A 110,796-nucleotide genomic window follows, 5' to 3' on the forward strand; every position below is an offset into this window, starting at 1 on the left:
CACAGCTTGTCGGAAAAGTAGCGCGCGGGACGAAGTATGACAATGGCAAAGAGATGAGGGTCGCCGCCTAGTATCTTTTTACACACCTATTGACAACGGCTCCGAATCGGCGGTGCCCTGGTACCAGTCCTCGCCCATGCGCATCTGCGCCGGCACCGCAGTGATAAAGTGCTCGCCCAAGAAATCGCTGGTGCGCCAGCCGCGCTCGACATGTTCGAGCAGCGACTGTGCCTTGAACTGCGTCATCACATAGATCGATAATATTCCGGAGTTGACGAAGTTCGACAAAACAAAATCGATGATGCGGTAGCGCCCACCGAAGGGCACGGCCGGCTTGGCGCGGTGCTCGGTTAACGGAAATAGCCGCTCGCCGCGACCGCCGGCGAGGATAATGCCAAGGACAGGAATCATTCGTAGTTAGCGAACGAGATCCTGGTACAGGCTGCTGTAGAGGGCTGCGGAGCGATCCCAAGAATTGTCGATTTTCATGGCGCGCCGCATCAAGGCCGTCCAGGCTCGTGTGTCGCCAAATAAATGCAAAGCGCGTTCCACCGTGTTGTAGAGCGCGTCGGCTTCGTAGGGCAGAAAGGAAAACCCGGTGCCGCTAAGGTTTTTTTCATCGAAGTTTGCCACGGAATCGTTGAGCCCACCCACCGCGCGCACGATCGGAATCGTGCCGTAGCGCAGGCTGAACATCTGATTCAGCCCGCAGGGCTCATAGAGCGAGGGCATCAGAAAAATATCCGCGCCGGCTTCGATACGATGCGCCAATTTTTCGTCAAACCCGATACGGATCGCGACCTTATCCGGATAGAGTTTGGCCGCAAGGCCGAAAAATTTGACGAAGCGAGCTTCGCCGGTGCCCAGCAAAACAAACTGCACGGGCCAATTCATCAGCTTGGGCCAGATCGCCTCAACCAGATCAAAGCCCTTTTGCGCGGTGAGCCGCGACACCACCCCGATCAAAGGCACTTCGGCCCGTTCCGGCAAGCCGTAGAGCTGTTGTAATTCCTGCTTGCAACGTGCCTTGCCCGCCAATTCGTTGACATCGTAACGGGCCGCTATGACAGGGTCGTTCTGCGGGTTCCATTCGTCGTAGTCGATGCCGTTCATGATGCCGACCACGTCAGCGGCACGCTCGCGCAGCACGCCGTCCAAGCCGAACCCTTGCTCGGGCGTCATGATTTCTCGCCCATAGGTAGGACTGACCGTGGTGATCTTGTGACTGGAAACCAGCGCGCTCTTGAGAAAGTTGATCTTGCCGTGGAACTCTAGGTGCTTCGGGTTGAACCAGCTCCGGTCGCAATCGAGCAGCGGCCAGAGCGAACCATTGAACAGTCCTTGAAATCCGAGATTGTGCACGGTGAAGACGGTCTTAACCTGCACCAGCTCCGGATAGCGCTCGGGCTGAGCGCACAGAAAAAATATAGCCAGCGCGGTTTGCCAGTCATGCGCGTGCAGGATGTCAGGCGGATTGTGACGCGCGATCTCGAGTGCCGCGCGGCAGAAAAAGACGAAGCGTTCAGCGTTGTCGGGATAGTCCCCTGCCGGCGTGCCATAGAGAAACTCGCGGTCGAAGTAGCGGTCGGCGCGGACAAAATGCACCGGCAGGTTTTTGCCTATGGTGGCCTTGTGCACGGAAAACTCTTGCGCCACCCCGCCCAGCGAAGCCGCAGCCGAAGCGCCTTCGAGAGCGTGACTGCCGGCCAACGCTGGGCGATACGCTGGCATGATCAAACTCACCTGATGACCCAGGCGCTCCAGGGCAACCGGCAACGTGCCAATCACGTCGGCCAGCCCGCCGGTCTTGGCGAAGGGCGAGGCTTCAGAGGCGAGGAAAGCGATGCGCATCGACTGGTTTCTGGTTTCGAGTTTTGGGTTCCGCGTTTCCGGTTGTCGCTCGCTGGAGTGGACCTGACCCGGTTAAATCATGACTGGTGTGTGAAAAACAATATCGCCAGAGGCGGCAGGGAAAGCTTTAGGGAATGAGAGCGGCCGTGATGCGGCACCGGCGCGGCTTCGACACCGCCGCCGTTGCCAACGTTGCTACCACCGTAGCAGGCGGCATCGCTGTTTAACGCTTCGCGCCAGTAGCCGCCGCGCGGCGCGCCGACGCGGTAATTGGTCCGCAGGACGGGAGTAAAGTTGCAAACCGCGAGCACGATGCCTTCGGTCGATCGCCCTTTGCGTATCAAGCTGACCACGCTGCCGTCGGCGTCGCCGCAGTCGATCCATTCGAAACCGGCGGGGTCGCAATCGAGCTCGTGCAGCGCCGTTGCAGTTTTATAAAACCGATTGAGATCGCCGACCCAACGCTGCATGCCGGCATGCATGGGAAAATCGAGCAGCTGCCACTCCAAGCTGCCGTCATGGCTCCACTCGCTCCACTGGCCGAGCTCGCCGCCCATGAAGAGCATTTTCTTGGCCGGCTGCGCGTACATATAGCCGTAGAGCAGTCTTAAATTGGCAAACTTTTGCCAGTCATCGCCTGGCATTTTGCCGATAAGCGAGCCTTTGCCGTAGACCACTTCATCGTGCGACAGCGGCAGCACAAAATTTTCATGAAACGCATAGAGCATGCGAAAGGTCAGCTTGTCGTGATGGTAGCGCCGATGGACCGGGTCTTTGCTCATGTATTGCAAGGTGTCGTGCATCCAACCCATGTCCCACTTGAGGCCGAAACCCAGGCCGCCCAAATGCGCCGGCCGCGACACCATCGGCCAAGAGGTCGATTCTTCAGCGATGGTCTGCACGTCGGGATGGGAGCGATAGACCTCACGGTTCATGCGCCGCAGGAACTCGATGGCGCCAAGGTTTTCCTTGCCGCCAAAGCGGTTAGGAACCCACTCGCCGACTTTACGCGCGTAGTCGAGATAGAGCATCGACGCCACCGCGTCGACGCGCAGCGCGTCGGCATGATAGCGGTCGAGCCAAAAAAACGCGTTGCTGATGAGAAAGCTCTGCACCTCTTTGCGGCCGTAGTTGAAAATGTAGCTATTCCATTCGGGATGGTAGCCCTGGCGCGGATCGGCATGCTCGTAGAGATGAGTGCCGTCGAAAAAGCCCAGGCCATGCTCGTCGCTCGGGAAATGCGACGGCACCCAGTCGAGGATCACCCCGATGCCCGCTTGGTGCAAGGTGTCGATCAAGTACATCAAATCCTGCGGCGTGCCAAAGTTTCCCGAGGGCGCGAAGTAGCCGGTAATTTGATACCCCCAGGAGCCAAAAAACGGATGATCCATCACGGGTAAGAACTCGACGTGGGTGAAATCCAGTTTCTGCAAGTACTCAGCGAGCTGCGGCGCCAATTCGCGGTACGACAGCGAGTGGCCATTGGCGGCGCGCCTCCAGGAGCCTAGATGCATCTCATAGATCGCCATCGGTTTGTCCAGGCCATTTTTCTGCCGCCGGCCCGCCATCCATGAATGGTCGTTCCAGTCGTAGTCCAAGTCCCAAACGATGGAGGCGTTCTTGGGCGGAATCTCATTAAAGAAAGAAAACGGATCGGCCTTGTCGGCGCGGTAGCCGTGAAAACGCGAGGCGACGTGAAATTTGTAAAGCGTGCCGCGACCGATGTTGGGGAGAAAGCCTTCCCAAATGCCCGACTGCGCGCGCGGCCGTAGCCGATGGTTGGCGCCGTCCCAGCCGTTGAAGTCACCGACGACCGAAACCCGCTCTGCGTCCGGCGCCCACACGGCGAAATAAGTTCCACGCTGGCCATCGCGCTCGACCCCATGCGCGCCCAACTTGTCGGCCAAACGAAAGTGACTGCCTTCGTTGAAGAGAAAAAGATCGTCGTCGGTTAGCAGAGTGATTGTCTGTGGCCCATCCATCAATTTGCTAGCGTCCTTTCGAGTTTGCCGCCGTGATTCGTGTTCGTGGCTCGTGCTCGGAGTTGGGGGCGGCGCGCACGAGTCACGAGCACCAGCCACGATTGCCGGCCACCGCCGCCAAAATGTCCGCCACGGCGCGATTTTCCCGCAGGCTCGCCAACGTATGCCGCGCTTTGCGGCGCCAATTGGGCCGCTCATTCCAAGTGCCGGGCACGTTCTGCGGCAGCGCCTCGAGCCACAAATCTTCCAGGTTGATCAGCAACAGATCGGCGCGACTAGCGGCCATGAAACAAAGCCACGCTTTCAATACCGCCAGTGGATCGTCCGTGTCCGGCGCCAGCAAGTTCCGCCCACGCAAAAAGTCGCTGAGCGCCCGGCGCTGCGCTCCGCGATAGTCATGATCGTGAGTCGCCTGCGCCGCATCGAGCAGGCCGAGCTCGACGCGATCTTGAATTTCGCTGCCATGCCAGAAGCCGGCAAAGGTCGCCGTGTCGTGGGTGTTGACGCTAGCCACGTTGCCCGGCGCGATGGGCTGCAGCGCCGGACCGCCGCCGGCGTCGACGCCAAACTGGCCAACGGGCATGCCGAAGATCCGATGGCGCGCCAGCGCCTCGTTGGTATAGAACGGCACGGTGCCAAGATTTTCGCCGACGATCTGCGCCCGGTGGCGGTGCGACTCCAAGCAGAGGATCGCGTAGAGCTCCGCGGCTTTGCCATGCACGTAAATACCTTCCGTGGCGGCTGCGCCCTGCGGAATCCAATACATGCGGTGCAAGCCCATCACATGATCGATGCGCAAAAAATCGGCGGGTTGCAAATGATGGCGCAAACAGTCGACGAGATAACGATAGCCCTGGAGCCGGATCGCTTCTGGATGCAGCGGCGGGAACCCCCAGTTCTGCCCACCGACGAAGAGTCCGTCCGGCGGCGCACCGGCGCTGGCGCCGAGGACGAACAAGTCCTGATTGCGCCAGACATCGTAGCCGTCACGATTGACGCCGAGAGGAAAGTCGAGGTAAAGACTGACGCCGCGCTCGCGCGCGGTCGCGCCGACGCCGAGCATTTGCTCGGTTGCCAGCCATTGCACGAAGAGGTGATAGTTGCGCGCGCTCTCCTCGACGTCGGCGAGGCCCAACACACCGGTGCGGGCTGGCCCCGGCCAATGCTGCCAAGTTTCGTGATCGCGCTCGACCCTGGCGCGAAACCCCGCGTAGTCCTGCAAGTTCGGATGGGCCGCGACATAGTTCTCGTATGAGCTCCGGCGCACGCCGGCCGTGCTGAGCAGGGCCGCAAGCAACTCCTCCAGCACGCTGCGCTTGAGCGCCATCAGGCGGCGATAATCGATCAACGGCGCCGCGCGCAGACTCCGTAACGCGTCGCGAAAACTGGCCGAATCCAACAAAGCTCGGGCTGCGGCACAATCGGCAACGCCGGGAATACGTTCCACGTCGATGTAAAACTCGTTCCAAAACAGCCGGCTCACCGGCGCATAGGGACTTGGATCGAAAGGCTCGTCCAGAAACGCCGGCAATAGCGGCAACGTGCCCACGACTGCGACGCGGTTTTGAGACGCGAAGAGCGTGAACGCTGCCAAGCTGGAGAAATCGCCGGCGCCCCAAGAGCGCTCTTCGGTCAATGCATAGGCGGGACAAAACAAACCGATGGGCCGGCCTAGCCGCGCAGAGGCGTTGTAGCTGTGCCGCGGCGCGCAGACGAGATCCGATGCAAGAGCCCGCGCACCGGTGAATAGGCGAAGCTTGTGATAACCGTAGGGCACCGCCGCGCTGACCGCGAGATGGCGCGCGACATATTCCCGGCCTTCGATGTGACGTCGCGGTGAGATCGGCCAATCGTTCTGGCATGGACCCTCGATAGCGCTGCCGTCTTCCAATTCGAGCCGGTACCGAACCGGAGTTTCAGCCAGCGTAGCCGGCAGGCGCAAATTCACTTGTACCGGCGCGCCGTCCCAAGAGAGCGTCACCGGCTCAACACCGCGCTCCCAGAGACATTGGCGACGTTGACGCAACGCACTCGAGACGTCGTCAAGATGCTCCACTGACGCACCCAGCATTCGGAGAACGCACAGGACGGTCTCCACGGTGGGATGCACCGGGCGCGCGAAACCATCGCGATGCAGCGTCTGGACACCGTAGCTGCGTGCAAGACGATGAAGAAGTGTCAGTTCGTTGGGCATCTTATCGGACGGTCACTGCTTCGATGCAAGGCCTTGCGTCAAAGTTTTGGCGCCCGCCTTTTGCGGCAAAGACAAGTGTGGATGAATTCTAAACCGTTTCGCTGGTCACGTGTAGCACGAAAAGAAAATTTATCGGCGAGAGCGTGTCTGCGGTAGGGTGCGCCGTGCGCACCATCCGGAATCCGAATGGTGCGCGCGACGCACTCAACGTCAACATGAATTTGTCCCTTGGAACGGCGCGCCCGTTAGACCAAGCGCACCCAGGGTTTCTGCAGCGACGTGGCGTAGCCGATCTCCACCGCCTCTGTGACGCCGGCCGCGTGGAGGTCAGAGATCAACTCGGCAACCTGGCGTTTGGCGATGGCGATCATTAAGCCGCCCGAGGTCTGCGGGTCGAGCGCAATCTCGAGGAGACCTTCGGATACCGATTTATCGACCGACATCTTGTCGCCGAGATAATCTCTGGTGCGTTTACAGCCACCGGTGATGTAGCCCTTCTCGGCTAGGCGCACCGCGTCGGGCAGCAACGGCAATTTTGCCGATTCGAAGACCAGCGTCACGCCACTGCCGTGCGCCATGCCCATGCCATGGCCCATGACGCCGAAACCGGTAATGTCGGAGCAGGCATGCACCGGATACTTGCGGGCGATTTTCGATGCCACGGCATTCAAGGTCGTCATCGATTTCACCGCGGCATCGACGCTTTCTTGCGAAGCCTTGCCGCGTTTGAGCGCCGTTGTGATAATGCCGGTGCCAAGCGGCTTGGTGAGCACCAGCGCGTCGCCCTCCTGCACGCCGACGTTGCGGAAAATCTTGTCGGGATGAATCGTGCCGGTCACCGCCATGCCGAATTTGATCTCTTCGTCGATGATGCTGTGGCCGCCGATGACCACCGCGCCGCTTTCTTTGACCTTATCGGCGCCGCCCTTGAGAATTTCGCCGAGGATGTCGATGTCCATCTTGTCCTTGGGAAAGCAGACGATGTTCATGCAGGTCTTGGGTTCGCCGCCCATGGCGTAAACATCACTCAGGGCGTTGGTCGCAGAAATTTGCCCAAAGACATACGGATCGTCGACGATGGGCGTGAAAAAATCCACCGTGTTGACGATCGCCAAGTCGGCGCTCAGCCGGTACACCCCGGCGTCATCGCCGGTTTCAGTGCCGACGAGCATGTCGGGATTGTCGAATTTCGGTAGCTCGTGCAACACTTGCACGAGGTCGGCCGGGCCGAGCTTAGCCGCTCAACCCGCGGCTTTAACCGATTGCGTTAACCGTACGGTTTTTCTCTTTCCAAGCAGCATAGCCTGGTACTCTAGTGGGAACTCTGCGACTTTTCAATGCGTGCTGGGTTTGGCGGCGGGGGCTTTCAGTTTGCGCACATCGCCGATGCGAATCGTCAGCCCATCGCGATCAAAAAACTCCAGCAGGGGAATCGTATATTTGCGACTCGAATTGATCAGGTCGCGGAATGACGCCGCGCTGATCTCGCCTTTTTGTGTCAAGTAATTCTTTAAAGTGGCGCGCAGCTGCTCGATGCTCGAAGCGGAAAAATACATGTCGCTGCTGACGCGCACGATCGAGCCGTCCCGCTCGAGTAGCCGCAAAACCTCCATCAAACGATTGCGCGGCACGCCCGCCTGCTTTTCGATCTCCTTCAAATCCGGCGGCGCCAGCGGCTGCTCGCCAAGAATCTTCTTGATCTTGTCCATCAAGGTTTTTTCTTGACCGCCCAGTTGCACTTTGTGGCTAGCCAGCCGCAGCAGGTTTTCTTCCTTGGCAATCGCCTTCTCATTGATCAGCGTGTCGACCACCACGCGGAAAATTTTTGCTGAAAGATCGAATAGCAACTTGCCGCGCAGCTCTTCCATGTCCATGCCGGGCACGAGCGGATGGGTCGCATGAAATTCTTTGAGAGTCTTCTGGAGCTGCTCCTTCAGACGCTCCCATTTGGCCGCCGTCGTAAACGCCTTCTCGCCTTCGGCGTTGATCGCGCGCAGGCTTTTCATCGCCTCGACCTTCTGCCGGGTCTCTTCTTCGCGCAGGTTTAAAAACTGATTGATGGTCTCAACCGACGATGCGAAGGATTCACTCTCGTTCAGAAAAGACTCGGTGAGTTGCAAAACATCGCCCTTGTGCAGCGCTGCGAGTCTCGCTGTGAGATCTTCCTCGTTCCGCCGGTGCCGCTGCGCCCAAGGGTTAATCACCGTGCCACCGCCAAGGGTGCGCTGCGCGGTTTCGTCGCGCACGATGAAATGATCGTTGCGCAAGACCAGCAGCGGTTCTTCCAAAGTGATTTGGCAATAGACCGATTCCTTCGGTTCGGCTTTTTCTTTCGCACCGAGCTGCACGATTTTGCCCAAACGCTCGGCGGCGCCCATGTGAATGCGCACGCGCTGATGATTTTTGATGCCCTTGGCCGCTGCCGGGCGCACTTCGAGAAAAGCATCGAAGCGGTCGGACGTCAGCGCGAGCTTCTCGTGACAAATCACTTGGCCGCGCTCAATCGACGCGCGCTCCGGCCCGGTAAGATTCATCGCCACACGCTGGCCCCAGCCGGCTTTCTCCATCGAGTTGTTGTGCACCTGCAGGCTGCGCACGCGAAACAAAGCGTCCCCCGGCAAGCAGCGCACCTGCTCGCCGACTTTGACCTCGCCGCTGAGCGCCGTGCCGGTGACGACGACACCGTGACCTTGCAAGACAAAGGCTCGGTCCACCGGCAAGCGAAAGTAGCCGGAGGGCGCGGCTTTACTGCCGCTCTTTAGAATCTGCAAAATTCGCGATTTCAGCTCGTCGATGCCCAAGCCCGTGACCGATGACACGGCGACCTTCGGCGAATTTTCCAAAGTCGTCCCAAGGGTGAGAATGTCAATTTCCTCTTCCACTTCAGCGATGCGCGCCGGCGGCACGAGATCGGCTTTGGTGATGACGAAGATCGCCATCTTCACGCCGAGCAGATGGACGATGTCAAGATGTTCTTCGGTCTGCGGCATGACGCCGTCATCGGCGGCAACGGTGAAAAGAACCAGGTCGATGCCGTGGGCGCCGGCCAGCATGTTTTTGATAAAGCGCTCGTGGCCCGGGACATCGACGATGCCGGCCGAGATGCCATCCGGCAGATCGAGATGGGCGAAGCCGAGATCGATCGAGATGCCGCGTTCTTTTTCTTCCTTCAACCGATCGGTGTCAGTGCCGGTGAGAACTTTGATCAGGCTGGTCTTGCCGTGGTCGATGTGGCCGGCAGTGCCGATAATGTAGGGCATGGGTCAATTCAAAATTAAAAATCAGAAATTCAAAAACTCGGTCAACTGAATTTTGGCACGAGATTTTTGGGTTCGAAGATAGTTCTCAAATCCAGCAGGAAGCGGTCGTCTTTGATGCGGCCGATGATCGGTGGGTTGGCGCTGCGGAACTTTTTCGCGATCGCGGTGGCGTTGAGTTTGTTATGTTCGATGGTGATCGCCACCGTCGGCAGCTCCTCTGTCGGCAATGCGCCGCTACCGATCTGGGCCGTGGAATTTTCTAAGCTGAGGCGAAATTCGCCGCCCAGGACGGCTTGCAGTTTGGGCAAGACAGCCTCACCCATGGCGCGGATTTCACCCACCGGTCTCGTGAACGCGCGCAGCGTCGGGATGACTTTCGTGATATCCGGCGCTTGGCGGTAGAGCCGCAGCGTCGCTTCGAGCGACGCCAGCGTCAGCTTGCCGCAGCGCAGCGCGCGCTGCAGATGGTTCTTGTTCATTCTTTCGATGAATTGCTTCTTGCCGACCATCAGCCCTGCTTGCGGCCCGCCGAGGATTTTGTCGCCGCTGAACGTGACCACGTCGGCGCCCATTTGAATGCGCTCGGAAACCAGCGGTTCTTTAGGCAGGCCGTGCTTGCTGAGATCGATTAGCGCACCGCTGCCTAAATCTTCCATCACCGGCAGGTTATGCTTCTTGCCGATGGCGACCATCTCTTCGAGTGAAACTTCGGCGGTAAAACCGACAACTTTGTAATTGCTGGTGTGAACTTTCAGTAAGAGCGCGGTCTTCTCGTTGATCGCGTTCTCATAATCCGCCGGATGAGTGCGATTGGTCGCGCCGACTTCTTTGAGAATCGTGCCGCTCTTGGCCATGATTTCGGGGATGCGAAAGGCGCCGCCGATTTCGATCAGCTCGCCGCGCGAGACGATCACTTCCTTTTTGTCGGCAAGCGTGTTTACGCCAAGCAGCACTGCGGCAGCATTGTTGTTGACCACCGTAGCGGCTTCCGCGCCGGTCAGATCGACTAATAAGTTCTGCAACGTCTCTTCGCGCCGCCCCCGTTTACCCGCGGCGAGATCGTACTCTAGATTGACGAAATTCCCGGCAACCGCGGTCATCGCTTCGATAGCAGGCTGAGAAAGCAATGCGCGACCCAAATTGGTGTGCAAGATTGTCCCCGTTGCGTTAATGACCCGGATGTGACCGGGGCGAGAATCAGCCGCAATTATCAGCTCGACACGGTCCAAGACTGCGCCGTCATCGATCGCTGGATTCTTTGCCTGGCGAATCTGCGCACGCAAGTCATCGAGAACGTCCCGACATTTTTGCGTGACGTATTCACGGTTAAACCGTGTCAGCAAAACTTCGCAGCGCGCGTGCTTAAGCAAGCGATCGACGGAGGGAAGCTCGCGCAGGAGATTGGATGCGGGTTCGGGCATGTGGACTCTAGAGTGGTAAGAAAAAGACCTGGGTTAACGTATCCTCGGGCTCAGCTGCTTTAGCGACAAGTTCCAAATCGTCGATACATTGTCGAATCATGCGCTCAGCTGATGCGAGTCGATAACACCATAAAACTCGAGACCTTTAAGTTGCCGTTCCTTGGCCTCGACGAGTAAAGCGAGTCTTCACAGCTTCAACGCGCGCGAGCCGTCGCTCTATCTCATCATCAAGGACCGTCTTATGATCCCAATAATAAGCCAATGCCGAATAGATCTGCCCCATGCTCAGATGCGGATGCTGAAAGTGCAATTCTTCCGGGCTCCAGCCATAGGCTAAGTGATCCAAGACAAGCTCGACAACTTTGATTGAGGTGCCGGCGATCATCGGCACCTGCGAGTCGTTTAGGATGATGTGTTCGTATCTCGTTGCAGCGACCAAGATTGACTCCTCCTTACAGTTTGTCCAAATTCTACGTCTTCCGAGCGTGTCATGCAAAGGCGATCTTTCACTCTTCACTATCAAACGGTTGCCTTTCGCTGCGCTCTCGTTGACCCTCAATCCACTATCGGATAATTCATTTTTGGTTTATTGTCCGGATCGATAGGAGAGAAAGTCATGTCACTCAGCTTCGAAGAAAATGAAATGCTCACCCGCGTTGGCAAAGGCACGCCGGGCGGCGAAATGTTGCGCCGGTACTGGCATCCGATCGGCTTTACCAAGGAATTGAAAAATCGGCCGGTGCGCCGGCCCCTGCGGCGAAGATCTCGTCTTGTTGCGCTGGGTGCCAGGTGAATTTCGCGTCAACTGACGACCGGCGAAGTGAGGGCGGCGACCAGCCGGTCGCCCCTCCATCAATTTGGAATCTGTAATTTGAAATTTGGAATAACCCCGCATGGCATTTTCCGACCTAAGAACTTTCATCGACGGCGCCGCCAAAATCGGCGAGCTAAAGAAAATCGACGGCGCCCACTGGGACCTTGAAATCGGTTGCCTAACCGAGTTGATGGCCGAACAGGACGGCCCGCTGTTACTCTTCGATAATATCTCCGGTTATCCCAAAGGCTTTCGCATCGCCACCAACGTGCTCGCCTCGGCGCGCCGCTTCGCGCTTGCTCTGGGTTTGCCGCACGACGCGCCGAAGATCGAGATCCTGAGAACCTGGCGCAACAAGATTCGCGACTTGAAAGGCTTCGCGCCCGTGGAAGTTTCCACCGGTCCGCTGACGGAAAATATTCTCGAAGGCGAGCGCGTCGACCTGGAAATTTTCCCGACGCCCAAGTGGCACGAGCACGACGGCGGCCGCTACATCGGCACCGGCGACATGGTGGTGATCAAAGATCCCGACAGCGGCTGGGTCAACGTCGGAACTTATCGCTCGTGCATCGTCGGCAAAGATCGCGTCACGCTGTGGATCATCGAGCAAAAGCACGGCAAGCAGATCGCGCGCAAATACTGGCAGAAAAAACAACCCTGCCCCATGGCCATCGTCTTCGGCTGCGAGCCGGCGACCTGGATGGCCGCGCCGTCTGCTGCCAAAGCCGGCGTCAGCGAGTACGAATACGCCGGCGCTCTGCGCGGCGTGCCGCTGGAACTGTTCAAGCTGCCGCTCACCGGCCTGCCGGTGCCGGCGACCTCCGAGATTGTCGTCGAAGGCGAGATGCCGCCGCCGGAAGAAGAGACGCACAAAGAAGGCCCCTTCGGCGAATGGCCGGGCTACTACACCCATAGCGGCGAAGAGTGCGTCGTGCGCGTGAAAAGAATTTATCACCGCAACGATCCCATTTTACTTGGCAACCCGCCGCTGTTGCCGATCACCGAGCGCTACGGCATCCCGCTCTTCGCCGCGCGCATCTGGGACCATCTCGAACAATCCGGCGTCACCGACGTCCAAGGCGTCTGGTGCCATTGCCATACGCTAATGGTCGTCGTCTCAATCAAGCAGCGCTTCGGTGGCCAGGCGATGCAAGCGCTGACGGCGATCGCCGGCATGTTCACCGGCGCCAGCATGTATCGCTATTACGTCGCCGTCGACGACGACATCGACCCGGTGGATTTGAAACAGGTCATCTGGGCCATGTGCACCCGCGTCGACCCCAGTGAATCGGTAACAGTGTTAAAATCGTGGACCTCTGACTTGGACCCGCGCCTGCCGCCGGAAAAGCGCGAGCGCGGCGACTTCACCATGGGCCGCATGCTAATCGACGCCTGCAAACCGTTTCACTGGCGCGAAAAATACGCACTCGCCAACAAGTTCAGCAGCGAAAAGCGCGAGGAGATCTGGGAGAAGTGGGCGGCAAAGCTAGGGTTGAAGTAAGATCCGACCGATCAACGCCACACGCCGGTTGACGCGCGCCGCGGCAACCACTATGGTCAGCCGAAAAAGGAGATGCTCCCATGGACAAAGTCAATTTCCCCTATCGCTCGGACACTCACCTACCGTTTTTACACGTCGTCCACCATTCAGGCTCCTGGGCCAAGCATGGCCTGGAAGTGAACTACGATTGTGAAATCACCTCGGACGACTCGCACAAGAACGTCGCCAACGGCACCATCGAATTCGTCGGCGGCAATCATCTCTCTCCTTACATCCGCCGGCCTGCGGGCGACAAGTGGGTGTACCTCGGCCAGACGGTTAGCATGTTGAACCACCGATTAGTCGTGCGCGCCGACTCGGGCATTAACAAGATTTCCGATCTCAAAGGCAAGACCGTCGCAACCAAAGGCAAACACCCGGGGTTGAACACCTGGTTGTTCATCAAACAAGCAGGCTTGCTCCAAGACTGCCACGTTGAAAAAGCCAAGGGCAGCGCCTTTCATTGGGAAGAAGTGCGCGACGGCAAAGCCGATGCTGCATTCGTAACGCCGCCGGCCGATATTCTCTCCAAGCGCGCCGGCTTGAAAGTCATCGATGTGCCGTTCCTGCCGATGGTGTGGTTCACAACGGTTTCCAGCGGCGCTGGCTTCGTCGAGAAACGTCCCGACATCGTCGACAAGATGCTGCGCGGCATCTGCGAAGGCATCGCCTACTTCAAAAACCACCGCGCCGAATCTATCAAGATCATCAAGGACAAGTACAAGGCCGAAGGCGACATGGACGATGAGACGGCCACGCATCTCTACGAAGATCTCGCGAAAATCTTGCAGGCAAAACCCTATGCCACGATCCCGGCGATCTCCAACGTCTACGAGATCGCCATCGAGCAGGATCGCGCCGCAGAAAAATGCGACCCCATGGCGCTGTGGGATTTTCACTATCTGCGCCGCATCGACGATAGCGGGTTTATCGATAATTTGTATCGGACATAAAACCAACGTCTAGCGTCTAGGGTTTAGCGTCTGGCGTTTGCGAGCCCGAACGCTAGACCCTGGACGGCAAACCCCAAACGCCCATGATCGCTCCCCAACTCGGCGTCAGAATGTCTCCAGACGACGCCACGGCTTACATCGCTGCACTGAATAGAAAAGTCCTTCTACGCTGGAAAGAACGCGTCACCGACGGCCCGTTCATGCGGCCGTTTCTTGACGGCAAGCTGCCCATGTCGGCGATCAAACTATTCTTCAAAAACTGGGGTAACTTCACGGTCGAGATCAACACGCTGGTGTCGGTTTCCTATCACAAGCACATTGGATTCTTTAAGCGCCATCCCGATTTGATGGGTCCCCTAGGCGTCAAAATCGCCGACGAGTTCATTCATCCCCAACCACCGGGGCATGTACTGGTCATGCTGCAAACCGCCGAAGCGCTCGGCCTCACGAAAGAAGAGATTTTGCGCACACCGATGCTGCCGGAGTGCCGCGCCATCCTCGACTTCAAGCGCCAGCTCATGTGGGAAGGCACGGTCGCTGAGTGGTGGTTCTCGATGATGACCGAAGAACCGATCGGCTACTGGTCGGCGATGTGGGGTAAAACCTTGACGCAAAGATATGGCTTCACAAAACAGCAAGCGGTTTACTTCAAGACCCACGAAGAAGCCGACTTAAAAGAACATGAAGACGGCGTCATGGGCCACGCCACTTTCAACAAAATGGTCATGCAGCGCATCTTGGAAGACGGCTACGCCGACTGCCGCGAAGGATATAATTTAGAATACTGTGCCCTGGCGGCGGTGGACCTCTATGGCGTAATGCACCGCGCTGCAGCGGAACTTGCATAAGAAAGGCGGAATTATGAAAGCGGAATTATGAAGGACAGACCGAAGCTCGCCGCTAGGGCCCAGCTTCATCCTTCCGCCTTCATCCTTCATACTTTTTCACTATGACCCCATCCAACCACGATCTCCGTGCATTCTTAAACGAAGTCGACAAAATCGGCGAGCTGCGCCGTATCTCTGGCATCCCGTGGGACAAAGACATGGGCGGGCTCGTCGAGATGATTTTGGAGCGCAGCAAAAATCCGCCGGCGATGATCTTCGACAAAGTTCCCGGCTCGCGCCAGGACATGGAGATTCTTTGCAGCCAAATCGATACGCTACCGCGGCTAGCGATCGCCATGGGCACGGACCCGAAACTCAGCCTCACCGATTTCATCCAGGCTTGGCGGCGCAAGATTCGCAACTTCGAGCCGGTGCCGGCGCAGTTCGTCAAAGAGGCGTCGATCTTCGAAAACTGCATCGACAAAAACATCGACCTGGAAGCCTTTCCGATCCCGCGTTGGCACGAAGAGGACGGCGGCCGCTACATCGGCACCGACGATCTGGTCATCACCGAAGATCCCGAAGAACACTGGATCAATGCCGGCACCTACCGCGTCATGTTGCAGGGCAAAGACGCCGTGGCGTTGTATATTTCGCCGGGCAAACACGGCCGCGTGCAGCGGCAAAAGTATTTCGACGCCGGCAAGCCCTGCCCGGTTGTCATGTCCTTCGGCCACCATCCAATTTTGTTTCTCGCCGCCTGCACCGATGTGCCGGTGAAAATGAGCGAGTTCGACTACGCTGGCGGCGTGATCGGCGAGCCGATTCAAATGGTCAAAGGACCGCTCACCGGCTTGCCGATTCCGGCCTACTCGGAAATCGCCATCGAAGGCGAAATGGTTCCCGGCGAAAATTTGCCAGAGGGCCCGTTCGGCGAATGGCCCGGCTACTACGCCAGCGCGACGCGGCCCGAGCCGGTGGTGCGCATCAAGGCGCTGTATCATCGCAACCACCCGATTCTCTGCGGCGAACCGCCGCTGCGACCGTCGGCGGGTCAAGGCTTTCACCGGTCGATCCAACGCTCGGCGTTGATTTGGAATGCGCTCGAAGACGCCGGCGTTCCCGACGTGCATGGCGTGTGGCTGCACCCGGGCGCCTATCGATTTTTTTCGATTTTGAAAATCAAACAGCGCTACCCCGGTCACGCCAAACAGGCGGCATTGATCGCGAGCCAGTGCCGTCCCGGCGCCTATCTGGGTCGCTACGTAGTGGTTGTCGACGACGACATCGATATCTACAACCCCGACGATGTCATCTGGGCCATCGGCACGCGCTCCGAGCCGGAGAACATCGACATTCTGCGCCGCTGTTGGAGCGGCCCCCTCGACCCGGCGATCCCGCGCGAGCGCAAGGGCTTCAACTCGCGCGCGATCATCGACGCGACGCGGCCCTACGAGTGGAAAGACAAGTTTCCGCCGGTAAACGCGGTGAGCGATCAACTGAAGGCGGAGTTGGATAAGAAGTACGCGACGCTATTGAAGGATATGATCCGATAATCGCGTTGCGAGGAGGCACGCAATGAAGCGAAATCTCGCCCTCTTTGCCGGGTTGCTATTGGCAAGCTTACCCTCTCTCGCCCACCCCCAAACCTCACTCTCCAATGTTATCCTCGGCCACAGCGGCAGCACCGGCTCGCTGGGCAATCTGCGCCGCATCATCGAGCGGGAGAAACTGTGGGAAAAGCACGGCCTCAGCGTCAAGAGCGTCTATTTCGGCAGCGGCGGGGTTTTGACCCAGGCGCTCGCCGGCGGCAACATCGCCGGCTCGGAATCCGAAGTGCCGGGCATGTTAAACCTCACGGTGTCCGGCGTCCTCGACGCAAAGCTCCTCACGGTGACGATCAACAAGATCGAGCATGTCTTCGTCGTGCGCAAAAACATCGCGAAGAACGACGATCTCAAAGGCAAGAAACTCGCCGTCAGCCGTTTCGGTTCGGCCTCCGATACCGTCACGCGCCTGGTGCTGAAATCCTGGAAAATCGATCCCGAAAAAGAAGTGATCTTGCTGCAATCCGGCAACACGCCGACGCGCATGTCGGCCCTTGCAGCAGGCCATGTCGACGGCGCGCTGGTGAGCCCGGAGAGCATTCACAAGATCCTAGCATCGGCCTGCTGCCGGATTCTTTTCGATCTCTCCGAGCTGCCGATGGACTATGCCCGCTACGGCTACGTCTTTCCGACCGCATGGATTAAATCGAATCGCGACGTGCTGCGCCGCCTACTCATGGCATACTTGGAAGGCATCGCAATTTTTCGCACCCGTCCCACGGCCGCCTTCGCGGCTCTTGAAGACGACGGCATCAAAGACCCGGCGGTGCAAAAAGATATCTACGAGCGCTCGCTAAAACATGTGCGCGAGTATCCAATACCAGAGCCCAATGGAGTGCAAAACGTACTCGAATCATTGCCCCATCCAAACGCCAAAACCAGCAAACCGGCCCAGCTCATCGACACCAGCGTCTTGGAAGAAATCCGAAAATCTGGTTTCATCGATAAACTCTACGGGCGGCCAAGTTAAATAAGTTGCGAGGAGAAAAATGTTCCGATCGTTCCGAATCAGAGTTCTTGCCGTAGTCGTCACCGCGCTGATTTGCGCCAATGCCCATGCCCAAACCAATCAAGTCGTCATCGGCTACAGCGGCACCGGATTGACCACCGATCTGCGCAAGCTCATCGACCGTGAAAATATTTGGGAGAAGCACAACCTGAGCGTCAAGTCGGTTTATTTCAACAGCGGCTCGCTGATGAGCCAGGCAATGCTCGGCGGCAGCATTACCGCGTCGGACTCCGACGTGCCTGCAGTTATGGTCCTCACGGTCGCCGGCATCATCGACGCCAAGTTGGTCGCCGTCAGCATCAATCGGCTCGAGCATTACTTCGTCGTGCGCAAGAACATTACCAAGGCCGAAGACCTCAAGGGCAAGAAGGTCGCCGTCAGCCGGCTGGGCTCTTCGTCCGACATGGTCACGCGCATGGTGCTCAAGCAATGGAAGATCGATCCGGAAAAAGAGATGACTTTCCTGCAGGCCGGCAACACGCCGACGCGCCTGTCGGCTCTCAGTAGCGGCCACGTCGACGCCGCGCTGATCGGCCCGGATAACGTCCACAAAATTGTCGCCACCGGCTGCTGCCGGGCGATGGCCGATCTGTCTGAATTGCCGCTCGACTATGCGAGATTTGGCCTCGTCGTGCCCACCGCCTCGATCAAAACTCAACGCGATCTGATGCGCCGCTTGCTAATGGCCTTCACCGAAGGCATTTACGTTTTCAAGACCAAACCCAAACTGGCCATGGCGATCATCGAAGAAAACGGCATCAAGGATCAAAATATCGTCAAAGAGCTCTACGACCGCATCTCCAAAAGTCTGCGCGAGTTTCCCGTGCCAGAGGAAAAAGGCGTGCAAGGCGCCCTCGATTCGCTCACCCATCCCAACGCCAAGACCGCTAAACCTGCGAGCCTGATGGACACCAGCTTGATGGATGAGATCCGTAAATCCGGCTTTATCGACAAGCTCTACGGGCGGGCGCCGCGGAACGAGAAATAGTCTTTTCGATTCCGTGAAAACATGAACGGATTCTTACCAACAATTTTCAACTTCTGATCCGTTCGCCCTGAGCTCAGTCGAAGGGCTCCGATGAGTTTTTCAGCAGCCCGAGTGAGAGTTCCCAAATTAGCTCGACTGTCGAGGAGGATCATTCATGTTTATTGTCACCAACCGCATTCCCGTCACCCACGGCCACGAGTCCGACTTTGAAGATCGGTTCCGCAACCGGGCCCATCTCATCGACCAATCGCCCGGATTCGTCAAAAACCTTGTGCTTCGCCCAGTCTCACGCCGCTTTAACCATCAGACCGGACAATGGGAAGAAACCAAGGAGCAAGGCTACTACCTCGTGCAAACTTACTGGGAAAGCGAACAAGACTTTTGGAATTGGACAAAGAGCGAATCGTTCCGCATCGCTCACAGCAACCGTCCGGCGGCGGAAATGTTTGCCGGTCCAAACGTCTTAGAAACTCACGAAGTGATTCTTACAACGGACAAGAAGTGATTCTGCTGAAAAACCTAAGAAGGCTTCGACGGGCTCAGCATGAACGGATCTTTGCTAAACGATTTCAACTCCGATTCCGTTCGTCCTGAGCTTGTCGAGGGACTCCGAAGGGTTTTTAGCAGAATCAGAAGCGAAGAACGAGTTCCCGGCAAAAGTGTTGATCAAGCCACTCTCTAGCCTTTGAACGCCGCCGCACTCGCCCGCCAGCCGGCCTCGTTTTCGCCCGGCACAAGTGGAAAGTAATAGCTCACCCGGTCCAAAAGCCCCGTATATTTTTTCTGCATCAGCACAGGCAGCTCGGCCCAAGCACCCCGCAGCGCAAAGCGCTCTAACATCTCATCCGCAATCAGAGCCGGCATCTCATTCCACTTACCGCTTGCCGCCAGCGCCTTAAGTTGATCCGCAACTTCACCCCACCCTTCCACAGCGAACACCGGCCGGTACGGCGGCGTGCTCGCGTAGAAAGAAATCTGCTGCCGCACGTCGGCTTCGCATTTCACGGCCTGCTGGGGATCGTCAGTGGGAATCACAAAGATGCTGCTGGACAGTTCGATGGATGATCGCGGCCGCTGATTCTTCGCCAAACCGACTTCGATATTCGGCAAAATAATTTCTTGTAAGTAGCGCGTCGTGTGCAGCGGGTGCACGTGAAAGCCTTGGCACAATTCACCGGCCAACTGGCACATGCGCTTGTTGACCCCGGCAATGAAAATCGGAATCTGCGAATAGTCATGCGGCGCCGGACTGAAAAACGGCGTCATCAAAGTCAGCTTGTAAAACTCTCCCTGATAGTTAAGCCGCGCCCGATTCTGCCAACAATCCCACACCGCGCGCAGCGCCAAAATGTAGTCGCGCATTTTCTCTACGGGCCGCTCCCACTTCACCCCAAAGCGCCGCTCGTTGTGCCCTTTCACCTGCGTGCCTAGGCCGAGAATGAAGCGGCCTCTGGAATATGCCGCTAAGTCCCACGCGATCTGCGCGGTAATCGTCGGACTGCGCGGAAACGCGACAGCAATGCTCGTACCGATGCTGAGACTCTTGCTATGTTCTGCCGCGAGCACCAACGGCAAGTACGGCTCATGAGACGTCTCGAACGTCCAAATGCCGTCGAAGCCCAATTCATCGGCAAAGCGCGCCAGGGCGGGCATCTGGCCGAGATCGTGAGCCAGTAAACTCACATCAAACTTCATGGCTGGAATTCGATCACTTCAAACGAATGATGTAGCAACCGATTTCGCCGTCCGGTTTCCGACCCCTTCGTCAACGAAAGCGGGCGAGAACTGGGGTGAGGGCCCCTGCAGGACCGGCGGTCGCCCGACTCCTCACCGAGCCGGAAAATCCAGCGACGCGGCAATTTTTTGATTAGTGCCTCGGCCCCGGCAGCGGCACGATGCGGCGACCTTCAAGTTTCTCGATATGGCGCATGAAGCGATAGAGATTTTCCACTTCGCCGTATTCGAAGGTGGGCAGCTCGTGCCAACTTTTAAAATACTCTTCACCTGATTCACTCTTAACGCCGATCATTGACAACGCCTTCCGCCCCACAGCTACTCTGGAATCTATTTGAGAACTTCCTTTAGCTTCGCGACAACACCCACAGGCGTTTTGAAAAGTCTGCCGATGGTTTTCTCTAACTCCTCGCCGGTCATCGGATCGATACCGAGCCGCGACTTCTTGGTATCAGCCAGGAATTCCTGATCCTTCATCGTATCAGCGAATGCTTTGCGCAGCATGTCGACCCGTTCTTTCGGCGTGCGCGGTGGCAAAACATAGGAATAGATCATGTCGGACACGTCATGAATGCCGGCCTGAATGAGCTGGCGCGCGTCATCTGATTTAGCTAGACTGATCGCCAAAGGAATGTTTGGCAACTCCGGGATCGCTTGCGGCACGGTCTGCAACACCACAACGGCATCGCCTGATTCCAGCGCACGCGACCACGTAGCTTTGAGCGAATCCCAAGTCCAGCCGCACGCGCCGGCTAGCTCGCCGCCTTCTGCTGCCAAGCGCACATCGGCGATCCCTTTGTAGCCGGAGACAAGTTGAATCGGTAGATTAAGCGCCTTCTGGAGAATCAACGGAACATTTTGTGTCGCCGAACCGGGACCGGTAGCGCCTAGCTTCAATGGGGTTTTTGAAGCTGTCCATTGTTCGAAGCTGGTGATGCCGCTAGTCTTGGTCATAACGCACACGGCTTTGTCTTTAACCGGCACACCAACATGCTCGAACTTCATTGCGTCAAATTCGATACCAGGGCGGCCAAGAAGCTGCTGGACAAACAGACCGCCGTTTACGTTTCCAAGAGTCAGACCATCCGGCTTCGCGGCTCGAAAAACATGATTGGCCGCAACGAGGCTTCCAGCGCCGGTCATATTTTCGACAATCACGGTGGGATTTCCCGGAATATGTTTGTCGATATGTCGAGTGAGGGCTCTGCTATAAAGGTCGAAGCCTCCACCAGGACCGGCGCCAACGACTATTCGGAGGGTTTTGCCGCGATAAAATTGCTCTTGCGCGGACGCCGTCGCAGCAAAAAAAACTGTCAGGCAAAGGGCCAGCCAACAATGATGTAACTTCATAGTTTTTTCTTTATCGATGAAGCCTCTCTCTGACAGCGACCTTCGCGAAATTATGCGAAGCAGGCGGTAATGTCAAATAAACGGCGGTAGTTTGAGTTAGAACGAGCTTTCAGACATATTTGAGACCTACGGCAGAAAGTCGAAGGAAGTCGACACCGAAAGAGAGTCAAGAGTTCGATGTGGAAGCGAGGCAATTTGAAATCTTGCGCGGTAGTGATTCTACCTATCGTCTTACTGTTGTCGTCCGCGCTTTCACGTGCCCAAGAGAAATCTGCCCCAGAAAAAGTCCGCATCGCCATCGCCACCAGCTCGATGGCCTTTCTCGTGCCCTTCGTCGCCAAGGACCGCGGCTTTTATCTGAAGCATGGCTCGGAAGTCGAGCTGATCGTCATGCGGCCCAACATCGCCATGGCCGCGCTGCTCGGCGGTGACATCGACTACGCCGAGCTGATCGGCTCGGTGATCCGCTCGGCGGCGCGCAACCTGCCGGTGCGCGCGGTGTCGACCAGCATCAAGGCGCCATTTTTCAGCATCATCGCCCAGAACAAGTTCAAGACTCCCACGGACCTCAAAGGCGCTATCGTCGGCCTCACCTCCATCGGCGGCACCAACCATGTGAGCACGCGCATCACCATGCGCCAGTTCGGCCTCGAACTCGAAAAAGACATAAAGATCCTCGCCATCGGCGAAGAAAAGCTGATGTACGACACCTTCAAGATGGGCCGGGTCGATGCCGTGGTCCTGGCACCGCCCTTTTCAGTGCAGCTCAAGCGTGAAGGATTTCCGGTCCTGGCCCAAACCTCCGACCATGTCGTGATCCCCTTTTCCGGCCTCGGCACCACGCTCGATAAACTAAAAAGCAATCGCGCTCAAGCCAAGAAAGTCTTGAAAGCCGAGATCGAAGCGCTGCGCTACATCCACGGCAACGCCGCGGGGACCATCGATGTCATCCGCAAACGCTTCAACATGGACGAAAAGCTCGCCCGCGAATCCTACGAAGTCGTCGTCAACTCGTTCAGCAAAGACGGCCGCGTCCCCCTCGACGGCGTCGACATCCTCCTGCAAATCGAAAAAGACCAGAAGTTAATCCCAGCAACGGTAACCCCGCAGATGGTCGTCGAGGCGTCGCTCGCAGAAGAAGTTCTGAAAGAGTTAGGCGGGAAATAGGCGACCCGACAAATAGTTCACGAGCTGAACGATGATCATTCAGCTCGTGAACAGATTTTCGATACCTGCACCAAACCGGCAAGCTCACCCCAGTTTATTCACCCGCACCCGCTGCTGTGCGCGTTTCTCGCCGGTTTCGTAATGGTCGCCTTTGACAGCCGCTTGCGCGTCCTGCTCGTCTTCATCGGACCACAAACCTAAATCATAGCCGTGCCACGGATCCTGTGGTTGCAACTTGGGCAATTCCAAGCGCTCCCAGAGTTGCTTGGCGCGCTCCATGTATTCCTTCTTCGGCAACGACACCGGCGGGTAGGCCCACTTGCGCGTCGCGTCCATCAGCATCGCCGAAGAACCGGCGATTTCATCCACCGACAAGCCTTGCTCGTGGCCCGGGGGAAAAACCGATGGATCCATCTGCGGCGTGCGGTTGCGAATGATCAGCACGTCGCGATGCGGCTGCATGCGAAACGCCATAGCCCAAAAAAGCGAATCGAGATTGCGCGGGTTGATATCCTCGTCGACGGCGATAACCATCTTCCCGGTCGCCGGATTGTAACCGACCATGCTATGCAGCGCCTGCCAGACATGGGCCTGGTTGATCTTCTTCATCTTGATGACGCAGATCTGACGCACCGCGATGCTGTGAAACGCCACTTCGATAATGCCGGGGATGTTGCACTGATCGCGTAGGAAGCGCAGATAGTTTCCCTCCGCCGAAACCTGGCGCATAACGCTCGATTCGCTGGGCGGCATTTGGCTGATGATCGTCGCAAGAATCGGATTTTTGCGATGCGTGACACATTTTACTTCGAAGTAAGGGTTCAATAATTTCTCGGCGATGTAGCCAGTCGATTCGCCAAAGGGCGCTTCCGGTTCGAGAAACTCCGTGGAGATTTCACCCTCGATGACAATCTCGGCATTGGCGGGAACCAGCACATCGTTGGTTTTACACTTTACAACTTCAATGGCTGCGCCTGCCAAGCCGCCGGCAACGTCGAGCTCGCTGACGTTGAAAGGAATGCGCGACGGCGCCGTGTATGCCACGCAGGGAGGCGCGCCGATCACCAACGCCGCCGGCAGCGGCACGCCGCGCTCTTGACACTTGCGCCAGTGATAGCCGCCATGATTGCTCGAGCTCAGGAACACGCCGGTGCGGGTCGGGCTTTTGATGTGGCCGCGGTAGTTGCCGATATTGATGATGCCGGTTTCGATATCCTTGGTGAACCAGTGCGACGCGGTGGTAAACGGCGCGCAATCGTAGCCCGGCGTGGAAATCGGAATGGGAAATTCGCTAAGCGCGCCGTGCTCCATCAGCGATGCGCCCATATGAACTTCTTCCTGCACCGGCGCTTTCTCGACGACCTTGGGTGGAATCGGATTCTGCTGCGCCTTCGACCAACGGTCGACAATTTCTTCCGGCGCGCACTGCAAGCCGAAGCCATAGATCTGCCGCGATGCCGCCAGACTCCCGCACACCACCGGAATATCGTACTTGCGCCCCTTGGCATCAACGACGTTGGTGAAGATGAACGCGCGCCGCTCTTCTTCTGACAGACCGCGAAACTGCCAGCGCACCAGCGGCATCAGCTCGGTGTCTTTATTGATCTGCTCGTCGATCTTGACCAGCAGGCCGGCTTTATCGAGCGCGGCGATATGTTCTCTTAAGTCTTTGAAATAACCCATGAAAGTAGAATCCTTGTAAAATAGGCCGCGATTACTGCCCGAGAATCCCGTTGTCCCGCAGCTCCCGTTCAAGTTTCACGATCTCCTCCTTGGGCATCTGCTCAGTATCCCACTTGGGAAACCGCTTCACGGCAAGGCCTCGCATACGATAGACCTCTTGCAGCGGCGCGCGGCCCCACTTGCGCAGCCGCGCGGCGACGATGCGCGCTGCGGTGTCGACTTTTTTCTGCGCCTCGACCGCGCTCGGATAATCCTTCCTATCAAGGGAGTTGAATAAATCGACGCACAACTCGGGCACGAAACTTGTCGGCGGATTGATCATGCCGGCGAGGCCGAAAGGCACGAGTCCGAATAGATCGGCATTGCCCGTGAACACCGACACATCCGGCAGGAGGCGCACGTATTCGAGCAGCGCGCCCTGGCCATAGGCGACTTTGATGCCCTTCAATGCTGGCACCTGTTCTTTCATGCGCACGGCAAAGCCTGGGGGAATGGAGATGCCGGAGTATTTGGGATTCTCATAGATATAAATAGGCAGCGACACTGCTTTGTGCACCATCTTGTAATGCGCCATGATCTCGAACTCGGTGTGATCGGAATAGTAATACGGCGGCACAATCGCCACCGCGTTCGCCCCATGCTGCGCCGCGTGCTCGGCTAACTCCGTAGTGCTCCACGCATCGGCCGTGCCGATGTGAATGATGACAGGCACGCGCTTCTTCGCCTGATCAAGCGCGACAGCCGCAGTCTGCTTGCGTTCGTCAATGGTCATCGCCGGCCCTTGTCCGGTCGACCCGGCAACGAACAACCCCTGCACTCCCGCCTTGATATGAAAGTCGACGATCTGGCGCATCATCTGTTCGTCGACACGCACTTTCTCGTCGAACGGTGTGATCACCGGCAGTAAAACCCCACGAATCATGATTTCCTCCAGCCAATTTCAGAAAATTTTCCACTGTCCATTTTCAATTATCAATTAATTTTCTAACTCCCACCGCCGTATCAAGCGCCGTCGTGCCACTCTTCATGTCCGTCGGCAGCGCTCCCTTCGGCGTGCCGCCCTGCTGCGCGGTCTCGATGGCGTCCAAGACGATGTTGCGAAACTTGATCACACCGCGATCGGACGTGCCAAGCTGCTCGCTGCGCTCGCCGAGCAAACCTTGGGTGCCCTGGGTCATGATATCTTCTTTGCGCACGTTGCCTTTGTACGGCATGAATTTTCTTTTGTCGTAAGGCTTAACTTCCTGGATCGGCGTTTCCTTGGCGCGCATCTCTTTCAAGCGCGCAAAGAAATTTTCCTCAGGTCCCCGATAATTGTCAGCGGTAAACAGCATGAAATGATCGTCGTCGTTGGGCGTGACGAACATCCAGTGCTCGCAGCGCGAGCCCTCCTGGATCAGCGCCGCCGCGTCCATCTTGGCATGGACAAATTCGGTGTCGCCTACCTGCACGATCGCCGGCAGCGCGAGACTCATCTCGTCGATAAACTCCGTCCCCGGCCGCGGCCCCGGTTTGGTCATGACGACTTTCATGCCATAGGGCATGTCGACAAACTCGAAATGTGGCATATCAGTGTAGCTAAAAAAATGATCGCCCCACGACTGCTGGCCGTAGCCGGCGTGGCGGTGCAGCACGCAGACATGCACCGGGTCGGCGGAGTTTTCGAAGAAATTGAACCAGTTGTACTCGGCGTGGCGCACGGGCTCCACTTGCCGTTGCCCGCCGCGATCCTGCAACGGCGGATAAATCGGCAGCGGCGGCGGATTTTCACGCTCCGCGCCCAGGTAGGCAAAGATCAATCCACCCTGCTCGCGCACAGGATAAGCAAGGTGCTTCACCTTCTGTGGAAATTTAGAATCCTTGGGCTCGCCCGGCATTTCCAAACATTGTCCGCGCACGTTGAACAGCCAACCGTGATAGGGACAGCGGATGCCGCCATCTTCGATGTCGCCATACTCGAGCGACGTCCCGCGATGCGGGCAGTTCTGACCAACCAGCCCTAGTTGCCCATTGCCATCGCGAAACAATATAAGATCCTCGCCCAGCACCCGCACCGCCTGCGGGATGTCATATAACTCCTGGGTCGTGCCGACGGCGATCCAGTAGCGGCGAAACCAGTCTCCCGCCGGTGTGCCGGGGCCAACGCGGGGAATATCCGCAATCTTAAGCTTTTTGTTCCTTCCTCGCTTCGCACTTTTCGTCGTGTTCATAACCCACTTCCTAGGCGGTTGACCGGTCTCAGTGGTTCAAGACTTTAACCCGTACTCCTTCCACTTCTGCAAAACCTGCTCGCGCATCTTGTCCGTCGGCTCGGCCACTTCGCCGCGGAAATTTTCTTTGATCGTCAGATCGAGCATCAGCTTCGACGTAAAGCCGTCTGCTTCCGCCGACGGCTCCAACGAACTGGTGATACTGCGCGGGATCACGAACATGTCAGTGGCCGGCTGAAAGCGCGTTGTCAGCGCCCACAGAACTTCGTTCGGGTCTTCCATGTTGATGTCTTCGTCGACGACGATGACGTGCTTCCACTTGCCGCTGCGGGTGTAAAGCGATGAGGCGAGAATTTGGTTGGCGATGCCGCGGCGCATCAAACGCTTCTCCACCTGCAAAATCAAAACGATCGACACCCCCCAGGGCGGCGCGTAGGCTTTCTTCAGCGCGGGATAGGCGGGCTTTAACTCTTGATAGGCCGCGACCGCGTAGGTCAAAGCGTCCACATACAGATGCTCATGGGGCGGTTTGCCGAGCCAGATGTTGTGATAGATCGGATTGCGCCGATGGGTGACCGCTTTGATCGTCATGATCCGTTCGTTGGGCACCTGCGCCGTTGTGTAACCGCAAAATTCGCCGAACGGCCCTTCGTCGCCGGTCTTCGCCGGAATCGTCAGCTCGCCTTCGAGCACGATCTCGGCCAGCGCCGGCACTTCGAGATCGATGGTGCGGCACTTTACGACGTCAACCGGCTCACCGGCCAAACCGCCGGCGATTTCCAATTCAAAAACTCCGGCGCGCGGTTCGAATTGCGAAGCAACGTACACCGCCGGCGGCACACCGATGCAGACCGCCACTTGAAAATTTTTCTGGCCGCGCTTCTCGGCATTGCGCATGAAGTCGTGGCCGTCGTGGCCCGGTGTGAAACGAAGGGTCACTTCGTTTTTCGACACCAGCATCATGCGGTAGATCGCCAGATTGTTGCCGAACTCGGGGTCTTTGATGATCACGTGGCCGGCGGTGATGTACGGTCCACCGTCGCGCGGATTGTTCGTGCACAGTGGCAGCTTCGTAATATCGACGTCTTTCCCCTCGTAAACCACTTCTTGGCACGTACCGCTGGCCACTAATCGGGTTGGGATCGGCTGGCTCGCCCGCTTCACGGTTTCGTCGAAAACGTTCTCCTGCGACAGGCCGAGCGCCAGCGCAACTCGCCTGTCGCTGGCCAACAATTGACCGACCACCGGAATCTTGTTGCTCTTGACGTTCTCAAACAGCAGCGCCGGGCTGTTGGGCTTTTCATTGTGGATCTTACAAATCGCGCCCAGCTCGTGCTTCGGATCGACCTCGGCTTTGATCTTCGTGAGCTCGTGCTCTTCTTCCAAGACTTTGAGAAACTCGTGCAGGTCCATCATGTCGTAATTACCAACCGTCCTCTCTAATTCAGCAGCGACAATTTCGCTTCGAATCCCAACACCGTTTTTGCCTTTGCCACAGAGTAACCGCTGCAGGCTCCATCCAAACCCTCTCGTAGATCACTTACCTGGGAAAGATAGCGGCTGGCAAGCTCGCGAAACGAAATGTCCACCAGATTTCCGGTTGCGGCGATGTTAAAAATTTGATGCCCCGGCAGGGTCGCTTCCAGCGCCAAGCGCACCGCGCGCGCCGCGTCGCGCGCGTCAATATAGCTCCAAAGCGCGCCCGTGCCGCGAACGAGCGGATCTTTCTTGCGCTCTAACAGCATAGCGCGGTGCGCTTCGGTATAGATGCCGGAGAAGCGCAGGCTCACAATCGGCATACCGCTCTTTCGGCTCAATGCGTCGCAAAGCGTCTCGCCGACGAGCTTCGTGAGTCCGTAGGGATCTTGCGGCCGCAACGGATGTGCCTCGTCCACTGGCAAGTAAGCCGGCAACAAATCTGTCGAAGGATAGTAGAGTCCATAGATCGCCAGGCTCGAGCCGCAGACGATTTTCTTCACGCCCGTCGCCTGCGCCGCCGCGAGAACATTATTCGTGATCGCCAGGTTTTGGTTGAACAGCTCGGCATCGCCGGCGCTGTCACGGAACTCAAATTTCAACGTGGCCGCATTAAACCCGTTCTCGGTGTAGGGGAAACGTACGCGCGCCAGATGCACCACCGCATCGGCATTTTTAAAATGGTCGGCAAGCCGGTCGATTTTCGTCAGATCGGTCACATAGGTGGGGCACAAACACTCGCGCGGCTTGATCGTGTCGAGCACCGAAACGCCGTGCGCGTGGGTGAACAGCTCGCGCACGACAAACTGGCCTAGTCTCCCCGAGCCGCCTGTAACAACCACGCGCATGGCTATTTCCCCAATGAACGGAAATAGCCGGCCTGCTCGAGGTCTTTGAGTAAGCTATTGTCGACAAAATCGCCGGCCTTTGCCTCGCGCGCTTCTTTGCCCGGCGTGCGCTTGAGAATTTCGTCAATACTTTCCGGCCGCACGTAGGGAATCCGATCGCCGCTGTAACGAACATAGGTTTGATGGAGCTGCGCCAGGGTTTCCGGATCGACGACCTTGGTGTACTTCGACAGCACTTTCATGCTGAACTCTTTGTCCGCGCGCAGCCGCTGCAAACCTTGATTAAAACCACGCATAAACCGCAGCGCCGTGTCGCGCTGCGCGCGAATAAACGGTCGCGTGGTCGACAGCGGTGTGTTGGGAAAAACGATCTTCAATTGCCCGACGTCCTGCAGCTCATGCATGCCGGCCTTGGCTGCACGAAAATTGCTCGGCGGCGATAGCACCACCGCATCGAGCGCACCGGAAATCAGCGCCGCCAAACCTTCCGGCATGCCGCCGGTCTGAATCACCGTGACCTGCCCGCGCTCCATGCCCCACTGCTGCAGCGCCGCGTCGAGCGCCCAATCGGTCGAGCCGCCCAGGCGCGTCACACCGACTTTCTTGCCGCGCAACTGCGCCGGTTGTTTGACTTCCGACCGCGCCATGATCGAGAACACCAGCGAATTGCCGGTGTTGCCGATCAAAACCAAGTCCGAGCCGCGCAGCGACGCGTTGATCACCGGAACTGACGGTCCGTAGGCAAACGGCACATCGCCGCTGAGCATCGACTGGATCAACAGTGAGCCGCCTCCAATGTAGAGCAGCTCCGTGTCGAGCCCTTCGCGCTTGAAGTAACCGCCTTCCTGCGCCACCCAGAGAGACGACATGGCGCCGCTGATGGCGCTGTAGGCGACTCGCAGCGGCGCGGCGCGCGACACCGAAGGTCCAAACAGCAGAAAAAGCGCCAGCACAATTGCGTGAATCATCAGTTAGAAAAGTCCTTTCGCGCGAATCCCCGTGAACGAATCGATCGTAACCATTTCATCCGCCCGCGCAGCGGTAACAACGCCCTTGGGCGTCTTACCTTGCCGCACCGCTTCTATGCCGGCAAGAATCAGCTTGCGAAGCAAGATCACGCCCTTGTCGGACGTGCCGAGCTGTTCGGTGCGCCGATCGAGTTTGGGCTGCGTCGTCTGGCAGGCGATATCCTCGGTGCGCACGCTGCCACGAAACGGGGCAAACTGCCGTTTGTCATAGGGCTTCTTTTGCACCGGCGCCTCGACCCGCCGGCTGGGCGAAAGTTTTTCGAAGAACTCAGGATCGTCGCCCATGTAGTGGTTGACGGTGTAGAGTGTAAAGCTCTCGTCGTCGTTGGGCGTGACAAACATGATGTGCGCATTGTGCGAGCCGGCGGCGAGCGCCTCCTTGGGTTGTTTGAAATGAGTGAATTCGGTGTCGCCGATCTGCATCACGCTCGGCAGCGCAATGCTCTTTTCGTCGACATATTCCGTCGCGTCCGTCGGCCCTGGCTTGCGCGAGATCACTTTCATGCCGTAGGCAGTTTCGACGGCGTCGAATGGCGGCACATCGCGATAGTTAAAAAACCAACTGCGCCAGGTGCCATCAGTCGGATCGGCACGATGGAGGATCGAGAAATGCACCGGATCGGCGCCGTTCTCGATAAAGTTAAACCAGTTGTAATGGAACTGCCGGGTCGCTTCCAAAGAACGCTGCCCCGCGGAGTCGCACAGCGCTTTGTACTTGGGCAGCGGCGGCGGACTGTCCTGCTGCGGTCCTAAGTAAGCGAAGAGAATGCCGCCCTGCTCTTTGACTGGGTAGGCGAGATGCTTCACCTTCCGAGGAAACTGACTGCCCGGCGGCTCGCCGGGCATGGCAAGGCATTGGCCGCGCACATCGAACAACCAGCCATGATAGGGACAGCGAATGCCGCCGTCTTCAATGTCGCCGTATTCCAGCGACGTGCCGCGGTGCGGACAGCTCTGGCCGACAAGTCCGTAGCGACCGTTCGGATCGCGAAACAGGACTAAATCTTCACCAAGAACTTTAACGGCTTGGGGAATGTCGCGCAGATCGCGCGTTGTGCCAACGGCTAGCCAATAACGGCGAAACCATTCGCCAACGGTTGTACCGCGGGCAACGCTGGGGAAATCAGACAGAGAAACTTTCTTACGGGAACCCATGAATCGACGGCTGCAGCGGGCGGTGCCCAAGGCATGCGACTATTCATGAATTAATATGTGCTGGGGTGGCTGTCAATCGCGACGGCAGCCTACTAGATGACAAGTGGACTCGCGCAGTTACGAAGCCAATGCCGCAGCTGGCCGAGGTTGGAGATAACGGCGCACGGCTTTTCTGAGGGTCTCTACGTTGACCGGTTTGTAAATAACCTCGGCCGCACCGGCCGCGATCGCATCGGCAAAAAGACCTTCCTTCATCGACGCAGTCAAAACCACGATCGGAGGATCACAAGAGAGCCGACGAGCCTTGATGCGGCGGATCGCTTCGATCCCATCCATCACCGGCATCATCAGATCCATGATAATCAAGTCGGGCCGTTCGTTGATCGCCTTTCTGATTCCTTCCAGGCCATTGCTCGCATGGATGGTTTGATAGCCCAAGTGCTCGCCGATGACGACGAAGAGATCGCTCAAGCTATCGTGATCTTCCACCAATAAGATTTTTTGACTCAATTGAACCTCCAACTTGCCTCGGTCTTAGTGGACTGGGCACAGCACCGCAACCACTATGCAGAAAAAACTCGGCAGGTTTGTTGGTAGAATCTTATTGTTCATCGCCGTTGCCAAGCAGAGTCGCGGAGCCAATCGCTAGCGCCGCGGACCCATTAATAGTTCCATTGACGAGAAATTATTTCAAGACTCTGCGCAGTAAATGCCCTCGAATGCGGCAGTGTCAGACCACGTACTTGCCCAATGTGCCCCCAAGCGCGGCAACACCTAAAGGCTTAGGTAAATAATCTGACGCCCCTGCTTGCAGAGCCGCTGCCCGGTGTTGGTCGTCGATCAAAGCCGTACACACCACCACGGGGATATCCCGCGTAGCTCGATTATTCTTGAGCAGCCGCGTGGTTTCGATGCCGTCGAGGCCGGACAACATAAGATCCATGACGATCACATCCGGGCGCTCGGTTGAAGCTATAACAATCCCTTCCATCCCAGACTCGGCGCGCACAACCTCATAGCCCAAGTGCTGCGCCATCGTCACGAAGATCTCCTGGAAGTCCGGATTGTCCTCCACCAGCAGAATCTTTCGTCCCATGCTTGTTTTAAGCCGACATTAAGCACAGAACGCTCCAAGAAGTATACTGAATGGTTTTCAGCTACTTAGAGCTGCCAGGCATCGGGCTCATGAAGGAAATATTTTACAGTTGTGCAGGGACAGAACGTTGACAAGACCTGGTTCACTAATGGATATTGAACCAATCCAACGAAGACTACCGCTTCTTAATGTCATCGACAAAGGGAAATATGAAATGAACCCAAGAGAACTCAACGATGCCTATGCAGTTAAATCGCTGGACGATCTGGCGAAAATTTACGCCGAGCCGTTCCCCCATGTCGCCACCAAGGAAACTGACCACATCACTGAGGTCGGGCGAAGCTTCATTGCGGCATCACCATTTCTGGTGCTCGCGACCTCTAATGGGGTTAGCATCGACTGTTCGCCGAAAGGCGATGCGCCGGGTTTCGTGCAGCTCCTCGACGACCGCACCTTATTGATCCCTGACCGGCCGGGCAACAACCGCATTGACGGGTTGAAGAACCTGCTTATTGATCCGAAGGTCGGACTCATTTTCATGGTCCCGGGATCGAATGAAACCTATCGCGTAACTGGCAGCGCGACCATCAGCACGGACCCGCAGCTGCTGAAGCGCTGCGAGGTCGGCGGCAAGCTGCCGCGCGTGGTCATGGTCGTCGCTGTCGAGGAAGCGTTCAATCACTGTCCCAAGGCCTTTGTGCGTGCCAAACTGTGGGAGGCGAAGGCACAGCAGAGCGGCGCCCCCACCCACGGCGACTTCGCCGCTGCCCGCGACGGCAAGGATGCGGATTATGCCAAGAACTACAATCAGAAGTACGCCCAGCGCATAAAGAGCGAGCTTTACTGACCGAACTGCGAAACGAAAATCACCATCGCTTGCTGAACTTGCGCCGCCGTTCGACGAAATTTTCGAAGAAGATCGCTCATCCCCACCACCGCCGATCCCACCCACCAAGAGTTCCTCGTGCTCATCGTTTAGGACGAAAAAAACCTACCGTGAGAATCTCCGCCTAACACGACTGCGAAACGCCAAGCTCCTAAAAAAACAAAGGCCGGGTTTATTGCCCGGCCTTTGTTTTTTTCTTTGGGTTGGTTTTTAGTTCTTACAACTCACCCAAGCAACCACCCCGACCAAACCCGCCCCCAGCAAGAACATCGCAGAGGGTTCCGGCGTTTGCATCGTTGGCGGAAGGGCTACGATTCGAATCGCACCGGCATCGTAACAGGGGTCCACCGCTGGGTTAAACGCTGGAGCTACCTCCATCTTGCGTTACCAACACAAGCATTACCGATAGACAAGTGTAAGGCAAACTTACATTTTTATGAAGTTTCATGGGCAACTTATCAAATTTATTCTATTTTCCCTGAAGCTCTGCCAACGTCTTCTTCGCTTCGTCGACTCCCGGAAAGCTCTGGTTGCTTGCCAATGCCTTTGTGAGCGATTCCTTCGCTAGAACTTTGTCGCCGGACCTGTTGGCCGCCATACCGAGGTGATATAGAATCGCCGGGTTCGAGTTCTTCGTCTTCTCACTGCTTTCCTTAAGTAGATCCAGGGCCGTGCTATAGATCCCCTTCTTGTAATAGATCCACCCCAATGTGTCGCCGATGCCGGGATCATTGGGATTGGCTTCCCTCGCACGCTGTGCAAGGCCCAGAGCGATGTCCAAGTTTCCGCCGTATTCAGCATAGTTCCAAGCCAGATTGTTAACTGCCGGGTAAAAGTTTTTATCGATATCGAGAATCTTCTGGTAATATTCGTTCGATTTTTGCGGTTGTTTCTTAATGTCGTAGAGAATCCCCATCATCATGTAGGGTTGGATGGCCTTGGGATTCTTTTTGATAACCTTCTCATACTGCTCAATCGCAACGTCAAATTTCTGTTGCGCGGCATAGGTATTGCCAATCAGAAAATACGCCGACAAAAGATTTGGATTGAGCTCGGTGGCTTTGTTGAGATGTTCAATCGCTTTGACGAAGTCTTTGCCTTCCAGGTGGATTTGACCGAGCAGTTGGTGAACTTGTGCTGGATTTTTCGAGTTCTTCAGGTGTTGTTGGACCAGCTCCGTGGCACCCTTGCGGTCGTTTTGCCGCAGCATCAGTTGCGCAATCGCTGTGAGGGCTTCGTTGCGGCCAGGATCGAGCTTTAGGGCAGCCTCATACTCCTTGATCGCTTCGGGATACTTTTTCTGGATGACGTACACAGCCGCGATATTGAGCAGGGGGGCCGGGTCGCGCGGGCTCAATTCTCGCGCTTTTTTAAACAACTCCAGCGCTTTGCCACCGTCGCCCCTGCCGAGACGCGCGGCACCGCTGGTGATGAGTGCCGCCGGATTATTCGGTTGAATACTCAGCACCTTGTCGCTTTCTTCCAAGGCCAAGTCCCGATCCCCAGTGGCCAGATGCAGCTGCGCCAAGCTCAAGCGTGGGAAGGTCCAGTTTGGGCTCAGTTCAGTGGCCTTCGCAAAGTTTTTCTTTGCCTCTTGAATCTTGTTAGACCGAATCAGCGCCTGCCCATAAAAATAGAATCCACCGGCAAACTGCGGCGCATTGAGAGTGACCTTCGACAGGTCTTCGATCGCTTTGGGAATATCGTTGCGGCCCAAAGCGAGCCGCCCACGGTAAAATAAACCTTGGGTATCGCTCGGCTGAGCCTTCAGAATGTCGTTGACATATTCGGTCGCTTTAACAATGTCGTTTTTACTGACGTAGAAATCGGCAAGCTGTTTTTTGGCAACGATGGAATCGGGCTTCTTCTTTAGAAAGTCCAGGTAGAGTTTCTCGAGCTCCGCGGTGCGGCGACCAGCGGAATAAAAGCTTCCCAGCACGTTTAGTAACTCTTCGCTTTCAGGATCGCTCTTGATCGCCGCTAGCAATTCTTCCTCGGCCTTCTGCGAATTATCCGTCGCCGCATACAGCTGGGCGAGAGCGATTTTGGCTCGATTGAGCTTACCGTCGAGCTCCAGTGCTTTGCGATAAGAGGTTTCGGCAGCCTTAAAATCACGCTTGAGAAACTGAATCTGTCCGAGATCGACATAGATCTGCGCCTTGCCGGGTTCTTTCGTCAGAACTTCTTGCAGCTGTTGAATTGCGGTGTCCGGGTCCTTGCTTGCAATCGCGATCTGCGCGGCCAGGTAGCGCGCTTCCTGCGCGTCCTTGTCTTGCTCCTGAATTTTTTGCAGTTCTTGCTTGGCCTTCGGGAGGTCTCGCGCGAGCAACAATAAGTTGGCCATTTGGTAACGGGCTTGAATGAAATTGGGCTTGAGATCCACGGCCCTGACAAATTCGGCGTAGGCGGCTTTCGGATCGCCTCTTTTGAGCAGCGCCACGCCAAGCTCGTGGTGTGCTTCCGGATGCGCGGGATCGACTTTTAATGCGTTTTTAAATTCGATAATCGCTTCATTGACTTTGGCCGCCGTCATGAAATCGCGCGCCTTAGTCAGATAGCGATCGCGTTTGGTCTGCGGGCTAAGGCCGATTTCGAAATACCTTGCCGCGCCAAAACCTAGCACCGCGATGACAACGCCCAAGATGATAAAACGTCTCATGACGATTCCCTTCGCTGATCTAGTTCACGATACGCTAAGTTGTGGCACTATTGATTGGTCGAACGTTCCGCAAAAAACTGCACGGTCTTTTCGAGCCCCGTTCTGACGTCAACCAGAGGCCGATAGCCGAGCAAGGTCTCAGCCCGAGTTATGTCAGCCAAGGAATCGCGCACATCCCCCTGCCGAGACGGCTGATATTCCACCTGCGCATGGATTTGCAGAATGTCTTCAAGCGAGCGAATCAGATGGTTGAGCGTGATGCGCACACCACATAAGAACCGCCTGTCTCTTTGCTACTTCTTATTGGCCGAACCGCATTGAATACTGCTGGTCGTAGTAACGCCGATACTCACCGCTCTTAATTCGTCGCCACCATTGCTGCTCCCTGCAGAACCAGTCAATCGTATCTCGAAGGCCGGCATCGAGCGAAATACTGGGTCTCCAAGACAGCTCGTTGCTTAGCTTCGATGCATCGATCGCGTAGCGCCGGTCATGGCCGGCCCGGTCTGTAACGTAGCGGATGAGACTTGGAGGCTTGCCTAAGGCTCGGAGTACCTGTTCAGCCATGTGGAGGTTGGTTTGCTCGCCGCCGGCGCCGATGTTATAGATCTCGCCGACCGTGCCGTGCTCCAAAACACACAGCAAAGCACGGGCATGGTCCTCTACATGGATCCAGTCTCTTACTTGCATCCCATCGCCATAAAGTGGCAGCGATTTATCCTCTAAAGCATTCGTGATAAAGAGCGGCAGAAATTTTTCCGGGAATTGATAGGGTCCATAGTTGTTGCCGCACCGCGTGATCAGGGTCTGCACACCGTAACTTTTGTGATAGGCCCGTAATAGCAAATCAGCAGCGGCTTTACTTGCCGCATAGGGGCTGTTGGGCTTAAGCGCATGGTCCTCGGTAAATGCACGACCCCCTGGGGCCAGCGCACCGTAGACTTCATCGGTCGAAACTTGCAGAAAACGCTCAACCGGCTGGCTGCAGGCAGCCTCCAGCAGCACGCGGACACCTTCAACGTTGGTACGAAGAAACGGCGCACTATCCAGAAGTGAGCGATCGACGTGCGTCTCGGCCGCAAAGTTGATAACCGCGTCGATATTTTCCTTTTGCAAGATTTGCTTGGTTGAGGCCAAATCTGCAATATCACCTTGTACGAAATGATATCGCGCGGGATCCCTAGTTTCCCTGTCCTTGGAAAAATTCTCTAGATTGCCGGCATAGGTGAGCAAATCTAGATTGACAACTCGGTAGTTGGGCCGCTCTCGAAGAACCAGCCGAACGAAATGACTACCGATAAATCCACAACCACCCGTGACTAGCAGATGCTTCAACCTCAACTCCTCAGCTGATTTTGTCCAAACGCCTCAAGAACCAGTGTAGTCGAAGCCATTATCTGATTGGGCAAGAGGGGGCCAGATTTGATCGCGTCGCGATAGCGTCGGCGTAGCAATCGGCCAAGTAATGCCTAAAGCGGGGTCGTTCCAAAGCACACCGCGTTCACAATCAGGCGCATATTCGTCGGTTACCATATACAGCAAAACGGCTTGCTCGCTGGTCACACAGGCGCCGTGGGCAAATCCTGCCGGGATATAGAGCATGCGTTTGTTCTCCGCGGACAGCTCGATTGCCGCCCACTGGCCGTATCGCGGCGAGCCCTTGCGAAGGTCGACCGCCACGTCAAATATCGCACCTACTGCGGCGCGTACCAGCTTGCCCTGAGCCCTTGGAGCGTTTTGATAATGCAAGCCACGCAGCGTTCCGCGAGTGGAAAAGGAATGATTGCACTGCACGAATTCCTCTTGGATACCGCAGCGCGCGAACTCTGATCGCTTGTAGGTCTCCATAAAAAAACCACGCTCGTCAGAAAACACCTTGGGTTCGATCAACAGAACCTCGGGAAGATCGAGAGGTGTAAACACGAACGGCATTACAACAGAACCTCGGAGTCGTCGCCGATCATCAGCCTATACGCGTGATGAGTGCCATGATCTTTAACAACGACAGAATTTTTACCTAGCAAGCTGTCCTCTAAGCGATCGACGTTCTCTACCCGTGCGGATTCCAAAAAAACGCAGTGCTCCAACACCGAAGAGATAATTTGGCAGCCATCCGCAATCGAAGTAAACGGCCCGATAAACGAATTTTCAACCAGGACGTTATCCCCAATAACGACTGGACCGCGAATTTTGCTTCTCACGATCCGGCTATTCTTGCCCAACTGTACACGGCCGGTCACATTACTCGCGCTGTCGACGTCGCCTTGGATAGAGCGTTGAATCCAATCGTCGAGAACCACAGTATTGGCCGTCAAGAGGTCGTCTTTCTTGCCCGTGTCCAACCACCACCCGTCTATCTTGTCGCTAAGCACCTTACCACCGCGGATGAGCAACGATTGAATAGCGTCAGTGATTTCTAGCTCACCGCGCCACGAGGGCTGAATCTGGCTTATCGCATGGTGAATCTCGGAGGAAAAAATATAAATCCCAACCAACGCCAAGTTGGACTTTGGTGCATTCGGTTTTTCAACGAGGTTTCGCACGCGCCCAGCCTCGTCGATCTCAGCGATGCCGAAAGCGGAGGGGTTGCTCACCTCCTTTAAAAGTATCATCGCGTCGGCATCCGAACGCGCGAACTCCTCGCAATACTGCGATATCCGCGAGCCAATCAGATTGTCACCGAGATACATGATGAATGGGTCGTTACCCAGATAAGGTTGAGCAACTTTGACTGCGTGAGCAAGTCCCAGAGGCTCTTCTTGAAGAATGTAATCGATCTTCAAGTCCCAGCGCCTGCCGTCGCCAATCGCACTCCTGACGGCATTTCCAGTCTCCGGGCATATGACCATGCCAACTTCGCCGATACCCGCCGCTTTCAAGTTGTCTAGCACGTAATAAAGAATGGGTCGGTTAGCCACCGGGACCAATTGCTTGGCCGCGGTATGGGTCAACGGCCGCAACCGCGTGCCTCGACCTCCGCTTAGTATCAGTCCCTTTAATTTAGCCGCCCCGCTCATTTCTTATCCTGCTCTCGACACGAATCGTACAAATTCCTCTGCGTGGATAGGCTTCCGCCAAGCGCGCATGTGACCGAAGTCAAGTCGCCCAGAGAATTTACGACGAAAAAAGCCACGCGTGCCAATTTTTGGACGGATTAGACACCCGCCTGCCCAGAGGGGCTGCAACACTTAGCCCACCCAACACAACGCGCTAAGCGGTAAAATGACTTGTCGTCACTCGATGTAAGCGGTTCTTGGCCGTTTCTCAAGACGAATTTGCGAAATTGCGTCTAGAACTCCTTCGTCTCACAGGCACTGCCCTGCCCGTTCGGTCATCACCGGACGCATTTTACGCAAACAGCATTCCAAATACAGCTTAGCGTCCCACTTTCGCTAGCTTTTCTCTCAATGTCTTAAAAGGCACACCGTATTCGATGGCCTTTTCCGACTGCTTGCGAGCCAAATCATATCGCTTCTGGTCAAAATAGAGGAATCCAAGGCTGTAATAGGCCCGCCCATAGTTGGGTTCAATTTCGATCGCCTTTAGAAAAGCTTCCTCGGCTTTCTTCAAATTACCAATCTTGTAATAGACGGTTCCTATGTTGAAATGGGCTTCTGAATACTGTGGATCAAGTTCTAGCGCTGCTAGAAAATTCCTGATTGCGCCGTTGGAGTTGCCTTCAAGCGAGTCCACCACTCCCAGGTTTGAATAGGCGATGTGCTTAAGCTTCAGGCCACCAAGGGCGGGGGCATCATCTTTGAGGTTAATGATGAAGAGGAAGTTTTGTCTAGCTGCGTGCAGCTCGTTGTTCTCGAGTTGATCAACCCCCAAAATGAGATGATTCACCGCCGCTGCATTCGAGTTATACTTCGGAAGATGCCCCTTGATTGCCTCGCGCGCCGTCGGCAGGGGGTTCCAATTGGCATCCTGCGCGAACGCTTGGGAGCCTCCGTAGCCGCCTGACAACAATAAGGCGGCCAACACGTAAGCGCACAATCCGCTTCGATGCTCAAGGTCCGCGCAGCAATAAAAGCTCGGCAACAACTCATTGATCTTTTTCATACGTGTTCCCTCTCCGGTAAAGATAACTCAGCCTACACGCCAAACTGGGCAAATGCGTTTCCCAGACGCTGTATCGTCGCAATCTGAAACAATCCGAAACACTGTCATTAACTCCGCTCAACGTCGTAACGGAGCCCGCCAAGTTCAACTCTCTGACAAGATCGATTACTTCTGCGCTGAAATCAGACTCTTTGCCATTTGGAAATGCACAGAGACTGACGGGCCGCTGAAGCTCACGTTCAATACTGCTTTTGGACGATACCAGCTCATCACGAGCCTGGGATAAGCTTACTTTCGTCAGTATCACGTGATTGACCGTGTGCGAGCCGACGTCCCAACCCTCTTCTGCCATCAAGCGCAGCTCGCCCCAGTTCAGCATAAGCCGCTGTGGTCCGCGATTGTTGGCTTTAAAAGCCGCGATAATTCCGTCCAACATTCTGTTTTTTTATCTTCGGCACATGATTTGAGGCGCTCTTGAAGCAGTGTTAGTGCGACCAACTTATCTGCCGGGCTTTCCACTGAGAGATCAAGCTCATGTTCGCCCGCTGGGCAACGCACCCTTTTCAAGTCCGTATGCTTCACACTCCACGCCAGCCGGTCATTCCACAGCGCCGGCGGCGCCGGCGCTCCACTCAAACCCACTAAATAGTTCGCGATTGACGGGGAAAGTTTTAGCGTCCGTGGCAGCGCTTGTATTTCTTGCCGCTGCCGCACGGACAGAGGTCGTTGCGGCCGACTTTGTCGGCGGCACGCTTTTTGGGATCGCTGCGCCCGGGGCCGATTGCTTCATCGCCATGGCTTAGCACCACGCGCTGCGGCCGTGGCTGCTCCATCGACATGATCGGCGGCACGGCCGCCGCCGGCGCCGCCTCACGGGCGATTTCCACCGTAAAGAGCTTTTGCACGACATCTTCTTCGACCTTGTGGACCATTTCCTCGAACATCTCAAAACCCTCTTTCTGATATTCCTGCAGAGGGTTTTTCTGCCCATAGCCGCGCAGGCCGATGCCTTCTTTTAGGTGGTCCATGCTCAGCAGATGATCTTTCCACAAGGTGTCGATGGTCTGGAGCATGAAAATTTTTTCTAGTTGCCGGAGCATAGGCGGGCTGAAGCGCCGCTCTTTGTCCTCATAAACCTCGGTGAACTTTTTCTCTGCCAATTCACAAAGGTCGTCATAGTTCAAAGAATCCTGTTCTTCCGGTTTTAGGTCGAGGCGCAGATTGAATTGGTGATGCATCCCCTCGCGCAGGCCCGGCCAATCCCAATCCCTAGGATTATCTTCCTTGTTGCAGTAACGAGCGACCACATCTTCGTTTAAACCCACAGCCATCTCCAACACTTGCTCTTTGAGCGACTCGGCCTTAAGCACCTCACGCCGCTGGCTGTAGATCACTTCGCGCTGCTTGTTCATGACGTCGTCGTATTCGAGAAGATGTTTACGGATATCGAAGTTGTGCGCTTCGACTTTCTTTTGGGCGTTTTCAATGGCACGCGTCACTAAACCATGTTCGATGGGCACACCTTCTTCCATACCCAGCCGTCCCATGATGCCCTGGATGCGGTCGGCGCCAAAAATGCGCATCAAGTCATCTTCCAACGACATGTAAAAGCGCGACGAACCGGGGTCGCCTTGTCGACCGGCGCGACCGCGCAGCTGGTTGTCGATGCGCCGGCTCTCATGGCGCTCGGTGCCGAGAATATGCAGCCCCCCGGCCGCGATCACGCGCTCACGCTCTTCGGCGCAGGTTTTGGTGTAATTGGTTAGGATTTCATCGAAACGCTGGCGATACTCGTCCGGTGCCTTGTCGAGCTGCTCGCGAATCTCTTCGACCATGCGGGTGTATTCTTGCCGTTTGTTTTCGTAATTTCGCTGCGCCTCTTGAATCGCCGCCTCATAGGGCTTGCGGATCTCCTCGCAATGAGTCTCTGCCTCTTCAAAAGCTCGATGCACTGTTGTGTATTCCTGCACCAACTCGGCGTGTTCACCATCGGCTAGTGTCGCCAACGCCTTGTCGAATTCCATATCGATGGCGCGCTGTTCATAGTTGCGGCGCTTGTCATCTAAGACTTCGGCGAATTGGCTGCGGTCGCCGTTGCGTTGCTGCCACTGTTCCAACGCTTGATCGAACTCCTGCCGTGCTTCGGCGAACGCCGCATCAAGACCTTCGACGCTGCCGTTATCACTTAGCAAATGGCGCTCGAATTCCTGTTTGGCACGCAGAAAGCCGTCCGGTATCGCGCGCATGTTGTGCAGCGCTTCGATCAACGCAGTGGCGGACAAATCTTCGTAACGCTGGCGCGCTTCGCGGTAGGGCGAGATTTCGCGGATTTGCCGCTGTAGTTCGGTCGACCGCTTGAGCGCGTCGCTGCGCTGTTGCTCATACTGTTCGCCATCTTTACGATAGCGCGCCTCAGCCTTCTTGACATCTTCGTCGTATTTTTCCCGCAGCTCGCGCAGCGCGTCTTCGTAACGCCCCGCGCCCTGCACCGGCAACTTGGCGGCGCGGCTAATCCATTCGTTCTCCATGTCCGAGCGCGCCAAGAAATCGGCGTTGCCACCGAGCAAAATATCGGTGCCGCGGCCGGCCATGTTAGTCGCGATCGTCACCGTGCCGTAACGGCCTGCTTGCGCGATGATCGTGGCTTCGGCCTCGTGGTTGACGGCGTTCAACACGTTGTGTTTGACGCCCTTTTCCTTCAGCAGGCGCGACAAATGCTCCGACTTTGCCACGGACACGGTGCCGACCAACACGGGCTGGCCCTTGGCATGGCGCTCGGCGATCTCGTCTACGGCGGCGTTGAATTTCTCAGCCTCGGTTTTATACACGACGTCGGGATGGTCGATGCGCACCATGCCGCGATGCGTCGGGATCACGACGACGTCAAGCTTGTAAATCTTCTTGAACTCCGGCGCCTCGGTATCCGCTGTGCCGGTCATGCCGGCAAGCTTCTTGTACATGCGAAAATAGTTTTGAATCGTGATCGTCGCCAGAGTCTGGTTCTCTTCACGGACATGGACCCGCTCCTTGGCTTCGACCGCCTGATGCAGACCGTCGGACCAGCGCCGCCCCGGCATTAGCCGGCCGGTAAACTCGTCGACTATGATGACTTCGCCGTCTTTGACGACATAGTCGACATCGCGCTTGAAAATCGCGTGCGCCTTCAACGCCTGCTGGACGTGGTGCAGCGTATCGATCTGGCGCGGATCGTAGAGATTGTGCACACCGAGCAGCCGCTCCACCTTGGCAACGCCGCTCTCGGTCAGGGTTACCGAACGGCTCTTCTCATCGACGGTATAGTCGCCCTGCTTCTCGATCGCCGCGCGATCTTCCTGGTTCGGGTCGCCTTGAATCACCGCGCCGCGCTGCAACTTCGGGATAATTCTATCGATGATGTAGTACTTGTCCGTCGACTCTTCCGCCGGCCCGGAGATGATCAACGGCGTGCGCGCTTCGTCGATCAAAATATTATCGACCTCGTCGACCACCACGAAGTTTAATTCCCGCTGGACATATTCCTCGATGGAGAACTTCATGTTGTCGCGCAGGTAGTCGAAGCCGAATTCATTGTTTGTGCCGTAGGTAATATCGGCGCGATAGGCTTCTTGGCGCGAGATCGACCGCAGATTCAAATAGCGATAATCCTTAGTGAGAAACGTCGGGTCGAACAGATAGCTCGCTTCATGGACAATGGAGGCAACACTCAAGCCTAGCTTGTGATAGATCGGCCCCATCCATTGTACGTCACGGCGTGCCAGATAGTCGTTGACCGTGATCAAATGGACACCGCGGCCGGTGAGCGCGTTCAGATAGAGCGGCAGCGTTGCCACCAGGGTTTTACCTTCGCCGGTTTTCATCTCGGCGATTTTACCCTCGTGCAGCACCGTGCCGCCGATCAACTGCACATCGAAATGGCGCAGCCCAATGGTCCGGCGTGACGCCTCACGCACCGCCGCAAACGCCTGCGGCAGCAGTTCTTCCAGGCAATCGTTCTCTGCTTCACGCAGCGCTTTGTCGGCTTCTTCGATTTGGGCTTTCAGCTCCTCGCGCCGCTCGGCGTCGCCGCCCTGCGCCTCCTGCTGCAGCTCCTCCAGCGCACTGCGTAATTCCGCGGTGGCATCGACGATACTCTTTTTGAATTCAGCTGTCTTGGCCGCCAATGCTTCGTCGCTGAGCTGCTGGAGCTCTGCTTCGAGCTTATTCACGTCACCGACGTAGGGCCGGATCCGCTTAACCTCGCGTTCATTCTTTGTGCCAAAGATTTTCTTAATGACAGCTAGCATGCTTTGCCCAGCTCCCTGCGCCTGCCGCTTGGTTTCGTAGGACACGCGCAAAGTATTAGAAGATTTGCGATTATTCTACAGGATACCAAGCGAGAATGAAATTGGCCAAATTAGCGCTCGATGCGCACGGCCGACTCCACTTTATCGCCCAAAAAACGGCGCCCGACCTTAATAAACCGCTCCGGAGCATCGGTCACAAAGAAGCCGTGGCTTGCTCTGCCAGCACCTTTGGCGAGGGACAACTTCTTCAGGGTCGCCTGCACCTCTTTTGCCGTTTCCTCGGCGGAGTCAACCAGCCGCACCTTTTTGCCCAGGTACTTGCGAATCGCTTTCTTAAGCAACGGGTAATGCGTGCAGCCCAGAATCAATGTATCGATGCCGCTTTGCTTCAGGCTACCGAGGTAAGCTCGCACGGTCATTTCCACGACCGCGTTATCGGTCCACCCTTCTTCGACTAGCGGCACAAACAACGGACAAGCGCGGCTGTACACTTCGATGCCGGGCTCCGCCGCCTTCAAAGCCCGCGTATAGGCGCCGCTTTGAATCGTCGCCTCGGTGCCAATCACACCGACCTTCTTGTTTTTGCTGCTGGCGACCGCGCGCCGCACGCCTGGCTCGATCACGCCAATGATGGGCAGCGTCAATGCAGTGCGCAGCCGCTCGAGCGCAATGGCGGTTGACGTGTTGCACGCCACGACAATCATTTTGACGCCCTTTTCGGCGAGGAATTCACTGTTTTCAAACGAATAGCGCAGCACGGTTTCGGTCGATTTGCTGCCGTAGGGCGCGCGCGCGGTGTCGCCCAAGTAAACGGTATTTTCGTTCGGCAGTGCTTCGATGATCTGGTGCAACACCGTCAGACCGCCTATGCCGGAATCGAAAACCCCGATGGCGCTCTCCGCGCTCATTTTGGATTTTCGATTTTGGGTTTTGGATTGTCGCTCAACCACAGATCGCTCTTTCTGGCTTCAATCGGAAAATCCAAAATCTAAATTCCAAAATTGGCCAGCTGCCCTGCCAGCTCTTTTTCACAGCTCGGCGCAAAACCGAAAACCTGCTGCCAAACTTCGCTGGATTCCATGCAAAGATAAGCTTTCGTAGTCGGTGCCAAAGGACGAATCCACCCGAGCATCTTACGATACATCTCAACGCGTAGCGGCTGAAAATAGCGCAGCTTGCCATCGGGACAGAGAACCTGTTCACCCGTGAGCAATTGAGTCTTCGGAAAACGCTGGCGCATGACGCGCTTTAGAGCCGGCGTGTCGCGCAACACGCCCATGCTGAGCCAGGCAATACGCCGCCAATCGACCGCCGCGAAAGTCTGCTCGATCATATCCCGATAGTCGTCTTCCCAGCCCGGGTATTCGATGATCGGGTCGAAGTGAAAGCCCAAACGATAGCCGGCGCTTTGACAGCGCCGCGCGGCAGCCAAGCGAGCGCTGAGCGACGCCGTGCCGTGCTCATCTTGATCGATCACTCTCTGTGGGTTCATCGACCACGAGACCACGACATGCTCTTTCGGATCGATATCGAGCAAGCCGTCGACACAATCGCTCTTGGTCTTTAGCTCCAGCAGAACATTGGGCTGCTCGGCAAAAAACGGCACCACCGCGCGGGCAAAGCCGATGTAGGGCTCCAATGCCAAGCTATCCGTGATCTCGCCCGTGCCAATGCGAAAGAAATAGCGTCGGTGTTTACTTAGCATCTCGTCAGCTTCGGTCAGCAAATCATCGACGTTGCTAAAGACGGTCAGTGCGGCATTGTCGGCAAGATAATCCTGCAGGTAGCAATAGCTACAGTCCATCGGGCAATTGCTGGCGAAATTGATCACGAAATAGTTGCAACAGACTTGTCCCTCACTGCCCGGACACTTCTTCAAAAACTCACCGCGGTGCCGGGCCAGTGTCAGGGTTTTTTTCGCCGCACCGAACCCGTCGCGCAACCCGCCATCGCTTTGCTTGGCATCTACGCAATCGACGATCTTAAACTTCGCGTCGGGCAAGGCCCTGCGTAAATTTTCGTAGACAAGGCTCGACTGCGAGCCCTCTTCGACGACAATCTCTTCGGGTTGAAATAGTTGCATCGTTACTTCGCTGAACGGCCGGCCAACAAGTCAAAGACTTGACGCACGGCATCCTGTTCGAGGCTCTGCTCTAGCTTATGGCTCAAACGCTTGAGCTCGTCGTAACTGCCCGCGCTGAACTGAATCTGCAAACGGCCGCCTTCCAAACCTGGCGGCACTGAGAGCTGGATTTCCGGCTGCAGCTTCAGCTCCTTTAGTCGCTTTTGGATGCCATCTTCGATCTCCGCCAACCGTGGGAAGCGCCAGCGCCGCAGCTGCTCTTTTATCCGTTTGAACTTGTCAGCCCGCCCCAAACGCGGGTCGGTCTCGATATCGCCAATCGATTTATCAGCGAGAACCTCGTAACCCCTGCGGTCGTCGCGCAGCGCGATCTCTTCCAGCCAGTCCATCAAATCGCGCAGATGGTTCTCGCTGGGCTTCAACGCCGAGACCAGCCGCCACAAGGCGTCGCGATCCGTCGCCTCCCAAGTCAACCAGCGCTCAAGCGTCTGTGGATGAAACGCTTTCTCCTGGGCAAACTGGCGCACCAGCGCTTCCGACATCGAGCGGCTCCTTGCAAAACTCCAACGGCATCGCTTCATATTCCGCAGCTTCGGCGAACCTGCCTCGCTTGCGCGCCCCCTGAGTCAAGACCCTGACCTTGCGCTGCAACACGGCAAATGCCCAAGCGCGCTTTTGCAGCGGCAGATGACCGCGCAGGAGCTTTTGCAACGCCGCAACGCGGAAGCGGTCCATGCCCCAAAGCGCATGGGACAATTGATCGGCGTGGCCGCCGCGCTTGACGATCAACGGCTCCGGCAGCAAACCAACCTCTTGGTCAACGGCGATGCGCAGCCACAAATCGTAATCTTCACAAACCGGCAGGTTCTCATCGAAGCCGCCCACTCGATCGAACAACTCCCGCGTCAGCATCGCCGCAGAGGGGCTGACGAGGCAGAGATCGAGACTGGCGCGAAAAATATCACCCGACGGTTTACGGTGAATGTTTCTGGGATTGACCCGCACCCCATCACGCATCCAGATTTCCTCGGTCTGGCAGATGTTGTATTCGCGATGGCTCTCCATAAAGGCGATTTGCTGCTCAAGCTTGCGCGGCAACCAAATGTCATCGGAATCGAGAAATGCCAGATACTTTCCCCGCGATGCGCGGACACCCCGATTGCGCGCCGATGACACCCCACCCTTAACTTGGCTAATCACCTGCACCCTGGTCCCGTAGTGCGCGAGACGCGACTCGGTCTCATCGGTGGAACCGTCATCCACCACGATCAATTCAAAATCGGCAAAAGTTTGACGTAAAACTGAATCAATCGCCTCACCCACCCAGGGCCAACGATTGTAGGTTGGAATAATGACACTGACGAGAGGAGCTGATGACATGAAAGGCAAGGGTCCGGCGCGTTCGATTAAACAAAACTCTCCATCTTCTTAAAAAACTGATCGACCATCATCTTGGCCACGCCGTTGAGCATTCTTTGCCCGACGCTGGCAATCAGCCCGCCAACCTTGGCATCGGTGCTGTATTTGAGCAATGTCTGGCCATTGGCTTCTTCGAGATCGATGGCCACATCGCCCTGCATGAAACCCGGACCGCCGGAGCCGGAACCGCTCAGCACATAGTGCGACGGCGGCTGTTTATCTTTGATGGCGACTTTGCCTTTGTAGGTTCCTTTGACCGAGGCCACTCCCACCTTCATCACCGCTTCATATTCGTCCGGACCAATCTCATTCATGCTCTCGCAGCCGGGCATGCACTGCCCAATGATCTTCGGATCGAGCAGCACCTGCCAAACGCGATCGCGTGGCGCACTAAACGTGTAAGTGCCTTCTATCTTCACCTAAGGAAGCCTCCTGCGCACGACCGCAACGGCCGCAAAACACTCCTGCCAGCGGCGTAAACGTGCGAAAAACATAACGTTCATCCCCAGAAAACACAACATGTTGGGAAACTTATTGGTTGAATACGGCGTGCGCGTCCGTTACAATTTTCCCATCCATGAACCTCTCGGGGCCGATATTTCTCGCCGCTCTGCTGTTTTTCGGGTGGACACCTCGCATACCGGCTCAAGAGCTTTCTCCGAAAGAATTCTTTTCCAGCGGCTACGCCTTGCACACCACGGGCAAGTCCGCGCGCGCCAAAGAATTGTTGCAAAAGGCCGTCGACCCCAAGTTTACCCTGGCCGACTATAGTCTGCGCTATTTGTCGGCCATCGCTTTTGGCGAAAAGAATTGGGATCAGGCTCGTAGCTATGCACTGCAGCTGCGCCAGCAGTACCCGCAAAGCCTCTGGTACGCGCAAGCGGAGCTGCAGCTAATCAAAATTGACCTGGCGGAAAAGAAACACCGTCAGGCGCTTGCCAGCCTGCGCGCCCTGCGCGCGAATAAAAATGCCAAGAACGAAATTCTCCAGGAAGCGCTGCTGCTCGAAGCCCAGCTCCAAGACAACCTTGGCGAGCCGCAGCAGGCATTTGCGCTGTACCGCGACCTGCGCGCAGGCTATCCCAATTCGCGCTGGACCGACGCGGCGCGCCGCGAACAGAGCCGGCTGCGCGAGCGCTATCCTGAGCAGTTTGCACTCAGCACCCCGACCGCCATCGCCGATGAAGCTGACCGTCTAGCGCGCGAAGCGCAGCACGGCGAAGCCGAAAATCTTTATAAACGGCTTCTTGCCAACAATCCCGATGGCGAGTTCCGCCTGCGTCTGCTGGTCAAACTGGCCGCCTTGTACATGTCGATCGTCAAACGCAATGAAGCGATTCCGCTGCTCGAACAGATTGCCCGCGACTACCCCGAAGCAGCGGAAGCGCCGCGGGCGCTTTACCAGGCGGCGCAGATCCTGTGGAATCGTCATGACAACGCCCAGGCGCTGGAATATTTCAAAGCGGTGATCGACCGCTTTCCCAAGAGTAGCTACATCGACCGCGCGCACTTTGCGCTGGGCGACATCTACGAATATTTCGGCAACAGGGAGCTGGCGATTCAATATTACACCAGCGTGCCTAAGCAGTTTCCCAAGAGCAATTTGCGCAGCGATGCCCTCTGGCGGCTGGCATGGCTTTACTACCGTGCCGCCGACTGGCCGCAGGCGCAGACGACCTTTGCCTCGTTGAGTCAAACGGGCGACAGCTCGTTTCGCACTGCCGCACTCTACTGGCAAGCGCGCTCAGCGGAAAAACTAAATGACCAGGAAACCGCGCGCCAGCTGCACCGGCGTATCATCAACGGCGGAGAAGAATCGTACTATCAGGCCTTGTCCCAGCAGCGGCTTGGCTTGCCGCCTTCGGAGGCAAGGGCTATCTCCACGTCGACAACGATGGAGGCCGACCCGCCGATCACGCCCGAGGTAAATTTTCATTTCAATCGAGCGCGCGAGCTTTTGTCTCTGTCACTGCACCGCTTGGCGGTCGCCGAGCTCGACGAGGTCGAACGCCTATCGCGCAAACATGCGCGCCTGCGGCCGGTATTGATGCGCGAGTATTTCCGCGGCCAAGCCTACGGCCGCAGCCTGACGATCGCCAACCAACTGCCGGGTTCGGTGGAAGATCGCGATCGTTTCCGCTTCCCGCTCGCCTATTGGAGCGCGATTCAAAAGAAAGCTCAGGAACGGGAAATCGACCCCTTTCTGGTTTTGTCGTTGATTCGCCAGGAAAGCCTGTTCGACGCGCGGGCCCGCTCGCCGGTATTTGCGTTGGGTTTGATGCAGTTGCTGCCGTCTACTGCGGCGCGAGTGGCTAAGGAGATCGGGCTTGAACCACCGTCGAATGAAAAACTCTTCGAGCCGGAAACCAATCTGACTCTCGGCATGCAGTACCTGAGAGATCTTTTGCAGCGCTACTCGAACAATTGGTACAAAGCCATCGCCGCCTACAACGCCGGCGAAGGCGCCGTGGACCGTTGGGAGCGTGAGATCGTCACCGACGATATCGAAGAGTTTGTCGAGCGCATCCCGTACATCGAAACCCGCGGCTATGTAAAACTGGTCATGCGCAACCACCGCATCTACAAAAAGCTCTACAAAAAAAACTCATGAGCGGCGCGCCGATCATCGGTATCACCGCCGATTGGGCAGATGCGACGCCGTTCCGTGAACCGACGGTTTTTCTGCACCACCGCTACTGCCGCGAAGTGGAACGAGCCGGCGGTGTGCCGCTGATTTTGCCGCCCGGCAAATCCACCAAGAACCTCGATCATTCGCTGGATCGAATCGACGGCCTGATCATCAGCGGCGGCGACTTCGACATCCACCCCCGGCATTACGGCGAAAAGCCTATTGCAAAGTTAGGCGACATCATTCCAGAGCGAACCGAATTTGAACTGGAGCTGATTCTTCGCGCTCTGCGCCGAGACTTGCCGATTCTCGGCATCTGCGGCGGCGCGCAAGCGATCAACGTCGTCCTGGGTGGCTCATTGTACCAAGACATCGCCACCCAGGTGCCAAACGCGGTCTCGCATCGGCAAAGCAAAATGAAAGAACGCGGTGGCCACAGTATTCTGGTCACAGCTAAAACGCTCCTAGCAAGGGCCGTCACTCGCCGCGTCGTCGAAGTCAACACCACCCATCACCAAGCAATAAAAAACGCGGGTAAGAATTTGCTTGTTAGCGCGCAAGCCCTTGACGGCTTGACGGAGGCGGTCGAGAGCACCAACCACGCCTTCGTGCTCGGCGTGCAATGGCACCCGGAGGTGCTAGCACCCAAACGCGCCGACCAGCGGCGCATCTTCTCTTTGTTAATTGCCGCGTGTCGCGGGTAAACACGCTGCCGGCTCCCACGCACTCCGAGCACGCGCATCCCGAACTTGTCCCAATCGTTATTGCCTTCGCGTATCGAAATGGGTTCATAAATTAAAAATTCCGGTGCACCCTGCGGTCACATGTTGCGTAGTTGCGCAACTACGCAATCTACGGTTTTTTGCTTGATCAGAAACCCTATCCGCAGATCAGCGGGTATGGGGTTGCGGACTTGCGCAATTGCGCAAGTCCGCAACCTCTCCAGGATAGAGTCAGTTAGCTAGCACGAACCGGCGATAGGACCCTGGGATTTAGTTAGCTGCCGTTTGGCAAGCGGTGTGGGATCGAGTCTCGCAATTGTCGAGGAATCGCAGCTCAACGTTTTCGCTCCGATCGCGTTCTTCGTCCCGCTGAGGAATTCTTAGTTTGACCACGGCTTCAAGGAACGTAGCTTGCTTTGTTGGCACTCAGGCAAGACTCTCATTTCACAATCGCGTAGCAGTAGGAATCGCGCGGCTCGGGACTGATATTGGGGTGCACTGACCAGCGGCGCAGGACGCCTTCGCGCTGCATGCCGGACTTTTCCATGACGCGGGCTGACGCGGCATTGTCGACGTCGCACACCGCCCAGACTCGGTAGACATCTTTTTGTTTGAAGGCCCAAGCGATCAGTCCCTTGACCGCTTCGGTCATGTAGCCTTGGCCCCAGTGGCCGCGCGCCAGCACGAAGCCCAACTCCCATTTTTCGCCGTTGACGCGGGTGATGATCATGCCGATAACTTGCTTGTCTTCAAGCCGCTCGATCGCCCAATGGTAGGCCTTGCCGACATCCCAGGCGAGCAAACACATGCGCACGTATTCGCGGGTTTCATCGAGGCTCTGGTGCGCGCGCCAACTGACGTAGCGCGTCACTTCAGGGTCTTGGGCGTATTGGCGAAAGATCGCCTCGGCGTCGGAGAGTTTGACTTTTCGGAGTCGTAGACGTTCGGTCTTGAGCGTTTGTGGCTTGATCACTCTCGGTGGGTCCAACAAAAAATCACTGACCCGAGTGTAGGGTCCTGTCAAGAAATATGCAAGAGTTTGGCGGCTTCAAAGCGTCGGCGTGTCGTCCTCCTTGCCGTGCAGCGCGTACCAGTAGATGTTGTTCATGTAACGCCAGCGCCGAATCGTTGCGGCTTCGACGGTTTTCAACGCCTGCGCTTGCAGCTCGGGCGTGGTGCAATACTTTTCGACGATCGCGAAGCCCTTCGAGCCGTGGATTTCATCGGCGTAGATGTGTTCTTCAAAGAAGCGAATCTCCCGCGCCTTCACAGCGAAACCGTAATGCTTGTGCAGCGCCGGCACGATTTTTTTGCAGATGTCTAGGAATTGCGACTCTAGCCCGATAAACATGCCCGCCAGCGCTGTCTGCCAGGGCTGCTGATAAACCATGCGCCAGCCCCAGCATTGCAGAGCATCGGTGCCGCCAAGCACGATCGTGCTCTCGACACTGTTGCGGTCGACACCGCAGGCAGCGACGAAGTCCTTAAGCATGTCCAAATGACGATCGTCCGGATTCTCCTCGTCGCCGAGATTCTCAAACAGATAATTCTTTACGTCGCGCTGTTCGATCTGTGCGCCCTGGTAGGCGAGCCAGTTGAGAAACTGCGCGACGAAATGAAAATGCTGCGTGCAATAGAAAGCCATCTGCGACTTCGTCAGCTTGCCCTGCGCCCAGAGCTCGAAGAACGGGTGGTTCTTACTGTGCTTCTTGTCGCGGGTGGCGACTAGTTGATCATGAAAGCTGCTGCCCATGACTTACCTCGACATTCTGCGGTCACATCCTTGAAACGCAAAGAGGACTTACCTTAAACCGGACGGCCATCCGATTCAAGATAAATCCTCTTTGCCCATCTTTGCCGGGGGAACGCGAAAAAAATCCCCCTCTGTCCCCCTTTTTCAAAGGGGGACAGATTCAGGCTGACTCCGAGTTCCTCTCTTTGGAAAAGAGGGGTTAGGGGAGATTTGCCGGCGCGGTTGGGGAGGCTGATGATTTTACAGCCCTGGCGGCCACCGGGGGCCGCCCTTGCATTAACGATACCGGAACTTATCCTTCGCCGCGGCCCTGGGTGTTTTCGACGGTGCGCAGGCGAATGTCGATCAGCGCCGATTGGCCCCCAGCGATCGCGCGCAGGCCGCGCTCGACGGCTTTGCGCACTTCGCCGGGCTCTTCGACTTTCTCGCCATAGCCGTCCCAGGCTTTGATCATCTGCGAATATTCCGGGCACGGCGTAATGTGCAGGCCGGAGAAATTGCCGGACTTCACCGCCCAGCCATTGGGATAGTATTTCGGGATGCCGGATTTCTGCGAGAGATAACCCTGGTTGTTAAACATGATCGTCAGAAACGGCAGGTTGTGTTCCTGGGCGGCGCCGAAGGCGGCGGGTGAGGGATCATAGTTAAATGAGCCGTCGCCAATCAGGCAAATCACGGGGCGCTTCGGATTGGCAGCCTTCACGCCAAGCGCCGTCGCTAAGCCTGTGCCCAGACCGCCGATGCAGCCGTTGAAAAACGAGCCCGGCGTTAGGTTGTCGAAGTACCGGTGCACTGCGAGACGATGCGTGATCGTCTCTTCCACGACCATCGCATCCTTGGGCAGCGCCTGGCTGATTTCGTGCGCTACCCAGCGTTGATCCATCGGTTTGGTGTTGGCCAAGGCCATGGCTTCTTCACGCCATTTCTTGCGGCGCGCGTCGTTCTTAGCTTTCAGTTCTTCAGCGCGCTTGGCACGTGCCGGATCGCCGTTGGTGACTTTCTTTTTCAATGCCGCCAACAAATGCTCCAGCGACGACTCCACTTCGCCCGTCAAGCACAGATCGCATTGATAGCCATAATAAGGAATCTGACTGCGCAGCGGGTTTTCATCGAGCATGACGACCTTGGCACCCTTTGAGGGCGTGATCGAGGCCGGATGCCACGGCGCGATCACCGAGCACAGGAAAATCACATCGGCGCCCTGCACCGCTTCGGCGGCATCATAGCCGCTGTGCAGTGGGTGGGTGCGCGGAACATTGATCACACCGGTGCTGCGCGTCTCAGCCACCGGGCAGCCGAGCAGCTCGGCAATCTCGACCAAAAGATTCACACTCTTTTGCGTCCTGCCGGCGTCTTCGGCGATGATCACCGGATGACTGGCGCCCGCCAGCATAATGGCGAGTTCCTCAACGCCGTGCGGATCAGCCATGGCCAGAGGCGAGCTGCCGAGATCCGACGGCACATCCTTCGTCATCGTATCGAACAGATATTCCATCGGCATTGACACAAACACCGGGCCGCGCGGTCCAGCCATGGCGAGGCGGCAGGCACGCTGCACCGTGGACGGCACGATCGACTTGGTGTTGACGCCGAAGCTCCACTTGACGGTGTGATCAACCAACTTCGCCGGCCCGCCCATGTCGCCCAAATGGCCTTGCCATTGGCCCCCTACGTCGGGGCCTTCGTCTTCGCCGAAGCCAATGGACTCGCCGGCGAACACAACCATGGGAATTTGTTCATGCAGCGCGGCGCGCATCGCCATCGTCGCGTGCAACGCGCCGACCGTCGTGTGAATGACCACCGCCGGCAATTTGCCGGTTGACTTGGCGTAGCCGCTCGCCATGCCAACGGCGATCTCTTCATGGCGCGTGCTGTAATATTGCGGCATGCCTTCGACGCCAGGCTCCGCCAACGCTTCCCAGAGCGGCGACCATTCCGATCCCGGCGACGCAAAAATCTTCTCAACTCCCATTTTGCCCAGCACGCGCAGCATGCTCTGCGCGCCGGTCAATCCCTTGGTTTGAATCATGCTCGTCTCCTCTCGAGGTTTGCGCTTGTTTGGTACGGTCAGAACGCGCCTTAATCTACGCCAGGCACGCGCAAAAAAGCAACGCGGAACCCCGCCATGCTGCAAGGTTCCTCGCGTGCTTCTTAAAGCCCCTAGGTCAAATGTTGTAAAATCGTTTGGCGTTATTCAGCAGCAGGTCCTTCTTCACATCCAGCGAAATATCGTCGCGCTCCCACAGAATCGTCGCCGACTCCGGCCAGCTCATATCCCAGTGCGGATAGTCCGACGCGTACATCAAGGTTTTCGAGCCGACCTCTTTGGCAACGTAACTGATCATCTTCTCTTCCGGCTCGCAGCCATAATAGCTGTACTCGCTGAACAGATATTCGCTCGGTTTTTTCTTGCACAGCGGCGCTTCGACTTTGCCGCGCTTCTCCCACTCCTCGTCCATGCGCTCCGCCCAGTACGGCAGCCAGCCGCAGCCGACTTCGAGGTAGCCGATTCTCAGCTTGGGAAACATTTCCGGGATGCCGCCGAAGACCATGCCGGTAAGCTGCCGCAGCACCGGAAAGGGATGGCCGCAGGTGTGCAGAGAAATGAACTGATCGAACACTTCGCTGCCCGGTTCATCGCCGCCGAAGGCGTGGATCGAGAGTGACGTATTCAAGCGCTGCGCTTCTTCGTAGAGCGGATAATATTCCGGATTGCCGAAGTTCTTGCGATGCGCCTGCGCCGCCAGCATGCCACCGCACAGACCAAGCTTGGTCACCGCGCGATTCAATTCCTTGGCGCACTCCGCCGGATCGGCCACCGGCAAATTCGCCACGGCTTTCAAACGCGGCGAAGCTTTGCAGTAATCCGAAATAAAATCGTTATAGGCGCGGCACAAGGCGATTTGAAATTTAGGATCACGCACCCGGCCAACGCCGAGACCACTCGTCGGAAACATCACCGCGGTGTCGATCTGCTGCAAGTCCATCGCCCGCAAGCGATCTTCGACCTTGGCGCCAGACTGCCCCAAGGTGCCGCCGAGATTGCGATCGTAGTGTTCGCTGGGAATAAACGACGACCTTTGACTCTTGTAGGGCTCCGGCAAGTAAGGCCGAATGTCGTTGTCGAGATCGCGCGCATGGGCGTCGGAATCTAAGACTTTGATGGCTTCGCTCAACTCCATAGTGCCTCCTGAAAATACTCTCTCGCACGAGAGCCCGATTCTCTCCCTGCCGCCTCATCGTCGTTGGCAGAGCAGCCCCCATCCTAACCTTCCCCCGAGGCGGGGGAAGGAACTCGGATGGACTCGAAACTCAAAACCCGCAACTCGAAACTATCCCAACTAAGCCGCCACCGGCAGCGACGCCGGCACTTTCAAGTTGTAGAGCTTCTCACAATTGGTGAACAGCAGCTTTCTACGATCCGCCGGCTTCACGTCGACCATGTCGCGCTCGATGACTTGCCGTGAGTTCGGCCAGGTCGAGTTCTGATGCGGGTAGTCGTTGGACCACATGCAATTATCGGCGCCCCACCAGGAGAACATTTTGCCGCCCACATGATCGTTGAAGAAGGTCGAAAAGACCTGTTCGTAGAAATATTCGCTGGGCAGCCGGTCGATCGGCAAATTCTGCGCATGGCGATGGCGCTTGAAGTTCTTGTCGCACTGGCCGATCCAGAACGGCATCCAGCCGACTTCGTTTTCCACCGACACGACTTTGAGCTTGGGATAGCGCTTGAGCACACCGGTGAAAATAATATCGAACAGCGCGGTCTCGATCTCACGGGTTTGATCGACACCGATGCGCGGGCGCTGGATGCCCTGGGCGGTCTGCCGGTGCATGCTATCGCCAAAGCCGGTAAGGATGTGCAGGTGAACTGGCATCTCGTTGGCCGCCGATGCCGCCCAGAAACGCTCATAATGGTCCGAGGTAAACGGCAGCTTGGCGTCGGGCACCTGCCAGATCATGGTCCCGACCATGCCGGCTTTTTTGCAGCGTTCCATTTCAGCAATCGCGTGATCGATGTTGTACATCGAAATCAGTCCGACGCCGTAGAGCCGATCCGGCACTTTACTGCAGTAGTCGATCATCCAATTATTGAAAGCGCGGAAGATCTCTTCCTGAAACGCCGCGTCGTTTATGCAATAGAGCGCCAGCCCCAAGCTCGGATAAAGCACTTCGGCGCAGACGCCGTCGGTGGCCATGTCTGCCTTGCGCGCGATCGGATCCCACCCCCCTGGGCGCGCCAACTTGAAACCTTCTTTACGAAAGCGCTCGCGATCCTCCGGCTTGTTGCCGGCCATAAACAATGCGCCCACCGCCTGCTCGGGAACCCCTTCCGCGCCAAACATCCAGGCGTCGCGCTTTTCATCGAAATAGACTTTCGGCGCGCGGTCGCGCAGCGCAGCCGGCATACCCTTTTCCCAAAGATCGGGCGGCTCGATCACGTGTGAGTCAGACGAAATAATCAATTCATCCATGGCTTCCTCCTTATGAGAGTTGGTTAATTTCCTATCTTTTAGCCCAAAGCTGATCGAAAAAGCCACTCTTTTCCATGTCGGTTAAAAAGCGCGTGTCCATGAGCTCCTGCGGTTTAACGCCTTTGGCTTTGGGCTCCGTCTGCGCGACCTCGTCGAGAATCGCCTGAAAAGCTTCCGCTTTGAGCGCCAGGCGCGGCTCCATCACTTTGATCTCGGCATTGTAGGCCGACTCCAGAATCGCGCGATCGTTGAGCCGAAGCTGTTTACCTAAAACCTTGTAGACGAACTCTTTGTCCGTGTGCATGATCTTCACGGCTTCGGCCATCGCCTTCATGTACCGCGCCATCGCCTGTGGCTTGCGCGCGATCGTCGAACGCTTGGTGACAAACGAGGTGGCAGCGTAGGGAATTTTCAGATCGGGACCGTAGATGACGTAGTGATACCCTTTGGCCAAGGCTTGCACGTCCGTGGGCGGCGTTAGCGAGGCAACTTCGATGTTGCCGCTGAGCAGCGCCGTGAGCGACTCCGGATCGCCGCCGGACTGCAAAAACGTGTAGTCGCGATTAGGTTCCAGGCCATGGCGGCGCAGCGCCTGAATCGTGAAGTAATGCGAGTTGCTGCCGATGCGGCTCACCGCGATCCGTTTTCCCCGCAAATCCTCCGGGCGCTTCAGATTGCCGCCGGCGATGATGTTCTGCGTCATCGAATTTTTCGCACTGCCAATGTAGACGATCTCGGACGAGCCGCGCGCGAAGGCGATCACGTTGCCGACGCCGCCGGTCATGGTCATATCAGGATCACCGCCGAGCAGGGCCGCCGTGACAATGCTCGACGACGCGATGAAAACCAGATTGTGGTCAAGATTGTACTTCTGGAAGAGCTTGGCTTCTTCGGCGATCCATGGCAGCGCTTGGGCCATGACTCGGGCGGAATAGATAGTCGTGAACTTGTCGGCTGCCCATGCACTCGCAGCCGTTAGTGAAATCGCGAGAACCAGCGCAAATCGGATTCGCCGCATCATTTCTTACCCCACAACTGGTCCATGAAGCCGCTCTTGTTCATCTCCTCGAGATAGCGAGTGTCGACCATGTCTTGCGCTCTGACGTTCTTGGCTTTGGGATCGGTAGGAGCCAACTCGTCGAGAATCGCTTGCAGCGATTCCATTTTGAGCTGCAGGCGCGGCTCCAACGCTTTGATTTCAGCGTTATAGGCAGAGTCGAGCACGCTGCGATCGGTGAGGCGCAGGTATTTGCCCAGGACTTTGAACCAGAAGTCGCGGTCGGTATGCACGATCTTCGAAGCCTCCGCCATGGCGCGCATGAAGCTGCCGATTACCTGCGGCCGCTTGGCGATGACCGAGCGCTTGGTGACAAACGCCGTCGCTGAGTATGGAATTTTTAGATCGGGACCGTACACCACGTAATGGTAGCCTTTGGCGATCGCTTGCGCATCGGTGGGCGGCGTCAGATTGGCGACTTCCAACGAACCGCTCAAAAGCGCGGTGAGCGTCTCGGGGTCGCCGCCGGTCTGGAGAAAGCTATAGTCGCGGTTGGGTTCCATACCGTAGCGGCGCAGCGCCTGGATCGTGAAGTAGTGAGAGTTGCCGCCAATTCGGCTCACCGCGATGCGCTTACCCCGGAGGTCCTCCGGCTTTTTGATGTTGCCGCCGGCCACCAGCGTCTGGGTCATGACGTTCTTGACGCCGCCGGTGAAAACGATGTCCGTGGAACCTTTCACGAAGGCAGCGACATTGCCGATGCCACCGGTGACGGTCATCTCAGCGTCGCCGCCCAGCAGCGCCGCCGTGACGATGCTCGACGACGAGATGAACACTAGATTGAAATCGAGATTGTATTTCTTAAACAGCCCTGCCTCCTGAGCCACCCAGGGGAAGGACTGTGACATAACGCGGGAAGAATGAATGCCGACGAGTTTGTCGGGCGCGGTGGCTGCCGGTGCTGGTAGGGTCAGTGCAAAAGAGAACAGTAACAGCGAAGTCCAAAAAACCAACGGTTTTATTTGATTCATAGTTTTGGCTCTAGTCGCCCTTTTAACTCCTCAATTGTGCTCTGTCAAAGAAGGCTGCTTGGCTGCCTTCAAGTAGCGCTGATCGAAAAAGTCCTGCGGATTGGCACCGGCGGCTTTGGGGTGCTCCGAGTACACCAAACTCGACTTGATCATCTCTTCAGTAACGTAGGGCACGCGTGGAAACATGCCGCGAAAGGTCTGATAGGCTTCTTCCAGGATCGCGTTGTCATTCGTGACCAAGTAGCGGCTTAACGCTCTCTTTGCGTTCTTTGCGCCTTTGCGCGAGAAATTTTTCAAGACCAAAACCGCTCTTTCCAAAGCGGGATCGCATCCGGATTGACCACGGTGTCCGGCACTTTGCCATCGAGAATCTGCAAGATACTCTGCGCCGCCATGGTCTGCCCCGCTTCACCGGAACCAGGGTTAGCGCCGATGTTGTGCGGCGTCAAAATCAGCTTCAGAGGATCGATCTTGTGCAAGCGACTCGTCTTGGGTAGTGGCTCCTGCTCGAACACATCGAGGGCTGCGCCGGCGATCACGTTGTCGTTCAGCGCTGCGATCAGCTCGTGCTCTTTGATCGCCGGACCGCGCGACGTGTTGATGATAAACGCCGTCGGCTTCATCATTTTTAGCTCGCGCATGCCGATCATACCGCGGGTTTCGCGCGTCAAGACAACGTGGATAGTCACCGCATCGGAGTTTTTCAGTAGCTCCTCCAAGCCGACCATCTTGATGCCCAGCGACGCCACGGTCTCTTGTTTCACGTAAGGATCGTAACCGAGCACCTTCATGCCCCAAGAGTCGAGACGTTTTGCCACCGCCTGGCCGATGCGGCCGACGCCGATGATGCCGACCGTCCGGCCCAGCATGAGCGTGCCGCGGTTTTCCAGCTCCTTCCAGCCGGAATTGCGGATCACGGTTTCATTGAGCTTGAGCCGCTTGAACAACGCGATCATCAACCCCATGGTCGCTTCAGCGACACCAAGGTAATTTTCCAACGTCGGGCTATTGCAGCAGAGAATCCCCAGATCCGTCGCCGCATCGACGTCGACCGTCTCGATGCCAATGCTCGACTTTACCACCGCTTGCAGGTTGGGACAGGAGTCCATGACGTCGCCACCGATGAAGTCGCGTCCCGACGGATAGATAATCGAGCTATCGCCGACCAGGTTGATCAGTTCTTTGCGCTCGTAACGAAAGTTACGAAAATCGTCCTGCGGCTTGCCCAACACCACCTCGCACCCGGAATCACGCAGGGTGTTTTCAACGATCTTGATGCGCATTGGCCCGGTCACACAGACTTTGCGTTTGGCTGCCATTTTCACACCTCGCTACGCGAATTTTCTAAAACCCAAAGAATGCTTCGACTAGCTCAGCATGAACGGACTCATCTGAGCCATCACGGCTTTGTTTCCGTTCGTCTTGAGCTTGTCGAAGGACTCCGAGGCCGGCTTCTAGAATCACGACAAGTTGTAGAGCTTTTTCGCAGTCTCTGCGAACAACCACTTTTTCGCCTCGTCATTCAAATCTTTGCGCTTGCCCAGGTGCTCGATGTTTTGCGGAAACTCATTATCCCAGTGGGGAAAGTCCGAGGCGTAGTAAATGTTCTGATGCGACATCACCTGAGTGGCCGCCCCGATAAGCGGTTCATAATCTTCCGCGTGAAAATAAATGCGCCCGTCCTTCAAATAATCGAGCGGCTTTCTTTTACACATGGGCGCCTCGACCTCGCCGCGCAGCTCCCACTCCTCGCTCATGCGACCAAACCAATAGGGCGCCCAGCTGCAGCCGGCTTCCATGAAAGCAATGCGCAGCTTGGGGAACCGGTCAAACACGCCGCGAAACATCATGCTGCAGGCGTGCATCATCTGCGCAAACGAATGCGACAACGTGTGCACCTCGATGAACTGATCGAACATGTCGCCGGCAAAGTAATGCGGCCCGCGCACGGTGGCGTGCACGCCGACCATGCAATTTAGCTTCTCCGCTTCTTCGTAGATCGGCCAATAGCTTTCGTGGCCGAGGGGATGACGCAGGCCGACGGCAGGCAGCATCAAGCCGACCTGCTTCAAATCTTGCACGGCCCGGCGCAGTTCCTTCACCGCTTCCGGGACGTCCTGGAACGAAACCAACGCCACGCATTTCAAGCGCGGACTAATTTTCTGAAACTCTTCCGAACAAAAATTGTTCCACGCCTGCGCGTATTGCACGGCTACGTCCGGCTCACGAATCCAGCCAATGCTCAGGCCGTTGGTCGGATAGAGCACCGCTGTCGAAACCCCGCCCTTGTCCATGGCCGCCAGCCAAGTCTTGGCATCTCCGGCTCGCGTCCCAAGCTTGCCGCTGAGCGAACGATCCCAGCTATCGCCGGGCGCCAAGCTGGAAACCCGCTTCACATACTTTTCTGGCATGTATTTTTTGAGCTGCGCATCGGTTTCGGTAATGTGTCCGTCGGCATCGATGACTTCAATTTGCGCCATAGCAATCGTCCTCCGTTGGGGTTCTTTCTCTTCCCTGTACGCCCGCAGCAAGCCGGGTGTCAAGCAGGCCGCGCCATGCGCGGCCGTTTCGAGTTTTGAGTTTCGGGTTTAGCCCGGGGCAACACGAAACAAGGAACCCGAAACTCTTTGATGGGGCGTTTGAACCGAAGCGCCGAATCGCGATAACCTCCGCATCAATCGATAAGGAGCTCTTCCATGCCCAACTCTGAACTGCGCTTTTATTTCCGCGAACCGACCATCGACACCAACATCCCGATCACCGACGGCACCGTTAAGCTAGATGGCTTCGATTGGGAATTCGTCCCCAATGAAGAACAATGCGACGCCTGGGACTGTGGCTTTGCCGCGCGCGTGCGCGCCTACGCCAAGGGCGAGAAGCACATCTCGATTCCAGCGTTTCCTAATCGCAAATTCCGTCAAGCCTACATCTACGTCAACAGCAAAGCCGGCATCGACTCGGCGAAAGACTTGGAAGGCCGCCGCGTCGGCATCATGCAGTGGGACAACACCGCCGGCGTCTGGGCGCGCGGTGCCTTGCAGCACTATTACGGCGTCGATATCAAGAAACTAAAATGGTGCTCGCCGCGGCCGAAAAAAGAAGGCGTCGCTGCGGGCATCGAGATCGAAAAGATCGATGCCGGAGGCGACCCGGATCATCTGCTCGATAACATGTTAGTCGATGGCAAAATCGACGCCGTCATCAGCCCCAACGTGCTGCCCTCGATCACTGCGCGCGACCCGCGCACCCGCCGCCTGTTCAGGGATTTTCGCAAAGAAGAGCAAGAGTACTATCGCAAGACCGGCATTTTTCCGACCAGCCACATTGTGACTTTCAAGCAAGCCTTCGTCGACAACCACCCCAACGCGCCGGTGGCGCTACTCAAAGCCTTCCGCCAATCGCGTGACGTCGCCTTCGACCGCTTGATGGGACCCGACCCGCAGATCATCGCTTACTCATGGATCGCCGCCGCCGTGGCCGAGCAGCGCGAGCTCATGGGCGACAACTACTGGCCATACAATGTCGGCGAGAACGTGAAGGCTCTCGAAGCGATGACGCTCTACGCCCACGAGCAGGGACTCACTCCGACGCGGATCGACTACAAGACTTTTTTTCATCCCGAGGCGGCGGCATATCCAGGCAATTGAAAATTAACAGTTGAAAATTGAAAATGACTCGGAACGATTCCGATCACCTGAATCTTCAACTTCCAATTACCGTAAGCCGAAGAATCCCCCTCCTAGTTTGTCAATCACTTTCTTACGCAATTCCGGGCTAGTTTCCGCAACATCAGGAAAGCGGTTCATCCATTCATAGGGCCGGCAGGCGTCGATCACCGCGCGCGAGTTTAAAAACACTTCCGAGTCGGGATGGATCATCGGGTCGAGCGAGCTCGACCAGCTGCGTCGTTGGATGTCGATATCTTCCGCCGGATCGCAGCGTGTCGACAGCGCCCAGACGACATCATCGATGCGTGTCGGGTCGATGTCATCGTCGACGACGATGGTAAAGCGATTCTGATAGCCACCCGAGAAGCACTGTGAGGCAATCACTCCGGCTTGTTTGACGTGGCCCGGATAGCGCTGCTCGATCGCTACCACGGTGAACTGCCGCGGGCCCGGTTCGTGCGACCAGACGCCTTTCACGTCGGGGATGCCGGCCTTCTCCATTTCCTCCCACACATGTGCCGAGCGCGTTATCGCGCGCAGCAATGTCAGCGTGTGCGGCGGCCGCGCCGGGTTGGCGCCCGAGATAATCGGATCGTTGCGGTGCAGCACTCGCTTGACTCGAATGAACGGCTCCGGGCTGCGCGGGCTGGCGTAGTAGCCCGGCCATTCGCCGAACGACCCCTCGTCTTTGAATTCGCCTGGGCGAATTTCGCCCTCGATGACGATTTCCGCGTCAGCAGGATACGGCAATCCAGTGATGTCGCTCTGAATAACTTTGGTCGGCGCGCCGCGCAGGCCTCCGGCGTAGTCGAACTCGCTCGTGCCTGCGGGAACGGGGCAAGCTGCGGCGAACCAATCCAACGGATCACTCGCGAGCACGACATTGACCGGCATCGGCTGGTTCTTCTCGAAATATTTCTGTTTGTGAATGAAAGCGTGCTTGCCCGGCCCGATGTAGATCGACAGCGTGTCGCGGTCCTGCGACATGATCCGGTAGGTGCCGACGTTGATCCAATCCGAGTCGGGATCTTTAGTAATCACCAAGTGTCCTGTGCCGATATAACGTCCGCCGTCTTTCTCATGAATCAGCGGCGATGGGAATTTTAGAAGATCGACCGCACTCCCCTCTTGGACGTTCTCCTGCACCGCACCGGTTTTCACTTCCTCGCGGCGCAGCGGAGTGCAGGCCTTCATGCGCTCATGGTAGATGCGCGTGAACTGCAACACATGATCGAAGGGCTCGGTAATGCCCAACGTTAAACCAATCCGTCTCGGCGAAGCGAAATGACCGAACAACGTGCGGAAGCCAGGCGCGTAATCCTTGATCTTGTCGAAGACAACAACCGGCGCATAGGGCGGATGCTCTCGATAAAGCACATCGACAATCGCACCCATCTCCAGGTTCCAGTCGATGTTTTCAAGCGTTTTGAGTTCGCCGAGTTGGTCGACTTTGCCAAGCCAGTCACGCAGGCCGTTGTAGATCATAAAGCTCCTTGGAAGAATTGCTTAACCGCAAAGAACGCAGAGAACGCAAAGGTGGTTCGGATGCAGATTTAACCGCAAAAAGGATTTTTTGAGCGAAGTCGAAGAGCACAAGAGGCGAAGAATAGCATAGCTATCCGCGCTACGCCTTTGCGTGGTCTTGGCTTCTTCCTAATCGTAGTAACATATCGCCTCGACGGATGTAGATGTGATTGTTTTCTTTCTTGCTTAAGTCTTCCACCAACTTTAGCAGCGACCGCTTGCCTCTCCCCTGCGGCTTCGGCGCGCCGTTCTTTCTTAACGCGCCCACCGCATCACCGCCAGCGTAAATCCGCAGCAACAACTCCTCGTCCGAAACCGTGGCACCGTATTTCTGCCGCACTTCGTGCACGCTCAGGTCCGGCGCCTTCCAGCCCTGCCAATCTTTGGCGCGTTGGCGGCCGAGGACTCTATCTTTGACGTTGGCATCCATGATCTCGCTCGCTTCTTCACCCCAGATGCCGAGGGCGTATTGAATCACCTGATCGGTGACTTCTTTGTAGCGCTCGCCGACGATAACGTTGATCGCCGCCTGACTGACGACGAACTGCGACAGCGGCGTCACCATGATCGGGTAGCCGAAATCGGCGCGCACGCGCGCGGCCTCTTCGAGGGTCTCAGGCAGTTTGTCTTCTTTGCCGACGAGCTTTAGCTGATGGCGCAGGTTGGAAATCACGCCGCCCGGGACTTGGTGCAGATACTGCGACTCGTCATAGGCGAAAGGCTTGCCGATCGCCAAGCCGTCCCGCTCGGCGACGGCCGTGAAATGCTCTACCACGGGCTTCACCGCCGCTTCGTCAACGGTGATCTTGTGGCCCAGCGCGCGCAGATTCCGGGTCATATTCAGAATCGACGGCTGCGACGAGCCGTTGGCAAGCGGCGGTATCGCTGTGTGCAACGAAGTGATGCCATGCTTGATCGCTTCGAGATAACACAGCGGCGCCAAGCCGTTGTTGCAATGGGCGTGATATTCCACCGGCACAGTGCGGGCATTTTTCATGATCGCCGGAATCAACGTGCGCGCCCGCTCCAGTGTCAGCAAACCACCAACGTCTTTGAAGCAAATGCGATAGGGATTGATCGCCGCCGCTTCGCGCGCTTTGCGCGCGTAATATTCGTCGGTGTGGCGCGGCGAGACTGAATAAATCAGATTGACCACGGTCTCCATGCCCAAATTGCGCAGATCGATCACTTCCTGCCGCAACTCATCGTAGTCGTTCCAACAGTTCGACGTCCGAGTCAGCGTGATTCCGTAATGCACCAGCCGCTCCGAGAGCAGCTTCATCGCCTCATGCGGCAGCTTCTCCATGGCGCCCGAGCCATGCAGCCCACCGTGATTGCGCAGGCGCGTGCGGCGGAATTTCTTCACGCCCTCACGCACCCAATCCCAAGGGTTTTCCTTGTGCTCGCGAATGTATTTCTTGATGAAGATCGAGACGAAAAACTCCAGCGACTCAAAACCGATCCGGTCCATTGCCTCGGCCGCGCCGAGCATGGCGTCGGTCTTCATATTGAGCGCCCACAGGCTCTGCTGGCCGTCGCGCAGCGTGGTGTCGATAAAAGTGATGTCACTCATAAGGATTCGCTCGAGTTAGAGTGATAGAGTCTTGGGCCGGAAACCCATCACTCCCCTCCTACTTCTTCCCCGGCAGCGCACCACTCTGCTGCAGTTCCCGCAGGATCGAATAATCCGTCAGCAATTTCCGATCGATCGTTGCCGAGCGCTTGTCGACATAGGTCATCATCTTGACCAGGTTTTCAATCGCCGCCTCGGGCGCAACCAAATCGACGGCAGCGCGGTTTTTCATCTCAGTCCACGCGTGATCGATGGTTTCCTTCTCGTTATTGCCGATGATTTTTTCAGCACTTCTTGCGCGCCATCTTTATTGACCGTCATGTAATGGGTGGCTTCGGCATAAGCTCTAACGAACCGCACCCACTTGCCGCGGTTCGCCTTCAGTGACGCCGCCGTCACTGTGATCGGCCCGTTCATGAACGGGGTCTTTTTGCCGGGCACGAGATGAAAGCCCATCTGCCTCATTTTCGGCTCGAAGGCAAAATCCACCGGCGCCGCATCGATGCCGCCGCGCACCAGCGCCGCCAGACGTTCCTGCGAGCCGCCGAGCTGAAGCAGGGTCACGTCTTTGGAAGTATTGAGCCCGGCGTCTTCAAGCATGACGCGCAGGATCAACGAAGACTTTCCGCCAAGCCGATTGATGCCGACCTTCTTGCCGCGCAGCTGCGACAAGTCGTCGATCTTATCCTTGGACATGACGGTGTAGGAAACGTAATTGTCCCAACTGCCCAGCGACACCACCGGCACGCCCTGCAGGTTGGACTGCACCAAGCCAGTGGGCGCGCCCGAGGTGGCGTCGATGTCGCCCGAGATAAGCGCTTGATAGGTCGTCGGCTCACTGTTGATGCGGATGATTTCGCCCTTGAGCCCATACTTCTCAAAGAAGCCTTTCTCGGCCGCGATCAGCACCGGATAAGAAACCGTGGGAAACAGCGGCACGCCGATGCGCACCCGATCCTGCGCCGTGACGACGGCTGCGCTGCCGAGTAGCGCGACGAAACTGAGCACGCTGAGATATTTTTTCATGGTCACTCCGTCAGCTAAAAACACTTAGAGTCCGCGGTATTATGGTAGAGAGGGGGTACGGTTGCAAGTTTCTTTCCGAGGCAGAGGATTGACATCACCGGTTTGAGGCCTTACACTTCCGGCATCCTCTTCAGTATATGGCCTTCTGATAAGGACTAAACGAAGCGAAGGCCTCTGTCAGTCTCTCTCCTTGCGAACTGATATCTAAAGGAAAATCCGACTAGAAGTTCCCCACGTTCGGTAGCCGTTAGCAGTTTAATTCTCAGGGTCAAAGACATTAACATTCTCTCATAGGAGGAGAACATGGGTAGCAAACTTTACGTCGGCGGATTACCGTACTCGGTGACCGGCGATCGGCTCCAAGAAATTTTCTCGGAGCATGGCACGGTGGAATCGGCCAGCGTGATTTCCGATAAATTTACCGGACAATCCCGCGGTTTCGGCTTTGTCGAGATGAGCTCGAGCGGCGAAGCGCAAAAGGCCATCGATAGCTTGAACGGCACGCAGCTCGACGGCCGCACGCTCACGGTCAACGAGGCCAAGCCAATGGCAAAGCGTGAAGGCTTTGGTGGAGGCGGCGGCAACCGTGGCGGTGGCCGGGGTAATCGCGACGGCGGCGGGCGCAACCGCTGGTAGTTTTTCTCTACTGAATGACTGCACAAAAAAGGGCAACCCACGGGTTGCCCTTTTTGCTCTTCGGAGAGGCTTTACTCGATCCCTAGCTCTTCGATCTTGCGGTAAAGCGAAGACAAACTAATGTCGAGCAGCTTGGCCGCTTCCTTGCGATCTTGCGCAGCCTGATCGAGGACGCGGATAATGTGCTGCTTTTCAAATTGCCGCAGCGCGTCTTTCAAACAAAACGTAAAGGCTGGGTTGCTTTGACCGGTGGCGATGATCGCCGCCGGCAGATCTTTGAGCGTCAGCCGCTCGCCTTCGGCGAGAATCATCGCGTGCTCGATGACATTGTCCAGCTCGCGCACATTGCCCTTCCACGGCAGCGACATCAGCGTGCGCACGACGTCGGCGTCGGCGCCGCCGAAATGTTTGTTTAACTCCGGGTTGTGCTTCTTGATCAGGTGATCGACCAGTAGCGGGATATCCTCGGGTCGCTCGCAGAGCGGCGGAATGTGGATCTCCATGATGTTCAGACGATAATAAAGATCCTCGCGGAAACGGCTCGCTTCTACTTCTTTTTTAAGATTGCGGTTGGTGGCCGCCAGCACCCGGACGTCGATGTGGCGCGGCGTCGTGCTACCGATCGAAAGGATTTCTTTGGCTTCCAAGGCGCGCAGCAGTTTGACCTGCAAGTGCTGTGGGATCTCACCGATCTCGTCGAGGAAGATCGTCCCGCCTCGGGCCTTTTCAAACAGCCCTTCCTGATTGGCAAAGGCACCGGTGAACGATCCTTTCAAATGCCCAAAGAGCAAGCTCTCGAGCAAGGTCTCCGGCAGAGCCCCGCAGTTCACCGGCAAAAACAGCTTGTCCTTACGATCGCTGTGCGCGTGCAACGCCAAGGCGATTAGTTCTTTGCCCGTGCCGCTGTCGCCCGTGATAAGCACGGTCGCCTGGGTATTGGCCACCTTCTTGACCATCTCCAGCACGCCGCGCATGGCTTTGCTGTTGCCGATGATATTTTCGAAACGAAATTCCATTGGACCTTCTGCGCACACCACCACAGTCAACGTAAGAACCTAGAGCCACCCTGTCAACGTCATGCTGGCGAGAATTCTTCCGGAATTCAGAGACGCTCCGCCAGGGAAAGCAATTCCGGGCTGGCACAAAAGCGCCGCAACGCCGCTTTGAGTTTTTGTCGTTGCACGCTGGCAGGCACGCCGAGATTTTCCAGAGTCTGGGCAATTTGCGGGCCGCCTAGATGGATGAGCTTGCTGTAGATCGCGTCGATTTCCGATCTTTCAATTTCGAGGGCGGCGCGAAAGCTGTCTTCGACGCTGAGCGTGGGAGTGCCGCGCCCAAGCAACGCTTTCAAGTGTCGCTCTAGCTGAACGGCCCTATCGCGGCTGATGGATGGATCGATCGCTGCATCGTCGTAGTTCACGATCACCGCTCTACAAGCCGTCAGTATGCAGGCGTGCTGTTCCTCTTCGCGCGCCATCTCCCACCAAAAATCCCGCAGCTCAGGCTGCGCCATGAAGAGATGTGAAAAGCGAAAATAGATTTTCGATACGAGCCGTTCGATCTCGGTGAACGCCGCCAGCGGATCGAACGGCTCCTGGGGATTCATGGGCCTTTCAAATTCTCCTTGAGATATTCGAGCAGCTCCACATGTTTTTCAGAATCGCGGACCATCGAATCCAGCAGGATCTTGAAAAGTCCGTGATAGTAACCGCTGCTCTCTTTGCTTAAATTTTTGTATTCTCTAATGCCCTCCTTTTCAAGTTGAATGAATTCCTCGGTGACCTCGCGAAGCTTGCCATCCATGCCAGCCAAATCGGACGTTCCTTCCAAACTGCCCGCCGGCTTGGTCCACGTCAGGCTGCCTTTGAGTGTCGCCACCATGGCGTGAATCACCGCGCGATGCTTCTCTTCATCGGAGACGATCAACTGCATCAAGAAGCGAGTCAACGGATTGGGCATCTGCTGAAGCGCCTTACGATAGTATTCAATCGACTTTTCTTCTTTCGACTCGTGCGCTTCGAACTCGCTGAGCAGTTTTTCAACCGGCGATTCACCTTCGGGCAAGCGACCAAGATCGAATATCGCTGCAACATCCGCGATCTCTTCCATAACCTATCTCCTTTCCTTCCAAACCGTGTGGGCGGCGAAAAGCGCGCCGCCCACATCTTTGGCAGATTTTGCTAGCTTACATTCGCCGCGCGTCCCGTGTGGAACACGTGGCCCGGTTTCCAGGGCGTGCCCAGCCAGGTCAGTAACCAACGATCGAGGCCGATCCAACCGGCATTGCGCCAGGCGAGCACCAGCCACGTGGCGATCGCGAACAGCATGCCGTTTGTCGAAGCCGATCCGGCCATGATGAAGCTCCAGTTCATCAAACCGCCAAAAAAAGCCGCCACGCCGACGAAGGCACCGAGAATCAAAGCAACGGCAATCGCCAATTCACCAAAGATAATCAGCTTGGAGAACCAGGTGTGCGCCTCGAGGCTGACCAAGTATTCAATGAAGCTCCGATACCAATCGTAGGAAATCGTCGGCTTGGGCGCCATTTTCAGGCCCCGTTTCCAATACTCCAACAGCGCTTCGCCGCTGCCCATCCATTTGGGATCGACAAACTTATGCCAGCCCGCCTCGAACCACATGTAGCCCAGGTATAAACGCAGCGGCAGCCAAAGCCAGCCGAAGCGTGTGTCACTAAACAACAGGCGTGAGACGCGCGGCTCCTCAATCGCGACCCTCTCGGTTTTCATAGTGTTCCTCCTTTCGCAACTTGGCTATGGCGCAATGGCTATGCCAGGTTGCATACATGGAGAATCGCAGCATTTAGCGGGATAAGCCCAAATATTTTTCGCAAGTGCGAGAAGCGAACTAGCGCGTTTTCTCAATATTGAGAAGGCGCAGTTCAAAGAGCCGTGGCGAATGGGGGGAGGTTAAAGATTGGCGGGCTCGGGCGAGCCCCCCAAGTTGGTTGATGCGTGGAATGAGAAGGCGTCAGCCGCTGTATTTGATCGCGCCGATGGCGGCGCCCTGCGGATCTTGAATCCAACAGAAGCGACCGACGTTGGGAATATCCTGCGGCGGCACCAAGACTTTGCCGCCGAGCTGCTCAGCGCTCTTGGCGACGGCGTCGACGTCGTTGACCGTCACGTAGCAGCCCCACATCGGCGGCATGCCTTGAGCATTGGGCGGCGTCGCCATAATGCCGCCGACATGTTCCCCCGCCGCTTTGACGACAGTGTAGGGCATGCCCATGTTCATCTCTTCCAAGCCCCAGCCGAAGAGCTTGCTGTAAAAGTTTTTCGCCGCGCCAGGATCGCTGGTCATCAACTCGCACCAGCTAAAGGCTCCGTGAGTTTTTGCATCCATCGTTGTTGCCTCCTTTGGCTGAACCCTATCACCCTCGACCAGTGCGAGCCAATATGTTCTTACTCGACAAACTCGGTCGCCAGCGGCACTTCCTGCGCCGAGCCGGCGACCGGGCGCATGCTGTATGCGCGCGCGCCGCGCTTGGAGGCGATCACTTTGTGGATTTCCGTGCCGATATAATGCACACCGGTCCAATCTTCGATCGCCACGCCGGCGCCGATCTCGCCGTTTGCCAGGAGTTGATGATACGACGGTCGCCGCTGCACTTCACCGTCGAAGTGCGGACAGCAACTGCCAGGCAAAAAGCCCAGGCAGTTTAACGGCCGCAGCTTATCCGAAAAAGAATCGGTCAAGCCCTGTTCGAACCAACAGATCGCGCCGGCGCTAACTCCGGTGAGAACCACACCCGATTCCCACGCCTCACGCAGAATCTCGCCGGCGCCCCAATCGCGCCACACCGCAAGCATGCTCTTCGTGTTGCCGCCGCCGACAAAGATTACATCCTGATTCAGCAAAAACGAACGCAGATCAGGCGTGCGCTTAAAAAACGTCAGCACAGAGGGTCGGCAGCCAAGTTTTAGAAACGCCGCATAAAAGCTCGCCACGTAATGATCCGGCTCGCCGCTCGCGGTGGGAATGAAGCAGACGCGCGCGTTGTCAGCACCGCTTTGTTTGAGCACGTACCTCTCTAATGCGAGATTGTCGGGGTCACGGTAAAAGCCACCGCCACCGATGGGAATAATGTGTCTAAGCTTCTCCGCCATTCAATTTCCTTTTCGTCCTCAAGAACAAACTTCGCATTGTCATCCTGAGGTCCGCCGAAGGATCTGCTTCAAACGCTGGGCAGCCGATTCTTCGCTTTCGCCCAGAATGACGGTCGCGATGTTAGCGGCTCACGGTCCTTCCAATTTCCGCGCAACCCGATCGTCGATCAACTCTTCGACTTTGAGCTTACCGTATTTCGGATCGGTCCGGCTCAGAACCCGCAGCGCGTTTTGCATGCCTTCACGGGTCGGCGCAATGCGCCGGTCGTAGAGATTGCGCATGCGCTCGTAGAGTTCATCGGCATTCTCGTTGGGCGATAGGCGCAGCCACCGGCGCACGCTGCGCACCACCGCGGCCTGGTTGCTTTTATCGCGAACGAAAACATTGGCGCGGGCAAAGCCGCGCAAAGTTTTCTCCACCACATCCGGCTCTTTCGCGACCAGGCCGCGACGCGCCACCAGGCCCGTTCCTTGATAAGGAATATTAAGCGCCGTAAGGTCGGCGAGCAGACGGCCGCCACTTTTTTGCAGATTGTTATTATAGGCAAAGCCCCACACCGAGCCGTCGATCAGCCCGGCACTCAACGCCTGCGCCAACACCGATTGATCGCCCATCACCCGCATCTGGATTTTGTCCTTCTCCGGGCTCAAACCCCAGTGGTCCAGCGTCATCATAACGAACATCCAAATGCCGCCGCCGATGCTCTGCACGCCGAGGGTTTTTCCCCTCAAATCTTCTGGCCTTTGGATCTTCGGCTGCGCATAGAAATAACCGTCGAGCTTGTTGATCATCCCTGCCACCCAGACCAGATCGAGCCCGCTCGAGATTGCGCCTAGCGCCGCACCCGTGGCTGAGACCGTGTAAAACTCCGCTTCGTTGGCCGCCATCGCCGCAACCGCGACCGGCCCGCTATTCACCTGGACCAGATCCATGTCCAAGCCCTGCTCCTCGAAGAAGCGCTGATCCTTGGCGACAAAAAACAATCCCATGCGCTCGCTAAAGTCGGCGTAGAGAATGCGCACGCGCTTACTCGGCGTTGCCGCCTGGATCGGCGCAGCGAACGAAAACGTCATAGCCAAAAGCACGATTACAAGCATCATGGTGGTATCCTCCGTCGTTCTCGATTATAGCGCACCGATGTTGGCCAGTGTCGTCTTAACGTCTGCTAGGGCATCCTTCGTTAGCGGCGCCTGCGGCGGCAGCGGTGCGCCAACAGCGTAGCCCTGCAACTCCAGCGCGCCCTTGATGCACGCCGCCAGATTGTACTTGGCGAACGCTTGATTCAGCGCCCACAGCGGCCGCTGCAGCGCCATCGCTCTGTTCCAATCGCCGCGTTTACAAGTTTCGTAGAGCTCAACGCTCTGGCGCGGCGCCACGCACGCCGGCCCCGCCATCCAGCCAACGCCGCCGATCAGCATCACCGTCGCCGGAATATGCGCCGACGCGGCGAACACTTTCATACGGTCGCCTACTTGGTTGATGATCGAGAGCAGCCGGCCGGTATTGTTCGAAGCATCCTTGATGTAGCCGATGTTCGCCACATGGCTCAGCTTGTCGATCACCGGCAGGCTCAGGTCGGAGCGTTGAAAATTTGGATTGGTATAAAGCACCACCGGCAACGAGACCGCGTCGGCGATCGCTTTGAAATAGCTATGGACGCCGTCGTCGGCAATCGGAAAATAAGCTTCAAGAATCGCCAGAATCCCGCTGCACCCCATCCGCTCGTACTCGCGCGCCTGCATCTGCGCATCGGCGATCGTGGTCGATGCCACACCGGCAACCACGGGCACCCGGCCACGCGCAGTTTCAATAACGACTTCGACAACGCGCCGCCGCTGCGCCCAAGTCAGGTAAGCGAACTCTCCAGTAGAGCCCAGCGGCGTCAACCCATGCACACCGGCTTTGATTAAGTCATCGCACAATCGCGCTAGGACGTCCGCTTTGACGCTGCCGTCTGTGTCGACAGGAGAAACGAGATACGGGAAGACTCCGTGGAATTCATTCATAAGAATCGCCGGCTAAGCAGCGTATTTTTTCAACGCCGCACGATCGAACGCCAACCCCAGCCCCGGCTTAGTCGGCACCGTCAACTCGCCCTTCACCGGTACCGGCACTTCTTCGAATAGGTGGAACGACCACGGCATGTATTCCACGGTCAGGCCGTTGGGAATTGCCGCAACTAGATGAACGTGGATCTCAGGAATCAAATGGCTCACCACCGGCAGATTAAACGCCTCAGCCATACCGGCAACTTTCAGCCAATTGGAAATGCCGCCGACACGGAACAGATCGATCATAACGATATCCATGGCGTGGGCTTCGATAGCATGGCGAAACGGCGTAATGCCGTAGAGGCATTCACCGGCGGCCAGCGGTGTCGCCAGTGCGTCGGCGACCCGCGCTTGACCCGTATAGTCGTCGTGCACCGTCACGTCTTCGAGCCAGAAAAAATGCACGTCTTCGACGCGCCGGCCGATGTCGATGGCTTGGTTGACGCTCCAGCGTTGGTTGATGTCGCACATCAAATCGATATCGGGGCCGATCGCCTGGCGCAGCAGATGGGCGCGCTCGGCTTCGATTCTCGGGTTGGTTGCGCCGGGCAGCGCCATCTGCGATTTGATTTGCTTCCAGCCGCGTTCAACCAACTTGCGGCCGGCTTTCAACAGCTCGTCAGTGGAGTGGCTGCGCAGTAGCGCGCCGCTGGCGTAGGCCGGCACTTTGTCGCGCAAGCCGCCGAGCATCATCGCCAATGACTGGTTCAAGGCTTTACCCTTGATATCCCACAACGCGATATCGATGGCGGACAGCGCCAGCGTGAAAATACCGCCTGGCCCGGAGCCGGCAGCGGCATTGCGCAGCTTGCGGCCGATCGCTTCCGTGCGCAGCGGATCGTCGCCGACGATCAACTCGCCGAGCCGAGCCACCGCGTCAGTCAAGGTCGCGCTTAGCGGCCCAGCAAAGGTTGTGTAACCAATGCCCTCGATGCCCGAGTCCGTGCGCACGTCGAGAGCTATGAAGGGGTGAAACGGCCGTTGGTACAATGGACCGTCCGCCAGCGGCTCATCGACGGGCAGCTTGATGAGTTGGGCATGAGTCTGGGTAATCTTCATAGCTTGGTTATAAATCGAGCCAGCTTTCTGGCGCAAGCCGGGCTTTGCGCCCGCTACCGAGCTAATGACTTTACGCCGCTTTTTGAGTAGAGTCCTGGCTGATCAACGGAGGGCGTTTTGGAAACTGCGGCGCGTGAATTTCAAATCATGGTGAAGACCATCGGGGCGATCTGCAACCTCGACTGTCACTATTGCTACTACCTGGAAAAAGAAAATCTTTATCCGAAGGGCAGCAACTTCCGCCTCGACGACAAGACCCTCGAAGAATATATCCGTCAGCACATCCACGCCACACCCGGCGAAACCGTCAGTTTCTCCTGGCACGGCGGCGAGCCGACGCTGCTCGGCGTCGACTTTTTCCGCAAGGCCGTCGAGTTCCAGAAAAAGCATCTGCCTCCGACAAAGAAAATCATCAACGGCATTCAAACCAACGGCACAACCATCGACGACGAATGGTGCGAGTTTTTCAGCAAGGAGAGTTTTTACATTGGCCTGAGCCTTGACGGGCCGCGCGAGCTGCACGATCACTACCGCGTCACCAAAGGCCAGAAACCCACGCACAAACAAGTGGTGCAGGCCTTTCACATGTTGCGCAGAGCCAAAGTGCACGTGGACTTGCTCTGCGTCGTCCACGACGTGAACGTAAAGCACCCGACGCAGGTTTATCGCTATTTAAAAGAAATCGGCGGGCAGTATTTGCAGTTCCTGCCGCTGGTCGAAAAGACCAGCGACCCAGCCAATCCGGCGCACAAACGCAGCGTGCCGGCAGCGGCCTATGGGAAATTTCTCAACACCATCTTCGATGAATGGGTACGCCACGACATCGGCAAGATTTTCATTCAGCTCTTCGATGAATCGGTGCGGCCATTTCTCGGTATGGAGCACGCCCTGTGCATTTATCGGGAAACCTGCGGCGACGTGCCGATCGTCGAACACAACGGTGATTTTTACTCCTGCGACCACTATGTTTTGCCAGAATACAAGCTCGGCAACATCCACGAGAAGCCGCTGGCGGAAATGATCGAGGACCCAAGGCAACGCGACTTTGGCCAGAAGAAATGGACCAGCCTGCCCAAATATTGCCGCGAGTGCGAAGTTTTGAGCATGTGCAACGGCGGCTGCCCTAAAGACCGCATCATCAGCACGCCCGATGGCGATCCCGGGCTGAACTATCTCTGCGCCGGGCTCAAAGACTTTTTCAGTCACAGCAAACCCTACTTCAAGAAATTCGCCGACCTGGTCGACGCCGGCGAGCCCGGCGAAAAGCTCATGCAGATGGTGCGCGAAGAAGACGCCAAGCGCTTTGTTCGACAAGCCGGCCGCAACGACCCCTGCCCCTGCGGCAGCGGCAAAAAGTACAAGCGCTGCTGCGGCGGCGCGCGCCCCGGCGCTTAATTGTCGATCCGTCGGATCGGTCCGATCCGTCCAATCTCCGAGGAACAATCATGACCCTCTACGACGACATGCTGAAAGGCCTCGCTGAGATGGGCGCGTTCGTCGAGTGTTGCTGGAATGCACTGGCGCCCGGGCGAACGGACTCGCCGGAGCTGGCGCAACAATGCCGCGCCGTCGGCCTGCACCAGATCGTCGCCAGCATAGACCATTTTAGGCCCTACAGTCCCAATCCTGCTGAGTTGTTTAGAATGTACTTGGGAATGCTGCACGAAGGCGGCTTGAGCAAAGGCGAAGTGAATCAGGTCGCTGCGATCAATCCGGCGCGGCTGATGGGCTTGGAGTAGGGCAACAATCGCTAAAACAGCGAGCTCTCAGCGCTGTGCGCTTCCGTCAAGGCGACGATCGCTTTGTCCATGCCCTCATCGGTGGCCATGCCAAACGCATGCAACAGACCATCGTCCGGCGCTGGTGGATCGACGTAAAAACCTAACTTGCATCGGGCTGCGACGTAGTTTGCCACCAGCAAGATGGCCGCAAGCGACTTGGGATCGTTGCACTGATCCGCATCGTGGTGCTCGCCGATGGCTTTGGCCACGGTGGCGTCGATGTCCCAGGCATCGAATAGCGCGCGGCCAATGAAAGCGTGATCGAATTCGTACATTTCGGTTTCTTTTGCAGTTAGCTGTGCCTTGTCGTGATGCGTCTGCCGGACCACCTGTTCGTAGCAGGCCAGATCGGCGTGCATGAGAATCATTTGGCCAACGTCATGCAGCAACCCCGCCAAAAATGCCTGCTCGGCATCGGCGTACCTAACGTTCCCCGAAAAAATGCGCGCGCCTAGTGCGACCGCCAAAGAGTGCGACCACAGCCGGGTCGCCATGTTGGATTTCACCTTGAATAGCTCCTGGGTCGCCGAGGCAATCACGACGTTGCGCAGGTTGCGAAAGCCCACCACTTGCACCGCTTCCAAAAGTCCCTTCGGATGGTTGCGTTGGCCGAAGAACGGCGAGCGCGAGGCGGCGAGAATACGCGCCGTCAAGCCGGCATCGTCAGACAGGATCCGCACCAGCTGGCGCACACTGACGCCGGGGTCGTCGATCATGCGAATGACTTTCGCACCCACGACGGGCATGGAAGGCAGCTGTTTCTCTTCAATGACTTTGCGAAAATACTGCCGCACCTTCTCTTTGGACTTGGTGTCTGTCTGTCTGACTTGTGCCCCCTGCATAACAATGCTCCTAACAGTAGCATCGGCGGCGCAAAGCATTCCTTAACGCACCACGACACACCTGGAGCAGCGTCAAACCACACAAAGCCACCGCGTTGAGCCGCGATGGGCAATAATATCGTCGGCGGCCTAGATCCTTGGTCGTGTAAAAGGCTTGGCGGTCGCAAAAAAGTCAGAGATTCTCGTCGGCGGGCACGATATCCGTGACAAGGTCGCGCAAAAGCGGTCGCTTTGGCAACGGCTCAATGGTCATGATCTCTGGGGTGAGTTTGGCGATGCATGTGTACTCGACTTCGCCGTTGACTAACGCCATACAGGTCTTGCAGGCGTTAGCGTTGAGGCAGCTGTAGCGAATCGCCAAGGTGCTATCGCGATGAGCGCGAATCCAGCGCAGGGCATCGAGCACCGACATGCCCTCTTCGTAAGGAACGGCAAATTCATCGTAGCGCGCCGCCTCACCCGGAGCGCCGCGCCGGATGCGCAAGTTTGCGGTGTGTTGTGCGGCCTCGGTCATGTTGGGCGCTCGCCTTTGATTCTTTGCGGCGCCATAAAGCGCGCTGCCAATGCGTTGGCGCGCAGCTCGATGATTTGATTTTTCAGAAAGCCGTCGTCGCTGTCGGGAAAGTCTTCGCGCTGATGCGCGCCGCGGCTCTCGCGGCGCGCCAACGCCGCCACCACCACCGCTTCGGCGCAAAGCAGCATGGCGCGCAGCTCAAAGCGATCCTGCAACTCGAGATCGAAGCTCGCCGAAGCCGCCGAGCGCAGCCGAGCCAAGTCATCAAGGCGCATGGCGCGAATGCGCGCCAAAGCCAAAGACAATTTCTCCTCGGTGCGAAAGGGTCCGACCTTTTCCCACATGAGTTGTTGCAGCTCAGTTTGCAGCTCGATGGCCGGAACGCCATTCGAATGCCCGGTAGTTTTCAACGCGCGCAAGGACTGCAACGCATCGTCGATCGTTGTGGTGTCGAATTGGCTTGCAGTGGTACCGAGCGCGCGTTGCGCCGCGGCTCTGCCGGCAACTTCGCCAAACACCAGCGCCTCGGTGATGGCGTTGCCGGACAACCGGTTGGCGCCGTTGGCACCACCAACCGCTTCGCCGGCGGCGAACAATCCCTCGACGCGCGTCTCCATGTTTAGGGCGACATGAATGCCGCCCATGTGATAGTGCGCCATGGGCCCGACCTCGACGACATTTTTGGTCAGGTCGATGCCGTTGGTCAGCAGCCGGTCGATGACCGGACCAAAGGCGGCGCGCAGCTGGCTTTCCGGAATATGGCGAAAATCGAGATAGGCGCCGCCGTGCGGCGTGCCGCGTCCGCCTTCGACTTCTTTAAGAATCGCATAGGCGGCCAGATCGCGCGTCGCGGTGTACTTGCCGAAATCTTGGCCGCCGTAGCGATCGACGAACTCTTCGAAGTTACCGTTGAGCAGCTTGCCGCCAAGCTTGTAGCGAAACGGGTCCCACATGATCGGGTCCATGCCCACCAGGCGCGGCGCCAGATGACCGATGGGGAAAAACTGCACAAACTCCATATCGACAAGCTTAGCACCGGCCCAGAGCGCCAGTGCGTAGGCCTCGCCGCCCATGTTCGCCGATGCGCTGTTGCGGGCGTAGAGTTTGGTCAAGCCGCCGGCGGCAAGAATCACACTGCGGGCATGAAAGATAACAAACTCGCCGTCGTTGAGATTCACACCGATGGCGCCGAAAGCCCGACCATCGCGAACCAGAACTTCGACAACCGCGATGTTGCTGATGCGCCGAATGGCGGATACTTCGCTCACCTTGCGCCGCAGCGTCGCCGCCACCGCCGGGCCCGTGTTGAGGAAATCGACGTAGCAGCAGCGCTTGACGCTGTGGCCCGGCGCCATCTCCTGTTTGATATGGCCGTCCTCGCGCGCCCAGCGCGTGCCCCAGCTTGCCATTTCGAGAATGCGCTGCGGGCCATTCTCGCAAAGCAGGCGCGACAGCGGCTCGCTGCACAAACCACGCCCCGCTTTCAACGTGTCTTGGAAATGTAGGTCAACCGAGTCTGGCTCCTGCGCGCCGAGCGCGACGGCGACGGTCATTTGCGCCATCACGGTCGCGCCACCGCGCCCGACCAGACTCTTATCGAGCAGTATGACCGATGCGCCCGCGCGCGCCGCGGCAATTGCCGCGTACATGCCAGCGCCGCCGGCGCCGACGATGAGCACATCGGTGCTGAGGTCAGCCATGGTCGAATAAAAACAGACTTGCACCACGAAGACACAAAGAAAACCAAGCTAGGAAAAGTAGCTTGCTCAGTAGATCATTTACGTTCGTGCTCTTCGTGCCTTCGTGGCGAGTCCTTTTTTGCGTTCCGGTTAATCTTCCGCATCCAAATCTTCCGCGCTCACCGTGCCACTGCGTTGCAGCTCGGCCATTGCCAGCCGCGCTGCTTCTTGCTCGGACTGCTTCTTGGTTTTACCGGCGCCGCGGCCGAGGACTGTGCCGCCGACGGCAATCTCGGTGACAAATTGCTTGTCGTGGTCGGGGCCGAGTTCCTCCACCAAGCGATAGGCCGGCGGCGCTCGGAAGATCATTTGGCTGATTTCCTGCAGGCGGGTCTTGTAATCGTGGTGCCCGAGCTTCTTACCCGACAAATCACCGGCGAAATATTTCTCCACCAAACGGCGCGCCGCCTCGAAACCGCTGTCCTGATACACGGCGCCGAGCAGCGCTTCAAAAGCGCCGGCAAGAATAGATGCTTTCGTGCGCCCGCCGCTGCGGGCTTCGCCCTTGCCGAGCCTCAGGAGCGCGCCGAGATTCAAAACTGTCGCTTTTTCCGCCAGCACTGTGGAGTTGACCAGGGCGGCGCGCATGCGCGACAGATCGCCCTCGCTACGCGTCGGGAAACTGCGCATGAGCAGGTCGCTCATCGCCAAGTCGAGCACAGCATCGCCAAGAAACTCCAGGACTTCGTTGTGGCCGTCGCTCTCTAACCGCTCAAAGGAAACATGGGTCAGCGCGCGAACCAGCAGGGAGGAGTTGGAAAAATGATAGCCCAACTCATTTTGCAGAGTGACTAATTGTGCTTGCTCGTTCAAAGACACCTACGCAGGATCTTCACTGTGAAGGGGGGAAGCCAGAGCTCGTCCCAGCAGCATACCGTTCACGTAGCCGGCGAGCTCGACATCGACCTCGCGATTGCCAAGATCGTCGTTGCTCATCACAATGACAGGCAAATAGTTGCGGCTAAAACCGCGCCGCGCGCCGGTCTGTTTTTCGATCTTCTCTTCGACCAGCACCGACACCGTCCGGCCCAGAAAACTGCGGCAAAACTGCTCTTTTTTGCGCGCGCCCAGCGCGCGCAACTGGCGCGCGCGACTCTTGATCAGATGAGCTGGCACTGCATTAAGCATCGCAGCCGCCGGCGTGCCGCGCCGTTTGGAGTACGGGAAGACGTGAAAATAAGTCAACGGCAGCGCCGCAAAGAATTCAACCGATCGCTCAAAGGCCGCATCCGATTCCCCAGGAAAGCCGAGGATGATATCGCTGCCCAACGCGGCGTCGGGCAAACGCTCGCGCACTCTCAGCAGTAAGTCGCGATAATATCCCGTGTCGTAATTACGCCGCATCTCTTTCAGCACTTGGTCATCGCCGGCTTGGGCACAGACATGCAAGTGCGGGCAGATCGTTTCGTCGCTCGCCATCAGATCGAGCAGATGATCGGGCACTTCACGGGGATCGAGGGAGCTCAAGCGCAAGCGCGAAATCAGTCCGCGACTGACGATCATCTCCAGCAACGCCGTCAAATCGAGCCGCGGCGTCAGATCATGCCCGTAGCCGCCCAGGTGAATGCCCGTAAGCACGATCTCGCGGTAACCGGCATCGGCCAGCACCCGCACCTGCTCCAACACTTCACGCGGCGGCACGCTGCGGCTCAAACCCCGCGCGGTTGGAATAATGCAATAAGTGCAGGTGTAGTTGCAGCCCTCTTGGATTTTCAGAAACGCCCGCGTGTGGCCCGGTAGCGCGCGCGTGCCGAGCACGGCGACGCCGCGCTCGCGCTTGACGTCGCTGACAGCGACTTCGGCGCCGACCCGCTGCAGCGGCGCATTGACAAAGCGCAGCAAGTCGTCCAAACGGTTGAGCCCGACGACGTAGTCAACGTCAGGAACCTGGGCAACTTCCTGAGCACTCACCTGGGCGTAGCAGCCAGTAACTAAGATCTTAGAATCGGGATTGAGCCGCTTGGCGCGCCGCACGAGCTGGCGCGCCTCCCAGTCAGCGCGATCGGTCACCGTGCAGGTATTGATGATGTAACAGTCCGCCGCTTGGTCGAACGGCACGAACGAATGCTTCGCTTCCAAGCGGTTTTGAATCACCGCGGAATCGTATTGGTTGATTTTGCAACCGAGAGTCGTGATGGCAATCTTCACTTCTTCTTCACTTCGTTCAGATTACAGATTTCAAATTTCAGACAAACCGGTTTGAAATCTGAAATTTGAGATTCCGCAATCCGTTAGCGGATTGCGGATTGTATCCAGCCGCCGCCCAGCACTTCGTCACCGCGATAAAACACCGCCGCCTGCCCCGGCGTAACGGCAGGAAACGATTCTGCGAAATGCACCTCGCACTCGCCGCTGTTTCTAGGAAAAATCGTGCATGGCACCGCCGGCGCGCGATAGCGAACCTGCACCTCGCCTGAAAAACTTTCTGCGTCAATCGGATGGATCCAGTTGACGGCGCGCGCCGTCAATCCAGCGCAACTGAGTTCGTTCTTTCTGCCCACCACAACTCGCTTGGACTCATCGTCGATCTCAACTACATAGAGCGGCTCGGACGAGGAAATTCCCAAGCCACGGCGCTGCCCGACGGTGACGCTGTGAATGCCTTGATGCTGGCCCAACACTTTGCCCGCGCGGTCGACCACATCGCCACCGGCGGTTTCACTCTCGGTCGCATAGGTAGCGACCAGCGCTTTGTAGTCGCCAAAGCAGATGTCTTGGCTCTCCGGTCGCTCCGCCGCTGGCAGTGCCAGCGCTCTGGCCTTCTCACGGACTTCGCTCTTATTCATGGCGCCCAGGGGAAACCACGTCCGCGCTAGCTGCGCTTGCGACAGTGCAAACAAAAAATAGGATTGGTCCTTAGCGCGGTCGGCGCCGCGCAAAAGCTGAGTGCGCCCGCCGCAGTCGTCATGAATCAGCTGTGCATAATGGCCGGTGGCGACGTAGTCGGCGCCCTGCTCTGCCGCCCAACCGAGCAGAGTGCCGAGCTTGAAATCGCGATTGCAGGCAACACAAGGGTTGGGCGTGCGGCCATGCAGATAGTCCTGGGCAAATGGCTTGACCACGGTTTCGGCGAACTTGCCGCGCAAGTCGATGATCGTATGGGGAATCCCCAAATACTCGGCGACTTCCTTGGCGCCGCGATGATCCGAGCAAATTCTCGGCCCCTGATTTCCCTCCCACATGCGCAGCGATACGCCGAGCACCTCGTGCCCCCGCTCGACCAGTAGCGCGGCCGTCACGGAACTGTCGACGCCACCGCTCATCGCCACGACTATTTTGCGTTTACTAAACATGTGCGGAATTGTTTCGAGTTTCGAGTTTCGGGTTTCGAGCTCTCCGGAGTTCAACCCGAAACTCAAAACCCGGAACCCGAAACAAATTTTTCTTAGCTACCGGTGTTTCTCAGCTGCTCTTTCACTTCGCTCAGCGCTTTGCTCTCTTCGGCGACTTTCTCTTCGAGGCCGCCTTCGCGAGCGCTGATCTCTTCGATGCGCTTCTCCAGTTTTTCGACGTAGTCGGCGAGGCTGCCGATCGCTTTGGCGATCGGGTCGGGCAGATCGGCGGAGTTGAGATCGATAATCGCTTTGCCCGCCGGCGTGTGGCGCGCTTCGCTTTTCACCACCCGGCCGGGAATGCCGACCACCGTCGAGTGCTCTGGCACCGAAGTCACCAACACCGAGCCGGCGCCGATGCGGCTATGGCGCCCCACGGTCACCGGCCCAAGCACCGCGGCGCCGCTAAAGATCGTCACCGAGTCTTCGATGGTCGGGTGGCGTTTGACCCGCTGCGTCGAGGTGCCGCCCAGCGTCACGCCTTGATAGATCGTTACGTCGTCGCCGATCTCGGTGGTCTCCCCAATTACCACGCCCATACCGTGGTCGATAAAAAACCGCCGGCCAATCTGCGCCGCGGGATGAATTTCAATGCCGGTTAAAAAGCGCCCGAGGTGGCTGACGATGCGCGCAAACGTCGGGCAGTTTAAGTGCCAAAGCCAAAACGCCACGCGATGCAGCAACACCGCATGAAAGCCCGGATAGGCCAGCACGATCTCCCACGCCGACCGCACCGCCGGATCGCGCTCGAATATCGTCCGGACATCTTCTTTAAGCGTGGACCACATTTGCAACGGAAGTTAGGCAATGGGCAATAGGCAATGGTAGGAAATTCAGTTTTCCGATTCTGACTGCTGCCTATCGCCTCCTGCCTATTGCCTTCTTAATGTCTTGCATCCTTGTAAAGTTTATAATCGATACTATCCACCAGCGCCTGCCAGCTTGCTTCGATGACGTTGTGGGAGACGCCGACCGTGCCCCATTTGTCTTTGCCATCGCCCGATTCGATCAAGACCCGCACAACCGCGCCGGTGCCTTCCCCCGATGATAGCACGCGCACTTTGTAATCGAGCAGCTCGACCTGCTTGAGCGACGGGTAAAATTTCGTCAGCGCCTTGCGCAGCGCTTGATCCAGCGCATTGACTGGGCCGTTGCCCATGGCCGCGGCGTGCTCGGCGACGCCGTCCACTTTCACCTGGATCGTCGCTTCGGAAATCGGCGCGTCGCCTTCCTGGTGCTTCTCATCGATGACGCGAAAGCCGATCAACGAAAAATTCTTTTTCTTCTTGCCCAGCGCCTCCTGGACCAATAGTTCAAACGAGGCTTCGGCCGCCTGAAATTCGTAGCCCTGCCCTTCGAGCTCCTTGGTCCGGCGCAAAACCTCTTTGACTGCGTCGCCCTTGTCTTTTAGATCGATGCCGAACTCCTTGCCCTTGTAGACGACGTTGCTGCGCCCCGCCAGATCGGAAACCAAGACGCGCTGGCGGTTGCCGACGATTTCCGGGTCGATGTGCTCGTAGGTCTCGCGATTCTTGAGCACGCCGGAAACATGCAGGCCGCCTTTGTGCGCAAAGGCGCTGTCACCGACGTAGGCCTGGCGCTTGTTCGGCTGAATGTTGGCGAGCTCATAAAATAGCTGCGAGACCTCGCGCAGTTTTCTGAGCTGCGCCGGCGTGACGCAATTCTTGCCCATTTTGAGCTGCAAGTTGCCGATCACGGAAATCAAATTCATATTGCCGCAGCGCTCGCCGAAGCCATTGATCGTGCCTTGCACCTGAGTGACGCCCATCTCCACGCCGGCCAGCGTGTTGGCCACCGCTAGCTCGCCGTCGTTATGGCAATGAATGCCCAGCGGCGTGCGGATCGCACGATTCACCTGGGTCAACGCCTCACGAATTTCGCCGGGTAACCGGCCGCCATTGGTTTCGCACAGCACGATCCAATCGGCGCCGCCCTCCTGGGCGGCTTGCAGACATTCCAGCGCGTATTCCGGATTGGCGCGAAAGCCATCAAAAAAATGCTCGGCGTCGAACATCACCTCATCGACGCGCTTTTTCATGTACGCAATGGAGTCGGAGATGATTTCCAGATTGGCCTTCAAGGCGATCCGTAGATCGTCGCGCACGTGCAAGTCCCACGTCTTGCCGACCAACGTCACCACCGGTGTGTCGGCCTGCAAAAGAACTTTGAGATTGAAATCCTGCGCCGGCTTGATGCCGTATTTGCGCGTCGTGCCGAAGGCGGCGATTTTGGCTTTCTTGAGCTTGAGTTTCTTGACGCGCTTGAAAAAGTCGGCGTCGCGCTCGTTGGAGCCCGGATAGCCGCCTTCGATGTAGTCGATGCCCAGCTCTTCGAGTTTGTCGGTAATGCGCAGCTTGTCTTCCAGCGTGAACGAAACGTCCTCGGCCTGGCAGCCGTCCCTCAAAGTCGTGTCGTAGAGCAGAACATCCTTCATGAAAGCCCTCTAGTTCTCGATAAACGCTTGGTGCAGCGCGCGCACAGCTTGATCCGATTGTTTGCCGTCGATCACCACGGAAATCTTGATCTCAGAAGTCGAGATCATTTGAATGTTGATATTCTCGCGCGCCAAAGTCTGGAACATCGTCGCCGCCACACCGGCATGTGTGCGCATACCCACGCCCACGACGGAGACTTTGGCGATATCGGTATCGACTTTAAGACCCCGTGCGTGCAACCCTGGCAGACTCTTTTCGACGATGCTGAGCGCCTTTTGATGGTCGACCTTCGGCACCGTAAAAGTCAAATCGGTGGTGCCGTCTTCGCTGGCGTTCTGGATAATCATGTCAACGACAATATGTGCGTCGGCGATGGGACCGAAAATCCGCGCCGCCAGACCCGGCTTATCCGGCACCCGCAGGAGCGTGATCTTGGCCTCGTTCTTGTCGCACGCCACCCCGGACACTAACACGTCGCTCATGCTGTCATCCTCCTCGACGAGCCAGGTGCCTTCGACCTGCGAAAAAGTCGACCGCACATGCACCGGCACATTATATTTTTTGGCGAACTCCACCGAGCGAATTTCCAAAACCTTGGCGCCGGTGCTGGCCAGCTCGATCATTTCATCGTAGGACACCTTTTGCAGCTTTTTGGCCTTCGGGCAAATCCGCGGGTCGGTGGTAAACACACCTTCCACGTCGGTGTAGATCTCGCAAGCAGCAGCGTTCAGAAACGCTGCCAACGCCACCGCGCTAGTGTCCGACCCCCCGCGGCCAAGGGTCGTGATGTTATCGTCTTCGTCGACTCCCTGAAAACCGGCGATGACGACGACTTCCCCGGTGTCGAGCGCTTTCACGATTTTCGTCGAATCGATGTTCACGATGCGCGCTTTCCCGTAGGCCTTGTCGGTTTCGATGCGCACCTGATGGCCGAGATAAGATCGCGCCGGCTGGTGCATTTCCTTGAGCGCAAGGCTCAAGAGCGCCACCGAAACCTGCTCACCGCTGGCGAGCAACACGTCCTTTTCTCGCTCGTCTGGCATTGGCGAAATCTCGTTGGCCAGGGCCAATAAGCGATTGGTCTCTCCCGCCATAGCCGAGACCACCACGACTACATCGTTGCCGGCTTTTTTTGCGGCGGCGACTTTCTGTGCGACGTTTTGGATGCGGTCGATGGAACCCACCGAAGTGCCGCCGTATTTTTGAACTAACAATGCCACGCCTAATAACCCCAATCGTGCCCGTGGCTCGTGCTCGTCGCTCGATTTCGGAATTTTACGAGCACGAGCCACGAAGATTAATGCCCGCTCAAAACCTGCAAGATCTTCTCGTACCGCTCGCCATGTGCGCGAAAAACAATCTCGCGCTCTCTGCCTGCGCGATGGACGATGTTTATCTCCAAATATTCGTCGACCTCGTCCGCCGGCAAACGCTCAAACCATTCGATCAAGCTCACCCCGTCATCATCGTAGAGATACTCGCGCAGGTTCAAGCTCTCGAGCGCTTGGCGATTCTCGATACGATAAAGATCGATATGATAAATCGGCAGCCGGCCATGGTACTCGTTGATCAAAGTAAAGGTCGGACTGCGAATCCAACCTTCCTTCCCGACCCCCAGCCCCTCCGCCAAGCCCCGCACAAAACTCGTCTTACCAGCACCCAGCTCACCGACAAGGCCAATGATTTCACCGCCTTGTAGCAGCTTGCTTAACCTTTTGCCAAATCTTTTGGTTTGCTCGACAGAACGGCTTACCAAGCGCTCTGAGCGCGCCGATGCAGCGCTTTCCATACGCACAAGTAATATATTCCGCTGAAAAATTCGAGTCTAAGAATCTATCACTGCCAGGTCGCGCAGGCCAGAGGGGAGGCCATCGATGATATCAGACGCAATAAGTCCGATTTGGCCGCGGCTAGCAGCACCGCGGTCGCCGGCGAAGCCGTGCAGGTAGACCCCAAGCTTCATGGCGTCTTCAGGAGGCAGCCCCTGTCCAAGCAAGGCAGCCAGAATGCCGGCCAAAACGTCGCCCATGCCGCCGCTGGCCATGCCCGGGTTGCCGGTGGGATTGATAAAGACTTTACCATCGGCGGTGGCAATCACGGTGCGCGCACCTTTGAGCACCAGATGGCAATGATGTTTCGTCACAAATTCGCGGGCGACCTCGACGCGGTTTTGGTTAATGGCGGAATTACTGGTGCCAAGCAGGCGCGCCATTTCGCCTGGATGGGGCGTAAGAACCGGCGGCACCTTGGCATGGCGCAAACGGTCGAGTTCCAGCGCCAGATTATTCAAGCCGTCGGCGTCGATAACCCACGGTATGTCGAGATTGCGCAGCAGCCAACACAGGGTGTTGCGCGTCGTGTCGGTCATACCAATACCGGGGCCAAAGAGAAATGAACTTTTGCGGTCCAGCAGCCGCCGCCAATCATCATCGTTTAAAGCATCCATTTCGTCGCTGCCGTTGTCTGCCAATGGCTCGGCCATAACTTCGATCAACGACGAAGCGAAAATATTGTTCAACCCGCGCGGCGCCGCCAGGGTCACCAGGCCCGCTCCCGTGCGCATCGCCGCCCGGCAGGCGAGTATCGCCGCGCCGGTTTTGCCGCGCGAGCCGGCCATGACGACCACATGACCGTAGGTCCCCTTATGCGTGTCGGCCCCGCGGCGCGGCACAAGCGTCGCAACTTGCTTGGCCGTCAGTAGCTCCGTTTTCGGTGCGACTTCATCGAGCGCACGATGATCAATCCCTATATCGGCCACGACCAAATCACCGCAGTAATCCAACCCAGGGTGGATCACTTCGCCCAGTTTGGCGTAGCCGAGCGCCACCGTCATCTCCGCTTGAATCGATACACTTAGTGGCACGCCCCGATCCGTATCCAGCCCGGAAGGAATATCGACCGCGATGGTGGGCAGCCCGGAAGCGTTCATCAAGTTGATCGCCTCGGCGAAGAGGCCGCGCACCTCGTTCTTCATGCCGGTGCCGAGAATGGCGTCCACTAGCAAACCTTTGGCGTGGATGCACCGCTGCAGCAAGAACAGCTGATCGGCAGCAATTTCAGAGACTTTGCCTTTGAGTTTGAGAAAGAGTCTGAGATTGTGCGCAGCGTCAGGCGAGAGTTGTTCTTGGCGCGCCAGCAAGGCAACTTCACACGGAATGCGCTTCTTCTTGAGCAGTCGAGCAACGGCGAAACCGTCGCCGCCGTTATTGCCCTTGCCACAGACGATCAAAACACCGCGCTTGGCGGCCTTGCCAAATTTTTCAAGAATCGCCTGAGCGATGCCTGCGCCGGCCCGCTCCATCAGCGTCAAGCTGGGCACGCCATGCTTCTGGATCGTCAAGCGATCCAGCTCACGCATTTGCTGGGAAGTAACGACGATCATAGTCGTGCTCGCGACTCGTCGCTCGTGCTCGTGGAACCCCAAAATCGTGCGAACTCTTCCACGAGCACGAGTCACGAGCTATGAGCACGATTTAAAAGGTTCTTCATCTCCCGCACGGCTTGCTGAATTCCGACAATTACCGCTCGCGCAATGACGCTGTGGCCAATATTCAACTCGACGATCTCCGGGATGCGCGCAATCGGCTGGACGTTTTCGTAGTTCAAACCGTGGCCGCCGTGGACTTCGAGGCCCAGACTTTTGGCATAGCGCGCCGCTTCAACGATGGTGCGCAATTCTTTCTCGCGTTTGGCGCCGTTCACGTTGCAATACGTGCCGGTGTGAATCTCGATGGCGTGGGCGTTGACTTCGCGGGCGACGTCGATCTGGGCTTTGACGGGGTCGATAAATAGGGCGACGTTCACACTGCGGTCTTGCAGCCTGGCGACGGCGTCCGCCACTTTGCCCCGATGGCGCACCACGTCCAAGCCCCCTTCAGTGGTCAGCTCGGCGCGTTTCTCCGGCACAAAGCAGGCATCGGCTGGCTTGTGCTTCGCCGCAAGAGCGACCATCGCCGGCGTCACCGCCATTTCCAAATTAACCTTGGTCCGGGCTCGCTTGAGTAGAGTTAAAACATCGCGTTCTTGAATGTGGCGCCGGTCCTCGCGCAGATGCACGGTGATGCCGTTTGCGCCGGCCTTCTCCGCCAGCAGCGCGGCTTCCACCGGATCGGGAATGTCGATGCCGCGCGCTTGGCGCACGGTGGCGACGTGATCGACGTTGATGCCGAGGCGGATCATGCCTTGGTGCCGATCTCGGCGCGGATCTCGTTGGCGATGTCTTCCGCCATCGCGCGAATCTTGGGCTCCTGCTCGCCCTCCAACATGACGCGCGCGAGCATCTCCGTGCCCGAATAGCGGATCAGCGTGCGGCCGCGGCCGTTGAGCGCCTGCTCCACTTCGGCGATTTTTTTCGTCACTTTCGGCATGCGGCCAAAATCGCGCCGCTCCTGCACTATGACGTTGACGAGCACCTGCGGCAAGCGCGTCATCGCTTGTTTGAGCTCGCTCAACCGCTTGCTCTTTTCGACCATCAGCGCCAGCACCTGCAGGCAAGTAATGGCGCCGTCGCCGGTCGTGTTGTGATCCAAGAAGAGAATATGACCCGACTGTTCGCCGCCGAGGCTATAGTCGCCCTCGAGCATGCGCTCGACCACGTAGCGATCGCCGACCTCGGTGCGCAGCAGATTTATTTTCTTGGGCTTTAACGCCAACTCCAACCCGAGATTGCTCATCACGGTAGCCACCACGGTATTGCCCTTCAAGGTGCCCTTTTCCAACATGTCAAAGGCGCACATCGCCAGCACCTGATCGCCATCGAGAATATCGCCGGTCTCGTCGACGAAAATCGCCCGGTCGGCGTCGCCGTCGAGCGCAATGGCGATATCCGCCTGCTCGTGCAGCAGCACGTCGCGGGCATTTTCCGGATGGAGCGCGCCGCAGCGCCGGTTGATATTTTCGCCGTCGGGCTGCACACCGATGGGCAGCACATGGGCGCCCAATTCGGTGAGGACTTCTGGCACGACTTTGTACGAGGCGCCATGGCCGCAATCGACGACGATTTTGAGGCCTTCGAGCGTGCGGTTGCGCGGAAAACTATTTTTGACAAAAACGTTGTAACGCCCCACCGCGTCGGAAATCCGGTAGGCTTTGCCGATCTCGGAACCGGTCGGGCGGGCGCGATCGGTTTCGCCGGAGAAAATCATCTCCTCCATGCGGGCTTCCACTTGATCGGGAAGCTTGAAGCCGTCCCAGGAAAAAAACTTAATGCCGTTATCTTCGAACGGATTATGCGAGGCGGAGATCACCACGCCGGCATCCGCCCGCATGCTGCGGGTGAGAAACGCCACCCCCGGCGTCGGCAACGGACCGACCAGCAAAACGTCGGCGCCCATCGACGAGATTCCCGATGCCAGCGCAGTCTCCAACATGTAGCCGGACAGCCGGGTATCCTTGCCGATCAAAATCTTATAGCGATGCTTTTCGTTCTCGGAATAGAGCATCGAGCTCGATGGCGGCATGCTGCGGCCTGAATCGGGCCGTTGGTGTGCGATCGGATCGCTTAGCACCTTGGCGATGGCCCGGCCGAGCTTGAGCGCCATCTCTGAGGTCATCGGCTCTTCGTTGGCGACACCACGAACTCCATCGGTGCCGAACAGGCGACGTTTGATTTGCTTTTTTTCGCTCACTTTATCGCTCATTGAGGTCGTCTCCCTACATCCATCATGGCGCAGGTTTGATAATGCGCACCCGGATGCGTTGCGGTTTTTGCTCCACAACCTTTATTCCAGGAGGCAAATTAAAACTCAACGGTAAATTATGTTCGCCGGGCCCCAAACCCTTGAGCGGCAGTTGAACTTGCGCCGCTCCCAGCTCGAGCTTATCCAGCGCGTTTTTAGGTCCAATCAATTTCACGTAAATCGTCTTGGGATTGGCATCGTAGACCCCGGCAAAATCCAGCGCGTGCACATCGACGCGGGGAAACTCCCGGACGCCTTCCTCCTCTTCGATGACAATCGTGACCGCCACTTGATCTGGGACAAACGCGAGCTGCTTGCCATCGGAGGCAAGCCGCACCTTGCGCTTGATCACGCCCCTGGCGCCTTCGATATCGATCGGCAGAGTTTCAATCACGGCCAAGCGCCGCACGTCGTCCGCCGGACCTTCCACCGTGGCGATCTCCGGCTCGCTGCTGATTTTGCTGACGCGGTAACCCGTGGTCGGCCGGCCGGAGAGTCTAACGCTGACCGGCAGCTTGGGCTTGAGCACCGGCTCCAAACGTAGATGCACCACTGGCGGCGTAATCCGTGCCACCGTCACACCGCGCGGGATACTGAACGAGCTCGACGTCAGCGAATAGCTGGCCGCGCCCGACTTAGCGCCGTTCATATCGAGGGTCAGTTTCAGCTCAGCGGAATCGATCGTCGACACCAACGTGCGCGGCCCAGCCAGCCGCAAGACCACGAAGTCAACGCGATTGTCGACGACCATGAGATCGGGCGGAATGTTGCGCAGCTCCACCGGCACTTCGACCGCGCGCTCGATATCGCGATGGCCGGCAAACCACAGACCGGCGGCAATGATCAACGCCAGCGCCTTCAGGCCGAAGTTGCTGCCGAAAGCCGAGACGATCTTTTCCCAGAGGCGCTTCATCTTCATGCTATTTGATCAGCCCCCGCAGCGCCGTGCGCAAACGCGCGCCGTCGATATTCTCGGTGACGTTGCCGCCGATGATCAAAGCGATGGTCGCCTCTTGCTCGGAAACCACAATCGCCACGGCGTCGGTCTCTTCGGTCACACCGATGGCGGCGCGGTGGCGCGTGCCCCAGCTTTTCTTGAGATTAGGATTAGTGCTGAGCGGCAAAAGACAGCGCACCGCCGTCACCCGGCCCTTTTGAATGACGAGAGCGCCGTCGTGGATCGGTGAGTGGGGCAGGAAAACGCTTTCGAGCAACTCGCGGCTCACCCGCGCGTCGAGGCGCGTGCCGATTTCCATATATTCGTTCAAACCGACGTCGCGCTCGATGACGATCAGGCCGCCGACTTTTTTCTCCGACAGCGCCACCGCTGCCTGGGCGACCTCTTCGAGTATGTCTTCGCGGCGCTGCACCAGGCGCTCGGCTGCGCCGAAGATTGGCGCGGTGCCGACCTGGGTGAGGGCGCGGCGAATGTCGCTTTGGAAAATCACAATGATGACCAAAATGATCGAGCCCAAAAAATTATCGAGGATCCAGTTGAGGGTGAACAAACCCAAGGCGCGTGAGGAAACGTAGGCGACCAAGATGACCGCCAGGCCGACGATCATTTGCATGGCGCGGCTGCCGCGCACGATGTGCAGCATCCGGTATACGACAAATGCAATAATGCCGATGTCGACCAGGTCTTGCCAGCGAATTTGTCGAATCAGCTCCAGCATGGGAAATCGCGACTACTCTAAGTTTTTCATGGTGTCCGCGCTGCTGTTTTTAGCTATGCCTGTTTCGTGGAGCCAAAGCGAATGGCGTCGGCGATGCGCACGGCGCGCACGGTTTCTTTGACATCGTGCACACGCACCAGATTCGCGCCGGCCAGCGCGGCAGCTACCGCCGCGGCCAGACTGCCCTCGAGCCGCTCGTCGGCCTCCAAATTGAGCAGATAGCCTATGAAGCGCTTGCGCGACGCGCCGACCAGGAGCGGTTGGTCTACCGTCACCAGCTCCGGCAATTCACGCAACAGCCGCAAATTGTGTTCCAAGGTTTTACCAAATCCGATACCCGGGTCGATCACGATGCGCTCGCGCGCCACGCCTGCGCCCATCGCCAGGTTGGTCTGCGCCAAGAGAAAACTGCGGACCTCCTGCACGACATCGTCATAGCGCGGCTCACCCTGCATGGTGCGCGGTGTGCCTTGCATGTGCATGAGAATCACCGGCACCTGCTCGCGTGCCACCAGTCCAGCCATTGCCGGATCGAAGCGCAGCGCGCTGATGTCATTGACAATGTCCGCCCCAGCGGCAAGCGCGGCCCGCGCCACCTCTGCCTTGTACGTATCGATGGAGATCGGCACCGCCGACTGGCGCCGCACACCTTCGATGATCGGCAGCACCCGATCGAGCTCTGCACTCGTGGAGACCGGCTCGGCCCCCGGACGGGTCGATTCGCCGCCGACGTCGACGATCGCCGCGCCGTCGGCAGCCATTCGCAAAGCATCGTCGATGGCGCGCCCGGGATCGAGCCGACGGCCGCCGTCATAGAACGAATCGGGAGTCACGTTGAGCACTCCCATGACCAGCGTCTGCCGCCCGTAGTCGAGCACACCATGGCGTGTCTGCAACTGCGACCCACGCCGTGCCGGCGTCCGCGGCCCAGCGGCCCCGTCACAGGAGTTGATTGCGGTGTGACCGTGATTCGCTTGCATTTGTCTGCCAACCGACATGCAGAATCTATTCCCAAAAAACCGCGCGGCAGTTTTCCAGTTAAACTGCCGAGTGATAATAAAGCCGCGAGCCCGTCAGGACTCGCGGCGAAGATTAGAACTGAAAGTGAATGACGGGCGAAAGGAAGGCTGGCGTGACCCCGGCGGGCTTGCTTAGGCCATCGCCGCGGCAGCCGATGGAGTCAGCGGGGCGCCACCGTTCCCGCCAAACTCTTTGACGATCGTGTCAATTTCCGATCCGTCGAGAACTTCTTTCTCAAGCAACATCTCGGCGACTTTGTGCAACAGCCGCAAATTGGTCTTCAGCAAGTCCTTGGCTTTGTGATAGCTCTCTTGGATGATGCGCCGCACTTCACTGTCGATCTCGATGGCGGTGCTCTCCGAATATTCGACTTTTTGGGTGAAGTCGCGGCCCAGGAAGATCTCTTCTTCCTTCTTACCAAAGGTCATCGGTCCGAGCTTTTCGCTCATACCCCATTCACAAACCATGCGGCGCGCCAAGTCGGTGGCCTTCTCGATATCGTTGCCCGCACCGGTGGTCATATGCTCCAAGACGAGCTCTTCGGCGACCCGGCCGCCGAAAAGAATGACCAAATTGTTCAGCAAATATTCTTTGGCGTAGGTGTGTTTCTCATCCATCGGCAGTTGCTGCGTCAAGCCCAGAGCCATGCCGCGCGGAATGATCGTTACTTTATGAATTGGATCGGCGCCCGGCAGCAATTTGGCAACCAACGCATGGCCAGCCTCATGGTAAGCCGTATTGCGCTTCTCTTCGTCGCTGATGATCATGCTACGGCGCTCGGCGCCCATCATAACTTTGTCTTTGGCCAACTCGAAGTCGTCCATGTCGACTTTATCTTTGTTATTGCGCGCTGCCAGCAACGCCGCTTCATTCACCAAGTTCTCAAGGTCGGCGCCGGCGAAACCCGGTGTGGCGCGCGCCAACACGCCGATATCAACATCAGTTCCCACCGGCACCTTGCGCGTATGAACCGACAGGATGCCCTCACGGCCCTTTACATCCGGCCGCGGCACAATCACGCGCCGGTCGAAGCGACCGGGGCGGAGCAGAGCAGGATCGAGCACGTCGGGACGGTTCGTAGCGGCGATCAATATAACGCCTTCGTTGGCTTCGAAGCCGTCCATTTCGACGAGCAATTGGTTGAGGGTTTGCTCCCGCTCGTCATGACCGCCGCCCAGGCCGGCACCACGGTGGCGCCCAACTGCGTCGATTTCATCGATGAAAATAATGCACGGCGCATTCTTTTTGCCTTGTACAAACAGGTCGCGCACCCGCGACGCGCCGACGCCGACGAACATCTCGACAAAGTCCGAACCGCTGATGCTGAAGAACGGCACCCCGGCTTCACCGGCGATCGCCCGCGCGAGCAACGTCTTGCCCGTGCCCGGAGGGCCCACCAACAGACAGCCTTTAGGAATACGGCCGCCAAGCTTGGTGAATTTCTTCGGGTCTTTCAAAAACGCGATAATTTCTTGCAGATCGTCCTTGGCTTCATCGACTCCGGCGACGTCGCTAAAAGTCACCCGGTGCTGATTCTCGGTCAGCAATTTCGCGCGGCTCTTGCCGAACGACATCGCTTTGCCGCCGCCGACCTGCATCTGGCGCATGAAGAAGATCCACACACCGATCAGCAAAAGCATCGGGAACCAGTTGAGCAGCAGCACCATGTACCAAGGGGAATCTTCCTCCGGCTTGGCCGCGATTTTGATATTTTTTTCGCGCAGTGATTTGACCAGCTCCGGATCGTTGGGCGCGAAGGTACGGAAGCGCTCGCCGTTTTTGTATTTGCCCTGGATGTTGTGACCTTGAATGACGACTTCCTGAACGTCGCCGCGCTCCACCGAACCCATGAATTCGCTGAAGACAATCTCCGGCTCACGTCCATGCTGTTTGCTGAAGACGCTAAAAATAACCAGAAAAACCAGCGCTAGGACGAGCCATAGCGCAATATGTTTCGATGACTGACTCAAGCGAGTCCTCCCTGATGATTGAAACAAAAAAATGTTAACATAGCCCACCTATCAGTTCAACAAATAATTCTTGTACTTAGACGGGCACCCGCACCGTTTTGAAACGGACCACCGCCTGGGTTCGCGCTGTCACCTTACCCAATTCGCTGCGTCCATGTCCAGGAATCCACAGCACCTGCTCTCCCATCGTCAACAGTGGCAAGACCGCGCGAGTTCCGAGGGGCAGCTTGGCATCGATAAATAGATCTTTCACTTTTTTGTGTCCGGTCATACCCAAGGGTTGGAAGCTATCGCCGTTGCGGAAGTTGCGCACCATCAGAGGCCCTGTCAAGAACGCGACGTCGAAAATGGCTTGCGTCAAAGATTCCGGCAGGGGCGAATTCGCCGCTGCCGAACATTCGCTGACGATTTCCAGGCTAGCTTCTGGAATATGGAGGGTTTTACCGACGGTTAGTACGTAGGTGTAGCAGCTTCCTGCGCGCCCTCTCCTAGTGTCCCTGAGTTTGAGCCTCCCATACTCACAAATTAACTCGCGGCCGCCAGGCAAAGCTAAACGCCCCTGCGGCGCCTCGCCTCTAGCCAAACGCAAAATCGCGGCCAAATGGTCATAGTCAAGGCCGGATAACTTACCGCGCAACTCACAAAGCCAAAGTCGCACAATACGTCTTTGCAAGACCAGCGGCTCCCGCAGCAAGCGCTCTCGATCAAGCGCTTCGCCATGACGCAGACCATCGAGCTTGACGCGCGCCAGCTCGTCAAGAAAAGCGTCTTCCTCGCGCAAGAGTCCCGCCTGCTGGCTCAAGCGCCGCGGCAAGCGCTCATCTAACCGAGCGCGCAGCGTCGGCAGCAATTCCAGGCGCAGCCAATTGCGTAGATAAGCAGTGTCCGCATTGGTAGCGTCGACGCGATACGCGGAATTTTTGCTCGCCAGATAGTCGAGCAGCTCCGCCTTGGAGATTGCCAACAGGGGGCGGACAACCGTGATCTTTTTTGTTGTCTTGGCGTCGGGCCCAACCTCGACTTCGAGCCGCGGCACGATGCCGGCCAAACCTTTCATTCCGGCACCACGCAAGAACCACATAAGCACCGTTTCTGCCTGATCGTCGAGCGTGTGCGCCGTGGCAACCTTTGCCAAGCCCTGCCGCTGCATCACCTCGGCGAAAAAGCGGTATCGCGCAGCCCGCGCCAGCGCTTCCAGATTGCCTTTGCCGGCGGCCGACTTAAGGCGCGGCAAATCGATCTCCTTTAAGTGACATGGCAGTTGTAAATCGCGCGCTACTTCTTCGACAAAACGGGCATCATTCTTGGCTGCGTCGCCGCGGATACCGTGCTCCAGGTGGGCGACCTCAAGGTGCAGCGAAACCTCATGACGCAGCTCCGAAAGCAAGTGCAGCAAAGCCATCGAGTCCGGACCGCCCGAGACCGCAACCAAAACGCGCTCGCCCGGTCGCCACAACCCATGCTGATCGTTGGCTTGTAAAAGCTTGGTCTCCAGCGACGTCGCCATTTAGATATTCAGCTTCCCCGCGTATCCGGTCATTTCAACGTAGCCCTTGCCTTTGATCGGCGCGCCGCGCGCCGTGCCGGCGACTTGCACAGCCCCTTCCCAGTAGGTCACCCGCGTGCTCCGGTTGGTGATCAACTCCTGCTCGGCAAAGGCCGGCGTGATCTCCAGCTCGACAGACTCGCTCGGAATGGCAACCCGCCATTTTATCGGATAGTGGGCGCCGCTCTTCGGGCTCTTCCAGCGCTCGCGCACCTCGATGCGGTAGTCTTGCTTGGTCAAATGCTTGGTCGCGCCGTTCTTGTCGATCAGGGTTCCGCTGGAATGGAGATCGATGCTGCCGTCCTTGCGGCGCATCATATACAACATCACTTCGCTGTTATTATCCAATTGCAGACTAAACCAATCCCAACCGACTTGATCGTCACGCAGTTGGTTGCTGCCAAACTCATGGTCCATCCAGGAGAGCCCTGAAACTTTTTCGGTTTTACCGGCAACCGTCAGCTCGCCATCGGTCTGCAGGCGCGTTAGCGAATAATAGTAAGACGCCCGCCCCTCGCCTTCGCCCTTTTGGCTGTGGCCGTTGTCGCCGTGCAGCGCCGGAGCCTTCCGCGACTTGAGATTAAGATCGAGCGCCGTGCCGCGATCGCTGACTACGATCCGATGATCGTTGCCGGCGCCGCTGACCCTCCAATTCTCATTCCACACCAGGTAGCGATCGGTGGCCGCGCCGGCTTTGTCGCCGATGCCCCTTTGAATCCGTTCGCGAAACGTAAACTTCTTCGCGGCGATGTCCGACAGCGCAAAGTGCGCCATATAAAGGTCGGTAAACAGCGGTTGGCTTTTCACGTCTTGTTTGTCGCGCAAACCAAAGCGAAAAAACGTCACTTGATAGCCGTACGGCTTGCCACTCGCGCTGGTCAAATGGCCGGTGTAGTACCACCACTCGGTTTTGAAATCGGGATGGGAATAGTGATCGGTTGGGAACACTAACTTCCGGCCGGGTAGCGCAAGCTGATAGGTAAAGGCACTGGCGCCAAACCAGCAGGCGATCAATGCCGACAAGAACGCCAAACGCGATCGTCGCGCCATCGAGATTTGCAGTGCCATTTCCTCTAGTGTTATAGGGAGCCTATGGAAAAGCAATACACGCGCGAGACGCTGCTGATCACGGTGCCACAGCTCCAACAGAAATTGCCGAGCGGCAATTTGTCCATCGTCGACACGCGACCCGCCGAAGACTACGCCAACGGCCACATCCCCGGCGCGACCCATTTCGATTTATTTGGCCTGAGCCTGGTCGACACCAGCGCCGCGCCGCTCAAAGCGTTCATGTTCATGATCCACCACGTGCTCGAGCTGCGCGGCATCAGCGCGGACAAAGAAGTGATCTTCTACGAAGACAACTCCGGCATGCGCGCGGCGCGCGGCGTGTGGTTTCTAGAATATTACGGCCACCCCAACGTCAAGATGCTCGACGGCGGTTATAAAGCGTGGCAAGCCGCCGGCGCGCCGGTCACTACCGCAGCGACAACTCCCAAAGCCGCCAGTTTGAAAACCGCCGAACGGCGCGACGTGCTCTCGACAGCGGACGATCTGTTACACGCCCTCGGCAAAAAAAATATTGCCGTACTCGACACCCGCAGCGAAGGCGAATACTTCGGCATCCAAGTGCGCGCCGCCCGCGGCGGCGCCGTGCCCGGCGCGATCCATATAGAATGGACCGACAACCTCGACGGCAGCGGCAAGTTCAAATCCAACGCAGAGTTAAAAGCGCTGTACGACAAAGCCGGCATCACGCCTGACAAAGAGGTCTATTCGTACTGCCAAGGCGGCTATCGCGCCGCCCACTCTTATATCGCGCTGCGCCTGCTCGGCTTTGCCAAGGTGCGCAACTACATCGGCTCGTGGAAAGAATGGGGCGACCGCACCGATCTGCCGATCGAGCATCCGACTAAAGAGTAATTTTCACCACGAAGACGCGAAGGACACGAAGGCAAGAAAAGATTTGCTACAAATATTTCCGACCTTCGTGACCTTCGTGCCTTCGTGGTGCCATCCCAAGCTATGACAAAACACGCATTTCTCGCTTTAGCTTTCCTCTTCGCATTGTTGCGGGTCGCCCACGGCGCCGAACCGCGCAAAGTCACCTTCTCCTATTCCGCCGTCAGCATGACCTGGTTCCCGGTGAGAGTTGCCATCGATAAAGGCTTCTTTCGCGCCGAAGGCTTGGAGCCGCAGCTGATTCAGATGAACGGCAACGTCGCCACCGTCGCGCTGGCCAACGGCCATATCGACTTTTCGTTGAACAAATCCCCCGTGCTAAATGGCGCCATGCAAGGCCTCGGCACCAAACTCGTTGCAGCGATGAATTCGCGCCCGCTATTTTCGTTGGTGGTGCGGCCGGAGATTCAATCCAACGCCGATCTCAAGGGCAAAGTGTTTGCCGTCAGCTCCTTTGGCAACACGCAGGCGATTCTTACGGAAAAACATCTGCAACACTTGGGCTTGAAAAAAGGCGACTATCAGCTGCTCGCCATGGGCCCGACCCCGGCGCGCACCGCGGCGCTGGAGAAAAATATCGTGCAGGGCAGCTTGATGCCGCTGCCGTCGAATGTGCAGTTGGAAAACCGCAGCTATCGTTTGCTCGGCAACACCGCCGAGATCGTCGTCAACCCGATTGCCGGATTTGGTGTGCACGAAGAAAAAATCAAGAAAGAGCCAGATTTAATCAAGCGCGTGCTGCGCGCCTCGCTGCGCAGCTTGCAGCTATTGCAAAGCCATCCGCGCGACACGCTGAAGATTCTCATCGACTGGACCCGCGCCACCGAGAAAGACGCCGCCCGCTCGTTGGAACTGGCCAAGCCCGGCTTCAGCAAAAACGGCCTGCTCACCGACGAAGATTTGAGCATTGAATGGGGCTTCATCCAACAACAGACCAAGAAAACCAATGTGCCAGTTGCGATTGCTCATGATATGACGCTGTTAAAGGAAACCCAACGCGAGCTAGGAATGTAACCATGAAGATCGCCGAACAAGCCGCTATTATCACGGGCGCCGGCAGCGGCCTGGGCCGCGCCATGGCGATGGGACTCGCCGAAGCGGGCGCTAAAGTTGTCGTCGCCGACGTGCGCGCTGACGGTGCCAACGCGGTTCAGCAAGCGATCCGCGGCCAGGGCGGCACGGCGGAGACCTTTATCGCCGACTTGAGCCAGGAATTCGCCGCGCAGCAGTTGATCGACTTTTGCGCGCAGGAATTCGGCCGCGTCGATATCCTTATTAACAACGCCGGCCTGCGCATGGAGGTGCACCCCGACGGCGTCTATGAAGACTGGCGTTGTTTAATCCAGCGCCCGACCCACGAAGTCCCGATCGGCGATTGGGACTTGCTCATGGGCGTCAACCTGCGCGCCGTTTACCTCTGCACCCATTTCGCTCTGCCGCACATGATCAAACAAAAACACGGCGTGATCATGGGTATATCGTCCAATGCCGGCCACGAGGGTGTCGCCGGCAAGTGCGCCTACGTGGCGTCGAAACACGCCGTCGAAGGTTTGATGAAAACCGTCGCCAAGGAGATGCAGCCCCATGGCATCAGCGCCAACGCCATTCATCCCGGCGGCCGCGTCAACGTCGACGGCCGCGGCGGCCAAGAGCCGGAAGTGGTCGTGCCATTAGTGTTGCATCTGGCGCAAAAAGACGAGCCGACGATCACCGGCAAGGTCATCAAGGCTCAAGATTGGAACGCGGGAATTAGAAATTTGTAAAACGAGTCCGACAAACCAAGGAGAACAAAATGCGCACATTAGATTTATTGGCGAGCGACTCATCGCACCTGCCGTTTCTCTACGTCTTCAAAGAATCGAAGGTGATGGAAAAGTACGGCTTCGAAATCGACCTGCACATCGTCGGCGGCGCCAAGGCGCCGACCATGGCGCACCGCGCCAAGCTGGCGCTGGCCGGCGAGATCGATTTTCTGAGCGGCCTGCATCACGAGACCTACCGCGAGCGCGCCAAAGGCGAAAAACGCTTGACCTACCTCGCGCAGGCGCAAAACAATTGGGACGATCGCCTGGTCGTGCGTTCGGAAATCAAAACGGTTAACGATCTCAAGGGCAAAAAGATTGTCTGTCACTCGAAGGCGCCCTGCGTCTCCGGCAACCTGCGCGCGGTGTTGCTGGACTGTGGCCTGAAGCCGGAAGAGATCAACATGGACGTGATCGACGACACATCAGGCAAGTTTTTAGAATTCGTCGACGAAATCACTTCAGGCAAAGCCGTCGGCGCTTTGGTCGACATGCCTTTCGATCTCTACGGTATCAAAAAAGGCCTGCACGTGCTGACCCTCCCCGACCGCCCGGTGATTCACAACACCACACTGCTGGCGACCAGTGACTACATCAAAGAAAACCCGGAAACCGTCGACGCGTTCATCAAAGGCTTCATCGAAGCGCTGCACTTCTTCAAAACCAAGCCAGCCGAAGTCGTGCCGATCTTGAAGCGCAACCTATCGGCGCGCTACGGCCTACAAGACGACGAGTACTACGAACACCTGCAGCGCGAGTGGGCCAAGCTGCTTTCGAAAAAACCCTACCCGCTGCCCCAGGCGATTCAGAATGTTTATGATTTAGATGTTGGCAAGGACCCGAAAATGCGCCACATCGGCCCGATGGAGCCGTGGGATTTGCATTACCTGCGCAAGATCGACGACACCGGATTCATCGACAAGCTCTACGGCAACGCCGCGTGAACGACTACGGCGCGCTCTGAACTTTTTCTCGCCACAAACCGTCTCCGGGTAAACTGCGCAGGGGCGCCGCTTACCCGGCAGGCTGCCCCAACACCAACATCAGTTGGTTCAGGCGCTTCACGAACCCCGCTGGGTCTTCGAGTTGGCCGCCCTCGGCCAACAGCGACTGATCGAACAGGACTTTCGCCAGATCGGTAAAGCGCGTTTCGTCAGCCTCATTCTTGAGGCGCTGCACCAGCGGGTGATGCGGGTTGACTTCGAGAATCGGCTTGGAGGCGGGCACGTTTTGCCCCGCTGCCTTGAGCATGCGCTGCAAGTTGCCACCCATGTCGTGTTCGTCGGCCACTAGACACGCCGGTGAATCGGTCAGGCGCAGCGTGACGCGCACATCCTTGACGCCAGCGCCGAGCGCTTTCTTGATGCGCTCCAGCAGCGGTTTCGCTTCGCCCTCTTCTTTTTCCTGGGCCTTTTTCTCTTCTTCGTCCTCGAGCTTGCCCAGTTCGAGGCGTCCCTTCGCCACCGACTGCAACGGCTTGCCGTCGAACTCGGTGAGATGCTGCATGACCCATTCGTCGACGCGATCGGCCATCAGCAGCACCTCGACGCCCTTTTTGCGAAACACTTCCAAATGCGGGCTGTTCTTCGCGGCCGCGAACGTGTCGGCAGTAACGAAGTAAATCTTTTCCTGCTCCGGCTTCATGCGCCCGATGTAATCCGTCAGCGCCACATCCTGGGTTTCGGTATCCGCGTGGGTGGAAGCGAAACGCAGGAGCTTCGCGACGCGTTCGCGATTGGCGTAGTCTTCGCCGACGCCTTCCTTGATAACCCGGCCGAATTCCTTCCAGAACGTGGTGAATTTCTCCTTGTTGTTCTCGGCCAAGTCTTCGATCATCGACAGCACCCGCTTGACGTTGCCCGCGCGTATCGCTTCGATGTCCTTCGATTCCTGCAGGATTTCTCGCGAAACATTGAGCGGCAAGTCCGCCGAGTCGATCACGCCGCGGACAAACCTGAGATACACCGGCAGCAGCTGCTCGGCGTCGTCCATGATAAACACACGCTGCACGTACAATTTAATGCCGTGGCGGTGCGTGCGATCCCACAGATCGAACGGCGCCCGCGCGGGAATATAGAGCAACTGCGTGTATTCCTTGAGGCCTTCGACCTTGTTGTGCGAATACGCCAGCGGCGCTTCGAAATCGTGCGCCACATGCTTGTAGAACTCGTGATATTGCTCTTCGGTGATCTCGCTCTTGCTGCGTGCCCAGAGCGCGCTGGCCTGATTGACCGTCTCGTCCTTGCCCGTAGTCCGATAGACCGAGTTGTCCTTGTCCCACTCCTCCTGTTTCATCACGATCGGCACGATAATGTGATCCGAATACTTGCGCACGATGGCGCGCAGCCGATGGCCGTTGGCCAGATCGTCGTCGCCCGCGCGCAAGTAGAGCGTTACTTCCGTGCCGCGGGTGTCCTTGTCGACGACTTCCAACGTGTACTCGCCGCCGCCATCGGACTCCCAACGCACGCCGTGCTCCTTGGAAAGTCCAGCGCGGCGCGTCAGCACCGTCACCTTGTCGGCCACCACAAACGCCGAATAAAAGCCGACACCGAACTGGCCAATGAGATTGGCATCCTTCGCCTGGTCGCCGGTGAGACTATCGAAAAACTCGCGCGTGCCGGATTTGGCAATGGTGCCGATATTAGCAATGACTTCATCACGCGACATGCCGATGCCGTTATCGCTCACCGTCACGGTGCGCGCCTTGGGATCGAACGCCACGCGGATTTTTAGCTCGGCGTCGTTTTCCATCAGCGCCTTGTCGGTGAGCGCCTCGAAGCGCAGCTTGTCGGCGGCGTCGGACGCGTTGGAAATCAGTTCGCGCAAAAAAATCTCCTTGTTGCTGTACAAGGAGTGAATCATCAGATTGAGCAGTTGTTTGACTTCGGCCTGGAAGCCGTGGGTTTGCTTGGTGGAGGTTTCAGTCATCGCACGCCTTCGACATTATGAGTAGTCGCCCGACCCTCGCCATAAACCGCCGGCGCGGCGATTTGCCATAGATACATCATGTGCAGATCGCCGGCCGAGTCACGGTAGCTCTCGGTTATTTTCGCCGGCCAATCGCCCATGTCGAAAGTGTAGGAAACCACCCGCGCTCCGGGTCTAAGTTGATTGGCGAGCTGCGCCCGGGCGGCCTGATTGCCGTCGTAGGAAAGGTAGAGCGTCACGACGCTGGCGCCTGAAAGATCGGCGCTCAAGAAATCCTGCTGGCGAATCTCCACTAGCTTTTCCACTCCCTGCTTGCGGACGTTTTCGCGCGCCAACTTCACCAAACCCGCGTCGATCTCAAAACCAACAGCTTTGACGCCATACTTCTTCGCTGCGGCAATGACGATCCGGCCGTCGCCGGCGCCAAGATCATAGAGCACGTCGCCCTGCTTCACTTCGGCCAGTTTGAGCATGCGGTCGACGACGTCCTGCGGCGTCGGATCGTAGGGCGCCCACTGCCCTTCGCCGCGGACACGCCCGTCGCCAACCGGTGCCGCGATCGGTGGAGGCGGATAAGCACTGCCGCCCGAATAACTATAATAACCATAAACGTAGGGCGTGCTCACGATAATGCTTGGGTAGCCTACAATCGGCCAATGAGGGTAGCGCCAGGGTGGCGCATAGCTGAAATAAGCTTTGGGCAGGCGATAGTGCGGATAAGATGAATAGACAAACACACCACCGGGACGCGCGTAACTCACTGCCGGCGGAATATAAATTCGCGCGCCTTGGAAATAGGAAGACCGGGCACCCCATCCGGGAGTTCTCGCTGCGCCCACCGAGCTATAGGCAACGGGACCGCGACCGCGTTGCGAAGAAGCTTGCGCGATGTCGAACGAGACAACGAGAAGCATCAGCACGATGGCAACTGGATTCATCCAAACTCCCTCCTGGTCAAGAGTTAAAAAGTTCTCTGAGCTGAAGTCAATCCCGCGCCGACACCGCAAGCTGGCGCACCACCGGCGCGCACCAGGCAACTAGCAGCCCCAGTAAAACCACGGTCAAGCCCATGAGGGCCACGGTCGCCGGCGCGCCGATCCAGTGAGCGCTGACGCCCGCGGTCAGCGCGCCAATCGGCATCAAGCCGCGGTCGAGCATGTAGATGCTCATAACCCTGCCGCGCAAATGATCCGGCACGATGACTTGCAACATGGTGTTGGTGGTCGCCATATAAAAAATCTGAAAGGCGCCATTGGCGACCAGAAACACAATGGCCAGCGGAAACGAGGTCGTCCAGGAAAACAACATCATCGAAACCCCCAGGGCCACCAAACTCACCAGCAGCAAAACACCTTGCCGCTGCACCCGGCTTGAGAGCGTCGCCAAGATAAAGCCAGCCATCGTCGCGCCAAGCCCGGGAGCGGCGAGCAGCACACCGAGGCCTTCGGGACCGACCTGAAGCACGTCTTTTTGGAACACCGGCATGAGAGTCTGATAGGGCATCGCGATGATGCGCGGAATCAGCGCGCTGGTCATCAGAGCGAAGACCGCGGAGTTCGACCAAACGTATGACAAGCCTTCTTTCAGGTTGGCCCAGGCCGAAGAGCGCCGCGCATCGGCACAAGTCGGCGGCACGGTCATCAGATAAACCGAAATGAGCACGCCCGCATACGCAGCACCCTGAACGAAAAAATTGCCGGAAGGCCCGAACGCCGCAATCAACAAACCGCCCGCGGAGGGACCGATGATCTTGGTCATGTTGAACGCCGCTGAATTGAGCGCCACGGCGTTCATCAAATCTTCTTTCGGCACCAGCGTCGGCACCACGCTCTGGCGCACCGGGTCGACGAACGACCAGGCGATGGACGAAACCAGAGTAAAGACAAAGACGTGCCAGACATGGAGATAGCCCGAGGCCGCCAGAAAACCCATGCCTGCGGCCGTCAGCATCAAAAGACATTCCATCGCCAGGAGGATCTTGCGGCGGTCCATGCGATCGGCGATCACTCCGGCGATGGGGCTGACGACGAGGAAAGGCACTGCGCGCAGACCGTTCAGTAAGCCGAGCAGCACCGAAGAACCGGTTAGATCGTAGAGCAACCAGCCCAGGGTCACTTGCTGCACCCACTGCCCGGCGCTCATGAAAACCGTGCCGAACCAAAGATAGCGGTAGTTGATATGGCGCAGGGACGAAAACGTGCCGCCACGACGCTGCGCCGGGGCGCTCTCTTTCGGCCCGGCACGTTTGTCTGCAGTGCCCGTGCGGTGCTCAGCTATGTCGGCGCGTTCGTCCAATGCGGCGCTCCTTTGCGAGCGTCGACACGGCAACGGCACCGCGCTATTGATCTAGCGGCGGTGGAAAAATGACTGGATCGGCGCGCTTCGCTTAGTTCGCTCGGCTGACGAGAATAACATCGGCACGGCGAACAAAGCCAGGGGGATTGCCATGTTTCGAGCGCACTTCGAGCCACTCGCCCGAAGAACGCACGACATTGATGGTGGTGCCCTTGTCGATTTGCGAGACCACTTTGGAGGAGTTCACCGGCTCTTCGTGAACCGTTGTGGCGCGCACCGTCTCATAGGTTCCGGGCTCCCCGCCGCGGCGCGCCGGTGCCGGTTTGGCGGCCGGCGGAATCGGATCTGCCGCCCGAGCCACCGTCCTTGCGGGCGCCGGAGGATCCGGCTGACGCGGTGCCGGCCGGGCGGCCTGGGCAGCAGCCACTCGCGCCGCCGCCAGCCGCTCGGCTTCTTTTGCCGCCCCGGCCAACTTCTGTTGCGTCGCCGCCAGTTCCTTTTGATTCTCTTCGAGCTGGCTTTTCAAGTCGGCGATCTGCTTGCCGCTGTCCGCGGTATCGTGCTGCACTTTGGCAAGCTGCTCTTCGAGCAACTTGATCTTTTGCTCTTTGGCCTGCATGTCCTTCATCTGCTCTTGCATCGATTGCAGCAAGTCGTTGCGCTGCAAATAGCCACCGGCGAAAAACCCCGCGAGAGCCGACAATAGGACCCCGGCCACCCATAACCATTTTGAGCTCTTTGGCATACGCTGGATGTCTCCTGTCAGAGTAGTTGGTTCGCGCAAATCATCTTCTCTAGACCATTGAAACGAGGAAACCTGCGGCGACAAGAACCCGTTGCAATAGGGACATTGCTCAGCCGCGACCGGCACGCTGTTGGCACAGTGTGGACAGAGCCGAGTGCCACTGGCAGAACCCACCAACAACCGGCTACCGTCTTGGGCACAGAAATGCATGTTGTCCGGATATTCAGCGGAACAATCGGGGCAGTGCTTCATGACCGCATTGTCAATCCGAAAACTGCCACGGTCAAGAGCAAAGCTGTAGGAGTTTACACGGTGAGGCGAACTCGTCAAGGCAAATTCATCTTGCCGCCGGCGCGGCCTTGGGCTATAGATCGCATAGAGGGAAATGGACCCATGACCCTAATCATCAGCGAACCGCAGACGCGCAAGCTCATCGATATGCCGGCTGCCGTAAAATTGGTCGAGCAAATCTTTCGTGCGCGTGCCGCCGGCAAGACGCGCAACGTGCCGCGCCGCCGTCTCAAGGGCAGCCAAAAACAGCTCAACATGATGGCTGCTTGGAGCGCCGAGTCCGATCTCATCTGTCTGCGCTCCTATGCTGCCGGTGCCAACATCATCACCCTCTTCGATGGCGGCAAAGGCGGTGCCAAGGGCGGCATCGCGGCGATCGTCAACATGGGATTTCTGAGCAGCTTGCGCACCGGCGCCGCCAGCGGCGTTGCCGCGAAATATCTCGCCCCGGCAAGTAGCAAAGTATTGGGCGTCATTGGTCCCGGCTGGCAGGCGACGTTTCAGGTGGAGGCCATCGCCGAAACCTGCGATATCGAGCAAGTGGTGGTCTGGGGCCGTACGCCGAAGCGGCGCAACGACTTCATCAAGCAAATGAGCAAAATCGTCAAAGCCGACTGGAAGGAAGTCGACACCATCGACGAGGTCGAGAGCGTATCGGATATTCTCGTGGTGTCGACCGATTCGTCAACGCCGGTGGCCACCGGCAATAGCCTCAAGAACAACGTGCTGGTCGCCTCCATCGGCGCCAACTCAACGGTCAAACACGAAGTGTCGCAGAACTTGATACGGCGCATGGACTACATCGTCGTCGACGACGTCGCCGCCGCCAAAGCCGACAGCGGCGATCTGGTCGAAGCCTGCCAAACCAGCATCGGCCGCTGGGAGGATATTGTCCCGCTGGAAAAAGTCATCGCCGAGGGTGTGCCGCAGCCGCGGCCGAAGCGAATCTTCTTTCAGTCCAACGGCATCGCCGACGAAGACTTGGCCGTCGGCAAGTACGTCGTCGATCAAGCCAAGCGAAAAAAGATCAAGCTAAAGATTGTGACCGAGATCTAAAGACCGAACGCAATCATCTCTCGCAACGGCGCAAAGGACGCCAAGTTCGGATGTTCAATTCTTCTTTGCGGTCTTTGCGCCTTTGCGCGAGAAAATTCGAGTCATAGTATGGCAAAATACCACGGCGAACTCGGCCTCCAATTCGTCATGCATCTCGCGAACCATTACACCCTGCGCGATCTTGTGCGTTTGGCGCAACTCGGTCACGATAAAGGATTTTCGCAAATCTGGGTCAACGACAATGTGCGTTATCGCAATCAGATGGTCGTGCTGGCGGCGATCGCCTCGCACGTGCCCATTCGCCTCGGTACAGCGATCATGGTGCCCTACTTTCACAATCCGTTGGATATCGCGGATGCCTTTGGCGCGCTCTCCGAGCTATGCGAAGGCCAGGAGATCAGCGTCGGCGTCGCCCGCGGCGATCTCGGCCAATCGCCGCAGCATGTCCAGCCGCTCAAGCCCATCGCCATGGTGCGCGAAACCGTGCAGCTTTTGCGGCGGGCTTTGCATGGCGAAGAATTCGCCTACGCAGACTATCCTTTCTTAATTGATTTCTACCGCCTCAATCCCAAAGGCAAATTCAAGCTCGCGTTCGAACCCCAAAGCACTTTTAAATTCTACGGCGGCGGCAATGGTCCGCAGGCGTTACGCATGTGCGGCCGAGTGATGGACGGCTTGATCAGCTCCGGAACTTACATTCCAATGCTGAAGGCTGGCCGACAGAAAGGCATGCTCGAAACCGCAGAAAGCGCCGCTGCGGCATCAGGCAAAAAGCTGCGCAAGATCTGCGAGCTCAACGTATCGATCGCCAAAACGCACGACGACGCCATGAATTTCCCGCGCCGCCAGGTGGCGCACTCGATATTGCAGTGGGAAGCGTTAGGTTTTACGCCCGAAGAGTACGCCCGCATGGGCGTGCAGAGAGAGCAGGTCTTGAAGTTGAGAGACGCGTTTGAGTCCGGCGCCACGGTCGAACAAGCGTCAACCCTGGTCAGCGATCACATGGTGCGCTGTTACTACGCCGCCGGTACGCCCGAAGAAGTGCGCGACCAAATCATCGAGCTCACTGGCGCCGCCGGCGAGCTTGGTTACGACCACGTGGCCTTCGCCAAGCTCGGGCCGGACTACGAAGAAGCCATTAACCTGTTAGCAAACCAAGTCGTGCCGGCGCTGCGTTAAGCCATCAGTTCCGCTGGCTTGAACGTTTGGAACGGCTTGAGCGGCTGGAACCGCAACCCCTCAGGGTTTGACAAACTTCAAAACAAAGCGATCGCTACGAATGACTATCGCGCTGTGCCTGGTCCACGTCGTGACGCAACAGATTCCAGATTTCATCGACGCAGCGGCCGAATTCGGGCGTGCGCGTGCTTTGCATGGTGCGCGGCCGCGGGATATCGACTGTGATGATCTTTTTGACCATGGCGGGCGCCGCGCTAAGCACCGCGATGCGGTCACAGAGCATCACCGCTTCGTCAAGATTGTGGGTAACGAGAATGACGGTTTTCCTTTCCTGCTCCCAAATGCGCAAGAGCTCTTCGCGCATCAATAAGCGCGTCTGGGCATCGAGATTAGCGAACGGCTCGTCCATCAGAATGACTTCGGGATCGTTGGCGAGCGCGCGAGCGATGGCCACCTTCTGCTTCATGCCGCCAGATAATTCGTAGGGCCGCGAGTTAGCAAAATCGCCGAGCTTGACGAGATCGAGAAAAGCTTTGCTGACCCGCTTCAAAACCGACGGCTGCTCCAGGCGAAATTCATCGCCCAGCGGCACGTTCTCTTCCACAGTGCGCCAGGGCATCAACGCCGACTCCTGAAACACCATGGCGACCATGGATTTGGTGCGCTGCTCGCCGTCAAAGCGCACCGAGCCAAGGGTCGGCGTCTCTAGCCCCGCGATGATTTGCAACAACGTCGTCTTGCCGCAACCGGTCGGGCCGATGACGCCGAAAAACTCACGGTCATTCACATCGAAACTGATCCCGCCAAGCGCCCGGGTTGCGCCATGCGAGGTTTCGAAGTGCTTGCTAACAGCGTGAATCAGGACTTTCATAGTCGCGCGTTCGCGCACCCGTTTCGGGTTTCGAGTTTTAACCCGAAACCCAAGACTCGAAACCCGGAACATTCCTACCCGAGAAAGTCTTCCAGCTTCACATTCACCAACCCCTGCGGTTTCACCGGTTCGAAATAATTACGCAGCTCCTCGGTCAGCGCCGGGCCCTTGGTGGCGTCGATCAGCATCTTGGAACCAATGCGCGGGTGAAACCCCATGTGCGCGCCGGTGATCGGTAAGAGCTCGGCCG

The 110,796-nt window shown here is 57.4% G+C and carries 100 protein-coding genes; 21 read left to right on the forward strand and 79 right to left on the reverse strand.

What is annotated here, in order from left to right:
* Positions 1-78: 78 nt before the first annotated feature.
* From FJ145_11545 to FJ145_11580, 8 genes are all read right to left on the reverse strand, one after another.
* Complete coding sequence (locus tag FJ145_11545) at positions 79-411, reverse strand: hypothetical protein (protein ID MBM4262047.1); 333 nt, start codon at positions 409-411, stop codon at positions 79-81.
* Between the two features lie 6 nt (positions 412-417).
* Entirely contained in the window at positions 418-1,851 is a 1,434-nt protein-coding gene (gene glgA / locus FJ145_11550; GenBank protein ID MBM4262048.1) for a glycogen synthase GlgA, read from the reverse strand.
* 77 nt (positions 1,852-1,928) lie between these two features.
* Complete coding sequence (gene glgB / locus FJ145_11555) at positions 1,929-3,833, reverse strand: 1,4-alpha-glucan branching protein GlgB (protein MBM4262049.1); 1,905 nt, start codon at positions 3,831-3,833, stop codon at positions 1,929-1,931.
* Between the two features lie 82 nt (positions 3,834-3,915).
* Positions 3,916-6,027 carry a 4-alpha-glucanotransferase gene (gene malQ / locus FJ145_11560; GenBank protein ID MBM4262050.1) on the reverse strand — a complete coding sequence of 704 codons (2,112 nt, stop codon included), beginning with the start codon at positions 6,025-6,027 and terminating at the stop codon, positions 3,916-3,918.
* Positions 6,028-6,272: 245 nt separating this feature from the next.
* Complete coding sequence (selD, locus tag FJ145_11565) at positions 6,273-7,241, reverse strand: selenide, water dikinase SelD (protein MBM4262051.1); 969 nt, start codon at positions 7,239-7,241, stop codon at positions 6,273-6,275.
* 120 nt (positions 7,242-7,361) lie between these two features.
* On the reverse strand, positions 7,362-9,287 hold the full coding sequence (gene selB, locus FJ145_11570; GenBank protein MBM4262052.1) for a selenocysteine-specific translation elongation factor: 1,926 nt from the start codon (positions 9,285-9,287) through the stop codon (positions 7,362-7,364).
* Positions 9,288-9,328: 41 nt separating this feature from the next.
* Positions 9,329-10,708 (reverse strand): L-seryl-tRNA(Sec) selenium transferase, encoded by a 1,380-nt coding sequence (selA, locus tag FJ145_11575; protein ID MBM4262053.1) that lies wholly within the window; start codon positions 10,706-10,708, stop codon positions 9,329-9,331.
* A gap of 145 nt (positions 10,709-10,853) precedes the next feature.
* Positions 10,854-11,093 (reverse strand): DUF433 domain-containing protein, encoded by a 240-nt coding sequence (locus FJ145_11580; GenBank protein MBM4262054.1) that lies wholly within the window; start codon positions 11,091-11,093, stop codon positions 10,854-10,856.
* 508 nt (positions 11,094-11,601) lie between these two features.
* On the opposite strand from FJ145_11580, the gene FJ145_11585 reads away from it, so the two are divergent.
* The 7 genes from FJ145_11585 to FJ145_11615 all read left to right on the forward strand — a co-directional run bounded on the left by FJ145_11585 (position 11,602) and on the right by FJ145_11615 (position 18,951).
* Entirely contained in the window at positions 11,602-13,023 is a 1,422-nt protein-coding gene (locus FJ145_11585) for a UbiD family decarboxylase (protein MBM4262055.1), read from the forward strand.
* An 80-nt stretch (positions 13,024-13,103) separates the two neighbouring features.
* Positions 13,104-14,015, forward strand: coding sequence for an ABC transporter substrate-binding protein (locus FJ145_11590; protein MBM4262056.1), 912 nt, complete (start codon positions 13,104-13,106; stop codon positions 14,013-14,015).
* 83 nt (positions 14,016-14,098) lie between these two features.
* The gene (locus tag FJ145_11595; protein ID MBM4262057.1) at positions 14,099-14,863 is read left to right on the forward strand and encodes a hypothetical protein; all 765 of its coding nucleotides are present in this window, start codon (positions 14,099-14,101) and stop codon (positions 14,861-14,863) included.
* A gap of 101 nt (positions 14,864-14,964) precedes the next feature.
* On the forward strand, positions 14,965-16,398 hold the full coding sequence (locus FJ145_11600; GenBank protein MBM4262058.1) for a UbiD family decarboxylase: 1,434 nt from the start codon (positions 14,965-14,967) through the stop codon (positions 16,396-16,398).
* A gap of 22 nt (positions 16,399-16,420) precedes the next feature.
* Positions 16,421-17,419: an ABC transporter substrate-binding protein gene (locus FJ145_11605; GenBank protein ID MBM4262059.1), complete on the forward strand. Its 999-nt coding sequence runs from the start codon at positions 16,421-16,423 to the stop codon at positions 17,417-17,419.
* A gap of 19 nt (positions 17,420-17,438) precedes the next feature.
* The gene (locus FJ145_11610; GenBank protein ID MBM4262060.1) at positions 17,439-18,446 is read left to right on the forward strand and encodes an ABC transporter substrate-binding protein; all 1,008 of its coding nucleotides are present in this window, start codon (positions 17,439-17,441) and stop codon (positions 18,444-18,446) included.
* 154 nt (positions 18,447-18,600) lie between these two features.
* Positions 18,601-18,951 carry an antibiotic biosynthesis monooxygenase gene (locus FJ145_11615; GenBank protein ID MBM4262061.1) on the forward strand — a complete coding sequence of 117 codons (351 nt, stop codon included), beginning with the start codon at positions 18,601-18,603 and terminating at the stop codon, positions 18,949-18,951.
* A gap of 173 nt (positions 18,952-19,124) precedes the next feature.
* Here the strand turns inward: FJ145_11615 and FJ145_11620 are convergent, their stop codons facing one another.
* Together FJ145_11620 and FJ145_11625 are read right to left on the reverse strand one after the other, a co-directional pair.
* Entirely contained in the window at positions 19,125-20,141 is a 1,017-nt protein-coding gene (locus FJ145_11620) for a TIGR03617 family F420-dependent LLM class oxidoreductase (protein ID MBM4262062.1), read from the reverse strand.
* Positions 20,142-20,510: 369 nt separating this feature from the next.
* Positions 20,511-21,530 carry a hypothetical protein gene (locus FJ145_11625; protein ID MBM4262063.1) on the reverse strand — a complete coding sequence of 340 codons (1,020 nt, stop codon included), beginning with the start codon at positions 21,528-21,530 and terminating at the stop codon, positions 20,511-20,513.
* A gap of 177 nt (positions 21,531-21,707) precedes the next feature.
* Between FJ145_11625 and FJ145_11630 the strand changes: the two genes are divergently transcribed.
* Positions 21,708-22,697, forward strand: coding sequence for an ABC transporter substrate-binding protein (locus tag FJ145_11630; GenBank protein ID MBM4262064.1), 990 nt, complete (start codon positions 21,708-21,710; stop codon positions 22,695-22,697).
* 84 nt (positions 22,698-22,781) lie between these two features.
* On the opposite strand, the gene FJ145_11635 is transcribed toward FJ145_11630, so the two are convergent.
* From FJ145_11635 to FJ145_11675, 9 genes are all read right to left on the reverse strand, one after another.
* A complete protein-coding gene (locus FJ145_11635; GenBank protein ID MBM4262065.1) occupies positions 22,782-24,380 on the reverse strand; it encodes a UbiD family decarboxylase in 1,599 nt (532 codons plus the stop codon).
* A gap of 31 nt (positions 24,381-24,411) precedes the next feature.
* Positions 24,412-25,302 carry a dihydrodipicolinate synthase family protein gene (locus tag FJ145_11640; GenBank protein ID MBM4262066.1) on the reverse strand — a complete coding sequence of 297 codons (891 nt, stop codon included), beginning with the start codon at positions 25,300-25,302 and terminating at the stop codon, positions 24,412-24,414.
* 43 nt (positions 25,303-25,345) lie between these two features.
* Positions 25,346-26,590: a Rieske 2Fe-2S domain-containing protein gene (locus tag FJ145_11645; protein MBM4262067.1), complete on the reverse strand. Its 1,245-nt coding sequence runs from the start codon at positions 26,588-26,590 to the stop codon at positions 25,346-25,348.
* 36 nt (positions 26,591-26,626) lie between these two features.
* Positions 26,627-28,006: a UbiD family decarboxylase gene (locus tag FJ145_11650; GenBank protein MBM4262068.1), complete on the reverse strand. Its 1,380-nt coding sequence runs from the start codon at positions 28,004-28,006 to the stop codon at positions 26,627-26,629.
* Positions 28,007-28,029: 23 nt separating this feature from the next.
* Entirely contained in the window at positions 28,030-28,914 is an 885-nt protein-coding gene (locus FJ145_11655; protein MBM4262069.1) for an NAD(P)-dependent oxidoreductase, read from the reverse strand.
* Between the two features lie 2 nt (positions 28,915-28,916).
* On the reverse strand, positions 28,917-29,882 hold the full coding sequence (locus FJ145_11660; protein ID MBM4262070.1) for an ABC transporter substrate-binding protein: 966 nt from the start codon (positions 29,880-29,882) through the stop codon (positions 28,917-28,919).
* Between the two features lie 3 nt (positions 29,883-29,885).
* On the reverse strand, positions 29,886-31,097 hold the full coding sequence (locus FJ145_11665) for an aromatic ring-hydroxylating dioxygenase subunit alpha (GenBank protein ID MBM4262071.1): 1,212 nt from the start codon (positions 31,095-31,097) through the stop codon (positions 29,886-29,888).
* A gap of 117 nt (positions 31,098-31,214) precedes the next feature.
* Positions 31,215-31,619 (reverse strand): response regulator, encoded by a 405-nt coding sequence (locus FJ145_11670; GenBank protein MBM4262072.1) that lies wholly within the window; start codon positions 31,617-31,619, stop codon positions 31,215-31,217.
* A 208-nt stretch (positions 31,620-31,827) separates the two neighbouring features.
* Positions 31,828-32,193, reverse strand: a complete 366-nt coding sequence (locus tag FJ145_11675) for a response regulator (GenBank protein ID MBM4262073.1) — start codon at positions 32,191-32,193, stop codon at positions 31,828-31,830.
* Positions 32,194-32,407: 214 nt separating this feature from the next.
* On the opposite strand from FJ145_11675, the gene FJ145_11680 reads away from it, so the two are divergent.
* Positions 32,408-33,040, forward strand: coding sequence for a pyridoxamine 5'-phosphate oxidase family protein (locus FJ145_11680; GenBank protein MBM4262074.1), 633 nt, complete (start codon positions 32,408-32,410; stop codon positions 33,038-33,040).
* Between the two features lie 249 nt (positions 33,041-33,289).
* Here the strand turns inward: FJ145_11680 and FJ145_11685 are convergent, their stop codons facing one another.
* From FJ145_11685 to FJ145_11750, 14 genes are all read right to left on the reverse strand, one after another.
* Positions 33,290-33,457 carry a PEP-CTERM sorting domain-containing protein gene (locus FJ145_11685; protein ID MBM4262075.1) on the reverse strand — a complete coding sequence of 56 codons (168 nt, stop codon included), beginning with the start codon at positions 33,455-33,457 and terminating at the stop codon, positions 33,290-33,292.
* Positions 33,458-33,548: 91 nt separating this feature from the next.
* Positions 33,549-35,738 carry a tetratricopeptide repeat protein gene (locus FJ145_11690; GenBank protein MBM4262076.1) on the reverse strand — a complete coding sequence of 730 codons (2,190 nt, stop codon included), beginning with the start codon at positions 35,736-35,738 and terminating at the stop codon, positions 33,549-33,551.
* 47 nt (positions 35,739-35,785) lie between these two features.
* Positions 35,786-36,004 carry a hypothetical protein gene (locus FJ145_11695; protein ID MBM4262077.1) on the reverse strand — a complete coding sequence of 73 codons (219 nt, stop codon included), beginning with the start codon at positions 36,002-36,004 and terminating at the stop codon, positions 35,786-35,788.
* A 34-nt stretch (positions 36,005-36,038) separates the two neighbouring features.
* Positions 36,039-37,073 carry a dTDP-glucose 4,6-dehydratase gene (gene rfbB, locus FJ145_11700; protein ID MBM4262078.1) on the reverse strand — a complete coding sequence of 345 codons (1,035 nt, stop codon included), beginning with the start codon at positions 37,071-37,073 and terminating at the stop codon, positions 36,039-36,041.
* Between the two features lie 33 nt (positions 37,074-37,106).
* The gene (rfbC, locus tag FJ145_11705) at positions 37,107-37,670 is read right to left on the reverse strand and encodes a dTDP-4-dehydrorhamnose 3,5-epimerase (GenBank protein ID MBM4262079.1); all 564 of its coding nucleotides are present in this window, start codon (positions 37,668-37,670) and stop codon (positions 37,107-37,109) included.
* Entirely contained in the window at positions 37,670-38,755 is a 1,086-nt protein-coding gene (locus FJ145_11710; GenBank protein ID MBM4262080.1) for a glucose-1-phosphate thymidylyltransferase, read from the reverse strand. The genes rfbC and FJ145_11710 overlap by 1 nt, the downstream gene beginning before the upstream one ends.
* Positions 38,756-39,113: 358 nt before the next feature.
* Entirely contained in the window at positions 39,114-39,800 is a 687-nt protein-coding gene (locus tag FJ145_11715; protein MBM4262081.1) for a tetratricopeptide repeat protein, read from the reverse strand.
* A complete protein-coding gene (locus FJ145_11720) occupies positions 39,784-40,236 on the reverse strand; it encodes a polysaccharide deacetylase family protein (protein ID MBM4262082.1) in 453 nt (150 codons plus the stop codon). Before FJ145_11720 ends, FJ145_11715 begins: the two co-directional genes overlap by 17 nt.
* Before the next feature lie 235 nt (positions 40,237-40,471).
* Positions 40,472-44,083 carry a preprotein translocase subunit SecA gene (secA, locus tag FJ145_11725; protein ID MBM4262083.1) on the reverse strand — a complete coding sequence of 1,204 codons (3,612 nt, stop codon included), beginning with the start codon at positions 44,081-44,083 and terminating at the stop codon, positions 40,472-40,474.
* A 110-nt stretch (positions 44,084-44,193) separates the two neighbouring features.
* A complete protein-coding gene (locus tag FJ145_11730; protein ID MBM4262084.1) occupies positions 44,194-44,991 on the reverse strand; it encodes a glutamate racemase in 798 nt (265 codons plus the stop codon).
* An 80-nt stretch (positions 44,992-45,071) separates the two neighbouring features.
* On the reverse strand, positions 45,072-46,166 hold the full coding sequence (locus tag FJ145_11735) for a radical SAM protein (protein MBM4262085.1): 1,095 nt from the start codon (positions 46,164-46,166) through the stop codon (positions 45,072-45,074).
* Positions 46,167-46,168: 2 nt separating this feature from the next.
* On the reverse strand, positions 46,169-46,708 hold the full coding sequence (locus FJ145_11740) for a hypothetical protein (GenBank protein ID MBM4262086.1): 540 nt from the start codon (positions 46,706-46,708) through the stop codon (positions 46,169-46,171).
* Positions 46,647-47,546 (reverse strand): glycosyltransferase, encoded by a 900-nt coding sequence (locus FJ145_11745; GenBank protein MBM4262087.1) that lies wholly within the window; start codon positions 47,544-47,546, stop codon positions 46,647-46,649. Before FJ145_11745 ends, FJ145_11740 begins: the two co-directional genes overlap by 62 nt.
* A gap of 26 nt (positions 47,547-47,572) precedes the next feature.
* Positions 47,573-48,004 carry a carbon monoxide dehydrogenase subunit G gene (locus FJ145_11750; protein ID MBM4262088.1) on the reverse strand — a complete coding sequence of 144 codons (432 nt, stop codon included), beginning with the start codon at positions 48,002-48,004 and terminating at the stop codon, positions 47,573-47,575.
* Between the two features lie 158 nt (positions 48,005-48,162).
* Here FJ145_11750 and FJ145_11755 point away from each other — a divergent pair, with 158 nt between their 5' ends.
* On the forward strand, positions 48,163-50,196 hold the full coding sequence (locus tag FJ145_11755; GenBank protein ID MBM4262089.1) for a tetratricopeptide repeat protein: 2,034 nt from the start codon (positions 48,163-48,165) through the stop codon (positions 50,194-50,196).
* A complete protein-coding gene (locus tag FJ145_11760) occupies positions 50,193-50,918 on the forward strand; it encodes a gamma-glutamyl-gamma-aminobutyrate hydrolase family protein (GenBank protein MBM4262090.1) in 726 nt (241 codons plus the stop codon). Before FJ145_11755 ends, FJ145_11760 begins: the two co-directional genes overlap by 4 nt.
* A gap of 457 nt (positions 50,919-51,375) precedes the next feature.
* Here FJ145_11760 and FJ145_11765 read toward each other — a convergent pair whose 3' ends face one another.
* The 10 genes from FJ145_11765 to FJ145_11810 form a co-directional block, all read right to left on the reverse strand.
* Positions 51,376-51,909 (reverse strand): GNAT family N-acetyltransferase, encoded by a 534-nt coding sequence (locus tag FJ145_11765; protein MBM4262091.1) that lies wholly within the window; start codon positions 51,907-51,909, stop codon positions 51,376-51,378.
* A 75-nt stretch (positions 51,910-51,984) separates the two neighbouring features.
* Positions 51,985-52,689 carry a hypothetical protein gene (locus tag FJ145_11770; protein MBM4262092.1) on the reverse strand — a complete coding sequence of 235 codons (705 nt, stop codon included), beginning with the start codon at positions 52,687-52,689 and terminating at the stop codon, positions 51,985-51,987.
* Between the two features lie 292 nt (positions 52,690-52,981).
* A complete protein-coding gene (locus FJ145_11775; protein MBM4262093.1) occupies positions 52,982-54,718 on the reverse strand; it encodes a hypothetical protein in 1,737 nt (578 codons plus the stop codon).
* Positions 54,719-54,854: 136 nt separating this feature from the next.
* On the reverse strand, positions 54,855-55,871 hold the full coding sequence (locus FJ145_11780) for a hypothetical protein (protein MBM4262094.1): 1,017 nt from the start codon (positions 55,869-55,871) through the stop codon (positions 54,855-54,857).
* Positions 55,872-56,030: 159 nt separating this feature from the next.
* The gene (locus tag FJ145_11785; protein MBM4262095.1) at positions 56,031-57,167 is read right to left on the reverse strand and encodes an amidohydrolase; all 1,137 of its coding nucleotides are present in this window, start codon (positions 57,165-57,167) and stop codon (positions 56,031-56,033) included.
* A gap of 31 nt (positions 57,168-57,198) precedes the next feature.
* Positions 57,199-58,188 (reverse strand): ABC transporter substrate-binding protein, encoded by a 990-nt coding sequence (locus tag FJ145_11790; protein MBM4262096.1) that lies wholly within the window; start codon positions 58,186-58,188, stop codon positions 57,199-57,201.
* On the reverse strand, positions 58,185-59,195 hold the full coding sequence (locus FJ145_11795; GenBank protein ID MBM4262097.1) for an ABC transporter substrate-binding protein: 1,011 nt from the start codon (positions 59,193-59,195) through the stop codon (positions 58,185-58,187). Before FJ145_11795 ends, FJ145_11790 begins: the two co-directional genes overlap by 4 nt.
* A 30-nt stretch (positions 59,196-59,225) precedes the next feature.
* Positions 59,226-59,513, reverse strand: coding sequence for a hypothetical protein (locus tag FJ145_11800; GenBank protein ID MBM4262098.1), 288 nt, complete (start codon positions 59,511-59,513; stop codon positions 59,226-59,228).
* Complete coding sequence (locus tag FJ145_11805; protein MBM4262099.1) at positions 59,489-60,514, reverse strand: hypothetical protein; 1,026 nt, start codon at positions 60,512-60,514, stop codon at positions 59,489-59,491. Before FJ145_11805 ends, FJ145_11800 begins: the two co-directional genes overlap by 25 nt.
* A 141-nt stretch (positions 60,515-60,655) precedes the next feature.
* Entirely contained in the window at positions 60,656-61,675 is a 1,020-nt protein-coding gene (locus FJ145_11810; GenBank protein ID MBM4262100.1) for an amidohydrolase, read from the reverse strand.
* A gap of 216 nt (positions 61,676-61,891) precedes the next feature.
* Here FJ145_11810 and FJ145_11815 point away from each other — a divergent pair, with 216 nt between their 5' ends.
* Positions 61,892-62,842, forward strand: a complete 951-nt coding sequence (locus FJ145_11815) for a hypothetical protein (protein ID MBM4262101.1) — start codon at positions 61,892-61,894, stop codon at positions 62,840-62,842.
* A 66-nt stretch (positions 62,843-62,908) separates the two neighbouring features.
* Here FJ145_11815 and FJ145_11820 read toward each other — a convergent pair whose 3' ends face one another.
* From FJ145_11820 to FJ145_11830, 3 genes are all read right to left on the reverse strand, one after another.
* A complete protein-coding gene (locus tag FJ145_11820; protein ID MBM4262102.1) occupies positions 62,909-64,348 on the reverse strand; it encodes a UbiD family decarboxylase in 1,440 nt (479 codons plus the stop codon).
* Positions 64,349-64,487: 139 nt separating this feature from the next.
* Positions 64,488-65,960 (reverse strand): hypothetical protein, encoded by a 1,473-nt coding sequence (locus tag FJ145_11825; GenBank protein MBM4262103.1) that lies wholly within the window; start codon positions 65,958-65,960, stop codon positions 64,488-64,490.
* A gap of 228 nt (positions 65,961-66,188) precedes the next feature.
* Positions 66,189-66,986, reverse strand: coding sequence for an ABC transporter substrate-binding protein (locus FJ145_11830; GenBank protein MBM4262104.1), 798 nt, complete (start codon positions 66,984-66,986; stop codon positions 66,189-66,191).
* A gap of 303 nt (positions 66,987-67,289) precedes the next feature.
* Between FJ145_11830 and FJ145_11835 the strand changes: the two genes are divergently transcribed.
* A complete protein-coding gene (locus tag FJ145_11835) occupies positions 67,290-67,622 on the forward strand; it encodes an RNA-binding protein (protein MBM4262105.1) in 333 nt (110 codons plus the stop codon).
* 71 nt (positions 67,623-67,693) lie between these two features.
* On the opposite strand, the gene FJ145_11840 is transcribed toward FJ145_11835, so the two are convergent.
* The 9 genes from FJ145_11840 to FJ145_11880 form a co-directional block, all read right to left on the reverse strand.
* The gene (locus tag FJ145_11840) at positions 67,694-68,638 is read right to left on the reverse strand and encodes an AAA family ATPase (protein ID MBM4262106.1); all 945 of its coding nucleotides are present in this window, start codon (positions 68,636-68,638) and stop codon (positions 67,694-67,696) included.
* A gap of 86 nt (positions 68,639-68,724) precedes the next feature.
* On the reverse strand, positions 68,725-69,228 hold the full coding sequence (locus FJ145_11845) for a hypothetical protein (protein MBM4262107.1): 504 nt from the start codon (positions 69,226-69,228) through the stop codon (positions 68,725-68,727).
* Complete coding sequence (locus tag FJ145_11850) at positions 69,225-69,731, reverse strand: hypothetical protein (protein ID MBM4262108.1); 507 nt, start codon at positions 69,729-69,731, stop codon at positions 69,225-69,227. Before FJ145_11850 ends, FJ145_11845 begins: the two co-directional genes overlap by 4 nt.
* Positions 69,732-69,802: 71 nt before the next feature.
* Complete coding sequence (locus FJ145_11855) at positions 69,803-70,369, reverse strand: DoxX family membrane protein (protein MBM4262109.1); 567 nt, start codon at positions 70,367-70,369, stop codon at positions 69,803-69,805.
* A 241-nt stretch (positions 70,370-70,610) separates the two neighbouring features.
* Positions 70,611-70,985, reverse strand: a complete 375-nt coding sequence (locus FJ145_11860) for a VOC family protein (GenBank protein MBM4262110.1) — start codon at positions 70,983-70,985, stop codon at positions 70,611-70,613.
* 59 nt (positions 70,986-71,044) lie between these two features.
* The gene (locus FJ145_11865) at positions 71,045-71,749 is read right to left on the reverse strand and encodes a peptidase E (GenBank protein ID MBM4262111.1); all 705 of its coding nucleotides are present in this window, start codon (positions 71,747-71,749) and stop codon (positions 71,045-71,047) included.
* 129 nt (positions 71,750-71,878) lie between these two features.
* Positions 71,879-72,850, reverse strand: a complete 972-nt coding sequence (locus FJ145_11870; GenBank protein ID MBM4262112.1) for a hypothetical protein — start codon at positions 72,848-72,850, stop codon at positions 71,879-71,881.
* A gap of 24 nt (positions 72,851-72,874) precedes the next feature.
* On the reverse strand, positions 72,875-73,756 hold the full coding sequence (locus FJ145_11875; protein MBM4262113.1) for a dihydrodipicolinate synthase family protein: 882 nt from the start codon (positions 73,754-73,756) through the stop codon (positions 72,875-72,877).
* A gap of 12 nt (positions 73,757-73,768) precedes the next feature.
* Complete coding sequence (locus FJ145_11880) at positions 73,769-74,896, reverse strand: mandelate racemase/muconate lactonizing enzyme family protein (protein MBM4262114.1); 1,128 nt, start codon at positions 74,894-74,896, stop codon at positions 73,769-73,771.
* Between the two features lie 111 nt (positions 74,897-75,007).
* Here FJ145_11880 and FJ145_11885 point away from each other — a divergent pair, with 111 nt between their 5' ends.
* On the forward strand, positions 75,008-76,255 hold the full coding sequence (locus FJ145_11885; GenBank protein ID MBM4262115.1) for an anaerobic sulfatase maturase: 1,248 nt from the start codon (positions 75,008-75,010) through the stop codon (positions 76,253-76,255).
* 50 nt (positions 76,256-76,305) lie between these two features.
* On the forward strand, positions 76,306-76,599 hold the full coding sequence (locus FJ145_11890) for a hypothetical protein (GenBank protein ID MBM4262116.1): 294 nt from the start codon (positions 76,306-76,308) through the stop codon (positions 76,597-76,599).
* Between the two features lie 11 nt (positions 76,600-76,610).
* Here FJ145_11890 and FJ145_11895 read toward each other — a convergent pair whose 3' ends face one another.
* The 19 genes from FJ145_11895 to FJ145_11985 form a co-directional block, all read right to left on the reverse strand.
* Entirely contained in the window at positions 76,611-77,522 is a 912-nt protein-coding gene (locus FJ145_11895) for an HDOD domain-containing protein (protein ID MBM4262117.1), read from the reverse strand.
* 133 nt (positions 77,523-77,655) lie between these two features.
* Positions 77,656-77,997 carry a 2Fe-2S iron-sulfur cluster binding domain-containing protein gene (locus tag FJ145_11900; GenBank protein ID MBM4262118.1) on the reverse strand — a complete coding sequence of 114 codons (342 nt, stop codon included), beginning with the start codon at positions 77,995-77,997 and terminating at the stop codon, positions 77,656-77,658.
* Entirely contained in the window at positions 77,994-79,697 is a 1,704-nt protein-coding gene (locus tag FJ145_11905; GenBank protein ID MBM4262119.1) for an FAD-binding protein, read from the reverse strand. Before FJ145_11905 ends, FJ145_11900 begins: the two co-directional genes overlap by 4 nt.
* 129 nt (positions 79,698-79,826) lie before the next feature.
* The gene (rnc, locus tag FJ145_11910; protein MBM4262120.1) at positions 79,827-80,549 is read right to left on the reverse strand and encodes a ribonuclease III; all 723 of its coding nucleotides are present in this window, start codon (positions 80,547-80,549) and stop codon (positions 79,827-79,829) included.
* 6 nt (positions 80,550-80,555) lie between these two features.
* Entirely contained in the window at positions 80,556-81,884 is a 1,329-nt protein-coding gene (mtaB, locus tag FJ145_11915) for a tRNA (N(6)-L-threonylcarbamoyladenosine(37)-C(2))-methylthiotransferase MtaB (GenBank protein MBM4262121.1), read from the reverse strand.
* An 83-nt stretch (positions 81,885-81,967) separates the two neighbouring features.
* Positions 81,968-83,029 carry a tRNA 2-thiouridine(34) synthase MnmA gene (gene mnmA / locus FJ145_11920; GenBank protein MBM4262122.1) on the reverse strand — a complete coding sequence of 354 codons (1,062 nt, stop codon included), beginning with the start codon at positions 83,027-83,029 and terminating at the stop codon, positions 81,968-81,970.
* Positions 83,030-83,121: 92 nt separating this feature from the next.
* Positions 83,122-83,856: a serine O-acetyltransferase gene (cysE, locus tag FJ145_11925; protein MBM4262123.1), complete on the reverse strand. Its 735-nt coding sequence runs from the start codon at positions 83,854-83,856 to the stop codon at positions 83,122-83,124.
* Between the two features lie 95 nt (positions 83,857-83,951).
* Positions 83,952-85,523 carry a citramalate synthase gene (locus tag FJ145_11930; protein ID MBM4262124.1) on the reverse strand — a complete coding sequence of 524 codons (1,572 nt, stop codon included), beginning with the start codon at positions 85,521-85,523 and terminating at the stop codon, positions 83,952-83,954.
* A 9-nt stretch (positions 85,524-85,532) separates the two neighbouring features.
* A complete protein-coding gene (locus tag FJ145_11935) occupies positions 85,533-86,744 on the reverse strand; it encodes an aspartate kinase (protein MBM4262125.1) in 1,212 nt (403 codons plus the stop codon).
* Between the two features lie 77 nt (positions 86,745-86,821).
* Complete coding sequence (tsaE, locus tag FJ145_11940) at positions 86,822-87,313, reverse strand: tRNA (adenosine(37)-N6)-threonylcarbamoyltransferase complex ATPase subunit type 1 TsaE (GenBank protein MBM4262126.1); 492 nt, start codon at positions 87,311-87,313, stop codon at positions 86,822-86,824.
* Positions 87,314-87,349: 36 nt separating this feature from the next.
* On the reverse strand, positions 87,350-88,906 hold the full coding sequence (locus FJ145_11945; protein ID MBM4262127.1) for an NAD(P)H-hydrate dehydratase: 1,557 nt from the start codon (positions 88,904-88,906) through the stop codon (positions 87,350-87,352).
* 71 nt (positions 88,907-88,977) lie between these two features.
* A complete protein-coding gene (locus FJ145_11950) occupies positions 88,978-89,703 on the reverse strand; it encodes a pyridoxine 5'-phosphate synthase (protein MBM4262128.1) in 726 nt (241 codons plus the stop codon).
* A complete protein-coding gene (locus tag FJ145_11955; protein ID MBM4262129.1) occupies positions 89,700-91,163 on the reverse strand; it encodes a phosphoglucosamine mutase in 1,464 nt (487 codons plus the stop codon). Before FJ145_11955 ends, FJ145_11950 begins: the two co-directional genes overlap by 4 nt.
* Before the next feature lie 22 nt (positions 91,164-91,185).
* Positions 91,186-92,121, reverse strand: a complete 936-nt coding sequence (locus FJ145_11960) for a hypothetical protein (GenBank protein ID MBM4262130.1) — start codon at positions 92,119-92,121, stop codon at positions 91,186-91,188.
* Position 92,122: 1 nt separating this feature from the next.
* Positions 92,123-92,878, reverse strand: a complete 756-nt coding sequence (locus tag FJ145_11965; GenBank protein ID MBM4262131.1) for a TIGR00159 family protein — start codon at positions 92,876-92,878, stop codon at positions 92,123-92,125.
* Positions 92,879-92,931: 53 nt separating this feature from the next.
* The gene (folP, locus tag FJ145_11970) at positions 92,932-93,858 is read right to left on the reverse strand and encodes a dihydropteroate synthase (protein MBM4262132.1); all 927 of its coding nucleotides are present in this window, start codon (positions 93,856-93,858) and stop codon (positions 92,932-92,934) included.
* Between the two features lie 171 nt (positions 93,859-94,029).
* Positions 94,030-95,868, reverse strand: a complete 1,839-nt coding sequence (locus FJ145_11975; protein ID MBM4262133.1) for an ATP-dependent metallopeptidase FtsH/Yme1/Tma family protein — start codon at positions 95,866-95,868, stop codon at positions 94,030-94,032.
* 76 nt (positions 95,869-95,944) lie between these two features.
* Positions 95,945-97,375 carry a tRNA lysidine(34) synthetase TilS gene (gene tilS, locus FJ145_11980; protein ID MBM4262134.1) on the reverse strand — a complete coding sequence of 477 codons (1,431 nt, stop codon included), beginning with the start codon at positions 97,373-97,375 and terminating at the stop codon, positions 95,945-95,947.
* The gene (locus tag FJ145_11985) at positions 97,376-98,647 is read right to left on the reverse strand and encodes a carotenoid 1,2-hydratase (protein MBM4262135.1); all 1,272 of its coding nucleotides are present in this window, start codon (positions 98,645-98,647) and stop codon (positions 97,376-97,378) included. It abuts the gene before it with no gap.
* Between FJ145_11985 and FJ145_11990 the strand changes: the two genes are divergently transcribed.
* The 4 genes from FJ145_11990 (at position 98,507) to FJ145_12005 (ending at position 102,122) form a co-directional block, all read left to right on the forward strand.
* Positions 98,507-99,337 (forward strand): sulfurtransferase, encoded by an 831-nt coding sequence (locus FJ145_11990; GenBank protein MBM4262136.1) that lies wholly within the window; start codon positions 98,507-98,509, stop codon positions 99,335-99,337. The two genes, FJ145_11985 and FJ145_11990, sit on opposite strands and share 141 nt — an antisense overlap.
* A 102-nt stretch (positions 99,338-99,439) precedes the next feature.
* The gene (locus tag FJ145_11995; GenBank protein ID MBM4262137.1) at positions 99,440-100,390 is read left to right on the forward strand and encodes an ABC transporter substrate-binding protein; all 951 of its coding nucleotides are present in this window, start codon (positions 99,440-99,442) and stop codon (positions 100,388-100,390) included.
* Between the two features lie 2 nt (positions 100,391-100,392).
* Entirely contained in the window at positions 100,393-101,139 is a 747-nt protein-coding gene (locus tag FJ145_12000) for an SDR family oxidoreductase (GenBank protein ID MBM4262138.1), read from the forward strand.
* Positions 101,140-101,168: 29 nt separating this feature from the next.
* The gene (locus FJ145_12005) at positions 101,169-102,122 is read left to right on the forward strand and encodes an ABC transporter substrate-binding protein (protein MBM4262139.1); all 954 of its coding nucleotides are present in this window, start codon (positions 101,169-101,171) and stop codon (positions 102,120-102,122) included.
* A gap of 70 nt (positions 102,123-102,192) precedes the next feature.
* On the opposite strand, the gene htpG is transcribed toward FJ145_12005, so the two are convergent.
* Genes htpG through FJ145_12025 form a run of 4 tightly spaced genes read right to left on the reverse strand, consistent with a single transcriptional unit; the run spans position 102,193 to position 107,149 of the window.
* Positions 102,193-104,109 (reverse strand): molecular chaperone HtpG, encoded by a 1,917-nt coding sequence (gene htpG, locus FJ145_12010; protein ID MBM4262140.1) that lies wholly within the window; start codon positions 104,107-104,109, stop codon positions 102,193-102,195.
* The gene (locus FJ145_12015) at positions 104,106-105,047 is read right to left on the reverse strand and encodes a methyltransferase domain-containing protein (GenBank protein MBM4262141.1); all 942 of its coding nucleotides are present in this window, start codon (positions 105,045-105,047) and stop codon (positions 104,106-104,108) included. Before FJ145_12015 ends, htpG begins: the two co-directional genes overlap by 4 nt.
* Positions 105,048-105,093: 46 nt before the next feature.
* Complete coding sequence (locus tag FJ145_12020) at positions 105,094-106,455, reverse strand: MFS transporter (GenBank protein ID MBM4262142.1); 1,362 nt, start codon at positions 106,453-106,455, stop codon at positions 105,094-105,096.
* Between the two features lie 40 nt (positions 106,456-106,495).
* Complete coding sequence (locus FJ145_12025; GenBank protein MBM4262143.1) at positions 106,496-107,149, reverse strand: hypothetical protein; 654 nt, start codon at positions 107,147-107,149, stop codon at positions 106,496-106,498.
* Between the two features lie 204 nt (positions 107,150-107,353).
* Here FJ145_12025 and FJ145_12030 point away from each other — a divergent pair, with 204 nt between their 5' ends.
* Complete coding sequence (locus FJ145_12030) at positions 107,354-108,496, forward strand: ornithine cyclodeaminase family protein (GenBank protein ID MBM4262144.1); 1,143 nt, start codon at positions 107,354-107,356, stop codon at positions 108,494-108,496.
* A 108-nt stretch (positions 108,497-108,604) separates the two neighbouring features.
* The gene (locus FJ145_12035) at positions 108,605-109,675 is read left to right on the forward strand and encodes an LLM class flavin-dependent oxidoreductase (GenBank protein MBM4262145.1); all 1,071 of its coding nucleotides are present in this window, start codon (positions 108,605-108,607) and stop codon (positions 109,673-109,675) included.
* A gap of 94 nt (positions 109,676-109,769) precedes the next feature.
* Here the strand turns inward: FJ145_12035 and FJ145_12040 are convergent, their stop codons facing one another.
* Positions 109,770-110,618, reverse strand: coding sequence for an ABC transporter ATP-binding protein (locus tag FJ145_12040; GenBank protein ID MBM4262146.1), 849 nt, complete (start codon positions 110,616-110,618; stop codon positions 109,770-109,772).
* Positions 110,619-110,796 lie beyond the last annotated feature (178 nt).

The organism is Deltaproteobacteria bacterium (genome assembly GCA_016874755.1).
Lineage (GTDB): Bacteria > Desulfobacterota > Binatia > UBA9968 > UBA9968 > DP-20.

What these genes read in the sequence shown, in the direction of transcription:
- FJ145_11805 (MBM4262099.1), bottom strand. Translation starts at nt 60,514, where the DNA reads ATGGCAGCCAAACGCAAAGTCTGTGTGACCGGGCCAATGCGCATCAAG.
- FJ145_11845 (MBM4262107.1), bottom strand. Translation starts at nt 69,228, where the DNA reads ATGAATCCCCAGGAGCCGTTCGATCCGCTGGCGGCGTTCACCGAGATC.
- FJ145_11585 (MBM4262055.1), top strand. Translation starts at nt 11,602, where the DNA reads ATGGCATTTTCCGACCTAAGAACTTTCATCGACGGCGCCGCCAAAATC.
- FJ145_11580 (MBM4262054.1), bottom strand. Translation starts at nt 11,093, where the DNA reads ATGATCGCCGGCACCTCAATCAAAGTTGTCGAGCTTGTCTTGGATCAC.
- FJ145_12015 (MBM4262141.1), bottom strand. Translation starts at nt 105,047, where the DNA reads ATGAATCCAGTTGCCATCGTGCTGATGCTTCTCGTTGTCTCGTTCGAC.
- glgB (MBM4262049.1), bottom strand. Translation starts at nt 3,833, where the DNA reads ATGGATGGGCCACAGACAATCACTCTGCTAACCGACGACGATCTTTTT.
- FJ145_11665 (MBM4262071.1), bottom strand. Translation starts at nt 31,097, where the DNA reads ATGGGTTCCCGTAAGAAAGTTTCTCTGTCTGATTTCCCCAGCGTTGCC.
- FJ145_11985 (MBM4262135.1), bottom strand. Translation starts at nt 98,647, where the DNA reads ATGGGTCGCGCCGGGGATGTGGCCGTTGGCGTAGTCTTCGGCGGGTCG.
- FJ145_11755 (MBM4262089.1), top strand. Translation starts at nt 48,163, where the DNA reads ATGAACCTCTCGGGGCCGATATTTCTCGCCGCTCTGCTGTTTTTCGGG.
- FJ145_11740 (MBM4262086.1), bottom strand. Translation starts at nt 46,708, where the DNA reads ATGTCGGAAGCGCTGGTGCGCCAGTTTGCCCAGGAGAAAGCGTTTCAT.
- FJ145_11830 (MBM4262104.1), bottom strand. Translation starts at nt 66,986, where the DNA reads ATGAAAAAATATCTCAGCGTGCTCAGTTTCGTCGCGCTACTCGGCAGC.
- FJ145_11780 (MBM4262094.1), bottom strand. Translation starts at nt 55,871, where the DNA reads ATGGAGTTGAGCGAAGCCATCAAAGTCTTAGATTCCGACGCCCATGCG.
- FJ145_11885 (MBM4262115.1), top strand. Translation starts at nt 75,008, where the DNA reads ATGGTGAAGACCATCGGGGCGATCTGCAACCTCGACTGTCACTATTGC.
- FJ145_11790 (MBM4262096.1), bottom strand. Translation starts at nt 58,188, where the DNA reads ATGATGCGGCGAATCCGATTTGCGCTGGTTCTCGCGATTTCACTAACG.
- FJ145_11615 (MBM4262061.1), top strand. Translation starts at nt 18,601, where the DNA reads ATGTTTATTGTCACCAACCGCATTCCCGTCACCCACGGCCACGAGTCC.
- FJ145_11715 (MBM4262081.1), bottom strand. Translation starts at nt 39,800, where the DNA reads ATGAAAAAGATCAATGAGTTGTTGCCGAGCTTTTATTGCTGCGCGGAC.
- FJ145_11965 (MBM4262131.1), bottom strand. Translation starts at nt 92,878, where the DNA reads ATGCTGGAGCTGATTCGACAAATTCGCTGGCAAGACCTGGTCGACATC.
- mnmA (MBM4262122.1), bottom strand. Translation starts at nt 83,029, where the DNA reads ATGTTTAGTAAACGCAAAATAGTCGTGGCGATGAGCGGTGGCGTCGAC.
- FJ145_12025 (MBM4262143.1), bottom strand. Translation starts at nt 107,149, where the DNA reads ATGCCAAAGAGCTCAAAATGGTTATGGGTGGCCGGGGTCCTATTGTCG.
- FJ145_11840 (MBM4262106.1), bottom strand. Translation starts at nt 68,638, where the DNA reads ATGGAATTTCGTTTCGAAAATATCATCGGCAACAGCAAAGCCATGCGC.
- FJ145_11795 (MBM4262097.1), bottom strand. Translation starts at nt 59,195, where the DNA reads ATGAATCAAATAAAACCGTTGGTTTTTTGGACTTCGCTGTTACTGTTC.
- FJ145_11860 (MBM4262110.1), bottom strand. Translation starts at nt 70,985, where the DNA reads ATGGATGCAAAAACTCACGGAGCCTTTAGCTGGTGCGAGTTGATGACC.
- FJ145_12000 (MBM4262138.1), top strand. Translation starts at nt 100,393, where the DNA reads ATGAAGATCGCCGAACAAGCCGCTATTATCACGGGCGCCGGCAGCGGC.
- FJ145_11820 (MBM4262102.1), bottom strand. Translation starts at nt 64,348, where the DNA reads ATGATCTACAACGGCCTGCGTGACTGGCTTGGCAAAGTCGACCAACTC.
- FJ145_11770 (MBM4262092.1), bottom strand. Translation starts at nt 52,689, where the DNA reads ATGGGCAGCAGCTTTCATGATCAACTAGTCGCCACCCGCGACAAGAAG.
- FJ145_11690 (MBM4262076.1), bottom strand. Translation starts at nt 35,738, where the DNA reads ATGAGACGTTTTATCATCTTGGGCGTTGTCATCGCGGTGCTAGGTTTT.
- FJ145_11990 (MBM4262136.1), top strand. Translation starts at nt 98,507, where the DNA reads ATGGAAAAGCAATACACGCGCGAGACGCTGCTGATCACGGTGCCACAG.
- FJ145_11825 (MBM4262103.1), bottom strand. Translation starts at nt 65,960, where the DNA reads ATGAGTGACATCACTTTTATCGACACCACGCTGCGCGACGGCCAGCAG.
- FJ145_11745 (MBM4262087.1), bottom strand. Translation starts at nt 47,546, where the DNA reads ATGTCATCAGCTCCTCTCGTCAGTGTCATTATTCCAACCTACAATCGT.
- FJ145_12035 (MBM4262145.1), top strand. Translation starts at nt 108,605, where the DNA reads ATGGCAAAATACCACGGCGAACTCGGCCTCCAATTCGTCATGCATCTC.
- htpG (MBM4262140.1), bottom strand. Translation starts at nt 104,109, where the DNA reads ATGACTGAAACCTCCACCAAGCAAACCCACGGCTTCCAGGCCGAAGTC.
- tilS (MBM4262134.1), bottom strand. Translation starts at nt 97,375, where the DNA reads ATGGCGACGTCGCTGGAGACCAAGCTTTTACAAGCCAACGATCAGCAT.
- FJ145_11905 (MBM4262119.1), bottom strand. Translation starts at nt 79,697, where the DNA reads ATGGCTGACCTCAGCACCGATGTGCTCATCGTCGGCGCCGGCGGCGCT.
- FJ145_11605 (MBM4262059.1), top strand. Translation starts at nt 16,421, where the DNA reads ATGAAGCGAAATCTCGCCCTCTTTGCCGGGTTGCTATTGGCAAGCTTA.
- FJ145_11810 (MBM4262100.1), bottom strand. Translation starts at nt 61,675, where the DNA reads ATGGCGCAAATTGAAGTCATCGATGCCGACGGACACATTACCGAAACC.
- FJ145_11900 (MBM4262118.1), bottom strand. Translation starts at nt 77,997, where the DNA reads ATGACCGAGGCCGCACAACACACCGCAAACTTGCGCATCCGGCGCGGC.
- FJ145_12040 (MBM4262146.1), bottom strand. Translation starts at nt 110,618, where the DNA reads ATGTTCCGGGTTTCGAGTCTTGGGTTTCGGGTTAAAACTCGAAACCCG.
- FJ145_11870 (MBM4262112.1), bottom strand. Translation starts at nt 72,850, where the DNA reads ATGATGCTTGTAATCGTGCTTTTGGCTATGACGTTTTCGTTCGCTGCG.
- FJ145_11650 (MBM4262068.1), bottom strand. Translation starts at nt 28,006, where the DNA reads ATGATGGACCTGCACGAGTTTCTCAAAGTCTTGGAAGAAGAGCACGAG.
- FJ145_11635 (MBM4262065.1), bottom strand. Translation starts at nt 24,380, where the DNA reads ATGGGTTATTTCAAAGACTTAAGAGAACATATCGCCGCGCTCGATAAA.
- FJ145_11850 (MBM4262108.1), bottom strand. Translation starts at nt 69,731, where the DNA reads ATGGAAGAGATCGCGGATGTTGCAGCGATATTCGATCTTGGTCGCTTG.
- selB (MBM4262052.1), bottom strand. Translation starts at nt 9,287, where the DNA reads ATGCCCTACATTATCGGCACTGCCGGCCACATCGACCACGGCAAGACC.
- FJ145_11595 (MBM4262057.1), top strand. Translation starts at nt 14,099, where the DNA reads ATGATCGCTCCCCAACTCGGCGTCAGAATGTCTCCAGACGACGCCACG.
- rfbC (MBM4262079.1), bottom strand. Translation starts at nt 37,670, where the DNA reads ATGCCGTTCGTGTTTACACCTCTCGATCTTCCCGAGGTTCTGTTGATC.
- FJ145_11630 (MBM4262064.1), top strand. Translation starts at nt 21,708, where the DNA reads ATGTGGAAGCGAGGCAATTTGAAATCTTGCGCGGTAGTGATTCTACCT.
- FJ145_11775 (MBM4262093.1), bottom strand. Translation starts at nt 54,718, where the DNA reads ATGATTCAAACCAAGGGATTGACCGGCGCGCAGAGCATGCTGCGCGTG.
- FJ145_11950 (MBM4262128.1), bottom strand. Translation starts at nt 89,703, where the DNA reads ATGATCCGCCTCGGCATCAACGTCGATCACGTCGCCACCGTGCGCCAA.
- FJ145_11865 (MBM4262111.1), bottom strand. Translation starts at nt 71,749, where the DNA reads ATGGCGGAGAAGCTTAGACACATTATTCCCATCGGTGGCGGTGGCTTT.
- FJ145_11600 (MBM4262058.1), top strand. Translation starts at nt 14,965, where the DNA reads ATGACCCCATCCAACCACGATCTCCGTGCATTCTTAAACGAAGTCGAC.
- cysE (MBM4262123.1), bottom strand. Translation starts at nt 83,856, where the DNA reads ATGTGGTCCACGCTTAAAGAAGATGTCCGGACGATATTCGAGCGCGAT.
- FJ145_11945 (MBM4262127.1), bottom strand. Translation starts at nt 88,906, where the DNA reads ATGATCGTCGTTACTTCCCAGCAAATGCGTGAGCTGGATCGCTTGACG.
- FJ145_11890 (MBM4262116.1), top strand. Translation starts at nt 76,306, where the DNA reads ATGACCCTCTACGACGACATGCTGAAAGGCCTCGCTGAGATGGGCGCG.
- FJ145_11545 (MBM4262047.1), bottom strand. Translation starts at nt 411, where the DNA reads ATGATTCCTGTCCTTGGCATTATCCTCGCCGGCGGTCGCGGCGAGCGG.
- FJ145_11855 (MBM4262109.1), bottom strand. Translation starts at nt 70,369, where the DNA reads ATGAAAACCGAGAGGGTCGCGATTGAGGAGCCGCGCGTCTCACGCCTG.
- FJ145_11955 (MBM4262129.1), bottom strand. Translation starts at nt 91,163, where the DNA reads ATGAGCGATAAAGTGAGCGAAAAAAAGCAAATCAAACGTCGCCTGTTC.
- malQ (MBM4262050.1), bottom strand. Translation starts at nt 6,027, where the DNA reads ATGCCCAACGAACTGACACTTCTTCATCGTCTTGCACGCAGCTACGGT.
- FJ145_11785 (MBM4262095.1), bottom strand. Translation starts at nt 57,167, where the DNA reads ATGGATGAATTGATTATTTCGTCTGACTCACACGTGATCGAGCCGCCC.
- FJ145_11610 (MBM4262060.1), top strand. Translation starts at nt 17,439, where the DNA reads ATGTTCCGATCGTTCCGAATCAGAGTTCTTGCCGTAGTCGTCACCGCG.
- tsaE (MBM4262126.1), bottom strand. Translation starts at nt 87,313, where the DNA reads ATGGAAAGCGCTGCATCGGCGCGCTCAGAGCGCTTGGTAAGCCGTTCT.
- FJ145_11625 (MBM4262063.1), bottom strand. Translation starts at nt 21,530, where the DNA reads ATGAAGTTACATCATTGTTGGCTGGCCCTTTGCCTGACAGTTTTTTTT.
- glgA (MBM4262048.1), bottom strand. Translation starts at nt 1,851, where the DNA reads ATGCGCATCGCTTTCCTCGCCTCTGAAGCCTCGCCCTTCGCCAAGACC.
- FJ145_11655 (MBM4262069.1), bottom strand. Translation starts at nt 28,914, where the DNA reads ATGCGCGTGGTTGTTACAGGCGGCTCGGGGAGACTAGGCCAGTTTGTC.
- FJ145_12030 (MBM4262144.1), top strand. Translation starts at nt 107,354, where the DNA reads ATGCATGTTGTCCGGATATTCAGCGGAACAATCGGGGCAGTGCTTCAT.
- FJ145_11875 (MBM4262113.1), bottom strand. Translation starts at nt 73,756, where the DNA reads ATGAATGAATTCCACGGAGTCTTCCCGTATCTCGTTTCTCCTGTCGAC.
- FJ145_11590 (MBM4262056.1), top strand. Translation starts at nt 13,104, where the DNA reads ATGGACAAAGTCAATTTCCCCTATCGCTCGGACACTCACCTACCGTTT.
- FJ145_11710 (MBM4262080.1), bottom strand. Translation starts at nt 38,755, where the DNA reads ATGAGCGGGGCGGCTAAATTAAAGGGACTGATACTAAGCGGAGGTCGA.
- FJ145_12005 (MBM4262139.1), top strand. Translation starts at nt 101,169, where the DNA reads ATGCGCACATTAGATTTATTGGCGAGCGACTCATCGCACCTGCCGTTT.
- FJ145_11735 (MBM4262085.1), bottom strand. Translation starts at nt 46,166, where the DNA reads ATGCAACTATTTCAACCCGAAGAGATTGTCGTCGAAGAGGGCTCGCAG.
- FJ145_11930 (MBM4262124.1), bottom strand. Translation starts at nt 85,523, where the DNA reads ATGAAGGATGTTCTGCTCTACGACACGACTTTGAGGGACGGCTGCCAG.
- FJ145_11730 (MBM4262084.1), bottom strand. Translation starts at nt 44,991, where the DNA reads ATGAGCGCGGAGAGCGCCATCGGGGTTTTCGATTCCGGCATAGGCGGT.
- folP (MBM4262132.1), bottom strand. Translation starts at nt 93,858, where the DNA reads ATGCAAGCGAATCACGGTCACACCGCAATCAACTCCTGTGACGGGGCC.
- secA (MBM4262083.1), bottom strand. Translation starts at nt 44,083, where the DNA reads ATGCTAGCTGTCATTAAGAAAATCTTTGGCACAAAGAATGAACGCGAG.
- FJ145_11685 (MBM4262075.1), bottom strand. Translation starts at nt 33,457, where the DNA reads ATGGAGGTAGCTCCAGCGTTTAACCCAGCGGTGGACCCCTGTTACGAT.
- FJ145_11620 (MBM4262062.1), bottom strand. Translation starts at nt 20,141, where the DNA reads ATGAAGTTTGATGTGAGTTTACTGGCTCACGATCTCGGCCAGATGCCC.
- FJ145_11720 (MBM4262082.1), bottom strand. Translation starts at nt 40,236, where the DNA reads ATGTTGGACGGAATTATCGCGGCTTTTAAAGCCAACAATCGCGGACCA.
- FJ145_11960 (MBM4262130.1), bottom strand. Translation starts at nt 92,121, where the DNA reads ATGAAGATGAAGCGCCTCTGGGAAAAGATCGTCTCGGCTTTCGGCAGC.
- FJ145_11835 (MBM4262105.1), top strand. Translation starts at nt 67,290, where the DNA reads ATGGGTAGCAAACTTTACGTCGGCGGATTACCGTACTCGGTGACCGGC.
- FJ145_11995 (MBM4262137.1), top strand. Translation starts at nt 99,440, where the DNA reads ATGACAAAACACGCATTTCTCGCTTTAGCTTTCCTCTTCGCATTGTTG.
- selA (MBM4262053.1), bottom strand. Translation starts at nt 10,708, where the DNA reads ATGCCCGAACCCGCATCCAATCTCCTGCGCGAGCTTCCCTCCGTCGAT.
- FJ145_11895 (MBM4262117.1), bottom strand. Translation starts at nt 77,522, where the DNA reads ATGCTTTGCGCCGCCGATGCTACTGTTAGGAGCATTGTTATGCAGGGG.
- FJ145_11680 (MBM4262074.1), top strand. Translation starts at nt 32,408, where the DNA reads ATGAACCCAAGAGAACTCAACGATGCCTATGCAGTTAAATCGCTGGAC.
- FJ145_11640 (MBM4262066.1), bottom strand. Translation starts at nt 25,302, where the DNA reads ATGATTCGTGGGGTTTTACTGCCGGTGATCACACCGTTCGACGAGAAA.
- FJ145_11675 (MBM4262073.1), bottom strand. Translation starts at nt 32,193, where the DNA reads ATGGGACGAAAGATTCTGCTGGTGGAGGACAATCCGGACTTCCAGGAG.
- FJ145_11815 (MBM4262101.1), top strand. Translation starts at nt 61,892, where the DNA reads ATGCCCAACTCTGAACTGCGCTTTTATTTCCGCGAACCGACCATCGAC.
- FJ145_11660 (MBM4262070.1), bottom strand. Translation starts at nt 29,882, where the DNA reads ATGATTCACGCAATTGTGCTGGCGCTTTTTCTGCTGTTTGGACCTTCG.
- FJ145_11645 (MBM4262067.1), bottom strand. Translation starts at nt 26,590, where the DNA reads ATGAACACGACGAAAAGTGCGAAGCGAGGAAGGAACAAAAAGCTTAAG.
- FJ145_11760 (MBM4262090.1), top strand. Translation starts at nt 50,193, where the DNA reads ATGAGCGGCGCGCCGATCATCGGTATCACCGCCGATTGGGCAGATGCG.